Below are 113,406 nucleotides of genomic sequence, written 5' to 3' on the forward strand. Positions count from 1 at the left end.
CAGGAACGCGCGGCCTCCACGGTGATGGACAACGCCAGCGTGGTGGCCCAGCTCAAGGGCGCCGAGCGCAGCCTGGAACAGATGCAGCAGACCCTGGCCCAGCAGCAGGTGCCGGGCCTGGCCGAGTTTGAACGTACAAAGCAGCTGCGCGAACAGATCGACCCGCAGGCGCAGGGCCGCTTCCAGGGCGAGGTGAACGGACAGAGCGCGATGAAGCCCGGCAGCGACGGCCGCAGCCCCGGCGAGCAGCCGGTGGAACGGCTGGGCACGCCGCTGCTGCTGGCCGAAGCGCCGCACCACATCGCCTGGACCACCCCGGCCAGCGCGGTGGCCTATGCCGGGCAGAACCTGCAGATGACGGTGCAGCAGGACCTGCACGTCAGCGCCGGCGAGACCCTGGCCACGGTGTCGGGCGAGCATGTCTCGCTGTTCGCGCAGAGCGGCCCGCTGCGGGTGATCGCCGCGCAGGGGCCAGTCAGCCTGCAGGCCAACGATGGCGAACTGGAACTGCTGAGCGAGCAGGCGCTGACCATCACCGCCACCGACGACCGCATCGACGTGCTGGCGCAGACCAAGGTGGTGCTGCAGGCCGGCAACAGCGCAATCACGCTGGAGGGCGGCAACATCACCTTCAGCTGCCCGGGCGAGTTCAAGGTCAAGGCGGGCGAGCATCCGTTCATGGCTGGAGAGTTCAAGCCCGCAGGCATCGTTGGGCTGCCGAGGCAGCTTGCGCCGCGCTTGAAGTATCGCGGGAAGCTTCGGGTGGTGGATGCGCAGCAGCGGGCGCGGCCCAGTACGTACTACAAGATTGTCACCGCTGCGGGCGAGGTGTTGGCTCAGGGCGTTACCGATGACAGTGGGCGCAGCATCACGGTGGGAACCGAATCCGGCGACGCGCTTACGGCCTACATCGGCAATGGAGGCTGGACCATCGAAACATTGATCGATGGACAGGATGACGCATGCGACTGCTGAGTCTCGATGTCGGCAAAGATCCAGGAGAAACCACCCGTGCACGCATTTTCTGATGCCTGTTCAACAGGCTCGACGCAGCTTCACTTCGCGACCAGCTTCGGCGAGCCACTGGACAAAGTCACATACCGACTGAGAGACGGTCGAGGGAATACCTTTGTTGGCAGCACCTCAACAGATGGCCGGGGTGTCAGGCTGTCTTCCCACCACGACGGCGGCCCGGTGGAGCAGGAAGGAACATGGCGGCTGTCCGGCTCTGGTCCTGTGCAGATCGATATACACCGCGACGATGACTCCTGGAAGCCCATTGGAAGCTTCTGCTATCACGCTCACCAGCGCAGCAGCGTAGTGATCACGGCCAACGCTACCGCCTTCCCCTTCCAGGTGGAAATCGCATGACCTCAGCAAAGCGGAGGAAGAACTGATGCGGCATCGGAATCAGCCGCCCGCCGCGGCCATCGTGGTCCGCGATCGCGACAACGTGGCCATGAACGTCTACCACGTTCCAGTCAGGCACCATGTCGAGATCACCTTCACGATGAGAGGCGGGAATGACGGGAAGACTACTCAGCTGACCAAGGGACTGCCCTACGTCGTAGTACATGCGCGTCCGGAGGATCCCAGCCACTGGCGCGTGCTGGAGCGCCCAAGGAACGCTTCCGGGAAGACGTCCTCGCAGGGAAAAGCACATGTGCTCCTCCAGGGTGCGGGGAAGTACAGGATCTACATCAATGAGCCCACAGAACAATTTCTTCCGCGTAGCACTTTTTCGATACAGCAGCATGCGCTTGCCGACGGTCGAAGCAGCGGTCGTGACGTGCAGCCACTGGTCGAGCTGGACGTGATCGAAGCAGCCGATCTAAGCCTGTCTGTCCGCACCACCCACCCCAATGGCCTGCTGCGCACTCGTGGCGTGGCAGCTGACTCCATCGCAGCGGACGGCGTAGCTCTTCAGTTGACGAGTTATCACGAGGCCAGCAGCAAGAAGGTCAAGCCCTTGGATCTTGGGCGCCACCTTATCTCCTTCCAGGCGTGGGCTGATGCATCTCGCACCTATGGCAGTGAGCACCCTCTCATCGAGGCCAGCGACTATCGCGAACAACTACGCATCATCTATGGCGAGCGATTGACGATGAACAGCGCACACGACGCTCACTTGCATGACCGGATATTTGAGCATGGCGACAAACGGATTGAGTTCAACCACCAGTCAACCACCGGCGGACGCGGGCGACTCTCCTTCCGCGAAGATAACGGCCATGCAGGAAACCGCATGACTGCAGATGAGAGCCTACGCAGGACACATCCAGCAGCCATGGAGTTCCTCTTGAGGATGATGCATGACCTGGACATCTCGCACATTCGATCCACCGGTGCGTGGCGCCCGCACTTCGGCTCCGTTCTGCATCGCTATGCCTCTGCGCTGGACATTACAAAAGCAGAGGCAGCGGTAGCCGACAACGACGGCCGCTTGAGCCGAGTAGAGGTCCGCTTTCACCGCGAACTTGGCAAAGAGTGCAACCCGATTCCACCTAGAGGGGCGGAGTTAGATATCAACAGGCGTAGGCGTGAACTTAGTTTCAGAGTACATGCGTACATAGCGCAGGCCAAACAAAACGGTGCGCTGGGGTGGATCGGCGGACCGTGGCGGCTGACGAACGACCAGCTCGGCATCGCACAGCCACCCGGCCAAGGAGCATTGGCATTCGCCACTGATGACACGCACGTGCATCACATTCACATCAGCCTGGGATACGTCGAATCATGAAAATGATGCTGCTTCTTTCCCTCGTATCTGCAGGCACAATCCAGGCACCGATTGACGATCTTCCAACAGCAACCGGGAAAGACTGCCCACCGCCACCCGCCACCGTCCGCTTTCTTGAAGGCCGCCAGTATCAGTGTGAGCCCGAAGAAGGCGAGGATGCTTACAAGGACGTAACCCCTCCAGACGACAGCGCGCATTGGAGCCTAAACTTCGGCAGCGTCGAACAGCCCCCCCTTGGGACCAGCAACTTCCACTGGGTTGATACTTGGCCATTCCGATCCATCGTCATTATGAGTCTACCGGCACGCCAAAGCAGAGATGCGCACTACATTTTTGATCGTAACGGCACCGTAATCGCCTCGAGCAAAGAGGAAGCGATCGGTGAAAGAATGGCGGAGATGACAATCTCAGGGTTGCGCGTTTGGCCCACCGCCAATGTGTACTACCGCATGCCTACCGGCAAGAATGGCGACGCAGGAACGGTCCGTGATCCCATGCAAAGGGTTAACGATCCGTCGTACTTTGCACTGATAGTCGATCAAGGCGTGCTCTGCCCAGTTCTCGAAGAGTCCGAGTTTGTGAACTGGCCGCGCGACCGGCGCTCTGGCGACAACACTGGGACCTACATCAACGGCCACTGCGGGGATGCTGAAAGCCGCACATTCAGCTCCCCGGGGATCGAGCATGATCCGGAGACGTATTACATGTATCCGGGATTTCCAATCAGCAAGCTCGAGCTTTTTTGGACCTTTCAACGCCATGACGAGCCAGAACGTCCAGTGCGCGACCGAAAAGGGAAGTGTGTTGCGCTGTGCCGCAGCGATGAGTCGAAGCGCTAGAACGTATCCAAGGTTTGTGTGCCATTGAACTGCAGGAATCGACATCACCCATGAAGTACGCCCTGTTTTCCTTGCTACTCCTGTCAAGTGCGGCCTCTGACGCGCCTGCAGGTGAGTTGAAGAGCCCACCGCGACGTATCGAATGTCCTGGCACACCCGCCATCACCTTCGTCAATCGCGATGGGCAGATGCTGCATTGTGTGCGGGATGGAGATGAGCCCTATCGACATATTCCCTTCCCGGACGACCGGTCGATCTGGCGACTACCTCTTGGTATGGATCACCCCATCGAACCCAGCATGCTGAGCTACAGTCCTGCTGCGGAATGGCCGTTCAGATCCATTGTCATCGCAGACGACCCCACTGCCATGGGCCGCGAGTACTACTACCTGTTCAACCGTGCTGGCGTTATCACCCACTCCAGTGACCCCGCTGCCGTAGGTGAGCAGATGATGGAAATTCGACTCGAGCAAGCGCGGCTATGGCCTTGGGCTTCGGTCTACTACCGAGCCCCACGCACAACAGCCCTGCAAAGGTCACGATCGTTCAACGCCGTGGCGCGCATCGATCAGACATCACGCTATGCCCTCGTCGTAGATGGAGGCTTGCTCTGTCCTGTGCTGCATAGCCGCCTGTATTCAGACTCGGAGGACCCGCGAACTCCGCCGTCCTTGGAGACAGCCTACCTCAACGGACACTGTGCGAGCGCCTTCCGTGCAGATTCACAGCTTGCGCCGGACGCGCACGGGCAATGGCTCGCCTACCCGGGGTCTTCGATCGATGGCCTCAACATGATCTGGAGCGTGCAGCGCCATGACTCGCCTGTACGACCGATCATGGGCCAAGATGGAACGTGTCTGGCGCAGTGCGACGCCGACAAGGGCGAACACCCACCGACTGACCGCTCATGAACTTGATCCCTCTAGTTGCGGCACTTGCAGGCGCGCAGATGGATTGTGATCGGCTACCCGGAAGTGCACTCGGCCCCGTCAACTGCCCGGAGCCGCCCGCCACCATCTACACGGCCGAGGGTCGCATCCATGAGTATCGACCGGCCACGCTACTACACCTACCCTGGATTCAAGGCCGGCGGCCTCGATCTCCTATGGAGCTACCAGCGTCATGATGAGCCGGAGCGTCCACTCCTCAATCGAAAAGGTGAATGTGTAGCCTTCTGCACGCACCTGCCCACCCCTACCGTTCCACCGGCGCAGACCCGGTGATGTGCTTCTCCAGCGCCTTGGCATCACTACCGGCCAACCCACTCAGATTCATCGATTCAGAGAACGGTCCCTGCACCGTTGCCACCATCAGCACCCGGCCATCCACGCTGATCGCCATGCGCTGGCCGACCATGGCCGCCGTGCCATCGTGGATGCGCTGGTGCGCCTCGGGTCGATAACGGATCTGCAGTGCGGTCAGGCCGTAGTCATCCTGCACAGCGCGCACATCGGCGATGTCCGCGCTGCTGGCAATCGGGGGCTCGCGCAGCGTCAATGCCTCGTCCTGCCACTGCACCGGCACGCCCTTGCCGGCCGCATCGACCGCGCTCAGGCGCACATCCACACCGGGAAGTGGCGGGCGGTCCGCTCCCACCCGCGTACCGGGCGTGGCCGCTGGCATGCAGCCGGCCAGGACCATCGCCGCGCCCAGCACCACTGGAAGCAGCGCCCTCACTTCAGCTTCCGCAGCTTGAATGCCACCAGCACCTGCAGCAGCCCGTACAACAGGCTGCCGATGCCGATCCACAACGTGGTCACGGCCACACCCGCATACGGGTTGGCGGCGAACAACAGGCCCAGCACCACGGCCAGCACACCACTGAGAATCAGCAGCCACTCGCCCTGGATCTGCTTGCGTACGCGGATCGCAAACACGATGCGGTAGATGCCCGCCACCAGCAGCCAGGCGGCCAGGAACAGCACCAGCACGCTGGCGGTGGCCAGCGGATTGATCACCGCCAGGATGCCGAAGCCCAGCGAGGCGATGGCATACAGCGCCAGCCAGCCGCGCGAGGCGCCGCTACCGCCGCTGACCAGCGCGAAGAGGCTGATGACACCCTCGACAATCGCCATCACACCCAGCGTCCACGCCAGTGCCATCGCCGCCGACAGCGGCCAGCCGATGGCGACAATTCCGAAGCCCAATGCGACAAGCCCATACAGCAGCAGGATCCACCAGCTGCGCCCAACCGCCGACAACAAGGGAGACAAGGGGGAATTCATGGCCACTCCTTCGATCCGGAATCGGCCCCATCCTAGCCGCTCCACATGAAAGCGGTGATCACGGCACCCGCGCGCAGACCCACACGCGCACCTCGTCGGCGCCCGCCAGGCGCAGCGTCTCGGCAATCTCCATGACTGTGCTGCCCGTGGTCATCACATCGTCCACGACGGTCAACCCTGCAGGCACCGGCCCGCGCACATCGAAGGCATCGAACAGGTTCTCCCGGCGCTGTTCGGCGCTGCGCTCGGACTGCGGCGCAGTATGCCGACGCCGGTACAGCCCGTGCCAGACCGGCATCGGCAACAACCGGCACAGTTCTGCGGCCTGGTTGTAGCCACGCTGGCGCAGGCGCCGGTTGTGCAGCGGCACCGGGGCCAGCGGCGGGCACGACCACGGCGGTGCAGCACGCAGCATCAGCTGTACCAGCAGGCGCCCGGCGGCCAGATCCTGGTGGAACTTGTAGCGCACCAGCAACTGATCGACCGGTGGCAGGTACAGCAGGCTGGCATGGGTGGCGGCCTGCGGTGGTGCCTCCTCGCGGCAACTGCCGCAGACGATCAACGCGGTCTCCGGCAGCGGCAGTGCGCAGCGCAGGCAGGCACGGCCGGACCAGGGCAGATCGGCGAGGCAGGCGCGGCAGAGGTCGAGATCATCATGGCCCGGGTCACCACAGACCAGGCAGCGCAACGGCATGAGCAGATGAAGCAGCGAGTGGAACATGCCGTGGAAGGCGTGGGCAGGTGACAGGCGCATGGCCCAGCCTTCCATGGCATCACGCGCGTGACCATCGGCAGACGCCGCATCCCGGTATCAGGCCGCGCTGCCCATGCCATCGGTGCGTACCTTGGTCAATATTCCCTCGATGCGACTAGCTGGCGCGTTCGCGCGCTGCCGCCGGCATCAGCAGCAACTCCGCCAACCCGCGATAGATCGGCACCCGGCACACCAGCCCGGATACGCCACGCGCAATCAGCACCGTGGCCAGGATCGGCAGCAGCAGATCGCCGCTGTCGGTCAGTTCCAGCGAGATCACCGCCGAGGTCAGCGGTGCCTGGGTGACGCCGGTGAGGTACGCGCACATGCCCAGCAGTACGAACGCGCGCGGGTCCACGCCGGGCATCAACACGGCGAGGTTGTGGCCCAGTCCCGCGCCGACCGCCAGCGCCGGCGAGAACAGGCCGCCGGGGATGCCGGCGACATAGGAGGCCAGATTGGCCAGCAGCTTCATCAGTCCGAACTCGTGGCCGACCAGCGCCTGCCCCTGCACCAGGCTGCGCGCCTGTTCGTAGCCGGTGCCGAACGCTCCTTCGCCGAACACCAGCGCCAGCAGCACCACCACCAAGCCGCAGCCAGCGGCCAGCAGTACCGGATGGCGCTGCCGCAGCTGGCCCAGCCAGCGCGGGCGGCCCGCCGCACTGGCCAGCACTGCACGTGCGAACAGGCCACCCAGCAGGCCCGCCACCACCCCGCACAGCAGGATCGCCAGCCAGCCCTGGCCCAGTGGCAGGCGCGCGCTCACATGGCCGAAGTAGGTGTAGTTGCCGAGCAGGCCCAACGACACCACGCCGCCGACGATCACCGCGGTCAGCAAGGTGCCGGAGAAGCGATGCTCGAAGCGGCCACTGAGTTCTTCGATGGCAAACACGATGCCGGCCAACGGCGTATTGAACGCGGCAGCGATGCCGGCGGCGCCACCGGCCAGCAGGAAATGCGAGAGCTCACGCGGATCCTTGAAGCCGAACCAGCGCCCGAACAGATACATCAGGCTGGCGCCCACGTGCACGGTCGGGCCTTCGCGGCCCACCGACGCGCCGCCCAGCAGCGACAGCGAGGTCAGCAGCAGCTTGCCGGCCGAGACCGCAGGCGAGAGATTGCTGCTGCGGAATGACTCATCCGGCTTGTCCAGCGCGGCGATGACCTGCGGAATGCCACTGCCGCGGGTCGGTTTCAGCACACCTGCGGTCAACCAGGCCAGCAGCGCGAAGATGCCCGGCGTGAGCAGCAGGGCCCACCACGGCGAGTGCGCGGTGATGCGCTGGAACACATGGAAGGCCGCGTCGCTGGCCTTGGCGAACAGGATCGCCACCAGTGCCACGGCTACGGCGCCGCCCCACAACGCGGCGCGCCGGCGCCAGGCCTCGCTGAGGACCAGCGCGGTGATGCGGCCGCGAAGGCGATGGAGATCGGTCATGCTGGGCAGTCTGGACGCGGCGGGAGCACGCGGACAGCGGCTACTGTGGCTGAAGGCCTTGCAGGATGCGGTGAAATGCAGCACCCACCATAGCGCGACGGACAATCAGTCCTCGTCCAGCGCCTCCGGCACCGCCACTTTCCGCAGCAGTTTCAACGTGTGCCCTTCCAGCACATAGAAGTAGGCGTAGTGTCCGGTCCTGTCGTAGTTGCTGTCGTACTCGCTGCCTTCGGCCACCACCAGCGCGCTGTGCGGATCGATCCTGACAATGTTCGGGCCGAGTTCCCCGCCCAGGCTCTGCGGCAGCGGCTTGCCGGTGCGCAGGCTGATGAAGGTCTGCGAGAAACAACTGGTGCCGCAGCCCCAGCCGGCGACGGTGTACTCGCCCGCGAACTCGACCTTGCCGTCCTTCAGTGCCGCCGACATCCGTGTCTTGAACATGCGCGCTTCACGCGTACTCATGTCCAGCGCAGCGGCTGGCCCCCTGTAGACCTTCGCCACCGGATAGTCGGCGAGCTTCGGGCCGCCTGCCTCGCCACTGAAGATCGCCTCGCGGATACGGGCGTTCTCGCCAATTTCCGCGACCGTGGGCTCGTCCGACGCATCCTCCGCTGCCAGCGGCTGTGCGGCCTGCGCCTGCATGACGGCGCGCTGCCGCAGACGCTCGTTGCTCGCCTGAAAGCTATGCGCCAGCGCATCACAGTCTGGCTTGGAGACGCCGCACTTCACCGACATCTGCATGGCCACCTGACCGTCTTCGGCCACCAGCTCGCGCCGGACAATCGAGGGATGCCAGCCATTGGCCGGCGTGGTGACGGACCAGAACACCGGCCCGGCCGGATCGTGCAGCACGATCCAGTCGTTCTCCTGGCGCTCGCTGATCGAGGGCTGCGCACGCAGTGCGGCCAGCGCCTGCTGCGGAGAGGTGTAGGTAATGGCGCCGCGCGCGCGGCTTTGCGCGTGGGCCTGCACGGCCCACCCCGTACACAGCAGCAGCGCGGTGATCACCCCGGCCCATCTGCGCCTGCCTGGCACCGGCAACGTCTGCATTCCCTGCTGTCCGAAGGTGGCTCCGGCCGATGGTAGCGCCCGCGGCGATGGGCTGGAAATGGCATTATTTCTGTAAACCATAGAAATAACATTGTGGTTGACAGCAAATCCTCCGCCACCCACACTGCCGCCCTCGCTCCACTTGTACCCAAGGTCCCGCCATGGCTGCTGCCATCCGCCACGACTGGCAACACGACGAACTGCAGTCGCTGTTCGAGCTGCCGTTCCCCGAGCTGCTGTTCCGCGCCGCAGCGGTCCACCGCGAGCACTTCGACCCGGCCCAGGTACAGGTCTCCACGCTGCTGTCGGTGAAAACCGGCGGCTGCCCGGAAGACTGCGCGTACTGCCCGCAGGCGCAGCGCTACAGCACCGGGGTGAACGCGCAGAAGCTGATGGAGACCGACGCGGTGCTGGCCAAGGCGCGCCAGGCCAAGGCTGCCGGTGCGTCGCGCTTCTGCATGGGCGCCGCATGGCGTTCGCCCAAGGACCGCGACATCCCGAAGGTGGCGGCAATGATCGCCGGGGTGAAAGCGCTGGGCCTGGAAACCTGCGCCACGCTGGGCATGCTCAGCGGCGAACAGGCGCGCGCCCTGAAGGACGCCGGGCTGGACTACTACAACCACAATCTGGATACGGCGCCGGACTACTACGATTCGATCATCCACACGCGCCAGTACCAGGATCGCCTGGACACGCTGGAACACGTGCGCGATGCCGGCCTGAAGACCTGCTGCGGCGGCATCGTCGGCATGGGCGAAACGCGCGCGCAGCGCGTTGGTCTGCTGCTGGCGCTGGCCACGCTGCCGGCGCATCCGGATTCGGTGCCGATCAACAAGCTGGTGCAGGTGGCAGGCACGCCGCTGCATGGCAGTGCCGAGCTGGATCCGTTCGAGTTCGTGCGCATGATCGCCGTGGCGCGCATCGCCATGCCGCGCGCGATGGTGCGGCTGTCGGCCGGTCGCGAGGCGATGAGCGACGAGTTGCAGGCGCTGTGCTTCCTGGCCGGGGCCAATTCGATCTTCTACGGCGACAAGCTGCTGACCACCGGCAACCCGGAAAGCGAACGCGACCTGGCCCTGTTCACCCGGCTTGGGCTGCAGCCGATGGCGGTGCAGGTCGATGCCGAAGGGCATGACCACGGCGGCACCGTGCATGCCGATATCAGTGCCGATGCGCCTGGCTGCGGCTGCGCTCACGCGGCCTGAGACGCGGCACAGGCAGGCGCGGCAGCAACGCGCTACCCTAGCCGCCCCGTCGCCGCATTCAGCCGCCATGGCCCGCCCCGACCTGACCGCCCGCCTCCACGCCCAACGCGCCCTGCGCGATGCCCAAGGCCGACGCCGCACGCGGCGCACGGTCAGCCGCCGTGATGGCGTCCGCCTGGAAGTGGACGGCCAGTGGCTGACCGGCTTCTGCAGCAACGACTATCTGGGCCTGGCCCAGCAGTTCAGCGTGGTCAACGCATTGCAGGATGCCGCCGCGCGCGAAGGCGCCGGTGCCGGTGCCTCGCACCTGGTCTGCGGCCACCACGCGATGCACGACGCGCTGGAGCGCGAAGTGGCCGAGTGGCTGGGCTACCCGCGTGCGTTGCTGTTCGGCAGTGGCTTCGCCGCCAACCTGGCGGTGCAGCAGGCGCTGCTGAGCGAAGAGAACGACGTGTGCGTGCAGGACAAGCTCAACCACGCCAGCCTGCTCGATGCGACACGGCTGGCCGGTGCACGTCTGCGCCGCTATCCGCACCTGGATGCGGAAGGGGCGATGCGCCAGCTCAAGCATGCGCCGGAGGGCGCGGCGATGCTGGCCACCGACGGTGTCTTCAGCATGGACGGTGACATCGCGCCGTTGCGTGCGCTGTCGCTGGTGGCACGCCTGCAGCAGGCCTTGTTCTACGTGGACGACGCGCACGGTGTGGGCGTGGTCGGCGATGGCCGTGGCGCCGTAGCCGCCGCCGGGCTGGGCGTGGACGACGTTCCGCTGCAGCTGGTGACGCTGGGCAAGGCGCTGGGCGGTTCCGGCGCGCTGGTGCTGGGCCGCGACGACCTGATCGAGCATCTGGCCGAGACCGCGCGCCCCTACGTCTACACCACCGCCCTGCCACCGGCGATGGCCGCTGCTGCACTGGAAGCGGTGCGCCTGGCGCGCCGGGACAACTGGCGGCGTTCCAAGCTGGCCGACCTGATCGCCCTGTTCCGCGGCGAAGCGCGCCGCCACGGGCTGGATCTGATGGCGTCGGAAACGCCGATCCAGCCGCTGCTGTGCGGCGATGACCACACCGCCGTGACGATGTCCCACGCACTGGAACAGGCCGGCTGGCTGGTCGGTGCGATCCGGCCGCCGACCGTGCCGGAAGGCAAGGCACGGCTGCGCGTCACCCTGTCCGCGCTGCACACGCCGGAACAGGTGCGCGACCTGGTCGAAGCCATCGCCAGCGCGCGCGACCGCGTGGCCCTGTCCGTGCGCGAAGCCGCGCCGCCACCGCTGCCCGCCTTTGCCTGAGCCTGCTGTCGTTCCCCCCATGCATATCGAAGTGACCGGCCAGGGGCCGGACCTGGTACTGATCCACGGCTGGGCCCTGCAGGGCGGCGTGTTCGCGCCGCTGGTGGAGCGCCTGGCGGATCAGTTCACCCTGCATCTGGTCGATCTGCCCGGTCACGGCCACAGCCGCGAAGACACCACGCCGCTGCGCCTGCCGTTCGTGGTCAACGCCATTGCTGCGGCCACGCCGCCGGCGGTGTGGTGCGGCTGGTCGCTGGGTGGCCTGTTCGCGCTGCACGCAGCGGCGACGCTGCCCAAGGTGCGCGGGCTGGCGATGATCGCCGCCACGCCGCGATTCGTGCGCGGCGAGGACTGGCCGCATGCGGTGGAACCGGCGGTGTTCGAGCAGTTCGGGCGCGAGCTGGCCACTGACTTCGGCGGCACCCTGGAACGCTTCCTGGCACTGGATGTGATGGGCTCGGCGCATGCCCGCGAGGAGCTGCGCACCCTGCGCCAGCGCCTGGTCGAGCGCGGCGCACCGACCGAACGCGCCTTGCTGGAAGGCCTGCGCCTGCTGGAAGGCACCGATCTGCGCGGCGCGCTGCCCACGCTGGGCAAGCCCAGCCTGTGGATCGCCGGCCAGCGTGACCGCCTGGTGTCGCCGGCGGCGATGCAGACCGCTGCGGCGCTTACCCCGGGCGCGCAGGCGCTGACCATCGCCCACGGCGGCCACGCGCCCTTCCTCGGCCATGCCGACGAGGTGGCCGCCGCCCTGCAACACTTCGTTGCCGGCCTGTCACCGGCCGATGGCGGACAATGAGCGCCTTCCGAACTCGGCAGGACTGACGCATGGATCTGGGTATCACTGGCCGCTGGGCACTGGTCTGCGGCGCCAGCAAGGGGCTCGGCCTGGGCTGCGCGCGTGCACTGGTGCGCGAGGGCGTGAACGTGGTGATCGTCGCCCGCGGCGACGCCGCACTGCAGGCAGCGGCCGCTGGACTGCGTGCACTGCCTGGTGCGGGCGAGGTGCGCGCGGTCGCCGCCGACGTCACCACTGAAGCGGGGCGCGCCACCGCACTGGCTGCGTGCCCGCAGGTGGACATCCTGGTCAACAACGCCGGTGGCCCGCCGCCGGGTGACTTCCGCACCTTCGAGCGCGACGACTGGATCGCTGCGCTGGACGCCAACATGCTGGCGCCGATCGCCCTGATCCGTGCCACCGTGGACGCGATGATCGAGCGCGGCTTCGGCCGCATCGTCAACATCACCTCCTCGGCGGTGAAGGCCCCGATCGATATCCTGGCGCTGTCCAACGGCGCGCGCAGCGGCCTGACCGGCTTCGTCGCCGGCCTGTCGCGGCGCACCGTGGCCCACAACGTCACCATCAACAACCTGCTGCCTGGCCAGTTCGACACCGACCGCCTGCGCGCCAACTTCGCCCACAGTGCGGGCAAGGGCGGCGATGCGGGTGAAGTGGCAGAACGCCGCCGCCAGCAGATCCCCGCCGGCCGCTTCGGCACGCCGGACGAATTCGGCGCCGCCTGCGCCTTCCTGTGCAGTGCCCAGGCCGGTTACCTCACCGGGCAGAACCTGCTGATCGATGGCGGCGCCTACCCTGGTACGTTCTGAGAGACTTTCGCAATGCCGTCCCACTTCGATGCCCGCCATGTCCGCCGCGCGTTCTCGCGTGCCGCCACCCGCTACGACGCCGCTGCGGCCCTGCAGCGCGAGGTGCAGTCGCGGTTGATCGAATCGCTGGACTACCTGGAGGCACGCAAGCCGGAGGTGGTGCTGGACATCGGCGCCGGCACCGGTCACGCCAGTGCGCTGATGAAGAAGCGCTGGCCGAAGGCGCAGGTGATCGCCCTGGACATGGCGCTGCCGATGCTGGACCAGGCCAAGCGCCAGGCCGGCTGGTGGAAGCCGTTCCAGCGCCTGTGCGGCGATGCCACGGCGCTGCCGCTGGCCGACAACAGCGTGGACGTGATCTTCAGCAACCTGTGCCTGCAATGGGTGGACGACCTGCCAGCCGTTTTCGCCGGCTTCCGCCGCGTGCTCAAGCCCGGTGGGTTGCTGCTGTGCTCGACCTTCGGCCCGGAAACGCTGGTCGAGCTCAATGAGGCCTTCGCCGCCGCCGATGACCGCCCGCACGTGAGCCGCTTCGCGCAGATCGCGCAGTTCGGCGACGCGCTGATGATGGCCGGTTTCCGCGACCCGGTACTGGACCGCGACCTGTTCACCCTGACCTACGACGACCTGCCTTCGCTGATGCGCGAGCTGCGCGCGATGGGCGCGACCAACGCCCGCGTGGACCGCCGCCATACCCTGACTGGGCGCGGTCGTTTTGCCGCCGCCGCGGCAGCGTACGAGCCGATGCGTCGCGCCGACGGCAAGCTGCCGAGCAGCTGGGAAGTGATCTACGCCCACGCCTGGGCCCCGGACCCCGGCGCGCCGATCCGCGAAGGCGGGCATGACGTGGCCTCGGTGCCGGTGTCGGCGATTCCGATCCGGCGCAAGCAGACCTGACGGTCTGGTAGTGCCGGCCGCTGGCCGGCAACCTCACGATTCCATGGTGGGCATCTGCCGGCCAGCGGCCGGCACTACCGCATGCCACGCCGATCAGATCGCGATGCCGCCGGCATTGTGCCGACCAAGGTCGGCACCTGCCAAAGACAGGTGTCGGCCGGCACGCGAACCCGGTAGCGCCGGGCCATGCCCGGCGAGCGCTCAGGTATTGGCCGGTGAACTCAGCGGCGGGCGCACCAGATCGCGGTGAAAGAAGTAGATCTCCTGCACCAGGAAGCGCCAGCTGGTGTGGAAGCTGCGGAAGCGCGTGCTTGGCGTGGACGAGGCCAGCGCATCGATGCCCAGCGCCTTGCTCAGGCGCAGCGCGCGCGCCATGTGCAACGGGTCGCTGACGATGATCACCCGGCGCAGATGGCGCTGGTCCATCAGCCGCTTGGCCTCGACCAGATTCTGTACGGTGTTGCGCGAGGCGGTCTCGATCAGGATCGCGTCGTCCGGCACGCCATGCTTGAGCGCGTAACGCCGTGCCACCTGTGACTCGGAGAAGCGCGCACCGGTGCCGCCATAGCCGCCGGTGAAGATCAGCAGCGGCGCGTAGCGGGCGTCATACAGGTCCAGGCCATGGCGGATGCGCTCCTCGAACACGGGAGACGGCTTGGCGTCATAGGCGGCGGCACCCAGCACGATGATGGCGTCGGCCTTGGCCGCCTGGTCACGCTCACCAATCCAGACGATCCAGGCGGTCACACCCAGCAACCAGATCACCAGCACCACGAACAGCCGCCAGATCCAGCCCAGCAGGCCGGTACGCCGTCGCTGCCGGTCGCGACTCATGGCGCGCCCCAGCGCAGTGCCGGCAGGTCGACATTGCCGCCGGACAACACCAGCCCCACGCGCAGCCCCGCAAAGCGCTGCGGCTGCGCCAGTACCGCCGCCAGCACGGTGGCCGAAGACGGCTCCACCACCTGCTTGAGGACCTCCCACAGCAGGCGCATCGCGGCCATCGTGGCCGCGTCATCGACCACGATCACCTCGGCACCGGCTGCGCGCAGCAGCGCGAAGTTGGGCACACCGATCAGCGTGCGCAGGCCGTCGCAGATCGTGTCCGGGGTGAATGCGCCCTGGCGCTCGCCGGCAGCCAGCGAGCGCGCCGTGTCATCGGCACCGGCCGGCTCGGCCAACACCAGCCGGGTCTGCGGGCTGGCATGCTGCAGCGCCAGCGCGGTGCCGCTGGCCAGGCCCCCGCCGCCCACCGGAACCACCAGCACGTCGAACGGACCGTCACTGTGCAGCAGCTCCAGTGCGGCGGTGCCCTGCCCGGCCATGACCGCCGGGTCGGTATAGGGATGGACCAGGGTTGCGCCGGTATCGGCCTGCACCTTCGCGCAGGTGGCCTCGCGGTCGGCGATGGTCGGCGGGCAGTGCCAGAGCGTGGCGCCGTGGCGGGCGATGTTGGCCAGCTTGGCCGCGACCGCCCCTTCCGGCACCACCACATGGCAGGGAATGCCCCGGGTGCGGGCGGCCAGCGCGAGGGCAGCACCGTGGTTGCCGGAAGAGTGGGTGACCACGCCGCCGCTGGCGCGATCGGCATCCAGCGACCACACCGCGTTGCAGGCACCACGGAACTTGAACGCGCCGCCGCGTTGGAGATGCTCGGCCTTGAACGCCAGCTGCGCACCCGCCAGCGCATCGAGCGTGCGCGAACGCAGCACCGGGGTCACGCTGGCATGCGGGGCGATCCTCGCAGCAGCAAGCAGGACGTCTTCGACTCGGGGCCACAGTGAATCGCTCATGACGCAAGATTAACGTATGGCTCCACGCTGGCGACCCCGGCACAGGTCATGCCAGCATGGATGCCTTCGCCTCCATTCATCCTGGCCGGTGGAATTAAGGGCCGATTCAATGCCCGCGCACGAAGCTGGCCTCACACCCGTCCTCTGGGGGGACCCACGATGAAAACGCGCCTGTTGCTTGCCGGTGGCCTGTTGCTGGCCCTGACCGGCTGCACCACCTACGACTATGTCGGCGGCGGACGCAGTGGCAGCTACTACCACGGCGCGCCGTCGGTGGAGTACCGCTACCCGGCCGGCTATCCGTACAACTACGGCCCCTATTACGGGGGCTACGGCGGCTATTACGGCGGCTACGGCTATCCGTACTACTCGCGCCCGGTCTACCGCCCGCCGCACAACCACCGGCCGCCGCCGCGTCCGCCGGGCAACGGGGGCGAGCAGCGGCCGCCGCCGCGCCCGAACAATGGCGGTTCGCCCTGGCGCAACATGGACTCGATGCGACGGCCGCCGCAGGCGGACATGCCCCGACCGGCGCCGCCGGCACGACCGGCGCCGGCACCGAGCGCGCCGAGGATGAACGGTTCCCCCTGGCGCAACATGGATCGTGGGACGCAGCGCACACTTGAGCGCTGAACCGTCTTGCATTTCACACGGTCCAAGCCGCAATCTACGGGGACAGTGACGGCCCGCGTCACAAAGTGACAAAAACGACATGGGCCGTCGCAAACAGCTCTACGTCGATATCCGACAGGAACATCTGGATCCCCCCTGTTCCGGCCCTGTCGGATGTCGGCACCTCTGATGGCAGACGGCCCCGCATAGCGGGGCCGTTTGTTTTGGGTGACGCCGCAAGGGCATCCACGCGTGGCGTGGGTCTACCCAGAGGCCCAGCATCAGTAGATCCACGCCATGCGTGGATGGGGCCTTTCCCGGGGACGCCCCCCAAAAAAACAGGGCCGGACAGTCCCCCGACTGCCGGCCCTCTGCTCCCCCACCGTGCGCCTGTACCGGCCCCTGTTCCAATTCCGGTCACGGGCGCCTGCGGCGCCAGCCACGGTGGGTGCTATTGGGTTATCTGCAAAAAACCTGCCAACTTTAGTGTTGATTTCGGCGCCGCCCCCTTGGCGCCGACGCCGCCACCCCGATTGGCGCTAAAATCGCCACCCCGGCGCCGCCTCCGGTCGCGCCCGCCCCCAGCTGAACAGCCTCCATGAACCCGTCCTTCCATCGTTACGACGTCATCGTCATCGGCGGTGGCCACGCCGGCACCGAAGCCGCGCTGGCCGCGGCCCGCACCGGCGTGCGCACCCTGCTGCTGACCCACAACATCGAAACGGTGGGCGCGATGAGCTGCAACCCGGCCATCGGCGGCATCGGCAAGGGCCACCTCGTCAAGGAGATCGACGCCCTCGGTGGCGCGATGGCGCATGCCGCCGACCGCGCCGGCATCCAGTGGCGCACGCTCAATGCCTCCAAGGGCCCGGCCGTGCGCGCCACCCGCTGCCAGGCCGACCGCAACCTGTACCGCATGGCGATCCGCGCCATCGTCGAAGGCCAGGCCAACCTGACCGTGTTCCAGGCGGCGGTCGATGACCTGGTGATCGACGGCGACGCCGTGCGCGGGGTCATCACCCAGACCGGGCTGCGCTTCGACGCCGAAGCCGTGGTGCTGACCGCCGGCACCTTCCTGGCCGGCAAGATCCATGTCGGTCCGACCCAGTACGCCGCCGGCCGCATGGGCGATCCGCCGGCCACCACGCTGGCCGCGCGCCTGCGCGAGCGCCCGTTCCAGGTCGACCGCCTGAAGACCGGTACCCCACCGCGCATCGACGGCCGCTCGCTGGACTACAGCGTGATGGACGAGCAGCCCGGCGACACGCCGCGGCCGGTGATGTCCTTCCTCGGTTCGGTGGACGAGCATCCGCAGCAGGTCAGCTGCTGGATCACCCACACCACCGAACAGACCCACCAGATCATCCGCGACGCGCTGCACCGCTCGCCGCTGTACAGCGGCCAGATCGAAGGCATCGGTCCGCGCTACTGCCCGTCCATCGAAGACAAGGTGGTGCGCTTCGCCGAGAAGGCCAGCCACCAGATCTTCGTCGAACCCGAAGGCCTGGGCATCGTCGAGATCTACCCCAACGGCATCTCCACCTCGCTGCCGTTCGACGTGCAGCTGGAGATGGTGCGCAGCATCGTCGGTTTCCAGAACGCGCACATCACCCGCCCCGGCTATGCGATCGAGTACGACTTCTTCGACCCGCGTGGGCTGAAGGCTTCGCTGGAAACCAAGCTGGTCAACGGCCTGTTCTTCGCCGGCCAGATCAACGGCACCACCGGCTATGAAGAAGCCGCCGCGCAGGGCCTGCTGGCCGGCCTCAACGCCGCGCGCCAGGTGCGCGGGCTGGATGGCTGGTGCCCGCGTCGCGACGAGGCGTACCTGGGCGTGCTGGTGGATGACCTGATCACCCATGGCACCAACGAGCCGTACCGCATGTTCACCAGCCGCGCCGAGTACCGCCTGCAGCTGCGCGAGGACAATGCCGACCAGCGCCTGACCCCGGCCGGCCGCGAAATGGGCCTGGTCGACGACCGCCGCTGGAGCGCGTTCGAAACCAAGCAGGCCGCGGTTGCCGCCGAGCGCGCGCGGCTGGGCGCGCTGTGGGCGACCCCGGCCAATGCGCTGGGCCGCGAAGTGCAGGAAACGCTGGGCGTGGCGGTCAGCCGCGAAACCAACGTGCTGGACCTGATCAAACGCCCCGAGCTGGATTACGCACAGCTGATGCAGGTGCCGTCGCTGGGCCCGGCGGTGGCCGACGGCAAGGTGGCCGAACAGGTGGAGATCGGCGTGAAGTACGCCGGCTATCTGGACCGGCAGCGCGAGGAGATCGAGCGCCAGCAGCGGCATGAAGCCACGCCGATTGCCGAGGCGTTCGACTATGCGACGGTGCGCGGGTTGTCGGCCGAGGCGCTGCAGAAGCTGGAACGCGTGCGCCCGCAGACCATCGGCCAGGCACAGCGCATTCCGGGCATGACCCCGGCGGCGATCTCGCTGCTGCTGGTGCACCTGGAGCGCGCGCGCCGCGGACGCGTGGCGTAAGGCAGGACCGTCCGCTTCTGGTGGGTGCCGACCTTGGTCGGCACAGATCATCCGATCGCGATGCTGCATGCATGTGTGCCGACCAAGGTCGGCACCTACCAAGCCTCCCGCCCCGGTAGATCCACGCCATGCGTGGATGAAGGCCTCCGTGCCGACCAAGGTCGGCAGCTACCGGAACGGGCGCGTTACCGCGCGTCGGCGCCGCCGCCCAGCACCTTGAACAACGTCACCCGGTTGCCCGCTTCCTGCTGCTGCAGCGCGATCAGGTCCTGCTGCGCGGCATACAGGCTGCGCTGTGCATCCAGCGCCTGCAGATAGCCCTCCAGCCCGGTGCGGTAACGTGCGTCGGCCAGCGTGTAGCTGCGCTGGCTGGCGGCCACCAGCGCACGCTGCGCGTCCATCTGTGCAGTCAGGTGGTCACGCGTGGCCAGCGCATCGGCCACTTCACTGAACGCCTGTTGGATCGCCTTCTGGTACTGCGCGATGCCGATGTCCTTGCCGATCTTCGAGGCATCCAGCGAGGCCTTCAGTGCGCCGGCATGGAAGATCGGCGCGGTGATGTTCGGCGCGAACGACCAGCCACGGGTGCCGGCCGAGAACAGCGTCGACAACGCGGTGGAGCTGTGGCCGTAGTTGGCAGTCAGGGTCAGCGTGGGGAAGAACGCCGCGCGTGCGGCACCGATATCGGCGTTGGCCGCCTGCAGCGCGTGTTCGGCGGACAACACGTCCGGGCGTTGCAGCAGCACGCTGGACGGCAGGTCGGCCGGCAACGGCGCCAGTGCCACGCTGCCTTCCAGCGCCTGCGCGGTCGGCAGCAGCGCCGGATCCAGTGGCGCCCCCACCAGCAGCTGCAATGCGTCGCGATCCTGCGCCTGCTGGGTCTGCAGCCTGGCCAGCGCGCCGCGTGCAGCTTCCACGCTGGTCTGCACCTGAGACAGATCCAGCCCCGAGGCCACGCCCTGCGCATGACGCGCCTCGGTGCGCTGCAACGTCTGCTGCTGGCTGTCCAGGGTCTGCTGCGTGAATGCCAGCGACTGCCCGTCGGCGGCCAGCGCCAGCCATGCCGTGGCCACTTCGGCCACCAGGCTGGTGCGCGCCGCACGCTGGTTCTCGGCACTGGCCAGCCAGTTCTGCAGGGCTTCGTTCTTCAGGCTGCGGATGCGCCCGAACAGGTCCAGCTCCCAGCTGCTGATGCCCACCTGTACCGCGTCGGACTCGGTCACCTGGGTGGTACCGGTCTCACTGTTGGCATCACTGACCCGCGAACGGGTGACGCTGCCGCTGGCGTCCACCGATGGCAGCAGCGCTGCGCGCTGGATGCGGTACTGCGCGCGCTCCTTCTCCACCTGCAGCACCGCCACGCGCAGGTCGCGGTTGTTCTGCAACGCCAGCGCGATCACCTGCTGCAGGCGCGGTTCGAGGAACACCTCGCGCCACGCCGGCATCGCCAGTGCCGGCTCGGCCTCGCCGGTGGCGGCATTGCCGAACTGCACCGGCACCGGTGCCTCGGGCCGCTGGTAATGCGGGGCCATGCTCGCGCAGCCACCGAGCACGGTGGTCATCGTTGCGGCCGCCAGGGCGCGCAGCAGCATCGGCTTCATGGGCTTGCCTCCGCGGCAGTGGCTTCGGCCGGCGCGCGGCCCGGGAACATGCGGCGAACCAACAGGTAGAACAACGGCACGAAGAACATGCCCAGCACCATCGAGGCGACCGTGCCGCCGGCCACGCCGGTGCCCAGCGAACGGCGCGCTGCCGATCCGGCGCCGGTGGCGAATACCAGCGGCAGCACGCCCATCAGGAACGCCAGCGAGGTCATCACGATCGGCCGCAACCGCAGGTAGACGGCCTGCAGGATCGCTTCGCGGGTGCACTTGCCCTGCTGTTCGAGGATGCGCGCGAACTCCACGATCAGGATGCCGTTCTTGGCCGCCAAACCAATCGTGGTCAACAGGCCGACCTGGAAGTACACGTCGTTGTTGAGGCCACGCAGGTTCATCATCAGCACGGCACCGAACACGCCCACCGGCACCGCCAGCATCACCGCGAACGGCACCGCCCAGCTTTCATACAGCGCGGCCAGGCACAGGAACACGAACAGCAGCGAGATGGCGTACAGCATCGGCGCCTGGTTGCCCGACAGCTGTTCCTGGTAGGCCATGTCCGACCAGGCGTGGCTGAAGCCTTCCGGCAATGTGTCGGCCAGGCGCGCGATCTCGGCCATCGCCTCACCGGAGCTGACGCCCGGCGCCGGCTGGCCGGTGATCTCCATCGCCGAGATGCCGTTGTAGCGCTGCAGTGCGGCCGGTGCGCTGGTCCAGTGCGCGCTGACCAGCGACGACAGCGGCACCATCTGCCCGGCCTGGTTGCGCACGCTCCAGCGCTCGATGTCCTGCGGCTGCATGCGCGCTTCGGCGGTGCCCTGGATGAACACCTTCTTGATGCGGCCCTTGTAGATGAAGTTGTTGACGAAGTCGCCGCCCAGCGCGGCATTCAGGGTGTCATTGATGTCCTGCGGGTTCACGCCCATCGCCTGTGCCTTGGCGTCGTCCACCTTCACCGCGTACACCGGCGCGTCTTCGAGGCTGGCATAGCGCACGTTGACCAGCTTCGGATCCTTGGCGGCTTCCTTCAGCAACGTGTTGCGCGCAGCCACGGCGGCCGCATGGCCGGCACCGCCTTCGTCCTGCAGTTCCAGGGTGAAGCCGCCGGCATCACCGAGGCCGAGGATGGCCGGCGGCGAGGTGATGAACACCTGCGCATCGGGCACGCTGGCCATCGCCTGCGTCAACCGTGCGGCGATGGTATCGGCATCGTCCTTGCGGTCATCCCAGTCCTTCAGGCGGATGAAGGCCTGGCCGACGTTCTGGCCGCTGCCGGTCACGCTGAAGCCGGCGGTAGCCTGGATCGACAGCACGCTGTCATCCTTCACCGCCGCTGCGCTGAGGCGGTCCATCACCGCGCGGGTCTGTTCAAGCGTGGCGCCGGCCGGCAGCTTCACCAGCGCGTTGAGCATGCCCTGGTCTTCATCGGGCAGGAACGCGCCCGGCAGGTGCCACAGCAGCAGGCCGGTGACCACGCTCAGCACCAGGTAGAACACCACGCCCAGCGTGCGCCGGCCAAGGAAACCATCCACACGCCGGCGCAGCCCGTTCGAGGTGCGCTCGAAACGGTGGTTGAACCAGATGAAGAACTTGCCCAGCAGGCTCGGTTCGCTGCCGTGGTCGCCGTGCGGATGCCCGCCCTTGGGAATCGGGTGCAGGATGCTGCCGCACAGCGCCGGGGTGATGGTCATCGCCACCAGCACCGACAGGATCATCGCTGCAGCAATCGTCACCGAGAACTGGCGGTAGATCACCCCGGTGACACCGCTGAAGAACGCCATCGGCAGGAACACCGCGGTCAGCACCAGCACGATGCCGACCAGCGCGCCGGTGATCTGGCCCATCGCCTTCAGCGTGGCCGGCTTCGGCGCCAGCCCTTCGAAGGTCATCACCCGCTCCACGTTCTCCACCACCACGATGGCATCGTCCACCAGCAGACCGATGGCCAATACCAGCGCGAACATGGTCAGCGTGTTGATCGAATAGCCGAACGCGGCCAGCACGCCGAACGTGCCCAGCAGCACCACCGGCACCGCGATGGTCGGGATCAGGGTGGCGCGCCAGTTCTGCAGGAACAGGTACATCACCAGCACCACCAGGATGATCGCCTCGATCAGGGTGATCACCACTTCCTTCAGTGAAATGGTCACGAACGGCGTAGTGGTGAACGCCACGTGGGCGGTGTAGCCGTGCGGCCAATACTTCTGCAGCTGCTGAAGCCGTGCATCGATGGCCTTGGACACGGCGATGGCGTTGGCACCGGCATTGAGCTCGATGCCCAGCGACGCCGACGGCTTGCCGTTGAAGGTGCTGATGCTGTCGTAGCTCTCCGGGCCCAGGCCGATCGTCGCCACGTCGCCCAGATGCACCACGCTGCCGTTGGCATCGGCCTTGAGCACCACCTGCGCGAACTGCTCGGGGGTGTGCAGGCGGCTGCGCGCAGTCACCGTGGCGTCGAGCTGCTGGCCCTTCAGCGCCGGCTGGCCGCCGAGTTCACCGGCGGAGACATCGGTGTTCTGCGCCTGCAGCGCGCTCTCGATGTCCGACGGCATCAAGGCGTACTGGCGCATCTTCTCCGGGTCCAGCCAGATGCGCATGGCGTACTCCTGGCCGATCGGCTGGATGTTGCCGACACCACTGACGCGGCTGATCTGGTCGTCGATGCGCGCTTCCATGAAGTTGGCCACATCGAAGTTGTCCATGCTGCCGTCTTCGCTGGTGAACGACAGCACCTCGAAGATCGAACCACTGGACTTGGTGATGGTCAGGCCGTTCTGCTGCACCGCCTGCGGCAGCGTGGCCATGGCGGCCTGCAGCTGGTTCTGCACCTGCACCTGCGCCGTATCCGGATTGGTGCCGGTGGCGAACACCAGGTTGACCTGCGCCGAGCCGTCGGAGGCACTGGTCGAGGTCATGTACATCAGATGATCGAGACTCTGCTGCGACTGCTCGATGACCTGGGTGACCGCGTTTTCCACGGTCTGCGACGAGGCACCGGTGTAGGTGGCGCGGATGGTGATGGTCGGTGGCGCGATCTGCGGGTAGCGGTCCACCGGCAGGATCAGGATCGCGAGCAGGCCGAGCAGGCTGACCGCGATGGCGATCACCCAGGCGAAGATCGGCCGGTCGATGAAGAAACGAACCATGCGCGGCGGGCCTCAGTGCGACTTTTCGTCGGTGTTGCCGTTCGGGTCGATCGCCGGCATCGCCGCCAGCTGCGCCGTCGTGGCCGCCACCGCCTTGACCTGCTGGTCCAGCGATACCGCACTGCCATTGCTGACGATCACCCGTTCGCCGGCCTTGAGGCCGTCGGTGATCTGCCACTGGTTGCCGACCACCTGACCGGTGCTGACCCGGCGCTCGACCACGTGGTCCCTGGCATCGAGCAGGCGCAGCAGCGGCTCGCCGCGTTCGTTGCGCAGCACCGCCTTCTGCGGCACCAGCAGCGCGCGCGCATCGGTGGCCATCGGCAGCACCGCCTTCAGGTACATGCCCGGCAGCAGCAGGCCCTCCGGGTTCGGAATGACCGCGCGCAGCACCACGTTGCCGGTGCCCGGATCGACCGCGCTGCCGACGAACTCCAGGGTGCCTTCATGCGCGTAGCTGCTGCCGTCTTCCAGCAGCACCTTCACCTGCGCCTTGCCATCGATGGCCTTCACCAGGCCCGCGTCCAGCTGCTTGCGCAGCGCCAGCATCTGCGTGCTGGACTGGGTGACATCCAGGTACACCGGGTCCAGCCGCTGGATGGTGGCCAGTGCCGCGTCCTGGCCGGCGGCAACCAGCGCACCAGCGGTCACGCTGGAGGTGCCGATGCGACCGTCGATGGGGGCGGTCACGCGGGTGTAGTCCAGGTTGATGCGCGCGGCCTGCAATGCCGCGCGCGCGGCAATCACGTTGGCTTGTGCCTGCTTCAATGCCGAGGTGGCATCGTCGGCATCCTGCTTGCTGGCTGCATCCATGCCCAGCAGCGCGCGGGTGCGCTCGGCCTTCGGCTGCGCCGACAGTACAGTGGCCTCGGCCTGCGCCAGCTGGCCGCGGGCGGTATCGAAGGCCGCCTGGTAGGGCGCCGGATCGACCTGGTACAGCAGCTGCCCTGCCTTGACCTGCTGGCCTTCGGTGAACAACCGCTGGCGGATCAGGCCACCGATCTGCGGCCGCACCTCGGATATCTCGAACGGCACCGCCCGGCCCGGCAGCGTCTGCTGCAACGCCAGCGGTTGCGCACTGGCCGTGATGACGCCGACCTCGGGCGTGGCCGGGGTGTCGGTCCTGCCTTCCGAGCAGGCCGCCAGGACCAGCAGCAGGGGCAACAACAGCGGACGGGAAGTACGGAAAAGCGGGCGCAGGAGTGGCATGGGGGGCGTGGGGGCCTTGCGTTGACCCCGGCACGCTGCCGTGAAACTGTGCAGAGAATATGGAGATTGTGCGACCGGCTCAGCTGGCGCTTGCTTTCAGCGCTGCATGCGCCGCTAATGGCCCGGTAATGGCGAAGATTCGACTCACATTCGGCCTGACCGCGAAAACCTTCCTCGCGATCTTCACCGCCTGCCTGCTGGTGCTGGCAGTGAACGGCATTGCCAGCCGCGTGGCCTTCCAGACCGGCTTCCTGGATTACCTCAACGACCAGGGCGACCTGCGCATGCAGCGCCTGATGCCGCACCTGCAACGCGAGTTCCGCGAGCACAGCGGCTGGGAGCACCTGCGCGGCAACGCCGATCGCTGGGCACGCATGTTGCGGCCGGATCTGTCCCATGGCCACGAGGGCCCGGTGCCACCGCTGTCCGACCAGACCGGCGTGCCTTCGCGGCTGGGCCTGTTCGATGCGCAGCACCGCTGGGTGGCCGGCAACCCGGACGCCACCAGCGATGACGAGCCGCATGCGGTGCAGGTGGATGGGCAGACCGTGGGCTGGCTGGGCATGGTGCCGTTCCAGACCGTCATCGCCACCAACGATCTGAATTTCTACAACACCCAGGTGCGCGCCTGGTGGGTGATCGGCATTTCACTGCTGCTGGTGACCGTGCTGCTGGCCTGGCTGGTCTCGCGCGCGCTGCGGCAGCGCCTGGCGAAACTGGCCGCGGCCACGCATCGTCTGGCCGCCGGCGATTACGCCACCCGCATCGAGCGCACCAGCGATGATGAACTGGATGCGCTGGTGAACGACTTCAACCGGATGGCGCAGGCGCTGGACGATACCGAACGCAACCGCCGCGCCTTCATCGCCGATATCTCGCACGAGCTGCGCACGCCGCTGGCGGTGGTGCGCGCCGAACTGGAGGCGATCGAAGATGGCATCCGCCCCCTGGACCGCGCCAACCTCGGCGCCCTGCAGGGTGAGATCCGCCAGCTGGGCAAGCTGGTCGACGATCTGCACGACCTGTCGATGACCCAGTCCGGCGGCCTGGCCTACCGCTTCGCACCGCTGGACCTGGGCGCGCTGCTGCGCAGCGAGCTCAATGGCATGCGTGTGCGCTTCACCCATGCAGGCCTGGCACTGGAAGAAGACCTGCCCGCCACGCCGTTGCAGGTGTCCGGTGACGAACGGCGCCTGCAGCAGGTACTGGCCAACCTGCTGGAAAATGCGCTGCGCTACACCCACGCCGGCGGCCACGTACGCGTGCAGGCAGCGCGCGTACCGGCCGGCGTGCAGCTGATCGTGGAAGACACCGCCCCGGGCGTGCCGGCCGACAAGTGCGCACTGCTGTTCGAGCGCTTCTACCGGGTGGAAAGCTCGCGCAACCGCGCCAGCGGCGGCAGTGGGCTGGGCCTGGCGATCAGCCACAACATCATCCTCGCCCACCACGGCCACATCCACGCCGAACCGTCGCCACTGGGCGGCCTGCGCGTGGTCATCACCCTGCCGGAGCCTGCATGAGCACGTCCCCCGCCGACGCCGCGAAGATCCTGATTGTCGAGGACGAGCCGCGCCTGGCCTCGGTGCTGCGCGACTACCTGGCCGCCGCCGGCATGGCCAGCCACTGGGTGGACGACGGCGGCCTGGTGATCGAGGCGTTTGCGCGCTACCAGCCGGACCTGGTGCTGATGGACCTGATGCTGCCGCAGCGCGATGGCGTGGACCTGTGCCGCGAACTGCGCGCCAGCAGCGATGTACCGGTGATCATGGTGACCGCACGGGTGGAGGAAATCGATCGCCTGCTGGGCCTGGAGATCGGCGCCGACGACTACATCTGCAAGCCGTTCAGCCCGCGCGAGGTGGTGGCGCGGGTGGTGGCGGTGCTGCGCCGCTACCGCCCCGATCCGGCCACGCGGGCCAGGGCCGGCCTGTGCATCGATGAGCCTGCCGCGCGCGCCACCTGGAACGGCAAGGGGCTGGACCTGACCCCGGTGGAGTACCGCCTGCTGCGCACCCTGCTGGCCACGCCCGGGCGGATCTGGGCGCGCGATGAACTGCTCGACCGGCTGTACCTGGACCATCGGGTGGTGGTCGACCGCACCGTCGACAGCCACGTGCGCAATCTGCGCCGCAAGCTGGCCGACGCCGGCATGGACGAAGATCCGATCCGTTCGGTGTATGGAATGGGGTACAGCTACGAGCCGTAACCGGTAGTGCCGGCCGCTGGCCGGCAGGCGTTGCCGGCCAGCGGCCGGCACTACCGATGCCTCTGCCGCGTATCATCGTCGCGAATGCCCTGATTTGCGGAGACACCGATGAACCCGTTGCGCCCCTTCCGCGACAAGATGCCGGTCCTCGGCGAGCGCGTGTACATCGACCCGGCCTGCACCATCATCGGTGACGTGGAACTGGCCGGGGACGTGTCGGTGTGGCCGGGCACGGTCATCCGCGGTGACGTCAACTACGTGCGCATCGGCGCGCGCACCAACGTGCAGGACGGCACCATCATCCATGTCAGCCACCACAGCCCGTACAACAAGGCCGGCTACCCGACCCTGATCGGCGAAGGCGTGACCGTCGGCCATGGCTGCATCATCCACGCCTGCACCATCGGTGATTACAGCCTGATCGGCATGGGCGCCTGCATCCTCGACGGTGCCCGGGTGGAACGCCATGCGTTCGTGGGTGCCGGTGCGGTGGTCGGCCCGGGCAAGGTGGTCGGCGAAGGCGAGCTGTGGGTCGGCAACCCGGCGCGTCCGGCACGCACGCTCAGCGACAAGGAAATCGAATCGCTGCACTACTCGGCCGACCACTACGTGCGGCTGAAGGACCAGTACCTGGCCTGAGCGGCCAACAGCGCCACGCGGCTCTGCTAAAGTCTGGGCCCGACCAGGACCTGTCGAGACGCCCATGCCCGTGGCTGCCTGCCGGAGAGGACTCCCGCACCCACACCCCAGGCCACGCTGCTGATGGCCGCGCCGATGCTCGACACCTACCGCGAGGTGGTGACGCCGGAGGGCGTTCCGCTGCAGCTGCCGGCCGCCGGCCCGGTGCCGCGGGCGATGGCCTGGCTGGTCGACCTGGGCATACGCTTCGCCGTGCTGGTGGTGATGTCGTTTCCGCTGGCACTGCTGGACGAATTCGGCTCCGGGCTCTACCTGGCGCTGATGTTCCTGGTCTACTGGCTTTACCCGATCGTCTGCGAGGCGCTGTGGGGCCGCACCCTGGGCAAGCGCGCACTGGGCCTGCGCGTGCTCGCCCGCGATGGCGCGCCGGTGGGCTGGATGGCGGCGATCACCCGTAACCTTCTGCGCACCGTGGACATGCTGCCGTTCGGCTATGCACTGGGCCTGGTCAGCAGCCTGTTCGACGCACATGGCCGGCGCCTCGGCGACCTGGTGGCCGGCACCGTGGTGGTGCACGCGCCGGCGCAGTACCTGCCGCCACCACCAACCATCGACAGCGTGCTGGTGCCGCCGCAGCCGCTGCGGCCGGAGGAACAGGCCGCCGTGCTGGCCTTCGCCGAGCGCGCGCCGCGGCTGTCGCCGGCGCGCCAGCAGGAGCTGGCCGGCATTGCCGAGCCGCTCACCGGCACCCACGGCCAGGTGGGCGTGTTGCGCCTGTATGCAATGGCCAACTGGCTGTTGGGGCGGCGATGAAGCAGGAGCAGTTCGTCGCCCGTTATCAGCAGGAATGGCAGGACCTGGAGCAATGGCTGCGGCTGCGCGCCGGTGTCTCGCGCCGCCGGCGTCGCCAGGCCAGTGAGCTGGCCCTGGACGATACCGCCTTCCCGCAACGTTACCGGCGGCTGTGCCAACAGTTGGCCCTGGCCCGCGAGCGTGGCTACAGCCCGCAGCTGGTACAGCGCCTGCAGCAGCTGATGCAGCACGGGCACAGCGTGCTGTACCGCACGCCGCCCACGCGCTGGCGTGCGGCACTGGAATTCCTGGTCGGCGGCTTCCCGCAGCTGGTGCGCAGCCAGGCGCGCAGCATGGGCGTGGCACTGGCGATGTTCGCGCTGCCGACCGTGGCCTGCTTCGTGCTGGTGCAGCTCTACCCCGACCTGATCCATCAGCTGATGGACAACCGCCAGATCGCCGAGATGGAACGCATGTACGACCCGGCCGCCGAGCGCCTGGGCCGCGACAGCGGCACCGACTGGATGATGTTCGGCCACTACATCATGAACAACATCAGCATCGCCCTGCGCACCTTTGCCAGCGGCCTGCTGGCCGGGTTGGGCACGCTGCTGGTGCTGCTGTTCAACGGCGTGATCTTCGGTTCGGTGGCCGGTCACCTGCAGCACATCGGCCATGGCGACCCGTTCTGGCGCTTCGTGGTCGGCCACGCTGCCTTCGAACTCACCGCCATCGTGATTGCCGGTGGCGCCGGCCTGCAGCTGGGCATGAAGCTGCTGGCACCGGGCCGGCGCAGCCGCCTGGATGCGCTGGTCGAAGGCGGACGCATCGGCGCGCGGCTGTGCCTGGGCGTGGCCTTCATGCTGCTGGTGGCGGCGTTCATCGAGGCGTTCTGGTCGTCGATTGCCGAAGTACCGGCATGGGGCAAGTTCAGCGTGGCCGGCGTGTTGTGGGCCGGCGTGCTGCTCTGGCTGTGGCGCGGCGGGCGCGGAGGCGGCGATGCGGATTGACCGCCTGGACGTGGTGCTGCGCGCACGCAGCGGCTGGGAGGCGATGGAGCTGGGCAGCGCCCTGGCCCGCCGCCATGCCCGCGCGGTATGGGGCAGCTGGCTGCTGGCCAGTGCACCGCTGTTTGTGATCTTCAACGCACTGGGTTGGTGGCTGGATGCCTTCGGCTGGGCATGGCTGGCCATGTGGTGGTGCAAGCCGCTGTTCGAGCGCGCGCCCCTGTACGTGTTGTCCCGCGGCATCTTCGGCGAACCGGTGACGGCGGTGGGCGCCCTGCGCGCGCAACGCAGCTGGGGCCACAGCGGATTCTGGGGTTACCTGGGCTGGCGCCGCTTCAGTGTGCTGCGCAGCCTGTGCCTGCCGGTGAACCTGCTGGAAGGCAATGCGCCGAACCAGCGTGGTCCCCGCCGCCGTGCGGTGGCCGCCGGTGCGGCCGGCGCCGCGACGGCGCTGACGGTGCTGTGCATGGTGTTCGAAGCGGTGCTGGTGTCCGGCGCGATCGGCGCGGTGTTCATGTTCATGCCGCTGGAGCTGATGTCCGAGTCGTGGCGCGCGGCCTGGGACATGATCGGCAAGGACACGCCGGCCTGGGCACGCTTCGGCTTCAACCTGGCGTGCTGGCTGGCCTCGGTGCTGATCGGCCCGTTCTTCGTCGGTGCCGGCTTCGGCCTGTATCTGAACCGGCGCACGCAGATGGAAGCCTGGGACGTGGAGATCGCGCTGCGCCGCCTGCGTGGGCGCCTGCTGCCGGTCGCCCCGACGCTGGCCCTGCTGCTGTGCCTGGCACTGCCACTGGCGGTCGGGCCGGTGCACGCGCAGAACGCACCGCAGAGCGCCGAAGAGGCCAGCGAGACGGGCCTGGACGACACGCCGGACGAGGAAGCGGCCACCGCCGACAATGACCCGGCCAACGCCCCGGCGACCATCTTTGGCACCGCACCGGTGGATACCGCAGGGTTCCGCCAGGCGGTGAGCCGCGCCTATGAAGATCCACTGCAGCGCCCGACGCGCCAGGTCACACACTGGAAACCGATCGAGCAGGCCGAGGAAAAGAAGAAGGACGACAAGGCGCTGCAGCACGACAGCCGCAACGCGGGTGAGCGCAAGGCCCGCAGCAGCGGCATCGCCTGGCTGGCGCGCCTGGCCGAGTGGGGCCTGTGGGGCCTGCTGGGCGTACTGGTGCTGGTGCTGCTGCTGACCGCCCGGGTGTGGCTGCCGTGGCTGCGTGGCAGTGGCCGGCGCAAGGCCGTTGCCGCGCCAGAGGTGGTGGAAGATCACGTGGAACTGCCGGCCGTGCTGCCACCGGATGTGGCCACCCAGGCCGGCCTGCTGTGGGACCAGGGTCGGCCGCGGCAGGCGTTGGCCCTGCTGTACCGCGCCAGCGTGCGTACCGTGGGCGAGCGCAGCGGCATCGCCCTGCCCCCCGGCGCCACCGAAGCGCAGTGCCTGCGCGCATCGCGGCGCATGCCCGAAGCTGCCGACCGTGACCTGTTCGCGCGCATCGTGCGCATGTGGCAGTACGCCGCCTACGGTGGCCGCCTGCCCAGCCGCAGCGACTTCGACACGCTGGCCGCAACGCTGCGCCAGCAGTACCGGTGGCAGGCATGAGCCCGCGCCTGTTCTGGTCGTTGTTGCTGGGTGTGCTGGTGCTGCTTGGCGTGCCGCTGACCATCCTCTACCTGCGCACGCATGAGCGGGTGACCGAGACCATCACGCTGCCCGCGCAGGGCGAGGCCGCCTACAACCCGCTGTATGTGCTCGGCCAGGCGCTGCGCGCCGATGGTATCGAGGTGCATGCACGGCCCCGGCTGGAGCTGCAGCAGATGGCACTGGGCCGGCACGACACGGTGGTGCTGCTGCAGGACAGCAGCGAACTGCCCGCACCGGTGGCGCGTGCGCTGTTGGACTGGGCCGGGCGCGGAGGTCATCTGCTGGTGCGCACCCCACCGCCGGCCGAAGATGACGCCGGCAGCACGCAGGGCCCCTTGCTGGACCAGCTGGGCGTGGACAGCCTGTTCCAGCGCAGCGAGTGCCAGCCGTTCCATGTGCAGGATGATCCCGGCCACGTGGAATTCTGCACGGGCAGGCGCTTCACCCTGGGCTTTGCCGCCAGCGCGCAGGCCGAGCGTCGCTGGGGCAGCGATCACGACCTGGTGTTCGCACGCCTGCGCCATGGCCAGGGCCGGGTGAGCGTGCTGGCCGACATGGCATTCATGCGCGGCGAGGTGGATTCGCCTGCCGCGCGCCTGGCGGCCGCCGCCGGCAACGCCAGCGACGGACTGCACGATCGTGCGCACCGCGACCTGACCCGTTACCTGCTTGATCCGAACTACGGCAAAGGCAGCGTCTGGCTGGTCTATGCCAGCCGCCCACCGTCACTGTGGGCACGCGTGTTCTACCAGGGCTGGCCGCTGTGGGCACCGCTGCTGCTGGCCATCCTGGGCTGGCTGTGGGGGCGCTCGCAACGCTTCGGCAGCCTGTTGCCATCGCCGGTGCTGGAGCGCCGCTCGCTGCTGGAACACGTGCGCGCCAGCGGCGAACTGCTGCTGCGTTTCGGCCAGGGTGCGCGCCTGTACGACGCCGTGCACGCCTTGTTCCTGCATCGCCTGCGCCTGCGCGCACCGGTCGCCGCCGCACTGGAGGGCGCACCGCGCGAACAGGCCATCGCCGAACTGCTGGCCTGGCCGCGCAGCCGCGTTGCCAGCGCACTGACCCCGCCACCGCCGCATGATTCCTCCGCCCTGCGCGAGCGCATCCGCTTGCTGCTCCAGATGAGATCCCTGCTATGACCGAAGTTCCCGAACTGCCGGCAGCGGCCCACGCCCGCCTGATCGAACGCGTCGATGCCATCCGCCAGGCCGTCGGCCATGCCTTCATCGGCCAGGCCGACGTGCTGGACCAGATCCTGGTGGCCCTGCTGGCCGGTGGCCATGTGCTGATCGAGGGTGTGCCCGGGCTGGGCAAGACCCTGCTGGTGCGGGCATTGGCCCAGGCACTGGAGCTGGACTACGGCCGTGTCCAGTTCACCCCGGACCTGATGCCCAGCGACGTCAGCGGCCACGCCGTGTACGACCCGAAGAGCGAGAGCTTCAAGATTCGCCGCGGGCCGGTGTTCACCCATCTGCTGCTGGCCGACGAGATCAACCGCGCACCGGCCAAGACCCAGTCGGCACTGCTGGAAGTGATGCAGGAGGGCCAGGTGACCATCGAGGGCAAGGCCTTCACCCTGGCGCCGCCGTTCATGGCGCTGGCCACGCAGAATCCGTTGGAGCAGGAAGGCACCTACCCGTTGCCGGAAGCGCAGCTGGATCGCTTCCTGTTGAAGGTGCTGATCGACTACCCGCAGCTGGAGGACGAGAAGCGCATGGTGGCCGCGATCACCCGTGGCCGTGCCGCCAGCGATTTCGATCTGAGCCAGGTGCCGCGCGTACTGGGAGCCGGCGAGCTGCTGGAACTGCAGCGTGCCACCGCGGCGATCAGCATCGATGACGAAGTGATCGACTACGCAGTGCGGATTGTCGCCGCCACCCGGCAGTGGCCGGGCATCGCGGTGGGCGCTGGCCCGCGCGGCAGCATCGCGCTGGTGCGCGCATCGCGGGCGCAGGCGGTGCTGGCCGGTCGTGACTTCGTCACCCCGGACGACGTACGCGACATCGCGCGCCCGGCGCTGCGCCACCGTATCGCGCTGGCACCGGAACTGCAGATTGAAGGGCAGGATGCCGACGACGTGCTGGGCGCGCTGCTGGCCAAGGTGGAAGCACCGCGCCGATGAGGCCCGCCCCGCTGCTGCTGGCGCTGTTGCTGGGCTGGGCTGCATTGGGCGGCCTGGTGCTGGGCGGGTTGCTGCCGCGCTGGAGCTGGGTACTGGCGGCCGTGACCATCGCGCTGCCCGCCCTGTGGGATCTGTGGCGGCAGGCGCGGCGTCCGTCGCCGCAGGTGCAGCGCGAACTGCCCGAGGCGCTGGCGCTGGGCATTCGCCGTGAGGCCGCGCTGCGCCTGCAGGCAGCGCAGGCGATGACCGTGCAGGTATTCGACCTGGTGCCGGGCGGCTGGCCGCTGGAATCGCTGCCGCAGCGCGTGCGGTTGCAGGCCGGCACCGCCTCCACCCTGCATTACCACCTGCAGCCGCTGCAGCGTGGGCACTTCCGCTTCGAAGGCGTGCACCTGCGCATGCGCTCGCCATGGCGCCTGTGGTGGCAGCAGCGCACCCTGCCACCGGCGCTGGACGTGCGCGTCTACCCGAACTTCGTGCCGCTCACCCGCTTTGCGTTGTTCAGTGCCGACCAGGCCTCGCGGCTGGTCGGTGCGCATGTGAAGCGTCGCCGTGGTGAAGGCACCGACTTCCATCAGATGCGCGAGTACCGGGTGGGCGACAGCCTGCGCCAGCTCGACTGGAAGGCCACCGCGCGGGCGCGCAAGCTGATCTCGCGCGAGTACCAGGACGAAAAGAACCAGCAGCTGCTGCTGATGCTCGACAGCGGGCGGCGCATGCTGGCCAGCGAAGGTGGGCTGTCCCATTTCGACCATGCGTTGAACGCCTCGCTGGTGGTGGCCTACCTGGCATTGCGCCAGGGTGATGCAGCCGGCCTGTTCGCCGCCGGAGGCGAGCGCCGCTGGGTGGCGCCGCAGCGTGGCATGGGCACGGTCGAGCACCTGCTGCGTGCCAGCTACGACCTGCAGCCGCGCGCGGTGGCCACCGACTACCTGGCGGCGGCCACCGAAGTGTCGCTGCGCCAGCGCCGGCGTGCGCTGGTGATGCTGGTCAGCAACGTGCGCGACGAGGACATCGAAGACCTGCTGGCGGCGGTGCGCCTGCTGCAGCGCCGCCACCTGGTGTGCGTGGCCAGCCTGCGCGAGCGCGAACTGGACGGCGCGATCGATGGTGACGTGCAGACACTGGAGGAAGCCGCGAGTGCCGGTGCCGCCGCCCTGTATCTGCAACAGCGCGCGAAGGCGCACGAGGCGCTGCGCAGCGAGAAGGTGATGGTGCTGGACGTGACCGCCGATGCCCTGCCCGGTGCGCTGGTGGAGCGCTACCTGGCGGTGAAGCGCGAAGGATTGCTCTGAGCGGATTGTTGCGGCCACCGGGCCTGGGCTGACCCTGCCGACGCAGCGCTCTGGTGGGTGCCAACCTTGGTTGGCACGAAACCAACAGCGCCGATCAAGGCCCTGCGCTGCCGGCCTACCGCTCTGGTAGGTGCCAACCTTGGTTGGCACGAAACCAACAGCGCCGACCATGGTCGGCATCTACCAACAGCGTTGCCGGCCAGCGGCCGGCACTACCCCCGCAGCAATCGCCGCTGCAAGCGTTCCACCGCGCGCTGCAGCAGCACCCGGTTGCGGGCCAGCTTCATCCACTGCGGCAGGCGCGAGAACATCGAACGGTTATACCCACTGCCCTCGCGCAGCGTGGCCGTGGCGTAATCGTGCAGTGCCTGCAGGTGTTCGGCGTTGTATGCCCACAGCAGACCGGCAGCGGTCTTTTCCACCAGCCGCAACGGCAGGCCGAAGTTCGGGTCGATGGCGTCGTTGCCATGCCAGCGCGACGGGGTAACGTCCACATCACTGCTGCGGCCACATTGGCTGCAGTCCGCAGCCATGGTCCGCAGCGGCAGGGTGGCACGGGCACGACGCACCTCGATACGTAACCACTGGTGGCCGCAGTAACCACACGGCCGGTAACCGCTGTAGCGCACCGGCCCCACCCAGTCACCGGCGCCGCAGCGGTTACAGCCACACCCGCCGTCCAAGGCTTCGCTGCACCCCAGACAACGGAAGCGCCGCGCGTTGGAGGGGCCTGTCACCCACCCCGGCGTATCGCAGCGATGGCAGCGCACCGCCACCCGGTCGGCATAGCGGAACAGGGCGCGGCCGTCATCGCAATGGCGCCGCGGTGGCACCGACATCAGACGTAGATCCGCGTCGGCGCCTCGTCCACGATCGCGTGCGGCACGAAACGCGCGCTGTCGCGGGTGATCGCGCTGTCGTCCTCGCGGATGCCGATGCCGCAGGCGTGGTCGCCGATCACCCAGCTGCCGATCAGCGGGTAGCCGCCTTCGAAGCGGGTCAGCGGATGCGCACGCTGGATGATCGCCGGGCCGTCATAGGGACCGTCGCTGCGCTGGGTGCTGCCATCGGCCAGGTGCATCTCGATGTTGGCGCCTTCGCGCGAGAACAGCGGCTTGCGTACCCAGCCCGAGGCCAGCGTGCTGCCGTCGTCGAAGTGCGCTTCCAGCAGGTTCGGGTGGCCCACGTTGCGCTGCCACAGCAGCGGCAGGATGCCCTTGTTGCTCAGCACCGCCTTCCACGCCGGTTCCAGCAGCTGCACGCCCGAACCCGGCAACGCGCGGCCGAATTCCTCGGCCATCAGGTCTTCCAGCGGGTACAGCTTGAACAGCGTGCCGATCACCGAATCGTCCAGCGCGGTGAAACGGCCGTCCTCGGACAGGCCGATATCCTCGATGGCGATCGCCTGGCCATGCAGGCCGGCCTGCGAGGCGCAGTCGCGCAGGTAGTCGACCGTGCCGCGATCCTCGTCCGAACTGCCCACCGCGCTGAAGTACAGCGGCGGCGGCAGCTGCGTGGCCAGTTCGCCAAAGCGCTCGACCAGCGCCTCGTGGATGGCGTTGAACTGGTCGGCGTGCTGCGGCAGGCGGCCGGCATTGCGCTGGTCTTCCAGCCACTGCCACTGGAAGAAGCTGGCCTCGAACAGCGAGGTCGGCGTGTCGTAGTTCAGTTCGTACAGCTTGGCCGGACCGGTGCCGTCGTAGGCCAGGTCCAGGCGCCCGTACAGGTGCGGCTGGCGCTGGCGCCAGCTGTCGGCGATCCAGTCACGGTAGTGCGACGGAATCGCCAGCTGGTCCATCAGCCGTTCGCTGGCGATGACATCGCCGACCAGGTCCAGTGCCATCTGGTGCAGCTCGGCGCTGGGGTCTTCGATGTCCTGTTCGATCTGGCGCAGGGTGAAGGCGTAGTACGCGCTTTCATCCCAGTACGGCTGGCCGTCGATGGTGTGGAAGCGGAAACCCGCTTCGTCCGCGCGTGCCCGCCACTGGGCACGCTCGGCAATCCGGATGCGCTGCATGGGTCGATCAGCCGCCCACGCTGCTGCCGCTGCGGCGGGCGCTGGTGCTGCCAAAGCCGCTGCGGCTGGCGGTGACCGCACGGTTCGGCTCGCTGGTGACCGGCGCCAGGCCGGCTTTGCCTGCGCCAATTCCGCTGGCGGTGTTCAGGCCACCGCTGCCGCCCGGGGCCGGGCGCGCCCAGCCGGCGCTCTTGTCCTGGTAGGCCGGCGACGCCGCCGGCGCCTGCGGGGCCAGGCCACCGCGGTTGCTCAGCATCTGCGACATGAAGAAGCCCATCATCATCGGGCCGATGAACGAGGTGCCGGCCGAGGTGTGCTGCTGCACGCACTGTTCCGGCTTGTAGTCCTGCTCACAGGCTTCCTTGCTGGCGTACTTCGGCGCTGCATCGGCAGCCTGCTTCTGCGCTTCGGCGAAGGCATTGCGGCACGACGACGGATCGCCGGTGGCCTCGGTGCAGGCCTCGACGGAGGTGTACAGGCCTTCCTGCACCTTCACCTCCGGCTCCTTCTGGCAGGCGGTGAACAGCAGCGGCGCGGCGCTCATCAGCAGCAGCGCGGTGGTGCGGGAACGTTTCATGGCCTCATGCCCTGTCGACGGATCAATAGCCCAATGATGCCAAATTCACCCCAACAACCGGAATCAGCAAAGTACGAAAGATGAACGGCCTTTCATTTTTGTCCGGCCGTGGGGTCAGATCCCATCGGCACACCGCTCTGGTAGGTGCCAACCTTGGTTGGCACACACGGCACAGCGCCGACCAAGGTCGGCATCTACCCAGAACGGGTGGTTGCAGCAGCAACCGAAAAAATTGGCCATGATCGGCCGACCCCCACGTCGTACGGCCCGCCCGTTCCGCCAGCCATGCCTGAATACCGCTCCCGCACCTCCACCGCTGGCCGCAACATGGCCGGCGCCCGCGCCCTGTGGCGTGCCACCGGCATGAAGGACGGCGACTTCCACAAGCCGATCATCGCCATCGCCAATTCCTTCACCCAGTTCGTGCCCGGCCACGTGCACCTGAAGGACCTCGGCCAGCTGGTCGCGCGCGAGATCGAGAAGGTCGGCGGCGTCGCCAAAGAGTTCAACACCATCGCCGTGGATGACGGCATCGCCATGGGCCACGACGGCATGCTGTACTCGCTGCCCAGCCGCGAGATCATCGCCGACTCGGTGGAATACATGGTCAACGCGCACTGCGCCGACGCGCTGGTGTGCATTTCCAACTGCGACAAGATCACCCCCGGCATGCTGATGGCCGCGCTGCGCCTGAACATCCCGGTGGTGTTCGTGTCCGGCGGCCCGATGGAGGCCGGCAAGACCCAGCTGTCCGAGCACAAGCTGGACCTGGTCGATGCAATGGTGGTGGCCGCCGACGACAGCGCCTCCGACGAGAAGGTGGCCGCGTTCGAGCGCAGCGCCTGCCCTACCTGCGGTTCCTGTTCGGGCATGTTCACCGCCAACTCGATGAACTGCCTGACCGAAGCGCTGGGCCTGTCGCTGCCCGGCAACGGCTCGACCCTGGCCACCCACGCCGACCGCGAGCAGCTGTTCCTGCGCGCCGGCCGCCTGATCGTCGAACTGTGCCACCGCTGGTATGGCGGCGAAGAAGCAAGCGCGCTGCCGCGCGGCATCGCCACCCCGGCCGCGTTCGCCAACGCGATGACCCTGGACATTGCCATGGGCGGTTCCACCAACACCATCCTGCACCTGTTGGCCGCCGCGCAGGAAGCCGAGGTCGACTTCGACCTGACCCACATCGATGCGCTGTCGCGGCGCGTGCCGCAGCTGTGCAAGGTGGCGCCGAACACGCCCAAGTACCACATGGAGGACGTGCACCGCGCTGGCGGCGTGTACGGCATCCTCGGCGAACTGGCGCGTGGCGGCCTGCTGGATACCACGGTGCCGACCGTGCACAGCCGCACCCTGGCTGACGCCATCGAGCGCTGGGACGTGGCGGTCAGCAATGAACAGAGCGTGCACGAGTTCTTCCGCGCCGGTCCGGCCGGCATTCCCACCCAGGTCGCCTTCAGCCAGGCCACGCGCTGGCCCACGCTGGACGTGGACCGCGCCGAAGGCTGCATCCGCAGCGTCGAGCATGCCTATTCGGCCGAAGGCGGGCTGGCGGTGCTGCGCGGCAATCTGGCGGTGGATGGCTGCGTGGTGAAAACCGCAGGCGTGGACGAGTCGATCCACGTGTTCGAAGGCACGGCGCGCGTGTATGAAAGCCAGGACGCGGCTGTGGCCGGCATTCTGGCCGACGAAGTGAAGGCCGGCGATGTGGTGGTGATCCGCTACGAAGGCCCGAAGGGCGGCCCGGGCATGCAGGAAATGCTGTACCCCACCAGCTACCTGAAATCGAAGGGGCTGGGCAAGCAGTGCGCGCTGCTGACCGACGGCCGGTTCTCCGGCGGCACCTCGGGCCTGTCGATCGGCCACGTTTCGCCGGAAGCGGCCAGCGGCGGCACGATTGGTCTGGTGGAAGACGGGGACCGCATCCGCATCGACATTCCGGCACGCCGCATCGATCTGCTGCTGGACGAGGCCACGCTGGCGCAACGCCGCACCGATGCCGATGCCCGTGGCTGGAAGCCGCGCGCACCGCGACCGCGCAAGGTTACCAGCGCGCTGAAAGCCTACGCCCTGCTCGCCACCAGCGCCGACAAGGGCGCGGTACGCAACACCGCCCTGCTGGGCGATTGAGTGGCCCTGGGGTCAGATCCCTTTCGCAGAAAGGGCTCTGACCCCGCTAGCGCACCTCCATCCGCGCTCGAGCACTCGCCAGCACCTCCAGCGAGGAACGACGGACGAAAGCCGCGTAGGCATCGCCACGGGTTCCGAAACGCAGGCCCGTGCTGCTCCACGACTCAGGATCGCCTTCCAGCACCACGCCGTGCCTGTCCAGGAACACGGAGCGGAAGAAGGCATCCAGTGCCCCGTCCCCTGCCTGCGGCAGGCATGAGCGAAGATGCTGGTCTTCGACGGCATCGATCGGGATCACCCAGTAGGCACGGTCCTGGCCGACATCCGGGAAATCGGCGTGGATGCAGAAGGCATAGAACAGACGGCCTTCATCGGACAGTACGCCCTGGATCAAACCATCGTAGTACTCCGGATAGAACTCAATCTGCATCTACTTGCTCCAGACCAGCAGGGCTGGCGGCTGCTTTGAAGGCGGTTAGCACAGTGCCTGCGGCCTCATCCCGGATGAGGCTCTTGGCATTCCGCCGTCTTCATGCCAACAGAAGCCCACAGGCATCCGGTCAGACCACGCGTTATCCAATTGCCTTGGGTGGGTTGTGGCTGACAGCCTGGCTCCTGTCATCCGGTCATGGTTGCGGCCAGGATGAACGCAAGCAGAGTCAATCCAAGAAGAATTCTCATGACCACCATCTCGCGTCGCAGCTGCTGTAATGCCCGGCGCGGTGCTTTGCTTTCCAAACCCAGCACAACGGCCAGATAGGTGGACTGGCCACGCAACCCGAATGCCTCTGGACAGCCCAGAGTCCTCCACAGCTCAGGGTAAAGCCGAGGAAAGCGCCTGGCGAATCGGAGGAACGCGATCACATAGCAGACGACCGACACGAAACCCACAGCAAAGATTGTCTGAAGCATCATGGGATGTCTCAACGGCTCCTCGGCCCTCGGATGCACCCGCCCTGGCCAGTGATGGACCGGACGAAATCAATAATCTCTTCGATCCCGGCTCCTCGATGATTGGGCCCAGAGCCTCTGAGGTTCCCGAAGAATCGCTGGAGCAGAGATTGGTACTGAAAAGACAGGAAAGCGGCTGGTGAATTCAATCAATGGAGTCTGGGAAGGATGCACCAGCACCAGCAGATCGAGCTCTGCGATAGGCTCCTGGGTAATACCAGGCGGCGCTCCATGCACGATCTGGTTGCCTATCGAGTTCCAGCAGCGCTCGCAGTCATAGCGTTCGATCGCGTTGCCGCTAGGATCGTCGATGTAACGCAGAACGCAGCAGCCTCATCCGGCCTCTCGCTCCTTCGTCACGCTGACCAGCAGTACAACGGACTTCCAAAAATGCCGTGAGCTCCAAGCTGCTCGGGCCTTGCTCCCCAGAAGGCATAGAAGAGATCTTCCTTTGCCCGGTACACCAACCAACGCCCCGCGTCCTTCGCGACGCACATCCCAGATATCACCTCACCATCATCAAATCCCGGGATACCTGGCGCCATTACCACCGCAGACAGCTCAAATGGCTGACATGCATTTCGCCTGATGTCATTCGCAAGTTCTTCAAGATATTCGCTCGGACTCACGCCCGCATCTACGTAGACATCGGCGCCATCGGCCAGACGCGACTCCAACAAATCAATAAGATTGCTCACGGGCCCGACCTCTCTGGCGGCGGAGGCGGCTTGGGATAATGAAGTGTTTCATGAGGCTTTTCACCATTCGCTGGAACATCGATTCGAGGGCCAGAACCTGCATTTCCTGGTCGATAGATTACTCCGTTCTCACCAACTTGCGCCCCCTCCGGCAATCGTGAACCCTCAGGCGCTGGACCGAACTTCCCGCCAGTCAAAGTACCGAAATCCTTCAGTCCATCCCCCACCCCACCATTGTCCGGGGCCAGCGGGCCGTTATTGACACGCCCTCCCTGCTGCCTACTTCCCTTGTCTTCGGTTCCCACCAACCCTCCGGGCAATGCAGGAGCATCACCTTCAGGTGATTGAGACTGCTGCATGGCTGGCAGGATCGACTCAACCGCATTCCGAAGCAGCCTTCCTCCATACACCGTGCCAACGTATACATAGTCCACGGCGCACGCGAATCCGCTGGCGCACTCGATTACGCATGACCTCTCACCACATGTGGCCGACCGCCCATCCGGATCCGTGAACTTATACGGATTCCCATTCGCATATCGATACCGATTGAACTGCCCGACAGGCTGTTCATACGCCGTCACCGGATCAACCGACAGGAACACTCCCAGTTGGGGATCCATGTACCGCTGCTGCATGTAACTCAGCCCAGTAGCCGAGTCGCTCACATGACCCGTGTACCCGGGCCCATCCGTGACCTCACCACCGACCATGGCCCCGTAGGGCTCGTAGTCATAGCGCTTGATCACATTGCCGTTGGCATCGGTCTCGGCCACCACCGAGCCCAGGGCATCGGTATGGATGTAGGTGACCGTCTGGGCTGCGGCAGACCCTGCCCAGAGAAGCCCCAGCAGCACAACACCACAGATCCATGCGCAGATGGCTGCCGCAGGACGGAAGAAGTGTTCAGACGCCATCCCGGATCTCCAGTACCTGGGTCATCGGAGGGGTGGACCACGGCGAGCATCCACCCGCATTGCACGCGCGCACCTGGTACGTGGTGGCGCAGTAGTTGGTGTTGGCAGCGGTCACGCGGGTCTCCGGACCGGTGTACGCGATGTTGTTGCCATCCCGCAGCAGCTCAAATGAACCGCAGCGGAGAAATGATCGATTGACGAAGATGTTCACGACTCTGCCGCTCGCGACCTTCTGCCCCTCTTACAGCCATATCTCTTTCCCAGCAGTCAACGTCCAACCCTGTCGCCTACATGCAGTGGCAGCAGCACCCGCGCTTTTTCGCCACTCAATCGGAGAAATAGAGTGGCGACATTCCAGCCAATCAAATACTGGACCCAAAGCGAGAGCTGCCCCATCAGCCTCCCCACTACTCTCGATAGTTGACTGATACAGCCACCCCAGCCGCGAGAGCCTCCACATCAGAAAGATTGGCCACCTCAAATACCGAGTAGGTAACCTCACCTGTCAACTCCCGCAGCTCCGATGAATCTTCCAGATCCGAGTCAACCGAAATAAGCTTTCTGATTCCAGCGAATCGGTACTCGGCCTTCCGCCCCTCGATCTCCAGATGGCTATTCTCACCGACCTGTTCGTACTCGGCCGCCAATTTCAGCGCCCGCAGCATTGCCTTGTCCTCATCATCCTCTGAAACAAGATAGACGTTCTCATGAACAACGTAGGAGCTCTGACCTACATAGCTGTAGTAGAAAATTGCATGTGCGCAATACCACATTCAACACCTCACCCGTTTTCTTCCCGCTTCGACTTGTTCCTGAGCCCCCGAGCCTTCTCCTCGGCACACCCTTTGCACTCTGCTCAAGACGGTACTCGGACGCCATTGGCACGACAGGCCCCGGTTCGGGATACTCACCGCGCGGTTGCGAGGCTAGCTTCGCAGGCCCTTGGTAATCTCAAGGAGAAATCCATTCAACCCCGCAGGATCCCCCGCTCCCGGATCAAAGTCTTCGATCATTCGTGCCATCACATCATTCAGGCCGCCCAAACGCGCCAGCACTTCCGAAACAAAATCCACCTTGGCCGCGAAGAGAGTCACATCCTGATCGAGACGAACCACCCACTCACTTGAGCGGGACAGCACATGGTGGTCAGTAAGGAAGCGCGCATCCCCGGTAAGGAATTCATGCAACGAACAAAGGCTGGGCGCGGAAAAGAATCCGTCCCTATCCGCTTCGACATCCTTGAACGAAACAATCTCAATCTGTTTCGATGAAGATGGGCGGCTCACGTGCACATCCAACCACGCAATCCATACGTCTTCAGGGGCGAAGTACTCATGGCGATTTCTGTCGAAAGCAATCCCAGCCCAGCCTTCAGCCACAATAGGACTGTCAGGCGGCTGCGCATCAGACAGTGTTCCATGCAGAAGATCTTTCGATGAGCCTGCAGCCATATCGCCTGATCCTTCTCGTATCTGATCATCGTGGTTGGAGCGCTACTTCCCGCAGGATGATGCCAGGTGGTGTCAGAGCCCTTTGCCGGACCATCCTTGCAAGGAAGGTTGGCGGCATGTCGATTCGCATTGCTGCCATCCTTACCGAGCTGCGCAGATCAGACTTCCCTGCGCCCTGAACCGGCCCCATCCCAGCGACAGGCATCCCGTTGGCGGGCTTCCTTGTAGGACTTGGGAACTTTCCTGCGGTCAGTTCCTTGTCAAGAAACCCCCATCAACGTCCGAGGTCGGCTCATTGAGTTCATCATTGAACCCTTCCCTGATTGCACTGAGCGCAATCCGCGCATCTACGCCATAACCCGATTCAAGCGCTTTCGAAAGATGGCGCGCAACATCTGCCAGGATCACGCCCCATGCCTTCTCCTCCGAGATCCTGGAGGTCTCTTTGTACAGTCCAACCTTCATCGAGCAATGGAGCGCTTTTGCAGCAATCCACACTCGAAGCATCTCAACTGAATTCTCATCTTCCAGAGCTGCTTCCGGAACAGGACGCTCATTCATGACCTGACTTCCCACCTGTTTGCTGACACTTCATTCCACTGAAGCGGATGACGCTGATCAACTGGCGTACCTTTGGGCCGAACCGCACCTTCCCCTTCCGCCCGATGCTCGGCCAGCCAGTTCTATCCGATTCCCCTACACCCGGCAATCAGACAACTCTGAAACCGCAATCGCTGTGCGCCCATCCGTTACCCTGCCCGACATGATCCAACGCCCGCCGCGCCAGCCCCTCATCGACGCCCTGCGCGGATTCGCGCTGCTCGGCGTGTTCCTGGTCAACCTGCGCTTCTTCTCGCTCGACGCGCTGATGACCGAGGGCGCGCAGCAGGCCCTGCCCAGCGCTGCGCTCGACCATGCCATCCGTACCGGCATGGAAGGGCTGCTGGACATGAAGGCGATCACCCTGTTCTCGCTGCTGTTCGGCATGGGCGTGGCGATGCAGATGGAGGGCAACACCCCGGGCCGGATGGCCGCGCACCTGCGGCGGATGGCCGTGCTGCTGGTCATCGGCCTGCTGCATTCGGTGCTGCTGTGGTGGGGCGACATCCTGCTGGTGTATGCGGTGGTCGGCCTGCTGCTGCCGCTGTTCCGGCACCTTGGCAATCGCGCCCTGCTGGTCAGCGGCGTGGCCATCGCCCTGCTGCTGCCGCCCCTGCTGTCGCCGTGGATCCGCGACTGGGTGGCCCTGCTGACCCCACGCGCACAGATGAATGCCATGGCGCTCGATGCGTTGGCCAACGGCACTCTGGCCCAGGCGTGGTGGCGCAACCTGCAACTGGCGGCGTGGCTGAAGCTGAGCAACTGGGCGTTGCTGTTCTTCGTGCTCGGGCGCTTCCTGCTGGGCTACTGGGCTGGCCGTCGTGGCCTGCTGCAGCAGCCGCAGGCGCATCTGCCGCTGCTGCGTTCACTCGCCGCAGGTGGGCTGCTGCTGGGCGCCGCATTCCTGTGGGTCGATGCTACGGCCGATGCACTCAAGCAGGCCTGGCCGGCGTTGCGCGGTGGCGTACCGGGCTATCTGCTGCGCGTTTCGTACCGCGTTGCACCACTGGCACTGGGCATCGCGGCGGCGGCGATCTTTGCCCTGCTCTATCTGCGCCCGTGGGCTGAACGCGTACTGCGCGTGTTCGTTCCGGCCGGGCGCATGGCACTGAGCAACTACCTGCTGCAGAGCGCGATCTGCGTGCCGCTGTTTGCCGGCTTCGGGCTGGGCATCGGCCCACTGCACGGGCTGTGGCCGGTGCTGGTAGCGGCCGTGGTGTTCCCGCTGCAACTGTGGGCGAGTGCGTGGTGGCTGCGCGGCCATCGCTTCGGGCCGGTGGAATGGCTATGGCGTAGCGCCAGCGAAGGGCAATGGCTGCCATTGCGGCGGTAGAAAAGGGGACGGAGGGAATTAAGTCGTTTGTGCCTCAAACGACTTAATTCCCTCCGTCCCCTTTTTTCCGCCGGGCACGGCCCGGCGCTACCGGAGCGCCTCAGCCAATCACGCGCTTGAACGGCGGCAGCGCGTCGATGATGCGCTTGCCGTAACGGCGGGTCAGCAGCCGCGAATCGAGGATGACCACGCGGCCAGTGTCGGTGGAGGTGCGGATCAGGCGACCGGCGAACTGGGTCAACGTGCGCAGCGCGTGCGGAATGGCAATCAGGTTGAAGGCATTCAGTCCGCGCCCCTCGAACCATTCGCTGAGGGTGGCGGTCTGCGGATCGGTCGGCACCGCGAACGGTACCTGGGTAATCACCACGGTGGTGCAGGCCTCGCCGGGCAGGTCGAGGCCTTCCCCGAACGAGTTCAGGCCGAACAGCACCGAGCCCTCGCCGGCGGCGACGCGGCGCAGGTGTTCGTCGATCAGGCGGGTCTTGGACATCTCGCCCTGCACCAGCACCTGCTTGCGGCGCGCGGCCGACATCAGGCCGGCCACCTTCTCCATTTTCCAGCGCGAGGTGAACAGCACCATCGAGCCCTTGGCCCAGTCCAGTTCGGTGTCGAGATAGCGTGCCACTTCACGCGGATGGCCTTCGCGGTCGTCCGGGGTGACCGGGAACTTCGGCACGATCAGCTCGGCCTGGTTGGGCAGGTCGAACGGCGAGGACAGCGAGACCATCTCGGCCTCTTCGGGGATGCCGTTGTCGATCGCCAGCGACTGGAAATCGCCACCACCGGTCAGCGTCGCCGAGGTCATCACCACCGAATCCACTTCATCCCACAGCAGCTTGCGCAGCACGTGCGCGGCCGATACCGGCGAGCCGTGCAGCACCAGATCGCCGTCGCGGGTGGCGGTGACCCAGCGCGCCATCGGCGGCGCGCCGTCCTTGTCCTCGCGGCGCCAGGCCTGCCACAGGTTGTACTGCTGCTCGATCATCTCCAGCGCCATGCCCAGGTTGCGCTGCAGGCGCTCGCGTGCGGCATCGTCCGGCTTGCCCTTGGCTACCTGCGCGGTGGCCGCATGCGCCCAGTTGTAGAGGCTGCGGGTATCGTCGGCCAGTGCTTCGATCGGCTCGCGCCAGGCCTCGGGCAGGCGGCCGTTGGCGGCGCGCCACATCGGTTCCTCGTCGGCCGGCGCCGGCATCCACACCCGCTCGATGTGGTCACGGAAGGCGCGCAGCTGCTTGGCCACGTTGCTGGCCACCTCGATCGCCTCGTTCGGCAGCAGGTTGCCGAGGCGGTCCTTGTCGACCGCGCGGTAGGCACCGGCGATAAGGATCTGCAGGCGGCCGGTGCGCTTGGCCATTTCATCCAGTGCCAGGCTGGCCGCGCCCTGGTCGATGGCCACGTTGCCGATGTGATGGCCTTCGTCCAGCACCAGCAGCATGTCTGACGGCGCGGCGATCAGTGGCTGACCGTTGTCGCTGTCGCCGATCGACAGTGCCGACAGCAGCAGCGCGTGGTTGGTGACCACGATCTGCGCATCGCGCACGGTGTTGCGCGAACGCAGCACCGCGCACTGCGCCGAATACGCGCAGCGACGCCCCGCGCAGCCCGAAGCCGGCGTAGTGATGCGGCTACGCAGGCCGGGGCTGATGGTCTCCGGTGCGTTGTCGATGTCGCCATCCCAGCTGCCGCCGGTGAAGGCGTCGGTCAGGCGCTTGGCAATGTCCATCTCGATCGGCGCCAGCGGCCGGTCGAACAGCGGCGCGTCATCCTCGAACATGCCGCCCTGCGAGCCCTCGCCCTGCGCCTCGGCGGCATTGCGCGTGCACAGGTAGCGGGTGCGGCCCTTGGCCAGCGCCACGGTCGCTTCCAGGCCGGTGGCCTTGAGGAAGTTGGGAATATCGCGCTCGACCAGCTGCGACTGCAGGGCCACGGTGCCGGTGCTGATCACCAGCTTCTTCTTGCTGGCCAGCGCGATCGGCACACCCGCGGTGAGGTAGCCCAGGCTCTTGCCGACGCCGGTGGGCGCCTCGACCACGCCGACGCCGCCACTTCTGGACAGCGCGCGCGACACCACGCCGATCATCTGGCTCTGCGAGCGGCGGGTGGAAAAGCCGGGCGTATTGGCCTGCAGCGTCGTGTACGCCTTGCGGATCGCGTCCTTCAAGGCGTCATCAAGCGTGCGCGGAGCGGCGACAGTTTCGGTCACGCCGGGAACTACCGTGGCTGGATCAGGCCGGCCATTGTCGCATGGCCGGCCGCATTCACCGCCGCTGCCACCCTGAACGGGCCAGCGACGACGCCCGCTGGCGGTCACGGTCCAATGGCCGCGCCGTGGGTGGGGCAGATGCGCCGGGCCGGCGCCAACGGTCAGGCCGCCGGGATCGTGCGGGTGCGCAGCAGGCGCACCAGCGCCCACACCAGCAGCACCACGCCCAGCGCCTCGACCATCGCCAGCGCGAAGTGCAGCACGCCGAGGATAGTGCTCAGGCTGGACACGGCGCTGAAATCACCACTGCGCACCATCCACATCGGCAGGATGCCCGCCGCCATGCCGCCCAGGCTGGCCAGCAGCAACAGCAGCAGGCCCACCAGCGCACCGGTGCGGGTGGCATCGCGCGGTGCGCCCACCACCCAGACCAGGCCGACGCACAGCGCGATCAGCACCGGCAGGCGCACGCCCACCATGCTCAGCACCGTGATCAGCAGGGTTGCGTTGTCCATCGCTCAGTCCTCGCCGGCCAGCACGGCCGCGCCCTGGCGCAGTGACTGGTAGACCTCATCAGTCTGCGGGCGCACCCCATGCCACTGCAGGAAGCTCTCGGCGGCCTGTTCGACCAGCATGCCCAGGCCATCGACGGTATTGCGGCATTCCGCCGCGCGCGCCCAGGCCAGGAAGGCGATGGCGGCTTCGCCGTAGTTCAGGTCGACGGCGGTGGTCATCGAGTTGACCAGCGACAGCGGCAGCTTGAACTCGACGTCGCGGTCGCGGCCGGCCGAGGTGGCGTTGACGATCAGTTCGAAATCGCCCAGCTCGCGTAGGTCTTCCCAGTAGCGGCTGATCGCGCGGCCCGGTTCGCCCATGGCGTCGATCAGTTCATCGGCGCGTTCCGGCGTGCGGTTGACCACCACCAGTTCGGTGATGCCGGCATCGAGCAGCGCCGGGGCAACGCTGCGCGCCGAACCACCGGCGCCGATCAGCAGCATGCGGCGACCGCGCAGGTCCAGGCTGTGGCGGTCGGTCAGGTCGCGTACCAGGCCGATGCCATCGGTGGTGTCACCGTGCCAGCGGTCGCCCTTGCGCAGCAGCGTGTTGACCGAGCCGGCGCGGCGCGCACGTGCGGTCAGCGTGGTGCATACCGAGAACGCGGTTTCCTTGTGCGGCAGGGTGACGTTGGCGCCGACACCGCCCTCTGCGGCGAAGGCCTCCAGGCCGGCCAGGAACGCCTCCGGGGCCAGATCGATGGTGCGGTAGTCGATCGCGATGCCTTCCTGGCGACCGAACGCAGCGTGGATCTGCGGCGACTTCGAGTGGGCAACGGGGTGTCCGAAGACGGCGTAACGGTCGGTCATGGAATCCTCAAGCTGGCTAGACTGATGCTCTTTCGTGCACGGACCTGGATGATGCGTCTCACCCCGCCCCTGCTGGTGCTCGCCGCCAGTCTACTCTCTGCCCCCGTGGCGATGGCGTTGAACGAGTACGGCATCGAAGGCATGGGCGTGGTCTCCACCCGCGCCGACGAGGGCCGCGCCACGATCAGCGCCGATGGCCAGCGCATCGTCTTCGCCCGCCGTGGCGAGGCGGGCTGGGGGCTGTGGCAGGCGCGCGTGGTCGACGGCCGCTGGCAGCAGGCGCAGGCCGTGCCGGTGGACGTGGCCGGCGAGGTGGTCGATCCGTACTTCAGCCGCGACGGGCGCTGGCTGCTGTTCGCGGCCGGGCGCGATGGCCGGCTGGCGCTGTACCGGGCCGCGCTGGCAACCGATGGCCGGGTGGGCAGTGCGCAGCCACTGGCCGGCGACGCCGGGCGCCAGGCGGAGCGCGGGCCGGCCCTGAGCGCGGATGGCCAGCGGCTGCTGTTTGCCCGCCAGCAGGGACGTGGCGCTGGCTGGGACCTGTTCGTGGCACCTCTGGACGCGCAGGGCGCGCGTGGCCCGGCCCGCGCACTGACCGCGTTGAACACTGCCGACGACGAGACCGACGGTGACTGGCTGGGCCATGACGGCGCGGTGGTGTTCAGCCGTGGCAGCGCCGCGACCGCGCAGGTATGGAGCACCAGTTGTGCGTGGAGCGGCGCGGCGCTGCAGCCGTTGGGGCTGTCGTTCAACCAGGCCGGCGGCTGGACCGGCGCGCCGGTGATCGACAGCGCCAAGCCGGGCGAGATGCTGGTGGCCAGCAGTGCGGCCAAAGCGCCGCGTGCCGGTGGCGTGGACGTGTACCGGTTGGCGGTGCCGAAGGTGGCGGCGGTGCCGGGGTGCGTGCCGGGCGCTCGCTGACGGCGCTACCGGTAGATCCACGCCATGCGTGGATGGCCGTTTGGTGGATGCCAACCTTGGTTGGCACGTGTGCAAGCGCCAACCAAGGTTGGCGGCTACCAGAACGCGAGGGTCAGCGCGACAACACCTTGGCGCGCTGCTGCTCGTACTCGACCTCGCTCAGCTGGCCGTTGTCCTTGCGCTGGTTCAGCGCGGCCAGTTCGGCCTGCACGCTCTCCGGCAGGGCCTGCTCACGGGCCACGTGGCGGGCGGCCGAGAGCTGCTCCGGCGGGCGCTTGCCGGCCCGCCAGGCGGCGATGAAGACACCGACGATGATGGCGCCGAACACCAGCGTACCGATGCCCCAGATCAACCATTGCATCCATCCCAGTTCGGGTCCCATCGCGCATTCCTCCGTCTATCGAGGCGCTATTGTCAGCGCTCGCGCAGCCATCGCGCCACCTGCGGCGCGAAATAGGTCAGCACGCCATCGGCGCCGGCGCGCTTGAAGCCCAGCAGCGACTCCAGCACGCAGGCGCGCTCGTCCAGCCAGCCATTGGCGAAGGCGGCCTTCATCATCGCGTACTCGCCACTGACCTGGTAGGCGAAGGTCGGCACGCCGAAGGTCTCCTTCACCCGGCGCACCAGGTCCAGGTAGGGCATGCCCGGCTTGACCATCACCATGTCGGCGCCTTCTTCCAGGTCCAGCGCGATCTCGCGCAAGGCCTCGTCGCCGTTGGCCGGGTCCATCTGGTAGGTCTTCTTGTCGGCCTTGCCAAGGCTGGCCGCGCTGCCCACCGCATCGCGGAACGGGCCATAGAACGCCGAGGCGTACTTGGCCGAATAGGCCATGATGCGCACGTTGAGGTGGTGCTCGGCGTCCAGCGCGCGGCGGATCGCGCCGATGCGGCCGTCCATCATGTCCGACGGCGAGACGATGTCCGCGCCGGCTTCGGCATGCGACACCGACTGCTTGACCAGCGCCTCGACGGTGATGTCGTTGAGCACGTAGCCCTTGTCGTCGATGATGCCGTCCTGGCCATGGGTGGTGTACGGATCCAGCGCCACGTCGGTCATCACCCCCAGTTCCGGGAAGCGCGACTTCAGCGCACGGATCGCGCGCTGCGCCAGACCGTCTTCGGACCAAGCGGCCGAGGCATCCAGCGACTTCAGCGACGGGTCGATCACCGGGAACAGGTCGATCACCGGAATGCACAGCTCCAGCGCCTCTTCGGCCACCTTCAGCAGTTCCTCGATCGACAGCCGCTCCACGCCCGGCATCGACGGCACTGCGGTGCGGCCGGCCAGTTCGTGCACGAACACCGGGTAGATCAGGTCGTCGGTGGTCAGCGTGTTCTCACGCATCAGGCGGCGCGAGAACTCGTCGTGGCGCATGCGGCGCGGGCGGTACAGCGGATGGGACATGGCAGGCTCCGAGGAGTGGCTATTGCAACAGGTAGCCCTGCGGCAGCAGGGGTTCGGGCAAGGGGCGTTCGCCGAGCGCGTCGAGCTGGTCGATCTCGATGGTGCGCACCAGCGCGTCCAGCGGCAGGTCGTTCGGCTCCAGGCCGAACGGGTCTTCCATTTCTTCGCCCAGCTGGTCCAGGCCGAAGAAGGCGTAGGCCAGCACCGCCGACAGCACCGGCGTGCCCCAGCCCAGCGAGCTGGCCAGGCCAAACGGCAGCAGCACGCAGAACATCCACGCGCAGCGGTGCAGCAGCAGGGTGTAGGCGAACGGCAGCGGCGTGGTCAGGATGCGCTCGCAGCCAGCCTGGATCGACGACATCGCGTGCAGGCGCTGCTCCAGCTGGGTGTAGAGGATCGGGTCCAGTTCGCCGCTGCGCAGCGACTGGGCCAGTTCGGCGGCGATCATCGCCAGCAGTGCGTCAGGGACGTTTTCGCGCTGGCCCAGCTGCTCGCGCTGCGGCTTGTCCAGCCAAGGCACGGCCGCCAGCGCCACCACGCGCCCGCGCAGGCGCGCCGCCAGGGCATGGGCGAAGGCCGTGGTGAGGTAGGCGATGCGGCGGCGGCGGCCTGCATCGTCAGGCAGCAGCAGGTGCACCTGGCGGGCCAGCGAGCGCGATTCGTAGACCAGTTGGCCCCACAGCTTGCGCCCTTCCCACCAGCGGTCGTAGCAGGCGCTGTTGCGGAAGCTGAGGAAGATCGACAGGACCAGGCCGAGCAGGGTGAACGGGGTCACCGAGAAGCGCTCGATGCCGGTCGGCGGCGCCAGCTCCACCACCGCCGCCACGGCAATGGACAGGATCAGGATGGCCAGCACCTTCGGCGCGATCGCCGGAACGATCGAGCCGCGCAGGATGTACAGCAGTTGCCAGCCGTGGGGACGGGGTCGGATGATCATCGGGCAGCCGCGCCAGGCGCGGATTCACAGGCACGCGGGGGGCTCGCGCAGTCATTCATTGTACGCCCCTGCCCGGCCACCGGCCGTGCGCCTGCGACGCCCGGTCGCACCCGCCGGCGGTTCAGATCACGCCGCCGCCCAAGCCCAGGCGCAGGATGCCGACCACCACCACGATGCCGTTCAGCACCAGCCCAGCCCAGGCCCGGCCACGCTTGCTGGGGTGGGTGAACAGGATGCCCAGCGCGGCGATCACCGCGCCAACGGCGGCAAACGGGATCAGGAACCAGTTGCCCCAGCCCAGCAGCGGAATCAGCGCCAGGATCATCCACAGCAGCGCCAACACACCCCACAACAGACTGATCACACCCATGCCGCCCTCCTGCAGTTGGTTCCTGGCTCCACCATAATCGTTCCCGGGGCCGCCGCCTACTGTCGTTGGCGGGGCTGTCACCGGCACCGTGCTAGCGTCTGCGGTGCCTGCCCACGGGCGGGTGTTGGCGCCGATTCAGAGTGGCCCGTCGATGATCGCAACCAGTCCTACAGGGGTCGTGCCATGAACATCCGTTGGGCCGCGGTGGCGGCCATCCTGCTGGTCAGCGCCGGCTGCGCCAGTACTTCCAAGGTGATGCTGGGCCGCGCCCGGGCACCGATCGATCCGGCGCTGGTGCAGATCTATTCGACGCCACCGGCCGGCTCCCAGGAGATTGCCCAGCTGGAGTCGGCCTCGGCGGTCGGGTTCGGCACGCAGGGCCAGACCGATGCCGCAGTGGCACGCCTGAAGCGAGAAGCGGCGGCACTGGGCGCCAATGGCGTGGTGCTGATGGGCGTGGGCAGCAGCGGCTCGCCGGTGGGCATGTCGGTGGGTGCCGGCACCTTCGGTTCGCATGTCGGCGGTGGCGTCGGCATTGGCATTCCGACCACGCAGAAGCGTGCCGCCGGCGTGGCGATCTGGGTGCCGAACCCGGCACCGCCGGCGCGGTTGCCGACACAGGTGATCACCCCGCAACCGCAACGGTGATGCGATTCGGTAGTGCCGGCCGCTGGCCGGCAACCTCAGGATTCCCTGCGCCATGGGAATGCCGGCCAGCGGCCGGCACTACCCCTGCAACAACCGACGCATCGCTCTGGTAGGTGCCAACCTTGGTTGGCACGAACCCACAGCGCCGACCAAGGTCGGCATCTACCAACACCGGTTGCCGGCCAGCGGCCGGCACTACCCGGTGATGCTCAGCGCTTGTACTTCGGCACGAACACCTTGTTCACCGCATCGGCCAGCTGGTCCGGCGGCAGCAGGCCCTGGTCGAGCAGGAAGTTGTTGAACGCCAGGCGGTCGAACTTCGCGCCCAGAGCCAGCTCGGTCTGCATGCGCAGTTCCAGGATGCGGGTGTAGCCGTAGAAGTAGCTGCCGGCCTGGCCGGGCATGCGCACCATGTAGCGGTCCAGTTCCTGGGTGGCCATCGCCTTGGACAAACCCACCTGCTCCATCAGCACGCGCTCGCCATTGGCCCGGTCGGTCAGGCCGAGGTTGAGCATCGGGTCGAGCATTGCGCGCGCCGCACGCAGCAGGCGGAACTGCAGGGCGATCATCTGCCCGTCCAGCGGCTCGTAGGGCACCATCTCGGCTTCGGCATACAGCGCCCAGCCTTCCACGTTCACCGAATTGAACGCGAACATGGTGCGCGCCAGCGACACCCCACGCTCGACCATCGCGGTGAACTGCAGCTCGTGGCCGGGGCGGCCTTCATGCGCACTCAGGGTCCAGGCGGCCGAACCGAAATTGAAATCGTCGTACTGTGCGCCCGGGCCGGCAGCCGGGTTGCCCAGCGGCAGCACGAAGGTGCCCTGCTGCCCGGTGTTGTTGACCAGCGGCGCCGGCAGGAAGTGCGGGGCCGGGCTGGCCGCGCTCTCGGCCGCCGAACCCAGGCGCATCTGCATGGCGCGCTTGGGTACATCGACGATGGCATGCTCGCGGATCAGCGGATCGATCGCATCGATCACCTTGCGGTAGTGGCCTTCCAGCTGGTCGTCGGCAATCTTGTCGGCCTTCAGCGCGCGGATCACCGCCACCGGGTCGCTCGGGTCGGCCACCTTCAGGCCCTTGTCCTTCACCACCAACGGCGCCAGCTGCTGCATCGTCGAGCGGGTTTCCATGAACTCCAGCTGCGCGCGCTGCATCAGCAGCTTCGGGTCGATGTCGATGCCGACCTGCTTGAGCTGGTAGGCGTACAGCGGCGCCGGCAGGCGTGCATCGGTGCGCGCCTTGGGCAGCACGTCCTTGCGCGTCCACGCCGCGTAGTCCTTCATCTGCCCGGCCAGCGTCTTCATCGCTTCATCGGCGCCGGCGATCTGGTACTTCTTCAGCAGCGACTCGATGCCGCTGATGTAGGTCTCGACGTTGTCCAGCGACTGCTGCACTTCGATCTTCGTCGGCTGCAGCAGGCTGCTGTCCTTCAGCCGCTCCTCGTAGCGCTGGCGCGCCAGCGTGGTGAAGGCGGTGCCGCCCGGCTGCAGGCCGGCATAGGCCTTGAGACGATCGATCGCCTTGGCCCGGCGCTCGGCTGGCACCTGGTCGGACAGCAGCAGGTTGAGGCCGCTGAACACCGTCTGCGGGGCGTCGCTCCACGGCAGCAGATACTTCTCGTTGAGCTCGCTGCCTTCGATGTTCTGGTTGGCGGCATGGATCATGATCTCCAGGTCCTGGCGGACGTTGGGATCCTTCTCGGTGGCCAGCTTCGCCTTCAGTTCGTCGCGCGCCTTGGCCATCGCCGCGCGGTAGCGCTTGTCGTTGTCGGGGCCGAGATCGGCCACCTTGTCGTCATAGCCAGGCACGCCGAAGAAGCCGGTTTCCTCTGGCTGGAACGGGCCCTGGGCATCGAGCAGGATCTGCGCCAGTGCATTGCTGCGGGCCACCCAGGCCGGGCTGGCCGGCGTGGCGGCCTTGGCGGTGGGTGCGGCCAGCGCCGGCGGGGCGGACAGCAGCGGGGCGGCGGTCAGGGCCAGGGCAACGGCCAGCGCAATCGGCTTCATGGTGCACTCCAGGACAGGGTTGCCCGCACCCTACGCGCTCAGGGCGATGGCGACAATCTGCGGGAAGTCATGGCGACCGGGTTGTACGGCCGGCTCCGCGGAAACCTGCCGGGGCGTAGAGTCGACTGTCAGTCGACGGTCGCGCGCAGCGCGGGGTTTTTCGCTATCTGATCGGAGAGTAGTCGACTAACAGTCGACTCTACCCAGTCGACTCTACCCAGTCGACTCTACCCAGTCGACTCTACCCAGTCGACGCTGCCCGGCCGACGTCCCTCAGTGGCCTGCCCTCGGAAGTCACAGCGCTGCGGTAAGTGGACATTCGCCGCGATCACGGCATTCCTGCAGCGCGCACTCGTCCGCGGCTTCATCGTCATCCAGCGCGCTCAGGTCGAAGGTCTGCTTGTTCTCGCCCAGCACGTACATCACCGGGTAATCCCACACGTCATCGCGGCGGCTGCCCTGCACGAACAACCGGCCGTGCGCGCGGGAGCCCTCCAGGGCCACGGTCAGGCCGACGTCGCGCTGGCCGTCGATCGCGGTCTGCATGCTGCCCAGCGGCATCGATCCGGTACGCAGGGGTTCGCCGAACGCTTCCACCAGTTCGACACTGCAGCCGGCGCGCCGCAACGCCTCGCGCATCGGCGGGCTCGCGCGTGCCGCCTCGCTCCAGCGCAGCACGCTCCAGGCCACGATGCCGCCGGCCACGCCCAACACCATCACGACGGTCAGGGGCATCGCCCAGCGCCAGTGCCGGCTCCACCATCCGGCGGGTCGGGTGCAGTGGCTGGGAATGGGCGGTGGCAGGGTCATCGGCGGGCTCCTTCCCGGCTATGGATCAGGGTTTCAGGCAACGCCCCAGGAAGGCTTCGGCCACGCGGTAACGATGCAGGGCATCGGCGCCGGACAGGCCATGCTTGGCACCCGGGTAGGTCATCAGCTCGAACGGCTGGCCGCGCTTCTGCAGCGCGCTCATCAGGCTGGTCGAGTTGGTGAACAGCACGTTGTCATCGGCCATGCCGTGGATCAGCAGCAGCGGCGAGCGCAGGCCGTCGATGTGGGTCAGCACGCGCGCCTCGCGGTAACCGGCTTCATTGCGCGCCGGCAGGTCCATGTAGCGTTCGGTGTAGTGGCTGTCGTACAGGCCCCAGTCGGTGACCGGGGCTCCGGCCACGCCGCAGGCGTAGCTGTCGGAGGCCTTGGCCAGCAGCATCAGGGTCATGTAACCGCCGTTGGACCAGCCCTGCACACCGATGCGCGCCGGGTCCACCCACGGCTGCTGCTTCAGCCAGGCCACGCCGCGCAGCTGGTCGGTCACTTCCACCGTGCCCTGCCTGCCGTACAGCGCGCCACCGAAGTCGCGGCCACGGCGCGGGGTGCCACGGTTGTCCAGCGAGAACACCACATAGCCCTGCTGGGCCAGGTACTGGTTGAACAGGTGATCGCCACGGCCGGGCCAGCTGTCGGTGACGGTCTGGCTGGCCGGACCGCCGTAGACGTACACCGCCACCGGGTAGCGCTTGGACGGATCGAAACCGGCCGGCTTGATCAGGCTGTAATTGAGCGGGGTCCTGCCGTCGGCTGCGGTGAGCGTGCCGAACTCGACCGGGCGCTGCGCATCGCGGTAGCGCGCATACGGATGCTGGGGATCGGCCAGGTCGTTCTCGACCAGGGTGGCGATCTTCTCGCCATTGGCGCGGAACAGTTCGATCTGCGGCGGCGTGCTGCTGTTGGACCAGCTGTCCACATAGACGCTGGCATTGCGGGCGAAGCTGGCGCTGTGCATGCCCGGTGCCTTGGACAGGCGCTGCGGCTGGCCGCCCTGCAGCGACACCGCGTAGATCTGGCTTTCGCGCGAGCTGTCGATACCGGCGCGGAAGTAGGCCTTGCCGGCCTTTTCATCGACCGCCAGCAGTTCGTCCACCGGCCAGTTGCCCTGGGTCAACGCGGTGGTCTTGCCTGCGCTGTCGATGCGGTACAGATGCTGGAAACCGGTGCGCTCGGACGACCACAGCACGCTGCCGTCCTGCAGGAAGCGCAGGCTGTTGTGCAGCGGCACCCAGGTCGGGCTGGTCTCGTGGGCGAGCACGCGCTGGCGGTTGGAATCGAGGGCCACTTCCACCAGGTCCAGCCGCTTCTGGTCACGCGACTGGCGCTGGAAGCTCAGGTGCCGGGCATCGCGCCAGTCGACGCGGGCCAGATAGATGTCCTGTTCCTTGCCCAGGTCGACCCAGCGCGGCTGCGCGTCGGCGGCCGGTGCGATCACGCCCAGCTGCACGCGCACGTTGGCATCGCCGGCGGCCGGGTAGCGCTGTTCGATCACATCGGTGCGGTCGGCATAGACCTCGTAGCGCTTCTGCACCGGCACCGGCGCTTCGTCGATGCGGGCAAAGGCAATGGCCGAATCATCCGGCGCCCACCAGTAACCGGTGTGGCGGTCCATTTCCTCGTCGGCGACGAACTCGGCCACGCCGTTGCCGATGGTGCTGCTGCCGTCGCCGGTCAGCTGCAGCTGCTTGCCGCTGGCCAGATCGATCACCCACAGGTTGCGGCCGCGGATGAAGCTGACGAAGCCGCCCTTCGGCGACAGCTTGGCGTCGGTGGCAAAGCCTTCGCCGTGGGTCAGCTGGCGCACGGCCGCGGCACCCTGCTGCTTGAGGTCGTACAGGTACAGCTCGCCGCCCAGCGGGAACAGCAGGCGCTGCGCGTCCGGCGACCACTGGTAATCGACGATGCCGGTCATCGCGGCGATGCGCTGGCGCTCGCGGCGGGCCTTCTCCTCGTCGCTGAGGGTCTCGGTGCCCGGCAGCACGACCTTGGAATCGACCAGCAGGCGGGTCTGGCCGCTGCCGATGTCGTAGCTCCACAGGTCCAGCTGGTTGCGGTCGCTGTCCTTGCCGCGCAGGAAGCTGACCTGCGAACCGTCCGGTGCCACCTTGGGCTTCATCAGGGTCGGGCCGGACAGCGGCAGCGGGCCGGTGATGGCTTCCAGGGTCAGCTTTTCAGCGTGGGCAGCGGTTGTGGTGGCGAGCATGAGGGCGAGCGAAGCGAACAGGTGGCGCATGGAGGATCCCGGCAAACGGCAGGTCCGCCCCCGCGATGGACGCGGAGCGGTCGTCCCCCATCCTAACCAAGCCTGTGCGGGAAGGCAGCATGACCTTCTGCCCATAAGGAGTGCCGACCAACGGTCGGCACCCACCACCAGTAGATCCACGCCATGCGTGGATGACGCCGTCCTGGGTCAGCGCTGGCCGAACAGGTGCTTGCGTTCTTCGTCGCTGAGCGGCTTGCCGGCGTTGGGGTTCACCTGCTGGCGCAGGGCGTAGGCCCGCTGGGTGGCCGGGCGCGCGGCAATCGCCTCGTGCCAGCGCTTGAGGTTCGGGAAGGCGGCGAAATCGACCGGAATCCTGTCGTAGGCGCCGATCCACGGGTAGCTGGCCATGTCGGCGATGGTGTACTCCTCGCCGGCCAGGAACGCATGCTGGGCCAGGCGCTTGTCCATCACACCGTGCAGGCGGCGCACTTCGTTGTCGTAGCGCTCGATCGCGTACGGGATCTTCTCCGGTGCGTACACGTTGAAGTGGCCCATCTGGCCACTCATCGGGCCCAGCCCGGCCATCTGCCAGAACAGCCATTCCAGGGTGGTGACGCGGCCACGCGCGTCGCTGGGCAGGAAGCGGCCGGTCTTCTCGGCCAGGTACAGCAGGATCGCGCCGGACTCGAACACGCTCTGCGGCGCGCCGCCGTCGGCCGGGGCGTGGTCGACGATCGCCGGCATCTTGTTGTTGGGCGAGATGGCCAGGAATTCCGGCTTGAACTGGTCGCCCGAGCCGATGTTGACCGGGTGGATGCGGTACTCCAGGCCGGCTTCCTCCAGCAGCAGGGTCACTTTGTGGCCGTTCGGGGTGGGCCAGTAATACAGGTCGATCATGGCAGCGGCTCGGGGTACGGAAGGGAACCTGAAGTCTAGTGCGTGAGTTGGGTTGGCACCGTCATGGCGGGCCAGTAACCTCGCCACTCCCCCGCAACGCAGCATCCCCCGCATGAGTGCAAACCGTCCGCCGATCTCCCCCATGTCGACCCTGATCTTCGCCTCGCGCTGGCTGCAGCTGCCGCTGTACCTGGGCCTGATCGTGGCGCAGTGCGTCTATGTGTTCCTGTTCGGCAAGGAACTGTGGCACCTGATCTCACACTCCGCCTCGATGGGCGAACAGCAGATCATGCTGATCGTGCTGGGCCTGATCGATGTGGTGATGATCTCCAACCTGCTGGTGATGGTGATCGTCGGCGGCTACGAGACCTTCGTCTCGCGCCTGCGCCTGGAAGGCCATCCGGACCAGCCGGAATGGCTGAGCCACGTCAACGCCAGCGTGCTGAAAGTGAAGCTGGCGATGGCGATCATCGGCATCTCCTCGATCCATCTGCTGAAGACCTTCATCGCCAGTGGCGCGCTGGGCGGCATCCCGCTGTGCCCGCCGGAGCGGATGGCATCGGCCGCGGCCAACATCGGCGAGCAGACCTGCTCGACCTTCACCCCCGATGGCGTGCTGTGGCAGACCATCATCCACTGCGTGTTCATCCTGTCGGCCATCGGCATCGCCTGGACCGACAAGCTGATGTCCAACAGCCACAGCAAGCCGCACGACCACTGATGTCGTTGCCGGCAGCGGCATGACGCTGCTGCCCCGTCCCGGCCATCGCCCCTTGTACGCGGCGGTGGCCGGGATGCTAGATTGCACCCTCGCCGTTGCCGGCGGTGGCGTCGGGAAACGCCACCCTGCCGCGCCCGGACCGCAGGTCCCGGCCATGCGTATCAATGATTTACGTCACGTCGTCTTCTAGAGGGGAGCAGGATGTCGCACGTCTCAACGATCACCGCCGCGCGCCGGTGGCTGCCGGTTGCCCTGGCACTGGCGCTGGCCGCCTGCTCGGGCAAGGAGGAAACACCCGCACCGGCACCGGGTTCCGCACCGGCGGCCACCGCGCCGGCCGCCCCGGCGGTCGCGGCCAAGGTGCAGTCGATGGGCACCGAACAGCTGCGCGAGTCGGCCAGCCAGGCCCTGCGCGAGAACCGCATGTATGCCCCGGCCGGCGACAACGCCATCGAGTACTACCTCGCCCTGCGCGACAAGACGCCGGACGATGCGTCGGTGAAGAGCGCACTGACCGACCTGCTGCCCTACACCCTGATCGCCGCCGAACAGCACCTGGGCCGCGAGGATTTCACCGAAGCGCAGCGGCTGGTGGCACTGATCGAGAAAGTGGATGCGTCCGCGCCGGCACTGCCGCGGCTGAAGGATGGCCTGGCCAAGGGCGTGCAGAACGCCGCCAAGCGCACCGAGGCCGAAGCCGAGAAGGCGAAGAAGGACGCCGAGGACCGCAGCAAGCAGCAGACCGAGCAGCAGCGCCTGGCCGAGCAGCGCGCCAAGGAAGCCGACGCCGCCAAGCAGATTGCCGCGCAGCAGGATGCCACGCGCCGCGACAACGAGCGCCAGGAGGCTGAGCGCCAGGCCGCCGCCCGTCGCGAGGCCGAGCAGAAGCAGCAGCAGGCCGCTGCCCAGCAGGCCAGTGCCGCACGCCAGGCCGCCGCACCGGCTGCCGCTGCTGCACCGAACCTGCGCCCGGTCAGCACACCGGCACCGCGCTATCCGGCCGAGGCGCTGCGTGCGGGTACCTCCGGCGAGGTGCTGGTGGAAATCACGGTCGGCACGGACGGTTCGGTGATCAACGCCCGCGTGCTGCGTGCAACCCCGTCGCGCGTGTTTGATCGCGAGGCGCTGAACGCGGTGAAGCGCTGGCGCTTCGAGCCGGTCGGCGCGCCGGTCACCACCCGCCGCACGCTGGTATTCGCACCGGGCGGCTGACAACAGATAAGGGGACGGAGGGGATTAAGTCGCTTCCGCCCCTCCCTGACGCCAAGGCCCGGCATGCCCGGGCCTTGTGCGTTTCAGGCCGCCGCATCGATCAGCCGCTGCAGCGCAGGGTCGCGCGCGGCCAGGATCTGGAACAGGCCCAGCGCGTGCAGGCCGGGCAGCAGTGCACGCAGGTCGGCCTCGGCAGTGGCGCGGGTGGCAGCCGAACTGGCCGGATCCTGCCAGTGGCGGACGCTGGCCAGGAAGGCACCGACGCTGCCTTTGCGCACGGTGAGGCCGTTCACCTGCACCTCGTTCTGATGGTCAGGGAGGATGTCCTGTGGCTGCATGAGGGTGCTCCTGTGAGATTGGGCGCCCAGTGTGGCGCCCGCGCGTCGACGTTTCTGCCGTATAACTGCCAACCGATATGGCAGATCAGACACCAACGCGCTTGATCGACCCCACTTTGGCGAACACCGAAGGCGGCCCCAGCGTGCTCGCCTCCCAGCTGCGTGTGCCCGGACGACGCCGCACGGCCCGCCACCAGCACGCGCGCGGGCAGTTGCTGGGCGCACATCGGGGCCTGCTGCGGATCGAGGCCGGCGACCTGCACTGGCTGCTGCCAGCGGGGCACGTCGCCTGGATTCCGCCCTTGCTGCCCCACGCACTGGTGGGCGCGGAAGGGTTCGATGGCTGGAGCCTGTACTTCAGCGCTGCGGCCTGCATGGAACTGCCCACGACACCGCGCATCTTCCAGCCCAGCACGCTGTTACAGGCCGCGACGGTGCGGGCGCTGCAATGGCAGCATCGGACACTGGACGCGGCGCAGGAACGCCTGGCCGGCGTGATCGCCGATGAGATCACTGCCAGCACACCGCTACCGCTTGCCCTGCCGCAACCGCGCGACCGACGCCTGCGGCGGATCGCCGCCGCACTGGCGCGCGCCCCGCACGACAACCGCAGCATCGAGGGCTGGGCCGCCAGCGGCGGGCTGTCCAGCCGCAGCCTCGCCCGCCATTGGCTGGCCGAGACCGGCATGACGCTGAGCCAGTGGCGGCAGCGACTGCGCGTGCTGCTGGCGCTGCCACGCCTGCTGATGGGTGAGTCGGTGATCAGTGTTGCGCTGTCGATGGGCTACGACACGCCCAGTGCGTTCATCGCCGTGTTCAAGCGCGAGATGGGGGTGACGCCGGCGCGGTATGGGGCTGGATGAAAGCTGGGTTGGCGCGTAGGTGAACAGGGATTCGCGCCGCTGCCCCGGGTAACGCCGGACCATGCCGGGCGATCTAGTTCTCCGGACGCCACATCATCCGTTCCTTGTGGCGTTCCAACGCGCGCGCATAGATCGCCGGATCACTCGCGAACTCCGCCATGAACCGTGGCTCTGGAAGTCGATAGGGATCTTCCGGATCGATCTGGCACTCTGCCTCGATCTCCGGTGGGAACACCGGCTTGCGGCAGGTCTTGAAGGTCAGCCACCGGCAGAGCGTCAGCGCGCCGTAGATCGGGAACATCAGATTGGTACGCAACGGCATCAGCGCGGTGCCCATCATCAGGATGACCATCAGCCAGCAGTTGCGGATCGTTGGATCCGCCGAGAGCGTGATGACCCGGTCCAACGGGTCGTCATAGCAGCATTCCGGGCCCTCCTGCATGTAGCGGCAGATCAATGCCCATTGCTCGAGAATGTGATCGTCGTGATGCCAGAAGTGTCCGACGGTGAAGGTCTGTTGTATCTGCCGATTGCGATCGAGCAGATGGCACCTAAGGTCACGTAGCTCAGGATTCTGCGCGCCACGGCCGATGTGGAAGAAGGCGCAGGGAGAACCCCAGGGAACGACAGTCACACCGTCTGGCCCGTTGTGCCTGAAGAAGTAGATCTTGCGGGTAATGCGATTGAAGCGAACCGGGTAGTGGGTGTACTGGAAGAGGTCGTTGCGGAGCAGCAACATCCACATCATGGCACCCAGCCCGCCAAGCACAGCGGTCATAGCAATACTGAGAGCCACCTTCTCTTCCAGAGATATAGCTGGATGGCTGTAAAGGCTATGAAGAGAGAAGGCCATGATAATCATCTCAAAGAGAATGAATACCGAGCACATAGCGGTGACGGCCATTCCCTTAAGCTTGAACGTCCTTTCAATGAACTCAACGAACGTCGAGTTCATTCTGATGATTCCGAATGCATCATCTGGAGAGTAGCCGACCGAAGCGTCAGAACGCAGCTCGCTCTCAATTTCTCGGCGCGCCAATACTCTTCCCCGTTTGAAAGTGGGATACCAACCCGTGAGCATGCCTAGATTCTCAACCTTGATAGCTCACTGCACTGCTCATCGATGTCTACAAATGAACCTGCCCGATTGATCCCGAAATGCAGCGCCCTGTCCATCCATCGCTGGACCTCGTCGGGCTTCATCCAACCGACGACCACTGTAATGACCGACGCAATGAGGAGAAGAATAATCGCAACTGGAAGCGCAGCTCCTGCCAGTAGAAGGATACTTGAAGCGATGGCCATTGACCCTCCGAGAATCATGCCTATCCCATACGCAGGTGCCAGTCTGACGTCCCTTGCGCCTTCGTAGACCGTCAGTCCACCCAGCACCATCCCAGCAATTCCGCTCAGCCAACGCCCAGCAGCGTAGACGACCGCCGCACGTGTCTGCGCATAGGACGCCCAACGCCCCAACGGCTCGGCAAGTTTCTGCGAGAACCACGGCAACTTCGATCCGATCTCGCCCAGCAGCATCGCCGAGTCGCCCACCAGTGCACCCACGCCGGCAGCAAAGTTGGCGCCCAGAAGTGAGCGTTCACGTGGCAGTGCCTTGCTGTACTGCCTGCTCAGTTCGGAAAGGCTGGCGGAGGCAAATACCAGGCTGGCCGTGCCATAGGCGAAGGAGGTGTTGCCAAGCTTGGCGAAGCTGCCGCGCATGGCGTCGTACATATCCACGGTTGTCAGCGTTCGCGCCAGTTCGGCATGACGCGACGTGCCGGTGATCACCGCCTTGGCATTGAGCGCCTTGAACAGTCGCAACTGATCGCTGTCCACCAAGGCAACAAGGCCGATTCTGAAGCGCTTTCCCTCCATATCCGCATCGGCTGCGGCAACGGCGTGAGCAGCCACGGCGCGCGCCTGACTGGCCGCGTTCAACCCGGCACGCTCGCTGACCACCATCGCCAAAGCATTGCGGGCGCGCTTGGGCGTCGTGTGCCCACTCAGATCCACCAGCTCGCTGCCGGGCGATGCCGACTGTGCGAGTGCGGTCAGCATCCCCACCTGCATCCGGGTGGGCAACAGCATGGCGCCGCCCTCGAATAGCCGCCCCACTCCTCGGCCGATCATCTGTGTCAGGGGTGCGGAAAGCTGCTCCACCAGCTTGGCCGTACCCTGGAACATCGCGCCCAGCTTACCGGCGGATTCTGCATCCAGTAGCGCCTTGAGCGCGTTTGACAGGCCGTTGGCCGCTGTCAGCCAGTCCCGCGTGCCCGGTGCGACACTGGCGTTCTCCATGGTGTCCTTCCATGTCTTCAGCAACGCATCCTGGTTCCACATCTGCGCTCGCAGAAGGATGGCTCGCGGGTCCTGCACGTCATCCTGCTGCATCCGCTCGAGCAGGTAGCCCATGATCAGGCCGCGCGAGCTTGAGTCACGCAGCAGGTTGGTCACCACTTCCTGGTAGAGCACCCCGCTGGTGCTGTCCCTGCTGTCGTAGTTGCTCTGCATGTGCTGCATGAAAGCCGGCGCCTTCCACCATGCAATGCATGCCCTGTCCAGATCGGCCACGGCGTCTTCATAGAACCGCGCCTGCGCGGGGGCGTATACCTGATCCAGCCAGTGCGTGTGTGCATCGCGCTGGCGCAGGTGGCGGCTGTACTTGCGCCAGGACTTCTCGGCCTTGACCAGCACTTCCTCCTCATCCTCGACTGCAAATATGTCGTGATTCCATGCCTGCAAGGGTCTGGCCAGCTGATCCGCATTGGTTTTCCCGCCCAGGATGCTGACCACGCCGCGGCCGAACAGGGCGGCGTCTCTACGGCGGTACGCGACATCTTCGAATGCGCCCTGACGCACAGCGCCCTCGATCATCGAAATGGAGGAAGCCGACTGCAGCCGCTCCTGGCGCTCGGGCTCGGCCTCCCATTCCAGAATGCGTTCGGTGGCGAGCTGGTTCAGATCGGAAATGATGCCGATCGGGTCGTCCAGCGCCACCAGCGCGGGCGGCGATACCTGCGGATGACCGGCAGCGATGTCTGCCTGTGCGATCAACAGGTCGACTTGCGCCATGGAGTAGTTTGCCCATTGATCCAGGCTGAACTCGAATGCATGCACACCGGGAACCGCATTGATCGCCGGAATGCCCTGCACGCCCCTGTCATCGCGTGAGACTGTCAATGTCGTGGATGGCTTGGCCAGGTGGATCTCGGCCACTTGGCTCAGGCCATGCTCAAGACCGGCCATGTGCGCTTGCGCGGAAGCTCCTGTGCGCCACGCGGCGATATCGACGCACCGCATATGCTGCTGGCGATAGGCCTCGTCCTTGTGCTTCTGCCACACTCTGCGCGTCCACGGCGCGCTGCTGTAGGCCAGCCACAGGAGGGTTGCCTGGGAGGCGTCGGGCACGATGATGCACTTGGACAGCAACGTTTCGCCGTGGCGCGAGCACCTCGCCGGCTGCGTGTCGTTCTGGGGCGGCGGGGTCAGATCACGGATGTCGAACGCACTCAGGTCTCCGTATTCGTTCAACTGCCATGCTTTCCACTCGTCACGCGCCTGATGGTAGCTGTAGACATAGCCACCCCGCAGCAGGCGAAGCGTGTAGTGCGCTGCATCCGCCGGCAGAGGCTGTGCGTTGCTGATGTCGTCGAACGGTGCCTGCAGCACGGGCGCTGCTTCGCGCACCTCGTCGTCTGCCCGCGCCACTGCGTAGCGCGTAAGCAGCAGCGGCAACCCCGATGTGATGCAGTTCGGGCAATAGTCGGGGTGGGTCTCGGGCCCAGTCATGCCGCCTCTGTCTGCAGACCGTGCTGTCGCTCCAGCTGGCAGGCCATGCGATAGGACATCCCCTGCTGGTGGACACGCTTGAGCCTCAGGTTCAGTGCCGCTTGCTGGGCCGCCCCCCCGCCATCGCGCAGACGCTGGTACGCGTACATCTGCAGATCGTCCAGATCCTGCAGCCCCACGCTCCTGGCTTCGCCAATCGCCTGTCGCAAGGCGGGCAGCAGGGAGCTGGCGTGGCCGGCACCGGCCTCGGCGAGGTCTCTCAGGCAACCGTTGATGCAGGCGACCTGGGCCAGGTCGTCCCATTGGTCAGGTTGGATCAACGGACCGGGCGGACCCTCGGTGGGCGGGCGCTGCTGGGTGCGCCACGTATTGCCCAAGGGCTCATGCCAGGTCCAGGCCGAAATCGGCCCCATCAACTGTGCCATCTGGGAGGGTGCCAGCATCCAGCGGAGATGACGGAATACCCGTGCGTCGTGTACGCGGAACAGCACCCTGCCGGTTCGCGGGCGCAAGGGCGCCATCCGGCTCATCAGGTGGTTTCGAACCCGGTCGGGTGCGTCACTCGCAAGCAGGGTGCAGAACAGCGGCCGACCGCGATCACGCAGGTGGGCATCGGCGCGCTCGAGCAGTTCAAGCCGCGCTTGCCATGAGAGTGCGTGCAGTGGCACAAGAAGCGGCGGTAGGTGCAGGCGCCTACCCAGCAACGGTGGGTTCAACGGTTCGACCGGAAGATCGGCGAACTGCGCGGCAGCGACCCACGCCTGATCGACGATGCCATGCGTCTGCGCGAGGAAGGTGCGGTGTCCCATGTCGATGGGGGCGGCGTGAGGTGAGTCCAGGTCCATTGGATCACGGTGCAGAAGTGTGATGCCACGGTACGGCCCCATGCTCACGGCATTAAGAGGCAGAAACGTCAGCCTGCGCCATCCCACTACTTTTGCAATATTTCTTACCGATGCGCGGACCCGCATCGGCCGCCACAGATCCGTGGGGCATGGCTGGAGGCATATCTGGCCTCACCGTCCTGGCAACCCCATGAACCGCTCCCGGAACAACGAGGCCCGGAATGACCGGGCCTCGTTTCAGATCTGCCGGGCATGGCCCGGCGCTACCACCCGCGCTCAGCCGGAGATCGCCAGGCGCTCGTTGTGGTAGCGGCGCACGGCGGCGAACCACAGCAGCGCGGCCAGGCCGAGGCTGGCGCCGAGGTAGATCGCCCACACCGATGGGGTGATCATCTCGTGGCGGATCACCTTCAGCAGCATCTGGTTCTGCGACAGGAACGGCACTGCGTACTGCCACAGTTCGCTCTTCAGCGGGTACGCCACCAGCGCGTAGCCTGGCAGCATCGGCAGCAGCATCAACCAGGTCATGTGGCTCTGCGCTTCCTTCATGCTCTTGGCGGCGGCCGAGAGGAAGGTCAGCAGCGAGGTGCCGATCAGCAGCATCGGCAGCATCACCAGCAGCATCTGCAGCATCGAGCCGATGTTCATGTTGAACTGGCGACCGACATTGCCTGGTGCGATCTGCGCGCTCACCTTGAACGCCACCAGGGTCAACAGCAGCGAAATGAAGCCGACCACGCAGGCCGCGGCGATCTTGCCGCTGACGATCGCGCTGCGCGAGCCGGGCGTGGCCAACAACGGTTCCAGCGACTGCCGCTCACACTCACCGGCGGTGGCATCCATCACCAGATAGGCGCCACCGATGAACGAGGTCAGGGTCAGCAGCACCGGCAGCAGCATCGACAGGATCATGCCGCGCTTGGCTTCGGCACTGGCCATATCCTGACGTGCCACATCCAGTGGGCGTGCCACCTGCGCGTCGATGCCACGCGACATCAGCCGCAGCGCGCCCACCTGGCCGTTGTAGGTGGCCAGGGCAGCTTCCAGGCGCGCACTGGGAACTTCAGCGGCGCGACGGGTGCTGTCCTTGATCACCTCCACCAGTGCCGGCTTGCCATCGGCCCAGTTGCTGCCGAAGTCATCGCTGATGCGCAGCGCGACGTCGATGTCCTGGCTGCGGATCGCCTCCGCCAGTTCCTTCGGTGCCGGGGTGGCATTGAGGCCCTGCGCAGCGAGGAAGCGCACCAGGTTGGGCGCGTTCTCCGCACCGATGGTGGGAATCTGCAACGGCTGTTCGATCTGCGTGCGCACCCGGCTTTCGGCCAGCTTGCCCATACCCAGCAGCAGTACCGGGTAGAGCAGCGGCCCGAACAGCAGGGTCAGCAGCAACGTGCGGCGATCACGCGACAGATCGCGCAGTTCCTTGCGCATCACCGTCATCAGGGTCGACATCATGCTCATGCGTGCAGGCCCTCTTCGCTGCCGATCAGTGTCACGAATGCATCTTCCAGATTGGGTTCACCGGCCTGCGCGCGCAGCTCATCGGCACTGCCGGCGGCCATCACCGTGCCCTTGGCGATGATCACGATGTGGTCGCACAGCGCCCCGACCTCCTGCATGATGTGGCTGGACAGGATCACGCAGCGGCCTTCTTCGCGCAGCCCCAGCAGGAAACGGCGCAGTGCGCGGGTGGTCATCACGTCCAGGCCGTTGGTCGGTTCATCCAGGATGACATTGCGCGGGTCATGCACCAGCGCGCGCGCGATCGCGGTCTTGGTGCGCTGGCCCTGCGAGAAGCCATCGGTCTGCCGGTCGAGGATGTCGCCCATGTCCAGTGCATGGGACAGCACCTCGATGCGTTCGCGGATCTTCTGCGCGGACAGGCCGTGCAGTTCGCCGAAGTAGGCGATGTTCTCGCGTGCGGTCAAGCGCTTGTAGACGCCACGCGCATCGGGCAGTACGCCGAGGTGGCGGCGCACTTCCACCGGGTCGCGCGCAGCGTCGATGCCATCGACGGTGATGCTGCCCTGGTCGGGGGTCATCAGCGTGTAGAGCATGCGCATGGTGGTGGTCTTGCCGGCGCCGTTGGGGCCAAGCAGGCCGGTGATGCGGCCATCCTCGGCGCGGAAGCCGACGTTGGACACCGCCTGGATGCGCCCGCTGCGGGTGTCGAAGGCCTTGTGCAGGTTGTCGGCGACGATCATGGTTCCCATCCGTTGAACGAGGTGAACGCCGGCACGTAGCTCAGCGTGTCCAGGCAGCTGGCGTCGAGCGCCTTGGCATCGGTCTTGTCGATGAACTGGCCGAGCAGGCGCGGCATGCAGCCGGCAGCCAGGGTGCCGTGGCCCTGACCGCGGGCCACCAGTGCGCGACCGTTGGGCAGGCCCTTGAGGACCTGTTCGGCGTAGCGCGGCGGGGTGACCGGATCCAGCTCACCGGACAACAGCAGCGCCGGTACCTCACTGCGCAGAGGTTCGGCATTGGCCGGCGCCGCGGGCTGGTGCGGCCATACCGGGCAGGCGGCGAAGAATGCACTGGCCACTTCGTTGCCGAACAGGCGGTCGGGGTTCGCAGGCGGTGCGCGGTAGCGCGGCGCATCCTCGCTGCAGATCACCGACCACTGCATGCCGCGGTTGATCTGGAAATCCATGCTGCGGTTGGCACCGCGCGCCAGCGATGCCAGCGGTGCGTAGCGGCCCTGTGCGGCTTCATCCAGCACCAGCGGCAGCAGCGAGGAGAACTGCGGCACGTAGGAGAAGGCGAACGCCAGGCCCACCACGCTGTCCGGGCTCAGCACGTCCTGGCGTGGCGCGTTGGTGCCCGGATCGCGATAGTCGACGGTCACCGGTGCACGGCGCAGGGTTGCAACCACGCTGCGCAGCTGGGCAGCGGTATCGACCGGGAAACGCTTGCTGCACGCCGCGTTCTTGCGGCACTGCGCTGCCTGCAGCGTGATCGCGTCTTCGAAGGTGTTGGCGAAGTCGCCGCCGACCACCAGCTCATTGGGCACAACGCCATCGATGACGATGCTGCGGGTGTGCTGCGGGTAGGCGCCGGCATAGCGCTGGGCCACCCGGGTGCCGTAGGAGCCGCCGACCAGGTTGAGCTGGTCCACACCCAATGCCTGGCGTACCGCGTCCAGGTCGACGATTGCCTCGCTGGTGGTGTAGAAGCGCGCGTCGGCGCGTCCCTTCAGCGATGCGGCGCAGCGCTGGGCGTAGTCGCGCAACAGGGCCTCGCTGGGAGCGGCCTCCTCGTCGATGGGCAGCGGCTTGCCATCCGAGCCCAGGCAGGTCAGGGGATTGGAGCCGCCGGTACCGCGCTGGTCGATCAGGAAGATGTCGCGCTGCTTGCGGACCTGGCGCAGCGCGGTGTCGACGATGACCGCCACTTCGCTGGCGGCCTGGCCGGGGCCGCCGGCCAGGAAGAACACCGGATCGGGTTGGCTGGCGCCATTGTCGCCCGACTCCAGCCAGGCGATGCGCAGGTCGATGCGGCGACCGTCAGGCCGGGCGCGGTCTTCGGGCACCTGCAGCGTGGTGCATTGGGCCGCGACGTTGGCGCTGGCGCCTTCGCTGGACAGCGTGCAGGGCTGGAATGCCAGCGTGCCGTAGCGGCGGCTGGGTGCATCGGCACCGCCCTCGGTATTGCCCGAGGGTGATGGACCGCAGCCGGCCAGCATCAGGCTGGCCAGCATGGTGGCCAGTGCGAGGTGGTGTCTTTGCATCGTGCTCGTTTCCCCTGGAGGACGTTCCTGCCGACCACGACGGACTGCCGCGGAAGATGTGACCCAACTTACACGGGCACGGCGTCGGCGGCGATGGGCAATGGCGAAACCGCCTCCGGGGCTGCACAGACCAGACGGTCGCGTCCCTCGGCCTTGGCACGGTAGAGGGCGGCGTCGGCAGCCGCCAGCAACAGGCCCAGCTCGCCCTGCCCGGCGTCCACGGCCAGGCCGACGCTGGCGGTGACGGCCACCGGCCCCTGGGCCAGGGACGCCGGCCACTGCTGCAGGCGCACACGGATCATCGCGGCCAGTTCCACCGCTTCGCGCTGCGAGCTGCCTGCCAGCACCAGCACGAACTCCTCGCCACCGTAGCGCCCCAGCAGGTGGTCGCGTCCGCGCAGGCACTGCTGCAGCACATGGGCAAAGTGGCGCAGCACCTCGTCGCCGGCCGGATGGCCCCAGCGGTCGTTGATCGTCTTGAAGTGGTCCACGTCGATCAGCAGCAGCACCAACGATCGTCGCTGGCGGCGCAACTGCAGCAACCGGGCCTGCCCATCGGCCAGCACCGCACTGCGGTTGAGCAGGCCGGTCAGTCCATCGGTACGCGCGGCGTGGCGCAGGTCGACCAGCATGCGTTCAACCAGCAGCAGCACCATGGCGAAGCAGCGCGCCAGCTCCAGCATCACGCCGGCCAGATAGGTGGCGAACATCGGTGATCCGGTGCGCATGATGTCCTCGCCGGCGTCAGGCGCAACCGGCAGCCACAGTCGAACCGCATACAGTGCGGCCTCGGCCAGGAACACCGCCGCAGCCAGCCGGCAACTGGTGCGCTGCTGCGGCGGCGCGTAGCGCAGCAGCAGCACGGCAATCCAGCCGTTGACCAGCATCGCGAACACACTGAACACCTGCAGGCGGATGCCCAGGTCGGGCCACATCACCAGGAACGCGAAGATGCAGGCCATGAACGTGGCCGCCAGCAGCAGCGGCCGCCACATCGGCAACGGTCGCTCCAGGTGCAGGGCCACGCCCCGCAGCATCATCAGGCCGCAGGCCGCCATTGCCGCGTTGCCGGCCAGCACCGCAGGGACCAGCGGCAGATATGGGCGCAATGCCAGCAGAGTCACCCCCAGCGTCATCAGCCACAGACTGATCGTCCATTGGCGCAGCACCGGTTGCCCCCGCAGCACCAGCAGCAGCAGCGAAAATCCCATCGCGATGCCGATGCAGAGCAGGAAGCCAAGCACGGTGATGGTAGGGAAATGCAGGGACATTCGCCGCTCGTCGGCAGGGGCGCCGCGCGCATCTTAGCGCCTTGCAGCCACCGGCTGAGGCTCCCGCCCGGGCCGTGGAATGCAAGGTCGGGAAACGGCGAGCACCCTGCGCGCGCCCCGGCGCAGAATGCGGCGCACACAAGGAGACCGGCATGCACACGTGGTACCTCGGTGGCATCGACCACCGCCCGTTCCTGCACCTGTTCGAGAAGAGCGACACGGCGTTGGCCGCACTGGGCATCCAGCGCCGCTGGGCCGGCGCGCACGGCGGCCACCCCTGCCGGGTGGGACTGAGCGATCCGCCGCCGGGCAGCGAGCTGCTCCTGCTCTCGCATGTCCATCTGCCGCTGCACTCGCCCTATCACGCGTCCGGCCCGATCTTCGTCCAGCGCGGGGCGACCCGACGCGTGCTGCCACCTGGCGAAGTACCGCCCTATGTGCAGCGCCGGATGATCTCGTTGCGTGCCTACGATCACGCCGCGCTGATGCGGGAGGCGCAGATCGCCGCAGGCAGCGAGGTCGGTGCGCAGCTGGATCGGCTGTTCGCCGATCCGGCGGTGGCCTTCGTCCAGCTGCACAACGCGGCCCACGGATGCTTCTCGTGCCAGGCCGATCGGGTCGCTGTGGCATCCCCGCCGCGTGACCTTCATGACGTGATCGATGGCACGCCGATCACGTGATCGCCCGCGCATCCGTTCAGCCCCACGTGAAGCCTGCGGGAAGGGCTTCACATGCGCAGTCACGGATCGGCATCTTCGTGGTTCCGCCCCCTGCATCGCGACTCGATACTCGCGGGGGTGCCGCCGAAAGTCCGCCGCGCAGCGCAGCTCCTGCGGTCACCGTTCCCTTTCGACGACCACAAGGATGCGCCATGTCATTCCGATCCACACCGCTGCTGCTGGCCACCACGTTCGCCGCCGCCGGCCTGGGCCTGGCCGGCACTGCGGCCGCCCACGGCACCATGACCACACCGGTCAGCCGCGTCTATGCCTGCTTCCAGGGCAATCCCGAGAATCCAACCAATCCGGCCTGTGCCGCCGCCAAGGCGATCGGCGGCTCACAGGCGTTCTACGACTGGAACGGCATCAACCAGGCCAACGCCAACGGCAATCATCAGGCGGTGGTACCCGACGGCAAGCTGTGCAGCGGCAACAACCCGACCTTCCGCGGCCTGGACGTGGACCGCAGCGACTGGCAGACCACCCCGATCCAGCCCGATGCCAATGGCAGGTTCACCTTCGTGTTCAAGGCCACCGCGCCACACGCCACGCGCGACTGGCGCTTCTTCGTCACCCGCGAGGGCTGGCAGCCGGGCAGCCCGCTGCGCTGGGCCGACCTGCAGGAATTCTGCACGCTGGGCAACACACCGCTGTCGGCCGATGGCACCTACAAGCTGCAGTGCACGCTGCCGCAGCGCACCGGCCAGCACGTGATCTACAACACCTGGCAGCGTTCGGATTCGACCGAAGCGTTCTACACCTGCATGGATGTGCGCTTCCAGGGCGGCGGCGGTACGACACCGGCGCCGCAATGGCAGGATGCCGGCCCGGTGACCGCACGCGGCGAGCTGCCGGTCGGCACCACCCTGGCGCTGCGCGTGTTCAACGCCAACGGCAATGACGTCGAACGCGTGGAAGCCACGCTGGCCAGTGGCCAGACCGCAGCTGCGCAGTGGCCGCTGGCGCTGGCCCGCAAGGTCAATGCCAGCGCGCAGCATGCACGGGTGGGCGTGCTTGCCAATGGTGTGATCACGCCGTCGGCCTCGGCCACCGCCAACCGCGTGTACCTGAAAGACGGCAACCGCTTCCAGCTCGACACCAAGGTGCCGGATCCCGGCACGCCGTCGCCCGGCGGTGACTACGACAGCGTGTATCCGGTCGGCATCGGCAGCTACGTGCCGGGCCAGACCGTGGTGAAGGGCAGCGACGGCAAGCTGTACGCCTGCCGACCGTTCCCGGAAGGCGCGTGGTGCAACGTCAATGCAGAGGCGTATCGGCCGGGCGTGGGCTCGGCCTGGCGCGATGCCTGGATCGCGTACTGAGCCAGGTTCCGGGGGCGGCGTGAGGCCGCCTCCGGTTCATCGGGTTGCCGGCCAGCGGCCGGCACTACCCTGCTCCATGCGGTTGCCGGTCAGCGACCGGCACCACCGTGGCCTATTTGCTGCTGAGGAACTAAAAAACAATGCGGATTCTATTTGAGCCTAATAAATCAATGACTTACATTTCACGAAAGAAGCTCTCTTACGTGAGGTCCTTCATTTGACCTTTTGGACCCGCACGGCCTTCAGCGCCTTGCCGATCAGTTCAGACACTTCAGCCTGCGAGAAACCCAAGGCGGATGCTAGCTGGCAGAACTCCAGAACGTCTAAGCGACGCGATCCAGACTCTATGGATGAAATCCGCTGCTGATGCCACCCAAGATGGGTAGCGACCTGAGACTGACTGACCCCTAAGATCTCCCGACGCTCACGAAGCTTGCCAACCAACCGGAGGTATGGGTCCTGATAGATCGTCTTCGTAGCCATCCGGTCCGCCTCAGGAAGCGGTAGGCAATCTATGGCCGACGCTCGCGTTACATGAAAATCATGTGGACGACACAGGCTCTGCTTGGTAGCATTTGGTCTGGTTAATTTGCTGGGGATCGAGTGATCTGTGGCCTTGGCCAACAGACCCTCCTTCCTTCGTGGCCCGAACTCGACGCACTCGTCGTATCGCTAGGCCCCTTCTACACCTGTGCCTGGTGTGCCCTAGAGCGCTCAACGACCGTTAGCGCCCCTGTCTCTGCTGACCCAGCAGTCACACAACAGTTGCTTGTGTTCTTAAGGAGCGCAGGAGTTGTTGCGCCTCAAGAAAGCAACAACGGGCCCATTAAGCGATCTTTGTACGAGCCGGTCAGCTGGTCGTACCAGAAGAACTGGCAATTGCCCGGCAACTTAGACGCGGCCCTGTCGCTGATGCTAGCCGCCTGGCGCCCGGTACTTACACCTCAAGAGAAGCTCTGGGTCTGGCGACAGCTGGCAGAACGAGAGGCCACTGCGTACTTAGCTTCGCTACTTCGAAAGCACCGCTTCGGCAGTCACTTGGCAAATGAAATCCTCAGTGACCAAGAGGAAGACTGGAATCGACTCAGCCTTGGCCGAAAGAGATACGTGCTTTGGTCTTCCGTGAGGGGGGCCGCCAGTCAGTTTCTGAGCAGCGGGGGGAGCGAAGACGCAGCCCTAGCGGCCCTCGCCTGTGAGATACGGCGAAGGTCACGCTGGCTTTGCCAGAAGGAGACTAGGGGCGCACTGCACTGCTCGGACTTCTGCTTCTTGCCAGAGAAGGCTTGGCGGCGGCCTCTGATGGTTGATGTAGCTCTGCACAGCATCTTGAGAATTGGAGATGACTATTGGCTCGCGCAGCCTTCGCCCATCTATGTATGAACGCGAGCGGTCGCAATAGGCGCACCTCAACGGTGCGGCCCATCAAGGCAACACAAGGCTTAAAAAAATGCGCCCAACCATTCTCGCCCTCGACCTCGAAGGAACCCTGATCTCCAATGCGATCAGCCAGATACCTAGACCAGGGCTCATGACGTTTATGGAGTTCGCCCAATCCACCTTCAGCAAGATCGTGCTGTTCACTTCCGTGCCTCAACCTCTGGTTGCCGAGATAGCGGCACTTCTGGTGCAGGAAGGATCTGCTCCTCCATGGTTCTTGAAGCTTCCATACGTCGAGTGGGTTGGGCAGACCAAAGATCTGCGATTTGTGTCAACCCGACTAGGTGAAACGCTACTACTTGACGATCACCAACCCTATGTGCACCCCGGCCAGCTTCTGTTCTGGGTCGAAGCCCCATTGTTCGCCGCTCCCTATCCTCAAAATGACATGGGTCTGCAAATTGCGGCACAGCGCATCAAAGAGCGAATCTCGCTTGGCAACACTCAGTCCTGAACCCCATTCGCCTAACCAATGATTTGGACAACTACTCGCGGGACCGCGGGCATATCGGGCGTGCCTGTTGAGATCCAAGGCCATCGTGTGAGGTGTCAGGGCGCTGCTGTTGTTCACATTTCAGCGCACAACGGCTAATTAGCCCATCAATGAGCACATTTGCGCGCAAATGAGTCACATACCGATTCAGTCCCCTGACGAGCTTGCGGAGGACCTAGGTCGACGCATCCGGGCGCGCCGTCTGTCAGCTAACATCTCGCAGGCCGCTCTGGCTGACAAGGCAGGGATTTCTCGCAGAGCCTTGATTCAGCTTGAAGGCGGCCAAGGATCATCTATTCGCACGCTGATCTGTGTCCTCAAAGCACTTGGCCTGGCGGAGCACCTGAGCCTGATTGCGCCGGCTCCATCCGTCAGCCCGATGGCAATGCTCAAAGCGAGGCGATTGCGGAGACGGGCCACCTAGGCTATGACTCCACTGCGGCTGAGCCAGGCGTAAACGTGCCGCTAATACGGCGTAACATCACCACTCGGCGATAGGAGTTCGTCTTAGATGACCCTACATAGGACGCCGCTATTGGCCTACATCTTGAAGAAAGACGTCGATACCATTCTCTCCGGCGATGAGCATCACTGCGGGATAGCCCCGAGTACCCAAACGTCGCGCCATGTGCGATAGCAACATGTGGTCCTGCGTGCTGGGGATGGCCTTGACTCCACGTGGGTGCGAATGCCAGGCGCCGACCCAACTGACCATGCCCATGGTCCGTCTATGGGCTTCGTCGATGTCTCTCGGCCTCCACTTGCGTAGATTTTGGTCTAGTGCATGGAATTGATCACACCTGCCCTTGATGATAGTGAGCCGATCTGACGGTTAAGCGGCAAGCGCTTGGTCGTTCGACTCATTCAAAGGCAGGCAAGCGATGAACCCGCCAGTAACCGTAAGCAAAGCCATCATGTCGCCGAACTGGACCCAGCGAGTCTGTGGGGTTCGTGACGCCAACGTGGCCTCAGCGCCTTTATCCGCCGTCGGTAAATAAAGCGCAAGGGCATGAGGTCGAGCGGTGCGCAGCACGGCCACGAGGCCAGCGGGATCGTGGCGAGCCAGAGCGAGTTGGCAGAGCGCGACAAGGCAGACGGCATCGTCATGTTCCAGCTTCCGTATGGGTGTGGAACGGCGCATGCGCTGCCGGGCGCGGTGCAGCTGTTGGCGCGAGGCGGCTTCGCTGCACCCTGCAAGCGCACCCAGCTCCGTATGACGGTAACCGAAGAAGTCATGGAGCAGAACGATCGCCACGTCGTCGGCTGGTAGGGAGCTGACGAGGTGATGTAGCGCCTGCTCCACGCGTTGCGCTTGATCTGCAAGCGCCTCGGGTGTGTACTGCGTCTCATTCTCATCACCTGAAGCGACTAGATGCTCTAGCGCGGCCTTGTGGCGTTCCTGCCGACGCCGGGCGTCAATGCACAGATGTCGCAGTACGGTCAACAGCCACGCTTGTCGCCCATCTGCGGAAAGATCTGGGAAACCTTCTGCCGTCCGCAGCCAAGTCTCTTGCACCAAATCCTCGGCCAGTTCCTCGTGGGCAAGCCAGTACCGGGCCAGGTTGACCAGCCTGCGACGCAGCGCTTCATCGTTAATTAGCGGATGGGAATCAGCCTTGTGTGTCACGGAAAAACCTGCTCGTTCGTTTACAGGATGAAACTAACACAAAGGAGTGGTTGCACATGTTGCTTCAGGAGACCGAAACACCAGCAAGGCCAGCCAGCACGCAGGGCAGCGCCTTCCTCGAAGAAAAGGCCTTCCGTTCTCGCACCGTGCTGGTGTTTGGAACCATCACCGACACGTTGGCTGCCGAAACTGTGCGCAAGCTGCTGGTCCTGGATTCCGAATCGAGCGCCCCCATTACCATGGTCGTCTGCTCGCCAGGCGGTCATCTGGAGTCGGGTGATGCGATCCACGACATGGTGCGCTTCGTCTCTTCGCCGGTCAGCATGCTCGGTACCGGCTGGGTCGGCAGCGCAGCCACGCATCTGTATCTAGGCGTGCCGCGAGAGCGCCGCGTCTGCCTACCGCAGACGCGATTCCTGATCCATCAGCCAAGCGGTGGCGCCGGCGGCCCGGCCAGCGACGTCGCGCTGCAGGCCGAGCAGATCATCAAGGCGCGCGAGCGTATCGCTCAAGTCATCGCGCGCGAAAGTGGCCAACCCGTCGAGCGCGTCCGCCAAGATATCGAGCGTGACCTGTGGATGCCGGCCGAGGAGGCGGTCGCCTACGGTTTGGTCGGTCGTATCGTGCAGAACCGCAATGAACTGGGACTGGACTGATCTGGACAGGCGTCATGCACGCTCGATCACGTTGCGCACGCTGCTCAGCGCCTGGCGCAGCGTATCCTGATCGACTGACCCCAGAGCGACCCGAAGGGCATGAGGAACTCGTTGCCCGACCGAGAACGGCGCAGCAGTAGAGACCAATACGCCCTGCCTGTGCAAGGTCAGGGCCACGGCATCGGCGCGCACGTCCTCGGGCAGAGGCAGCCACAGGAAGTACGACGCCCGGTGACGGATCACATGCATCCCTTCGAATACCTTGGCAGCGATGTTCTGGCGGGTCATCGCGTCCCGTCGCTTCGCCTGTTCCAGCCGAGCTACCGTCCCATCGGCCAACCAGGCACAGGCGATCGCAGTCATCGTCGCCGGCGTGTTCCAAACCGTGGCGCGGATCATCCGCTCCAACTTCGGAATCAGTTCGCTGGGCGCCACCAGAAAGCCGAACCGCAGCCCGGTCGCTACGTTCTTGGACAGCCCACCGACATGGACGCACACTTCGGGCGCCAGTGCGGCCAGCGGCGGCGGCGGATTCTGTTCAAGGAAGGCATAGGGCGCATCCTCGATCAGTATCAACCCGTACCGGTGCGTCAGTGTCACCAGGCGTTGGCGGCTTGCCAGGTCCAACACCCAACCCAATGGGTTGTGGACTGTCGGCATCGTGTAGAGTGCGCGCACCGTGCGTTTCTGGCAAAGCCGCTCCAGCGCATCCAAATCCATGCCGGTCGCGGTCGTGGGCACCGGTACCAGTTCAAGCTTGAATTGCTCGGCCAACGTCTTGAAGCCGGGATAGGTCAAGGCATCGACGGCCACCACATCTCCCGGCTGCAGCAAGGCCAGGGTAACCACCGCCAGCCCGTGTTGCGCGCCGCTGACGATCAACACACGGTCGGGATCCACCGACAGGCCCGAACGAGCCAGATGCCGGGCCACGGTGACGCGCTCTTGCATGCGACCGGCGTGCGGCTGATACCGCAACAGGGCATCGAGTTCGCCAGAGCTGGCAAGCTGGCGCAGCGCGGCTCGCAGAAGTTCGGTCTGCTCAGGCAAAGCGGGGTAGTTGAAGCTCAGATCGATCAAGTCGGCCGCGACAGCTTGCTGATCTAGCCCATGATTGGGCGAAAGCATGTGTTCCCGCACGAACGTACCGCGGCCGATCTCACCTTTGACCAGGCCCATACTTTCCAGCTCGGCATAGACCCGGGTGGCTGTGGCCAGGGCAAGATTCTCCTTTGCCGCCAATTGTCGATGCGTCGGCAGCCGGGTCCCAGGCACGAGCCGACCCGCCCGGATGTCGGTGGCGAAGCGGTCAACCAGACGCTTGTAGCGTGCCCTTGTCATCAAACAATGTATCCATGACAATTTTTTGATTGTATTAGTGCGGGGTCCTACGATGGACCACATCGCATTTTCCTACCGATCCTGAGATCGGACTTTGTGCATATTAGCGTCGTCATCGACTATGAATTCAACCACCTGGTCTCTCCGATCATGTTGCTCGTGCTGAGTCGGATTCGGCGATGCAGCTGGTGCGTATCGGCCGCCAACCCGACTACTTGCATTGGCTTCGCTAGTGGTCCGGTGGCGGATTGCCAGAGAATGGTGAAAGATGCCTCGCGGCCGACACTGTTCGAGACCGAAGTTCAGTTCGATCCGACGCCGCAGCTACTGCGCGCACAATTCTCGGACACACCGGGTTCCGAGGTTCAGGCCTTGCCTGCGAATGTACTGGCAAGCATCAACTTGACGAGCGCACCAGAGGTCCAGCAAACCGGCATCCAGCTGGTACTGCGGCGCGATTCAATGCCGCTACCCCAGGTTGCGGTCGGACCTTGGCTCATCTGTCCGGTTGGAGCGTCGCACGTTTGGCCAGCGTCGACTCCGTTAGCGTAGCGATACACCACGTAGCTGAGGACGGCGAGAAGAGGCCCACGTCGCGCATGCTCCGGGCTAGGTTCTACCTTGCCTACAGTACGCCGCGGAGCTTGAACGCGCCCCTCGAAATGGGGCACTTCCGCCGGCCGATGCGGATTGCATGTTTTCAACACGAGAATGTCCATGATCACCATTCTTGGTAGGCGTTCCTCTATCAATGTTCGCAAGGTACTTTGGGCATGTGCTGAACTTGGACTGCCTTTCGAGCAGCAAGACGGCGGCCACGATCTCGCGACGTGGGCACCAACATCATCGGGTCTGGCATTCACCGCGCTCAACCCTAACGCGATGGTGCCTGTGCTGCTGGACCACGACTTCGTGCTGTGGGAATCCAACAGCATTCTTCGCTATCTTGCCAATCGCTACGGTGATGGTTTGCTTTATCCGTATGTCGCTAAGGACCGGGCGCGCGTCGACCAATGGCTGGACTGGCAGGCATCGGACTTGAACCGTTCCTGGAGCTACGCCTTCATGTCCTTGGTCCGGCAATCCCCGGGGCACGCTGACGCAGCGCAGGTCCAAACATCGTTGCACGCTTGGGCTCGCTTCATGTCTGTTTTGGAAGGGCGGCTGATGGAGACCGGTTCTTATGTCGCTGGCACCACGTTCAGTCTCGCAGACATTGCGGTTGGCTTGTCTGTCCATCGCTGGTTCGCCACGCCGTTCGATCACCCACGTCTGGACGCGGTACGGGACTATTACCAGCGAGTTGCACAGCGACCTGGATTCGTCACGCATTGTCATGGCGCCCCATGAGTTAACCAGCGACGTGATCGATGGCCTCCGTGTGCGCGGCGTATCTTCTCCTGCGCTCCTCCTTAATCCTCGCGAGGCTCGACCGCGTTCCAGTTTCGCTATGACCGTCGATACACTCCTTGCCTTCGCCGCCTAAGCGTTCGTGACCTATATCACCCTCGGTCCCAACTACACGATGCCGCTGGCCCCGGGCTGCATCACCGTTCGGTGTGCAGCGTGCCGGACATCCTAGGGAACCATCCCCGCTTCGCGGTCGTGGTCTTAGGCATGTTTCGCCGACTGAGGCACCTATTTCAGGCCTCTCCGTGAACCATTTGGTCAGGAGACGTGCTCCTGAGCTGAAGGCTGTCGCCTTGGTGCCCATCATCCAGCTGAGCGCGGTGTGCTAAGGAGTTCCGCGACAGCTACCTCCAGTCCAGATTGAACAGCAGCGCCACACTCAGAGTGGCGCAGCCGGTGCGCCGGGTGGGGCAGTCGTTGATGCCTTATGCCGGCGTTCCCTACCATACGATCGCGGGGCACCTCGCTGGAAAGCGGCCGCCAGGCGACGGCGTGGTTCCACTCGATAGTGCGCTGTTGCCGGGTGCAGCATCCACTCTGGTCATCGACTCGGATCATTACATCTATCAGCAGGACCAGGCAGTGGACGAAATGGTACGAATTCTGCGCGGGGCTGCGTCATCGGGGCCATGAACCGCCCCGGTTACAGGTTACAGCACCAGTTTCCCCGGGCCGGCGGCGATCAGCAGCAGGCACCCGCCAATGATGCTGACGTGCTCCAAGAAGCCATTCTTCATGGCTGCCTTCTCCACAGGTAGCGCGGACCAATACGGGTAGAAGACTACTGCAGTGGCCAGCGTGAATACCGCCAGCGCCAGCGCAGCCCACATGACGTAATGGCCAGCCGCAATGCAGGCTCCCGTGATCAACTGCAGGACGATGGTTGCCGTGAGTGCGAGGGCCGGCAGCGGAATGCGCTTGGCATTGACCTCAACCAAACCCGTCTTGAAGTGAAGAAGCTTCTCGATACCACTTGCCACAAACAGCACGATCAGCAGCATCCGTCCAACCAGCAGGAGGACGTCATTGAGGGTCGTTGAATCGTTCATTGCAAGAGACCTTCTGTTTCAGCACGCTTGGTCGACGCGGGGGTGAGTGTGACCGTGCAGGTCATGCCGGATACCAGCATCACGTCGGCGGGTACTGGATCCAGGGCGATGCGTACTGGAATGCGCTGGGCAAGTCGAATCCAGGTGAACACCGGATTGACGTTGTGCAGTTGGCCGTCTCCACCGGCGTTGTCGCGGTCCTCGATGCCGGTAGCGATGCTCTCCACACGCCCTGTCAAGTGCTTGCCTCCCGCCATCAGGCGGACATCGGCCGAGTCACCAATCCGGATGCCGGGCAGACGGGTCTCCTCAAAGTAGCCGTATACCCAATACGACCCGCTGGCGATGATGGCCATGCGCGACTGGCCGGCCTGACCATAGTCGCCGGTGCGCAGCGTCAGGTTGGTGACGACGCCATCGACCGGGGCAGTTACCTTGGAGCGCTCCAAATCGCGTTCGGCGACTTGCCGGGCTGCGAGCGCGGCTTCATAGGCCGCTTCGGCGGCGTGTACTCCGGAGCGAGCCGCGGCATGGCTACTGCGAGCCTGGTCAGCGACCGCTGAGGCATCGGCCATGGCTTCACGCGAGATGACCAGCTCACCCAGTGCAGCGCGACGTCGGGCCTGTGCCTGCTTCATGCTGCTTTCCGAAGCGCGCTCCGCAGATTGGGCACGTGACAGGCCCCGCTGAGCCGCCGCCTGTGCCACGTCTGCTTCAGCTTTAGCTAGCGCATCCTGGAAGCGTGCCGGGTCGATCACATACAAGAGCTGCCCCTTCTTCACAACCTGGTTGTCATGGACGTGCACTTCGACCACGATGCCGGACACATCGGCGGCTACTTGCACCACATCGGCACGTACGCGTCCGTCCCGAGTCCACGGCGCGTGCATGTAATCCTCCCAGAGCCAATGGGCGAGCAATAGGGCGATAGCCAGCAGAAGGGCCGTCAGGGCAAAGCGGATCCAAGAATGAGTGGTCATAGCGGCAACGTAGGCGGTGGTTCTATCGTCCAAGAGTCAATCCGGCAGCGGAAAACAGCGCCAGAAACAGGGATGCACGGAACAGCGAGGGATGCCAGACATGGCGGTACAGTCCTGTGCGAGACAACATCAGGTCCAGGCCGACGAACAGCACCGCACAGGCCAGCAGGATCGGCAACAGGCCAGGGACCAACATTCCGAGGAATCCGATCTCACGCGGCATGAGGTTCTCCGAACGTGGTTGGCGTGAAACTGGAATGGATCGGCAGTTCTTCGTCGGTCAGGGTCAGTTCGACTGATCGAAGCAAGGCACGGATGCGGAACGTAGCCAGCACCAGTGGCTCTTCACTGAAATGGCTCACCCGTGGCAAGGCCTGGAGGGCCTCGTGCGTAGCAGCGAGTGCCCTTTCATGGTTGGCAGGGCCGGGGTGCTCAAACAGGTCGGCCAGAGCACTGGCCCAGTTCCGGCGTGCCGCAGGCCAAAGCGGAGGTAACTGAGCTGCGAGCCTCCGGCTGGTTTCCCTGATCTGAATGATGGCCCGTCCAACCTCCATTGAAGCGAAGGCCCAGCCAAGCAACTGCTTTCTGCCAATTCGTCCCTCTTCCGGGCGACCCATCGCCTGCAGGATGAAGTCACGCATGCTGCTCTCGAAGTGCAGCAGAAGCGTCGGGGTGACTGGCGCTCGGGTGGCCGTGCGTGCAACCAGCGCCCGGATCTGGGTGAGATAGCGCGCGGTGACCCATTCCCCGGCGTAAGGCACGAGAATGGAGAACGATAGGCTAGCCACACCGATGCCGATCAGCATCGCAAAACCGGTGTCAAGCAAGCCCATCGGGTCGTACTGATGCGGATTGTTGATATTGCTGATGAAGCAGAAATAGATGTTGAAGCCAAGACCAAAGACAGCCAACTTCGGGAAGGTGCCTAGATAGCTGCCGATGAAAATCACCGGCGCGATGGCCACCGCAAGCTGGGCGAACCCGTCTAAACTCGGCAACACGAATGCATCGAAGACGAACGCAGCCAGCCAGCCGGCCAGACATCCCAGGAAGATGTTCTTGCTCGCCTTGGAAGGAAATGGCAGCACGGCAAACAGCGCGCTGGTGATAGCCGCTGCAATCACTGCACTACCGCCTCCGGACCAGCCCGAAGCCACCCATAGCCCTGCGACCAGCAAGACGCTAATGGCCGCACGCAACCCAGCCGCGCTCGCAGCCATGGCATTGGCGGTGCTGAGGATGCGGGTTCTGCGGGGAGGATTGGTGCGATCCGGATGTGCAGGACGGTCACGGATGGCGATGAAACTGCGCAGGTAGGCACGCAGATCACCTACGGCGAAGTACAGCGCCGCTGCCGCGGCCGCAAAGAAATCCTCAGTGTTTGTATCGTTGACGTGTATGCTCCGCAGCCGCGCGATGCTTGTCGGCAAGGAGGTCACCAATGCGTCCAGCCGCAGCTGCAGGGCGCGCACTTCATCCAGTGGGATCCGGCCGTCGTCGCTGGCTTCCGGAAGCAGCTCGTACACCTCATCAAAAAGCGCGTCGATAGCCGCAAGTGCTCGTTCCGCGTTCCCTCGCTCGGCCCTGGCGCGAATCTGCCGCATCATGTGGAAGCCGGCGGCTGTGTCCAGAAAGTCGTGGTTGAGGCTGGCCATCAATGGCGCACCAAGTCGGAGGGCTGGGTCCTCGAAGATCGCCGCACTGCGCAGCTGCTCGATCTGCGCTCGCTCTCCCAGTAACTGCAGATGCAGCCGACTCGCCCGTGGCTGGGCGTCCTTGATCTGCCAGCGTAGGGAGTCCCGAATGAAGCCGATGAATGTACTGGCATGCCGGTGCCCCAAAGCAAACAGGGCCTCCTTGACATGCAGTGGGAACAACAGAGCGCTGACCAGCGCTGCGGCCACGACACCGATAACGACTTCGCTCGCCGTATGTACTACGTTGTCAAAGACCGCGTACGGAGCACTCCAGGCAGGAATGGCCACGATAGCCGTCGCATAACCCGTCAGCACAAAGCCGTAGGACTGATAGTTGCGATAGTACGCTGCCCCATACACGCAAACCGCTAGCCAGGCTGCGAGGGCAACGAAGAAGACCAGCGGCTGCTGCGCAAAGGCGCCAATCAATACCAGCCCCGCCAGGCAGCCTATCAGCATGCCGATCGCACGATAGACACCGCGTGCGATCACCATCCCGACGTGCTGATGCATCATCAGAATGACCACCGAGACGGTGGCTGTGCGTGGGGGAGCCAGATTCAGACGCATGCACACCCAAAGCGCCAGCACCAAGGCAAAGCATGTCTTCGTGGCGTGCAGAAGGCGTGGCCGATCTTCCTGCCACCACGTGGCCAGGTGGGTCGTCATGAGCGCAGGGGTGAGTGGCGCAGTAGATGCGGACATAGTGCGCTGCTCGGAAATAGGGAGACGGGACGAATGTCCCGTCCCCGTGGGTACGACTTACTCGGACTGATCGTAGGAGAACTGGATGCCTGCCGTACCACCAGTCTCGATGAAGAGCTTGATGAAGTCCGGCACGGTTTCCTTGCGCTGCCAGTCGCGCTGCAACTCACAGAACAGCTGCGGTACGCTGATCATCTTGCCGCCAGCCTGCTCGATGCGACGCAGCGCGGCTTCATGGGCAGCGACGGAGGTGCCGCCGACCGCATCAACGACCACATAGACCTCGTAACCTTCCCGCAGTGCGTCCAGCGCGGGGAAAGTCAGGCAGGCCTCAGTCCACAGCGCGGTCATGATCAGCTTTTTGCGGCCAGTTTCTTCGACGGCCTTGCGAAACTCGATGTCTTCCCAGGAGTTGATGCTGGTGCGGTCGTAGGTCGGGTAGTCGGCCAAGACCTTGCGCAGCTGCGGAATCGGCGGCTTGTTCAGGCCAGTCTTCACGTTCACGGTCGAGTGCACGATCGGAAGGCCATAGGCCACGGCCGCCTTGGAAGCGCCGACGATATTGTTGACCAGCAACTGGCGGTCCATCGAGGCAATGGAGTTCACCTGCACGGGTTGGTAATCGATGATGACGAAGGCGGAGTTCTGCGGCGTCAGGAGATCGTCTTTCTTGGGATCACGGATCGGTTCACTGGACATGTCATGTCTCCGGGGGGATTGGCGGCGATGTGCCGCAGTGGATGCCCTGTGAAGGGCGGCAAAGTTCAGGCCAAACGCTCAAGCGTCATGACAATGTCTCGCGACTCGATGTCTTCATCGCCGTCGTCATGGAAGGATTGAATGTGCGGCCCTTTGTTGTGGTGATGCTGCTGGTGTTCAGGACTTGCCCACCGCTCAATGAAGACGAATCGGCCCTTGTCGTCGGCGTCTTGGTAGAGGTCGTAACGAAGATTTCCTGCCTCTGCCCGCGACGGCTCGACCAAGCCCACCAGGTTGCCGCGCAGGCGGTCTTCGCGGCCGGGCTTGGCACGGAGTACGACCAGCACATTGAGTTCATTCATGGGACACCTGTCTGGCTGAAAACACTTCGGGGTCAACGTTAGTGATGGGGAAGAGAGTCGTGTAGACCCCAAAAAATGACCTGACCGTCCTATGGCGTGAACGGTTAGGCGGCTGTGGGCTTGCTACTGACTGGTACCGACGTTCAGTTAACAAAAGGCGGTCTTCACGGGTCCTACTGGACTGTCAGAACCCCAGTGTCATGAACCACATGCCCATCCACGAACGTCAGCAGCGACCTGATCGTGTGAATCTTCTTGGCTGGCATCGTGAGATAGGGCTGATCCAGAACGGCAAAGTCCGCCTGCTTTCCTGGTGCCAACGAGCCGCGATCGTTCTCTGCGAAGGAGAGCCATGCGGCTGTGCGTGTGTACATGCGCAACGCAGCGCCACGGCTGATCAGGTTATCGTCCTGCCGACGTACACCTGCCAGTGGCTGACCATCAACGTGGAACTGGATGGCATGCCACACACCTGATACGCCGATGCGCGTGGAGTCGGTTCCACCAGCCACCGGAATACCTAGTTCCAGGGCCGCATTGACGGGTGCTGCAGATGCTGCAACATCGGCCGAGTTGGCTCTGTGGATGGCGGTTGTCTCAAAATAGGGCCCCATCTGCACGCTGTATGCCAGGCCCAGGCGCGCCATACGCTGCAACGTGTGCTTGGAACCTGTATTGAGGTGAGCAATAGACCAGCGTAGTGGTCGAAGGTCATGTTCACGGGCAACCACCTCAAACGCGTCTAGGATCGCGCTTGCGGCATCGTCGGTGTAGGCATGGATCTCCAGAGGGATCCGTTTCTCCGCGGCGAACCTCGCAACCTTGATCAGCTCATCACGTGCTTCGGAGGAAGGATTGAAGCCTGGCGCCATCAGTACCCCGTCGTTCATGGCAGTAACCAGGTTCTCGCCCAAGCCCAGGAACGCAATCTTTCCGTCGTCATGCTGGGGTGGTCGATAGGCCATGACATGCCTGAACCAATCCGCCTCACCGCCATTGGTAGCGGCAGAAATTCGATAGCCGGCCCTGAGGGTCAACTCCCCACGATCACGCATCAGGAACAGAGGTTCATAAGCCTCGGAAGGGCCAGCAGACGGGTCAATAAACCCTGTCACACCGCGCGAATTCAGATCGGCGAAGAATGCTCTGAGACTCTGATAGTGGTCGGCACCTTGGCTGAGTCGTGCGAACAGCGCGTTGAAGGGGGCGATACCACCGAGCAGGCGACCTGTGGCGTGACCGCTGGCATCTCGCTCGACTGTAACTCCCATTGGCAACTGCACATCTGGCGTATCCAGGCCAAGCGCGGCGACACCCGCACTATTCACCATTGCGTAGTCGTACAGATACTGCACATACGCAGGGTGATTCGGAACGGCCTGATCCAGATCAGCGCGAGTCGGGGCACGATCTTCGTCAAACTGCTCGGGATGCCATGAACCGACGACGGCCACCCACTGTCCCGCGGGACGGGCCAAGGCATCACGCTCCAGCTTCGACAATGCTGCGGCCAGGCTTGTTTCGTCGTGCCAGTAAGTCTCGAACGTGTATGTCTGGCCACCCCGGATTGCATGTGCGTGGGTATCGATCAATCCAGGCACAACGGTGTGCTGCTGCAGGTCGATGACCCTCGTGCTCGGACCGATGTGCTTTTCAATGTGACGATCACTGCCGACCGCCAGAATTCGCCCTCCTTGAACGGCAAGTGCGGTGGCTCGCGGCGACTTAGGATCCTGCGTCAGAAGCAGGCCATTGCGAAGAACAACATCAGCGTCTTGGGCAAGTAACGTTCCTGGGTAAAGAAGCAGGAGTGAAAGCAGAAGGGGGAAGGGGCGCACAGCCGACTCCGTGACTTGGCTTGAACAGGAATAGGCGCACAGCACGAGTGCGCCTTGGTCGCATCAACGCGCGGGCGATGCCTTCGCAGCTGCCCTGGCCTCAAGTGCCTCCACAGTGATGCGAACCTCAACCTCATCGCTGACCATCGGCAACGCCACAGATAGCCCGTAGTCGGAACGTCTGATCGTGGCGGTTGCGTCAAAGCCAATGGCTGGCGCCTTGAACATGGGATGCTGGGCTTCACCGTTCAGAGTTGCATCGAGGACGACTGGACGCGTAATGCCGTGTAGTGTCAGATCACCATGAATACGGAACGAGCTGCTGATCCCGATGCGCTCGAGGCGCGTACTCCGGAACGTGATCATCGGATGCAGGGCTGCATTGAAGAATTTCTCGCTCTGGAAATCAGAATCCAGAACCGGAACACGAGTACGAATACTACTGACCGGCATGGATACCTGGACCGACGACATGGTGGGATCTTCCCCATCCCAAATCAGCGTACCGGACACGACGTCCACACTCGCGGCCGGATTGGACAACCCGAGGTGGTTCCAACGGAAGTCCACTTGAGTGTGTGTCGGATCTATGGTGTATGTAACTGGCTTGGCCGATGCGGCGGCTGTTGCCAACGCGGAGACAAGAGCGAGGGTGAGTGCCAGTGTCTGCTTGTTCATGCGGATGGTCCCAAGAGGTGGTTGCAGCCCCACAATTGGGGCGGCACTTTCCCGTCAGTAGCGCCAGAGCGCCTCAATTCCAACGAAGTGAACGGTTTCTGCATTGCCCGTTTCGCGAATGAAGTCGCCAGGCTTGAAGACGGAGTACGCGGCTTCAAAACTCAGCTGACGGGAGATCTCCCAACCCAGCACGACATCACCTTGCGTTCCGATGTAGCGGGCGCGGCTTTCGCCCGAGGCGCGTAACAAGTTGCCGGAGACGCCATACACACCGTCCCGGGTGCTCTCGCGCCAGTAAAAAACCATCGCCGTTCCCAGTGACCAACCACTGCCAAGATCAAGCGTCACCGACGGATGCAAGTTGATGAGATTGGTCGGGCCAATCAGACCAATCTCGCCAAAGTACTTCCCTTTCGGGAACAGGACGTTGAAGGTCTGCAGCTCGGGTTTGTTCGGATCGCGGTCGCCGCTGATAAGGTTGGCCTTCATACCGACGCGTGGCTGCAGCTTGACGTCGCGGAAGGTATACCGGACATCGCTGGCTAGCGACCAAGCCTGAATGCGAGCGCCGGCGAAGTTGCCAAACTGGTAGAAGCCTTCCAGATCCCAGCTCCAACCCGAGCGCTTGCCGAACAGGCGAGTACCCACGGTATTGCGGGTTTCCCGTCCAGTTCCTTGGTTGTAACGAGCGTTGTTTGCAGAGAGTCCGAGGTAATACACATCAACGCCGGTGCCTATGCTCTTCCCGGGATCCAGGAACGTGGCGTAGATGCCCCAGAGCCGCCGGTCTCGATCGCCGTGATCGCTGTACGAACCCAGCGCATTGCGCACCGGCCTGACGAAGAAGGCATCAGTGCGGGAATCTGAGGTTTGCCAGCTCAGCGTGCCACCATCAAACGAGCGAATCACATTCGGTCCGTAACGGACCGAGATCAGGCGCTCGCTGCCGTACGCCATGATCTGGCGGCCCAGACGCACAGTGGCGCCAGCCTCAGAGGAGGGATAGGACAAGTCGATGAACCCCTGTAGAACCTCGGAGCCAGTGTCGTCGACCGGGCCAACCGTACGGCTGTCGCGGTTGGCCGTGGTCAGGTTGAGCTGCGTGAAAGCACGCGCATGCTCGCCCAAGTGCAAGTCGGCGTAGGGCAGAAGACGGTAGAGCTCATAGCCTTCGTCTGGAATCTCCGCGTCGCCGAACTGGCTACTCTCGTAGTGCTCATAGCGTGCCCGTAGCTCAGCGCCAACCGTCAGGGCCGAGGACTCATCCAGCTGCATCCATTTTCCAAACTCCCACCAAGCTCCCGTCCGATCGGCCGGATCTGCGAGATAGCGGTAGTCTTCCGAGTAGCGCCAAGGATCTATGGGCGGAGGGGCCGAGATGGAGACTTCCTGTGCAAGGGCCGTGGAAGCGCTGGCGAACGTGAAAAGGGCGCACGTTAACCCAATGGGGGGCGGCGACACGTTCATGCTTCCCCCATTGCCAGATTGATGGTCTGTGCAAAAGGAACGATAGCAACACCCCGCTTGAACGCATGTGCCGCCACTCGGGGGGCTTGCAAATATGGCAGTGCATTGGCCCAGTGCATGATGTCACCTATTGCGGGGACGGAAGGAGAGCCGCCCCCGGGGCGCCTTTAGCCGAAACTCAGTTCCGCCGTGCGGCGAGCTCGTAGTTCTTCGCGGATTCAACTTAGTCCGGACGTAAGCAAACGACGGGACTACCGTGTGCCCTCCTTGAGGCCCAACAGTTGCCACTCCCAGCGCAAGCCCTGGCCGAAGCCACCACCGTGCTCAGCAAAGAGCTCCGCAATCGCCTCGGCGCTCGGCCGGCTCCAATCCCGCTGTAGCTCGCTGACATAGGCAATCGTGGTGAGCGGGCGGGCTCCGGCTTGGATCATGCGTTGAACTCCTCGCTCGTGTCCTTCTTCAGTGCCGCCAGAAGCGTCCGTGACAAAGTAGACTTCGTAACCTGCCGCCAGAGTAGAGAGGACAGGCATGCTCAGGCACACTTCAGTCCAGAGGCCAGCCATTACCAGCTTCTGCTTGCCGGTTTGCTTAACCCATTGACGCACTCGGGAATCATCCCAGGAATTGAGGCCTGTCCGGTCGATCGGCACTTGTTCCGGATGTACCGCTTGGAGTTCCTTGAATAGAGCCTGCCGTTCGGCAAAAGCAGTAGTAAACAGCGTGGGTACATCGAAGACCTTGGCCGCTTTGGCAAGAAACACTGCGTTGTTTACCACTGCCTCGTTGGGATGGGAGCGCAGTGCTAGTAGCTGAAGGTACTGGTGATCGATCAGAAGTAGCGCGTGATTCTCAGGTGTAAGCAGTGTGTCGTCTTTAGTGGCTTTCATGGTCATCTCCGATTTGGCAGCAGACCCCAAGGAGAGTCCCGAGGTCTGCGGCAAGCATTAGCCTCGCTGCGAATCGAGCTGCTCGTGATTCTTTTCAACGTCCTGCGCCTTCATGTAGCTTTCGATCAGCAGCTGGTAGTTCGGGAAGATCTTGGTGTAGATCTCGGCCCACTGCTGGGCATCATCTCGGTGCCAGGTACGCTGGATCTCCGAAGCCACTGCGGCGGTATCCATCGGTACCACGCCGGCCTGGGTCACGCGTGCCAAAGTGATTTCCTCTGCCATCTTCGAGTAGGTACCTGAGGCATCAACGACCGCGAACACCTGATAGCCATCGGCCACAGCGGAGATCGATGGGAACGCCATGCATACGCTGGTGATCGTTCCGGCGATGATCAGTTGCTTGCGACCGGTCGCCTTGACGGCCGCGACGAACTCGGGGTTGTCCCAAGCATTGATCTCGCCCTTACGCGCCACGTACTTTGCATGCGGTGCTGCTTCGTGAATCTCAGGAATCAGCGGGCCATTCGGGCCCTGCGGCACCGAAGCAGTGGTGATTACTGGGATCTTTGACAAGGTCGCCATCTTGGCCAACGCGGTGGCGTGGGCACGCACGCTGGTGAATGGCATGTCCCCAATGGTCTGGAACAGACCGCTTTGGTGGTCGATCAGCAGCATCGCGGCGTTATCCGGGTCGATCACCGGACGCGCACCGTTGAAGTTGGCCGGGGTACTCATGATTAGTCTCCTGGGAGGGTGGGCGATGGCCCGAAAGACGCGACGGGCCAAAGGCCGCCGCGTTGAAGCATTCAATGCGTGATCTGGCCGAAACGGCCACTGTTGAAGTCGCTGACCGCCTGGGAGATCTCCTCCTGGGTGTTCATCACGAACGGGCCATAGCCCACGACAGGCTCGTCAATGGGTTCACCGCTGAGCAGCAGAACCGTGGCGTCACTGGCAGCTTCAACGAACACTCCTTCACCCGAGCGATCAAGCATCACCATCTGGGCTTCGCCAATATTCTGTCCGCCGTTCACGCGAACGCTGCCCTTGAGAACAACAACCGCAAGCGTCCACCCTTCCGGTGCCGGCAACGTGGCGCTATGGCCGTGCTGCAGCCGCACATCCCATACGTTCATCGGGGAATGTGTGTGGGCTGGGCCTCTGGCTCCATTGAACTCGCCCGCGATGACCCGAACGCGGCCGCCGCCCTCAGGCAAATCGAGCACCGGGATGTCTTCGTTCAGAAGAGTCTGGTAGCCCGGTGCGCTCATCTTGTCCTTGGCAGGCAGGTTCACCCACAGCTGGACCATGTCGAGGGTGCCACCACGGCGGGCAAAATCAGGGGTGTGGTACTCCTCGTGGAGGATCCCGGAGGCGGCGGTCATCCACTGCACATCACCAGGGCCAATGGTCCCGCCCGCGCCAGTGGAGTCACGGTGGGCGACTTCACCTTCGTAAACGATCGTAACGGTCTCGAAGCCCCGATGAGGATGCTGACCGACGCCGCGCTGCTGCGTAGTGGGGTCGAAACGGTAAGGCCCCGCATAGTCCAAGAGCAGGAACGGGCTCATGTGCTTCCCGTGGGTGCTGTAGGAGAACAGGGAGCGTGCGGGGAACCCGTCGCCAACCCAGTGAGGCCGTGGGGCGCTGTAGACGCCGACAACTGCTTTCATCGTGAACTCCGTCCCGGGCGGTGGCCCGACCCTTGTGCTGCATAGAAGGTATTCCCGAGACGATAGACGCGGTAGTCGTCAAGTTTTACCCTCAGAGTCCCATTCGGAGAACGATGTGCTCGGAGCCTATTCAAGCGAGCAGCGCCTCCGCCACCTTGTACACGCGAGCCAGGAGGAACGGCCGATGCAAGATCTGAACGACCTCTTCTATTTCGCCATGGTCATTGAGCATGGGGGCTTTGCTCAGGCGGGCCGCGCCATCGGCATACCCAAATCAAAGCTGAGCCGACGAGTCGCCCTTCTTGAAGAGCAATTGGGGGTGCGCCTCATCCAAAGGTCGACGCGCCATTTTTCCATCACCGAGTTGGGCCAGGCATTCTTCGGCCGCTGTAAGGCGATGCTGGAAGAGGCCGCCGCAGCACGGGCTTTGATTGAGGTGAATCAGACCGAGCCATGCGGAAACCTGCGCCTTACCTGTACGACCGAACTCCTGTCCGGAGGAGTCAGCAAACTCGTGGCCGAGTACATGGCCATCTACCCTCGAGTCAATGTGTACCTGAAGGCGTACAACCGACCGGTGGATGTCATCAGTGAGGGCTTTGACGTTGCAATACGCGAAAGCAGCGGTCAGCTAGCCGACTCAGAGCTTGTTCATCGCGTACTCGCCAAGCGCGAGCAGGTCCTTGTGGCGGCCCCCATGTTGCTGGACCAGCATGATCGTCCGGCAGTACCGGCAGACATATCTGCACTCCCAACGCTTGAATTGACAAGCATGCCGGGAGTCCATGAGTGGCGATTCTCCCAACACGATGGAAGCAATACGCGTGTTCGCCACCATCCAAGACTTTGCAGCGATGACATTGAAACCATTCTGGCAGCGGTGCACGGCGGATCAGGGCTGGCGATCCTCCCCCTTTCAATGGTCAATTCCGACCTAAAGACAGGTGCACTTTGTCGTGTTCTAGAAGACTGGACATGCCCAGAGCATATTGTCCACGCGATACTGCCATCCAGAAGGCACATGCTTCCGTCTGTGAGGGCATTGGTCGATCACCTGGTCGAGAATTTTGAGGCAAAGGAATAGATGATGATGAAGATGCCGGGGCGAGCGGTGGACCTCAATGACCTGCTGTACTTCGCATGGGTGGTGGAATACGGCGGATTCTCCCAGGCCGGTCGAGCGCTTGGAGTTCCGAAGTCAAAGCTGAGCCGCCGGATCGCGCTATTGGAAGAGCGCCTTGGCGTCCGCCTGATTCAGCGTTCAACACGCCGCTTCTCCACGACCGAGACAGGTCAAGACTATTTCCGGCATTGCAAGGCCATGCTTGTGGAGGCTGCCGCGGCGGAAGAAGCTATCGAACTGACGCGTTCAGAGCCTAGAGGCATCGTACGTATCGCATGTCCTGTGGCATTGCTGCACTCGAGCGTTGGACCCATGCTTGCAGATTTCCTGGCAAGGAACCCCAAAGTGGAAATCTCGCTGGACGCAACCAATCGACGCGTGGATGTTGTCGGCGAAGGTATAGACCTAGCCATTCGTGTGCGCCCACCCCCGCTGGAGGACAGCGATCTTGTCGTGCGCGTGCTATCGAAGCGCACGTGGTGCTTGGCCGCAAGTCCTTCTCTGATCGCGAGGCACGGTGTCCCCGACGTCCCAGCTGATGTAGCGCGTATCCCTACCGTCGACCTAGCCAGTCGCGACAGCTCCCATGTATGGGAGTTGTACGGGCCAGATGGCGCGATTGCGTCTGTTCACCACGTTCCGCGAATGGTGACTGACGACATGATCTCGCTGAAAACGTCAGCCTTATCTGGAGTGGGAATCGTCATGCTACCGAAGATGATGCTTGCTGACGAGTTGAAGCGTGGAGACTTGATTCCCATCCTGACGGACTGGACCCCAAAGCCTGGAATCATCCACGTGATCTTCCCTTCCAGGCGCGGTCTTCTGCCCTCGGTACGCGCATTAATCGATCACTTGAGCGAAAGCTTCGAGGCTACTAGAGAGGAATAGATCATTCATCCGAAATGGATTCCACCCTCCCTTGCCCCGGCGGCGGCCCGGTGCGCGGCCCTTTGGACAAGCGCTGTATCCATGTTCCACCTCACCTCACATTTTGCTGCAGTGCAAACCTTGGGCTGTCGGGCTGAACGACACTATTGGTTCTGGGCAGTGGAGCGAACCATGCAACTGACATTTGGCGTTGCACAGGGCCTATGCAAGCGAAAGCAGACCCGGTGCGAGATATTGCTAGCCGCGATAGTGTAGCTGGTACCTTGAAAGGCGCTAACGGCGTAGATCGAGCCATACTACTCGCGATCGAGACGTTCTGGCTGTTCACCTTAGGTGCTGGATACGATGCTGCGCATCCATCCACTACTACAGTGGTACGCACTGAGCGATTCGGGCATGGAAGAGGCGTTGCACGAGATTTGCCTGATGCGCCAGTTCGCCCGTATCGGCGAACTGAATGCCATTCCAGACAATTCCACGACCCGGAACTTCCGTCGTTTGCTGGAAAGGCATGGGCTGACGTCGAAACTGATCGAACAAGTGAGTACGCACCTTGCCCGGAAAGGCGAGATCCTGCGCGCTAGCATGATCACGGATGCCACAATCATCCACGCACCGAGTTCGACGAAGAGTACGGACAAGGCGCACCATCCTGAGATGCACAATATAGTGGTACTTCGGCATGAATACGCACGTCGGCGTGAATGTGCTTTCAGTTCACCGCCTACAGACACAGTCGTGCACGATCACATTGGGATTCCGTTTCCGGCGCGCGTATGATTTTCAGACTTTCAAACACCCCGGCCTGATGTTCCGCCGCTGGAGACAATGATGGGTGCGCTTGGATCTGTTGTCTTGTGGCGCGGGCCTGCTGGATTGCTGGCCCTTGCCACGTTTCTTGGTGGCTGTGCTATCACACCCGAGGCCATACGTGCCGACGCCGCAGCGGAATCTGTGCCCTGTCAAGCTGCGGCCACGTGCGCGCGGCCTATGGCCATGGCGCGGACTTCCGCCCTCCGTGCCGAGCATCTTTCCGATGACGCTGCCGCCAACCGACATTGGCTCGCTTGTGCAGAAAAAGCATACGTCGCGGCCGTGATGGGAGATGACAGGGCGGGTGCGGTGCCGCTGGCCAACCGCTGCACCGATCAACTGCTGCGCGCGGCACTGCGGGTGAACCGGCGCGGGTGGACGGAAGGCCGGCGGAATGTCGGCGGCATTGAAATGCAGGTCACCTTCCACGGCATTTCGCCCAACCTGCCAAGAACACTTGAGTTGTCACGTGCGGCGGACGTGTCGATGGCCATCTACGACGGGCAACGACACGCTCGCATCGGCTTCGGCGTTCCACTCGTGGCCACGTCGCCACGCTGTGTTGACCGGCCGGCCTGTGCATTGATGCCGGCGGAGGGGGTGTTCCGCGCAGTGACTGCATGGGTGGAACCGGCGGCGGGCCATGGGTTGCCGGTGCTGGTGATCGGCGACCCGGATAACGCCAGCGTCCCCATTGCGCTGGGGGCACTGTCGGTGGATCGTTCGGCGGCCTATGCGCTCGGCGCGCGCGCCTCGGCGCTGAACAGGCAAGGTGTCTGGGGTTTATTGGGCGGCAAGAAGGTCGGCCTTCGTGCCGGCGTCTATCTGCTTGAGGACTACGATCCCAACCGGCGCCCGGTCGTTATGATCCATGGCCTTGGAAGTAGCCCGCTGATCTGGGCAAAGACATCAAATGCAATCTGGGGCGATCCGCTGCTGCGGCAGCATTTCCAGGTCTGGCATGTGGTGTACCAGACCAACGCACCGCTGCTGATCACACGACGCCGCATCCAGACCTACCTGGATGCGGCGTGGCGCACGCTGGATCCAGAAGGGGATGACCCGGCACGCCAGGGCATGGTGCTGGTGGGGCACAGCATGGGGGGAGTCGTGGCCAGACTGTTGAGTGCCGACAGCGGCGAGGTGCTTTGGTCAGCGGCATTCAACGTGCCCCTGGAGTCCCTGCAGGTCCCACCGGCGGATCGCGACGTCATCCGCGAAACGTTTCTGTTCTCGCACTACCCAGGCGTTGATCGTGCGATCTTTCTGGCCGCGCCGCACCGCGGCGCACCCGCCGCGGATGGTTGGCTTGGCCGTGTGGTGAACCGCCTGGTGGGTCGACGAGCACCGGAGCTGAAGGCGCTCGTCCGCCTTGCCGAAGCGCAGCCGACGGCGGTGCGCGAAGAACTACGCGAAAGCTACCTGCAGTCTCGGCTAAACAGCATCGTCACCCTGAGGGTGGCGCAGCCTGTACGTCGGGCTGGAGAGTCACTGATGCCTCATCCCGGCGTTTCCTACCACACGATTGCCGGGGTTCTCATCGGCGAACAGCCGCCTGGCGATGGTTCGGTGCCATTGGACAGTGCGTTGCTACCCGCAGCGTCATCCACTCTGGTCATCTACTCCGATCACTACCTCTATCAGCGGGGTAAGGCAATTGATGAGGTGGTGCGCATCCTGCAGCAGGCCGCTGCCGCGGGGCGTTAAAGCGACCCGCCTTGCGTCTCTACTTGCCCGATGCACGAAACAAAATTGAAGTATGGCGGACGCCCTATAGCGATGAGCGCCCGCGACGTCTCCCCAGTTTTGAATAGCACGGCGAATCGGAGTTCAATCCCAGAAAGTCGGAGATTGGACATGAAGAAGCGCCTTTCCGAGGAAGATCATCCGCTTCCTGCCTGAGGCAGAGGCCGACATGGCGGTGAAAGAGCTATGCCGCCGTCACAGGTTCAGTGAAGCGTCCTACCACTTGTGGCGCAGCAAGTTCGGCGGCATGAGTGCGCCAGAGGCAAAGCGGTTGAAGAAGCGGCTGTCCGAGCAGCTGCTGGAAAACGATTTCTTCAAGGATGCCCTGCGAAAAAAGTTGTGAACGCACCGCCGCGCAGGACGCTGGTGCGGCATTTGATGGATCGAGGACACATTGAGCGGCGGGCACTGGCCGTGGCACGGATGAGCTCCAGCGCTATGCGCTACGTCCCGCGCCCTGATCGCAATTTCGATCTGCGTGAGCGGATCCCGGCGCTGGCACAACGACACATACGATCCCGATCGCCGTGGCAATTCCACATTCGTTTCGCGCAGCTTCTACTGCTTTGCGCGGCCAGCGAAACGCACAACCTTCCCGCCGTTCTGCATGGCCTGTACTTGCTGCTTGAGATCGAGCACTTCTTGCCGAAGCGACTCGATCTCCGCATCCCGTTGAACAATCTCCACGGAGTACATGTTCTTGAACTGCGCAGCCATCAAATCGTACTTTTCCTTCCAACTGAGCGCCTGCGATTGACTTCTCTTCCTGGCGCCCTTGGTAGTCACAGGAATATGCGCGCGAAGGGAGTGAAGCCATTGCTCGACTTCAAGCCGCGTACTTGCCTTGTGCTTTGGGCCGTAAAGCGAGGTCTGGCTCACCCCAGCCCGGCGAAACAATTCCGCTGCATTGATCCGTCCCGAATTATGGGGATACACCCCCTCGTTGTCCTTGACTTCTTTGTCCACCTGAGCCATGGCACGTCGAATCGCTGCAATGAAAGAATCAGTTCTCACCCGCCCCACGTCGGCTAAGGTCTTTTTGGTCTCGGTCATGTGATCAGCACCGTGCCTGGGATCATCTGTTTCAACAATTGGCTCTGGGCGAAGTAGCGATCAACCTCTTTCCACCTGCCAAGCAATGATCTGATCTGACCTTGAAATTGAGCGATCAGCATGGATTCTTCGCTCTGAACCGCCTGCTGCAGCAGTTCCAAGTTGTAGTTTATGGTGGAAATCGCCCTCGCGACGCTGCCTGAGAGGTCCTCGGCCTCCTCAGGGAAGGTCAACTGATTACTGCATTTAGGATGGCAGTAGTGCGGATTCGCTTGCCCATGGCCTTTGTTGCACAGCCCACCGCTGGTAAAACTTGTGCACACAATTCCAGGCGCGATAATCGCCCAAGACGAGCCTTCAGCAGTCATCGCGCGGGCAAACTCCAGCATGTTCTGCGGCTCAAGAGCGGAGTTGCCCAACAGTTGCGCGTACTGCTCAACGCTTCGCTTCAATTTTTCTGCACCAGCCCCTTGGAGCTGTGCCGACTTTTCAATGGCCTCAACCCCTTTAAGAATGACCATCTCCCGGACGACCTGCTGAACCTCAGATAGAATTTTGGGGTCGGAGAGGATATAGCGCATTATGGTCATTTGCTCATCGCGGTGACCAAATACATCCATGAGAATCTTTGGCGCATGCACCAAGGCCAGTGCCACGATGCGAGCCAGCGTCTTACGAAACCGATGAGGATTCATTCCACCAACTCCAAGCTGGTTTTGGAGCCCTAGACTTCTAACGAACTGGCGGAACGTGTTGAGCATGTCCGGGCACCGGTTGGGAGCCTTCAAGGACACCCATAGATTTGTACCTCCGACGCCATAGTGACTCCTTAGAATTCTGCACAGGCGCTCTTGTTGCAAAATGGCCTGCGCAGCAAGCCTCGGCAAAGGGGCTTCGCTAAGTCTTCCACCCTCACCTTCCATTTTCCAGGTCCTGAACTCGTAAACCTCGGACTCACCTCTTCGACTGAGCGCCCCCACCTTCATTGAGAGCAGCTCCCCGTGCCGAGGACCGGCGCAGAGGGCAACGGGGAATGCATGTGCGCCCTGAAGGATGGTGACCATCCTTAGCAAGTTCTTGAAGGTACGTGGCGGCCAAGAAGCCACCTCCTTACTCCTGCCCTGCTTAAAGTCGAATCCTATCGGTACCTGCGCAAGGTCTGTCCCGTCAGGCCCGCGCCAGTTCCAATTTCTCACGATAGGATCCCGGGCCTCTCCTGCGCGTCCAACGCAGGACTTCAACTCACCACTGCCCCGAATCTTCTCCGTTCGGATAGGGATGGCTAGCGCCGCCTCGAGTGCGTCGAGAAGCGTTGGGCCGATTGTTTCAATCATTACCATCGAGGCCCAGCCTGCCTTGGATACAAATTGATCAGGATACGGCTGAATCTGCTGTACGTTATGAATAGCGTTCTCATGCTCGGGCTCGCCAGTCCTATCTCTAGGCCCTTCCACTCCGCGGATGCACGGGCCATTTGTAGGCGCGTCAGGCAAGCAACCGATACCGTGGTAGTAGCGAAGAACACTTATCAGGGACCTACACGCAATCGAAGACTCGCGCGTGACGTCAACGCACTGCCAGAACTTGCCTCCAGTCCCATAGCTAGAAGTGCGGCGGACTATTCTATAGATGCCAGCTACTGTACTAACGAGGGTTGATCTCTTGTAGTACCCTCCCTGCCGGCTTGCGAACAGTGCCATGGCGATAGCGACTCTCATCACCTCCCGAACAACATCGTTCTGGAGCTTCGGATCATTCAGACAATACGGCGGCAAATGCTCCCATAGGTTGAGTGACATCGTCCGTGCGGTTGACTTCAGCTCCTCCGGGATCTCAAGAATGCCCCAGGTTGAACCAAGGCGTGCCAAGCCCTGGAATGACCTCAACTGACTCTCCGACGCAGCCCCCAAGGCCGCTGGCTCAATCGGATGCGAGCATGTACCGGCGTCGGCCCGATCGCCGTTAGGAAGCCGCAAGGCTAGCGGAGCTTCTGCGCTCATTCATGCTGTCCTGCAAAGAATATCGGCATATGCCGACCATTTGCGATCTTCTCCATCCACCGATCAATCTCGGCGGAAGCAATCAGTGGCGGCCATTGCCTGAGAGTGGAGCGAAGGATCCGCAAGTCGGTTGAATCGGAGCTTTCGTTGAATCTGACAGCGCCAACCGAATTTCGGATTGTCTCGAGTTCGGCAATCCTTCTGCAGATCCCCTCCATGCTGTCTGAGAACACGAACGCGTTATAGCATCCACTAGCAACGCAGCGGTGCTGCTGCGCGCATATGGAGCACCCATCACGCTTATTGTTGGGATCGATCTCCAACGGCGGATTGAAAGGATCTGCGCAGCCGGCTCCGTCATAAGTCCGATTTTTACGCGCCTGTTCGAGCCTGAGGATGTCTTCACTACTCACATCCATTTTGCTTAGCTTCGCACGAGTTAGCGTGATATCGAATACACGCTTCTCTGAAATTTGGCTAAAGACATCGTCAATGGCCTCCGCTACAAGTCCAAAAGACTCTGCGAAAGCGGCACGCCGGAATCCATAACTTCGCGTAGTTGCCAGATTCTTGTGGCCTAGCAGCACCATGACAACCCAGCTCGAGTACTTTGATTCTCTATACATGACTGCCGCAGCTAGGTCCCGGAAGTCACTGACGGACATCGAAGGAACCTTCTTTTCAGCAACAGAGTTGTAGCTACGAACAATGTCAGCAAGCCAATTGTTCAGTGTCCTAGGTTCATGCGGACTCAGGACGAATAGCGGCTTCAACCCGCCCTTGGGAGTCACACCCACCCAAGGGGACCTGATCGCAACATCTGGGAGACTGCAGCTTCCCGGATAGTGCTGAGCATGTTGGCGCAGGGAACATCCTCTTGCCAGAAGAGCTTTTACGAGCGAATAGCAGCTCGTTTCCGTATGCTCGTTGGAGACCGTCCACTGCAGTGCCCCTGCTGATCGGAATTTAGGGGCGAATATCCAGTGATGTCCCTCTCCGTAGGCAGAACTCCACTGCTCAATGTTTATGGAGGCTGCGGTGGCTACGTTCCAAGCACTCCGGGCCACGAACAGAAGAAAGAATACGGCGATGTCCCGACTCGTCGGGTACATGCCGGAGATCATGCAACTCCAGTTCACCCTACTTCCGGCATGCTCGTGCTCCTGTGGGTACCTCGGCCACCAGTTCGGAAGACTGCGGTCTTTGAGACCGAGCTTTCGACTGAGGTCAACCATGCGCGGTAGCACCCTGTCCGTCGATAGGACTAGCGCACGAAACGTGGCGTGAGCATCTGCCTCAGTGGCAACGAACTCCGGAGATCTCATGAACTTATCGTCGCGCTCGAACAGTTCGATTAGATTCCGACCCTCCAGTGCCAGCTCGTCAGCTCGGCGCCATCTCCGCATTACTTCTAAAGCTTCTGCTCTGAGGTACCGTATGATCGCGATGCCGCTATCGTCCGGCGGGGTCTCCCGTCCCCTAACTGTCGAGCTGATTGACGGGACAATTAGCTCTGGCAACTCATTGTCGGCGACAGCGGCCCTAATGATGCTTCTCACGACAAGCGCCTGCGTCCCTCGACAGGGTTCCCACCTGCCATCAGGCCCAGGTGACGAGAATGCGTTGAGGTGATACGCAGTCAAATCGTGAAGCCTTATGACCCGCGGGACGCTTCCACCTTGCTCAGCCAGGTAAGCTTCGAAAGTGTCGAGGAATCGCCAGAACCCGATCAACGAGGAGCGCTTCATCGCCGCCGAGACGGGCGTTTTCGTGCTCAAATTTGCACTCAACGATGGCCAGAGATCCGCTAGCAATTCTGGCCTACCAGTGAATCCCCCTCCCCATCGGTGATTGCGCCCAACTGCGAGTTTGTTGCTGACGCCATCAGCCAGAGCCGAGAAATCGTGCAAATTTCGCCGTGAAATGTAGTCGGGGTGCTTGCACAGCACCGTCCATAGACCTTCTTTTTGCTGTAGCTCATACATCGACTGCATGGGTCTACTACTCCCTATCGATGATGGCGTTCCACGATATCGAAGGGTGGCCTCGGTCCCGTGCGACCTTCGCTACTGCCGCTTGCAGATAGCGCATCGTTGTCCGCTCGTTAGCGTGCCCCATGATTGGAGACAGAATCATTTTGACCTGACCTGCCATGAGCCCGTGGAGCCAGCCTAAGTCTGCACTTGAGGTGCTAGCTATACCTATCAGCTTGAGATGAGCTGATGTTTGTGCAGCTATCTTTTGGACCGCGAAATAGTGTCGACCGCTATGAGGGTGCCATCCAGACGGACAATGGCTGACCGATTTCCAGACTCTGCGGAGCATCTCGTTACTAATCGGCTGGTTCTTGCCCTCGCCAAGCCACAAGCGATCAACTCGCCTTTCATGCCTCTTTTCCCCCCGATGATATCGTCCGAGCTGGGTTGGACGAATCACAGTGATGTAATGCCAGATCCTGTCGGCAAGATCGATCGGCACGAAGACAGTTCTCCAGCGGGTGCCAAGATCAGAGGACGGGCTGACCTTTGCGCCTTTCGTGCCATACCTAATAGTCATGGGCACCTCGCCGGCCAGTAGCCAGTCAGGATGCCAGCCGTTTCCCTCAGAGCCTTGCTTCCTCGGGAAGCAAGTCACTCGTAGTGAATTGGCCTCCGAGATCCGCAACCCACAACGCAGAATCAGCTCGAAAACTAACGCTTTGATCGGCGCACGGATGTGGACCTGCCTCATCCAACGCTCAACTTCTCTATCCGAGGGAAGTTGAATGGGGACCTCTGCTGTAAGCAGGGCGCCTATCCGCTTGTCACTCCCCCTCAGGCTGCCGCTGTGCGAGCTGGTCGCAGAGTGATAGACGTAAGAGGTTCTGTTTTTTGGGATCCTGAACTCCGCCCGATAGCCTCGCTCGAACGCCCAGGCAAGAAATAAGCAAGCTTCACCAACGTAGGCATTTACAGTAGATGGCTTGAGCTTCTTTCCGCTTCTCGACCCTGTCCCCAAAAGTAAGTCGGGCTGGTAATGGTCAAGTATTCCCTCTTGAAATGTTAGTCCTCGCCAGTCCCCTGCTTTCGCTTTGTTGACCCACTCAAGAAATATTGAAAGCCGAGCCGCAATACCTCTACGAGCGCTGACGGTCGGTACGAGTTGGTCAGAGTCCTCTGCACCGGGCAACCGCCATTCAGCGTTACTTCGTTCATCCAGGTATCGATTTGCTTCGACCGGGTATGACCCGTCCTCGCCTATGAGAATCGGCACATGCTGCAGTTTTGGCACATGTTCGAATGCTCCCGCAGGGGGAATGACCAGCTGCATCGGACTGGCTCGGGCGAGGTTCAGGCTGACGCTACGCCGTCCTGCCCGAACCGTCAACAGGCCAACTAAGCTTTTTTGGTGGTTGAACTTACGTACTTCTCGCGGCGGATCTGCGGGTTGCCCAGGCCGGCGGCCTTCAGCAGCTCGGCGCAGGCATCGACCATGTCCGGGTTGCCGCACAGGTAGGCGATGTCGGTGGCCGGGTCCGGGGTGAAACCGGCCAGTGCCTGCTGCACATAGCCGTGCTGCACGTCCGGGTGCGGATCGGCCGGCAGTTCGCGCGACAGGCACGGAACATAGCGGAAGTTCGGATGCTTTTCGGCGAAGCTGTAGAAATCTTCGCTGTACAGCAGCTCGCCCGGGCTGCGTGCGCCCTGCAGCAGCACGATCTGCACGCCGCGCTCGGCCATGGCCGTTTCCAGCAGCGGCAGCATCGAGCGGTACGGGGTAACGCCGGTGCCGGTGGCGATCAGCAGGTAGCGGGCGTTGTGGTCGCCGGGGTTCAGGCAGAACCGGCCGTACGGGCCGGACGCGCTGACCTGCCCGCCATGCTCCAGCGCTTCGAACAGGGCCGTAGCGGCACCGCCGGGCACGAAACTGACCGCGATATCCACCGCCTCGCCCGGGCCCAGCGCGTGGTCGTGGATGGTCGCCAGCGAGTAGCTGCGCTTGGTTTCGGTACCGTCGGCGTAGCTGAAATGGACCTGGATGAACTGGCCCGGCTGGAAGTCCAGCGGCTGTCCGTCGTCACGCACGAACTGGTAGTGGCCGACGGTCGGGGCCAGCATGCGGCGGCCGACCAGCTTGAGGGGGAATTGAACAGGCACGACTTTTCGGGACAGTGTGTAGCCGGGGCAAGCCCTCGGGGTCTTCTATAATAGCCCCTCCCCGCCCCTCTCCAGCGCCAGCCCATGGGCGCGAAGGCTTCGAGCTTGGCATCCCTGAACGATATGGCGCCCGCCCTGCGCGTGCGCGACCTGCGCAAGACCTACGACAACGGCACCCAGGCCCTGAAGGGGGTCTCCCTGGAAGTGGCCCCGGGCGATTTCTTCGCCCTGCTCGGCCCCAACGGCGCCGGCAAGTCGACCCTGATCGGCATCATCAGCTCCCTGGTCAACCTCAGCCAGGGCCAGGTGGAAGTGTTCGGCAGCGACCTGGTGCGCAACCGCAGCGCCACCATGCGCCTGATCGGGTTGGTGCCGCAGGAGATCAACTTCAACCTGTTCGAAAAGCCCTTCGACATCCTGGTGAACTACGCCGGTTTCTACGGCGTGCCGCGCGAGGAAGCCGAGCAGCGCGCCGAAGAAGAGCTCAAGCGCGCGCACCTGTGGGAAAAGGCGCAGGTCATGAGCCGCACCCTGTCCGGCGGCATGAAGCGCCGTCTGATGATCGCCCGCGCGATGATGACCCGCCCGCGCCTGCTGATCCTGGACGAACCGACTGCCGGCGTGGACATCGAGATCCGCCGTGACATGTGGCGCGTGCTGAAGGAGATCAATGCGGCCGGTACCACCATCATCCTCACCACGCACTATCTGGAAGAGGCCGAGTACCTGTGCCGGCACCTGGCGATCATCAACCACGGCCAGATCGTCGAGCAGGGGCCGATGCGCACCCTGCTGGCCAAGCTGGATGTGGAAGGCTTCCTGCTGGACATCGACGGTGAGCTGCCGGCGCAGCTGCCGGTGATCGAGGGCGCGACCCTGAGCGCACCGGACCCGCACACGCTGGACATCGACATGCCGCGCGCGATGGACCTCAACCGCGTGTTCGCCACGCTGAACGAGGCCGGCATCCGCGTGCGTTCGATGCGTACCAAGAGCAATCGCCTGGAGGAGCTGTTCGTGCGCCTCACCGGCAACCTGGAGACCTCCGCATGAGCACCACCGAGCTGACCGACGGCCAGCGCAACCGCGTCGCACTGATGACCATCGTGCGCCGTGAAGTCGCCCGCATCATGCGCATCTGGGGCCAGACCCTGGTGCCGCCGGCGATCACCATGACCCTGTACTTCCTGATCTTCGGCGGCCTGATCGGTTCGCGCGTGGGTGACATGGGCGGTTACAGCTACATGCAGTTCATCGTGCCGGGCCTGGTGATGATGAGCGTGATCCAGAACAGCTACGGCAACATCAGCTCCTCGTTCTTCGGCGCAAAGTTCGGCCGCCACGTGGAAGAGCTGCTGGTCAGCCCGATGCCGAACTGGGTGATCCTGTGGGGCTACGTGGCCGGTGCGGTGCTGCGCGGCCTGATGGTGGGCGTGATCGTACTGATCATCGCCATGTTCTTCACCCCGGTGCGCATCCCGCACCCGCTGGTGACGCTGAGCACGGTGCTGCTGGGTGCGACGATCTTCTCGCTGGCCGGCTTCATCAACGCGGTCTACGCCAAGAAGTTCGACGACGTGGCGATCGTGCCGACCTTCATCCTGACCCCGCTGACCTACCTGGGCGGCGTGTTCTATTCGGTGAAGCTGCTGCCGACCTGGGCCGAGGCCGCCACCCATGCCAACCCGATCTTCTACATGGTCAACGCATTCCGCTATGGCCTGCTGGGCAGCAGTGATGTGCCGCTGTGGGTGGCCTATGCGCTGATGATCGGTTTCGTGGTGGTACTGACTGCGGTGGCGCTGTGGCTGCTGCGCCGTGGCGTGGGCATGCGCAGCTGAGCCGTGCCGGTCGCTGGCCGGCAACGGTAGATCCACGCCATGCGTGGATGAAGCGCTGGAGACCGTTGGGGTCAGATCCGTTTTCCTGCGGAAAACGGATCTGACCCCAGGCCGTCTAGAGCCGGCGCTTTTTCGTCTGCAATCTCCGGCACAATCGCAGTTCTGATTCCCCCAGAACACGGTGAACGTGCAATGCGCATCCTGATCCTCGGCGCCGGCGGTACCGGCGGTTACTTCGGTGGTCGCCTGGCCCAGGCCGGCGTCGATGTCACCTTCCTGGTGCGCCCGGCACGCGCTGCACAGCTCGACCGCGATGGCCTGGTCATCCGCAGCCCGATCGGCGATGCCCGCTTCCCGGTGCAGCACGTCACTGCCGACGCCCTGCCCGCGCTCGCTGCGGAAAAGCCCTTCGATCTGGTCATCCTCAGCTGCAAGGCCTATGACCTGGACAGTTCGATTGACGCGATCGCCCCGGCCGTGGGTGCCAGCACCAGCGTGCTGCCCATCCTCAATGGCCTGCATCACTACAACGCACTGGATGCGCGCTTCGGTCGCGAGGCGGTGCTGGGCGGTCTGTGCTTCATCAGCGCCACCAAGGCCGCTGATGGCGCCGTGCTGCACCTGGGCAAGCCGGCCAAGCTCACCTTCGGCGAGCGCGATGGCGGCGCAATCTCCGCACGCGTGCAGGCCTTCGCCGCCGCCTGCGCGCAGGCCGATCTTGATCACCTGGCCAGCGAACGCATCGGCCAGGAGCAGTGGATCAAGTACACCTTCCTGACCGCGCTGGCCGCCGCCACCTGCCTGCTGCGCGCGGACATCGGCACCATCGTCGCCACTGATGATGGCCAGGCCATCGTGCGCGGCCTGTACGACGAATGCCTGGCGGTGGCCGAAGCGGCCGGTGAACCGATTCCCGACAGCGCGCAGGACACCGCGCGCGGCACCTTGACCCAGGCCGGATCTGCGCTGAAGGCCTCGATGCTGCGCGATCTGGAAGCCGGCCAGCAGGTGGAAGCCGAACAGATCGTCGGCGACATGCTGGCGCGTGCGCGCAAGGCCGACCAGGAAGGCCTGCTGCTGCAGGTCGCCTACAGCAGCCTGCAGGCCTACCAGGCCCAGCGCGGCACGTGAGCCTCGCGCTGCAGGCGGGCGCGCTGCCGGCGCGGGTGCTGATCCTCGGCCTGGGCTGGAGTGGCCGCGTGCTGGCCGCGCAGCTGCAGGCACGCGGCGTGCAGGTGGCGGGGACGGTGCGCGATCCGGCAGCGGCGCCCGATGATGGCCTGCGTCGGCACCGGTTGCAGGCCGACACCTCGCCTTCACCTGCCCTGCTTGATGAGATCGCGCAGGCCGATGCCGTGCTGTGCAGCGTGCCGCCTGATGCCGAGGGCGATCCTGCCTTGCGCCTGCTGCTGCCCGCACTGCAGGCCAGCCCGGCCCTGCGCTGGGTCGGCTATCTGTCATCGACCTCGGTGTACGCCGACCGCGCCGGCGGTTGGATCGACGAAACCAGCAGGGCCGATGCCGCCGAAATGGCCGGTGTGCAGCGTGTGCGCGCCGAGGCCCAGTGGCGCGCCCTTGCGGAAGAACGCGGTATTGCCTCGGCGGTGTTCCGCCTGCCAGGGCTGTATGGTCCTGGCCGCAACGCCCTGCTGCAGTTGGCCGAGGGCCGTGCCCGCCACGTGGTGCGGCCTGGCCTGGTGTTCAACCGCCTGCACGTGCAGGACCTGGCAGCCGTAATCATCGCAGCGATGCAGCGACCCACCCTGCAGGGGCTGTACCTGCCCAGTGACGACGAACCGGCGCCGCCGCAGGACGTGCTGGCCTTCGCCGCACAGTTGGGTGGCTTTGCGATGCCGCCGGCGGTGGCCTGGGACGACCCGGGGCTGAGCCCGTCCCTGCGGCGCTTCTACGAAAGCAGCAAGCGCATCGACAGCCGTGGCACACGTGCGGCGCTGGGCTGGCAACCGCGCTTTCCAAATTACCGTGAAGGCCTGCGCGACCTGCTGGAATCGCTTTGAACCCCTCGTAGCGTCGAGCTTGCTCGACTGCTTTCGCCCGGCAGTCGAGCAAGCTCGACTCTACGACACGGGGTCGGCGCGTTTCCTGCCGCGCTTTCCGAGTTACCGTGAAGGCCTGCGCGACCTGCTCCGGTAGTGCCGGCCGCTGGCCGGCAATCGCGCGATGATTGCCGTGTTCATGCTGTTGCCGGCCAGCGGCCGGCACTACCATCAACCGGCGTCGGGCAGGCGGAAGAACGTGCGCGCCGCCGCCGTGGCATTGGCCGCGGTCACCGCCACGTCCTCGCCACGGTCGCGCGCCAGTTCCTCGACGATGTGCGAGAGGAACATCGGTTCGTTGCGGCGGTCCTTCGGCATCGGCTTCAGCGTGCGCGGCAGCAGGTACGGCGCGTCGGTCTCGATCATCAGGCGGTTGGCCGGGATGTTCTTCACCAGTTCGCGCAGGTGCGCGCCACGGCGCTCATCGCACAGCCAGCCGGTGATACCGATGTACCAGTCCTGGTCCAGGTAGTCGAACAGTTCGTCGCGTTCGCCGGTGAAGCAATGCACCACCGCCGGGCCGATGCGACCTTCGAAGTTCTTCATCTGCGCCATGAAATCGGCATGTGCATCGCGCTGGTGCAGGAACAGCGGCTTGCCATTGTCCGCGGCCAGCTGCAACTGGCGCTCGAAGGCGCGGTGCTGGGCCGGGCGCGGCGAGAAATCACGGAAGTAATCCAGCCCGCACTCGCCCACCGCCACCACTTCCGGATGGGCGTGCAGCGCGCGCATCTCGGCATCGCATTCTTCGGTGTACTCCACCGCGTGATGCGGGTGTACGCCGGCGGTGGCATACAGGAAGCCCGGATGCTGCTGCGCCAGCTGCAGGGCCAGCGGCGAGTGCTCGCGGCTGGCGCCGGTGATGACCATCTGCACCACGCCGGCCTGGTGCGCGCGGTCCAGCACGGCGTCACGGTCGCGGTCGAAGGAATCGTGGGTCAGGTTGGCGCCGATATCGATCAGGTGCATGGTCATCGCGGGGGAAAAGTGCCCGCGCATTGTACCTGCGCCCGCCATGGCCCCTTATCCTTTGCACATGAACACCCCGCTCTTCCCGATTTCCCCGCTGCTGCCGCAGATCCAGCAGCACCTGGCCGCGCAGCCGCGGCTGGTGCTGGAGGCCCCGCCCGGCGCCGGCAAGACCACCCAGGTGCCGCTGGCGCTGCTGGATGCGCCGTGGCTGCAGGGCCGCAAGATCATCCTGCTGGAACCGCGCCGGGTGGCCGCACGCAGCGCCGCGCTGTTCATGGCGCGACAGCTGGGCGAAGAGGTCGGCGGCACCGTCGGCTACCGCATCCGCTTCGAGAACAAAGTTTCGGCGCGCACCCGCATCGAGGTGGTCACCGAAGGCATCCTGACCCGCATGCTGCAGGACGACCCGATGCTGGAAGAGGTCGGCGCGATCCTGTTCGATGAATTCCACGAGCGCCATCTCAGTGGCGATCTCGGCCTGGCGCTGGCCTTGGATGTGCAGGCGCAGCTGCGCGATGACCTGCGCCTGGTGGTGATGTCGGCCACGCTGGATGGCGAGCGGCTGGCGCGCTTCCTCGATGCACCGCGCCTGAGCAGTGAGGGCCGCAGCTACCCGGTGGCGATCAGCCATTTCCCGGCGCGCCGCGATGAAGCGCTGGAGCTGCAGGTGCGCCGCGCGGTGCAGCAGGCCCTGGCCGAACACCCCGGTGACCTGCTGGTGTTCCTGCCCGGCCAGCGTGAGATCACGCGCGTGCAAGCTGGCCTGCAGGAATCGCTGGACGGCAACGTCGAAGTGCTGGCCCTGCACGGTGAACTGCCGGTGGAACAGCAGGCGCGCGTGCTGCAGGCCGCCAGCGATGGCCGCCGTCGCGTGGTATTGGCGACCAACGTCGCCGAGTCGTCGGTGACGCTGCCCGGCGTGCGCGTGGTGATCGACAGCGGCCAGGCACGCGAACCGCGCTACGACCCCAACAGCGGCTTCACCCGACTGGACGTGGTGGCCATCGCGCAGGCCTCGGCCGACCAGCGTGCCGGCCGTGCCGGACGCGTGGCCGAGGGCGTGGCCTGGCGGTTGTGGCCGCAGTCGCAGCGGCTGGAACCGCAGCGCCGCGCCGAGATCGACCAGGTGGAGCTGGCCGGGCTGGCGCTGGAGTTGGCCGCCTGGGGCAGCAGCGACCTGCGCTTCCTCGACCCACCGCCGGCCGGCCCGATGGCTGCGGCGCGCGAACTGCTGCAGCGCCTGGGTGCACTGTCGGACTCGGGCGCGATCACCGCGCTCGGGCGCCGCGTGCTGGCGCTGGGTACGCACCCGCGCATGGCGGCGATGCTGCTGGCCGCGCCGGATGCACGCGCGCAGGCACTGGCGGCGGATCTGGCCGCACTGCTGGAAGCCCGCGATCCGCTGCGCCAGGGCGGCGATGCCTTGGCAGCGCGCTGGCGTGCGCTGGCTGCATTCCGCGGTGGACGTGCACCGGCCGACGCCAATCGCAGTGGGCTGGCTGCCATCGATGCCGCTGCCAAACAGTGGCGCCGGCGCCTGCGCTGCGACACCGCACCACCAACCAGCATCGAGGCGCACGAACTGGGTGACCTGCTCGCGCATGCCTTCCCCGACCGCATCGGCTTCCGGCATCCCACCGATCCGCTGCGTTACCTGTTGGCCAATGGCCGCAGCGCGCGCCTGCACGAACTGAGCGACCTGCGTGGCGAACCGTGGCTGGTGGCCAGTGAGCTGCGCTTCGAGGCACGTGACGCGCTGTTGTTGCGCGCGGCGCCGGTGGACGAAGGCCAGCTGCGCAACGCCTGGCCGCAGCGCTTCGTCACCGAGGATGTGGTGCGCTGGGACAGTGAACGCCGCGCCCTGGTGGCGCTGCGCGAAACCCGTTTCGACCGCATCGTGCTGGACAGTCGCTCGGCCGGCCGGGTCGATCCGCAGCACGCCGCGCAGGCGCTGACCGATGCGGTGGCCGAGCTGGGCCTGCAGGCGTTGCCGTGGACCGAAGGTCTGCGCCAGTGGCAGGCGCGGGTCGAGTCGTTGCGGCGCTGGATGCCGGAACTCGGGTTGCCCGATTGCAGCGACGCTGCCCTGCTGGCCAACCGTGCGCAGTGGCTGCAACCGGCGTTCGCCGGCAAGAGCCGCCTGGATGCGCTGGACGAGGCCAGCTTCGGCGAAGCGCTGAAGTCGCCGCTGGAATGGTCACAACGGCAGCTGGTCGAGCGCCATGCGCCGACCCGCATCACCGTGCCTTCAGGCTTGGAACGGCCGATCACCTATGCGCTGGACAGCGAGAACGGTGAGCCGTTGCCACCGGTGCTGGCGGTAAAGCTGCAGGAACTGTTCGGCCTGGCCGACACGCCGCGCATCGCTGATGGCCGCGTGCCGCTGACCCTGCACCTGCTGTCGCCCGGCGGCCGCCCGTTGCAGGTCACCCAGGACCTGCGCAACTTCTGGGAGAACACCTACGCCGAGGTGAAGAAGGAAATGAAGGGCCGCTACCCGCGCCACCCGTGGCCGGATGACCCGTGGACGGCTACGGCCACGCACCGCGCCAAGCCACGCGGAACGTGAGGGGCGGGGTCGGATCCCATTGCATCGCAATGGGCTCTGACCCCCGTCCATCGTACTGGGGTCAGAGCCCTTTCCCAGAAGAAAGGGATCCGACCCCACCCTGCCCGATCCTGAATGGCTGCGGTAGAGTCACGCCACGCGCGACGCCGACTGACATACCGTTTACGGGCAACACGCGACACTGGACTTCGACCCGAGGCAAAGGACCCCCGCATGAGCAAGCTGACCGTAATCACCGACCGCGCTCTGGAGCGCGCCCTGGAACTGGCCCACACGGCCGGCGATGGCCTGAAGAGCGCCGGTGGCAGCCTGCGCAATGCGGACTGGATCAAGACCGGTGCCGCCATCGGCGCGGTGAAGACCGGCGGCAAGGCCGCCACCAAGTTCGTGCGCCGCAACCCGGCAGTGGCGGTGGCCGCCGCAGCGGTCGGTGTCGGCCTGCTCGGCTATGCGCTGTACCGCAAGCAGCAGAAGAAGAAGGCCGCCAATGGCCAGGTGGTGGATGGCCAGGCGCATCGCATCAGCGCGCGCGACCGCCGCAATGCCACCGTGGTCGACGAGCACAGCGATATCGGCAGCGACGCCTGAGTTGCCGAGTGGGTCAGAGCCCTTCCTGCGGAAGGGGTCTGACCCCATCAGCCTGTGAGGGCCGGACGCCGCAAGGTTTCCGGCCCTTACTGTTTCAACCGATCTGCCGCCACTGTCCCGGCTGCAGATCGTCCAGCCGGTACGGCCCCATCGACACGCGCACCAGGCGCAGCGTCGGCAGGTTCACCGCTGCGGTCATCCGCCGCACCTGCCGGTTGCGGCCCTCACGGATCGTGATCGCCAGCCAGCTGTCGGGCACGGTCTTGCGGAAGCGCACCGGTGGATCACGCGTCCACAGCGACGGCGCCGGATCGAGGCGCTCGATCTTCGCCGGCAGCGTCAGCCCGTCGTTGAGCACCACGCCGTCGCGCAGCTGTTGCAGCTGCTCATCACTGGGCGTGCCTTCCACCTGCACCCAGTAGGTCTTGTCGGCCTTGTGCTTCGGGTCGGTCAGCTTGTGCGCCAGCGTGCCGTTGTCGGTCAGCAGCAGCAGGCCCTCGCTGTCATGGTCGAGCCGGCCAGCGGCATACACGCGCGGCGGCAGGCCGAACCCGGCCAGCGTCGGCCGCGGCGGCACGCTGCGGTCGGTGAACTGGCAGAGCACGTTGAAGGGCTTGTTGAAGGCGATCAGCATTGCGGGCACGGCAGGCGGCGAATGAGGCATTGTCCCATGCCCCGCTGGTCGCTCGCCGGGCATGGCCCGGCGCTACCGGGCATCGCTTTGGCCGAGGCTGCGGCGGGATCAGCC

General features: G+C 65.0%; 106 protein-coding genes and 1 pseudogene (1 of these 107 only partly in view). 45 read left to right on the forward strand and 62 right to left on the reverse strand.

Annotation, left to right across the window (positions count from 1 at the left end):
* From C9412_RS20950 to C9412_RS20600, 5 genes are all read left to right on the forward strand, one after another.
* Positions 1–975: DUF2345 domain-containing protein (locus C9412_RS20950; protein WP_258190293.1), on the forward strand; the 975-nt coding region annotated here is incomplete at its 5' end.
* Positions 976–981: 6 nt separating this feature from the next.
* On the forward strand, positions 982–1,371 hold the full coding sequence (locus tag C9412_RS20590) for a hypothetical protein (protein WP_146160160.1): 390 nt from the start codon (positions 982–984) through the stop codon (positions 1,369–1,371).
* A gap of 88 nt (positions 1,372–1,459) precedes the next feature.
* Positions 1,460–2,740 (forward strand): hypothetical protein, encoded by a 1,281-nt coding sequence (locus C9412_RS15680; RefSeq protein WP_146160159.1) that lies wholly within the window; start codon positions 1,460–1,462, stop codon positions 2,738–2,740.
* Entirely contained in the window at positions 2,737–3,579 is an 843-nt protein-coding gene (locus tag C9412_RS20595; RefSeq protein ID WP_146160158.1) for a hypothetical protein, read from the forward strand. The genes C9412_RS15680 and C9412_RS20595 overlap by 4 nt, the downstream gene beginning before the upstream one ends.
* 50 nt (positions 3,580–3,629) lie before the next feature.
* Complete coding sequence (locus C9412_RS20600) at positions 3,630–4,490, forward strand: hypothetical protein (RefSeq protein WP_146160157.1); 861 nt, start codon at positions 3,630–3,632, stop codon at positions 4,488–4,490.
* A gap of 283 nt (positions 4,491–4,773) precedes the next feature.
* Here the strand turns inward: C9412_RS20600 and C9412_RS15685 are convergent, their stop codons facing one another.
* The 5 genes from C9412_RS15685 to C9412_RS15705 form a co-directional block, all read right to left on the reverse strand.
* Positions 4,774–5,256, reverse strand: a complete 483-nt coding sequence (locus C9412_RS15685; RefSeq protein ID WP_107232496.1) for a hypothetical protein — start codon at positions 5,254–5,256, stop codon at positions 4,774–4,776.
* Positions 5,253–5,804 carry an HdeD family acid-resistance protein gene (locus tag C9412_RS15690; RefSeq protein WP_006399985.1) on the reverse strand — a complete coding sequence of 184 codons (552 nt, stop codon included), beginning with the start codon at positions 5,802–5,804 and terminating at the stop codon, positions 5,253–5,255. Before C9412_RS15690 ends, C9412_RS15685 begins: the two co-directional genes overlap by 4 nt.
* 58 nt (positions 5,805–5,862) lie before the next feature.
* Complete coding sequence (locus C9412_RS15695; protein ID WP_107232497.1) at positions 5,863–6,558, reverse strand: ComF family protein; 696 nt, start codon at positions 6,556–6,558, stop codon at positions 5,863–5,865.
* 115 nt (positions 6,559–6,673) lie between these two features.
* Positions 6,674–7,996, reverse strand: a complete 1,323-nt coding sequence (locus C9412_RS15700; RefSeq protein ID WP_107232498.1) for a chloride channel protein — start codon at positions 7,994–7,996, stop codon at positions 6,674–6,676.
* Between the two features lie 105 nt (positions 7,997–8,101).
* A complete protein-coding gene (locus C9412_RS15705) occupies positions 8,102–9,004 on the reverse strand; it encodes a hypothetical protein (protein ID WP_107232499.1) in 903 nt (300 codons plus the stop codon).
* 203 nt (positions 9,005–9,207) lie between these two features.
* On the opposite strand from C9412_RS15705, the gene bioB reads away from it, so the two are divergent.
* The 5 genes from bioB to bioC all read left to right on the forward strand — a co-directional run bounded on the left by bioB (position 9,208) and on the right by bioC (position 14,047).
* The gene (gene bioB / locus C9412_RS15710) at positions 9,208–10,251 is read left to right on the forward strand and encodes a biotin synthase BioB (RefSeq protein WP_107232500.1); all 1,044 of its coding nucleotides are present in this window, start codon (positions 9,208–9,210) and stop codon (positions 10,249–10,251) included.
* Between the two features lie 67 nt (positions 10,252–10,318).
* On the forward strand, positions 10,319–11,542 hold the full coding sequence (gene bioF / locus C9412_RS15715) for an 8-amino-7-oxononanoate synthase (protein WP_107232501.1): 1,224 nt from the start codon (positions 10,319–10,321) through the stop codon (positions 11,540–11,542).
* Positions 11,543–11,561: 19 nt separating this feature from the next.
* Entirely contained in the window at positions 11,562–12,341 is a 780-nt protein-coding gene (gene bioH / locus C9412_RS15720) for a pimeloyl-ACP methyl ester esterase BioH (RefSeq protein ID WP_107232502.1), read from the forward strand.
* Positions 12,342–12,370: 29 nt separating this feature from the next.
* The gene (locus C9412_RS15725) at positions 12,371–13,150 is read left to right on the forward strand and encodes an SDR family oxidoreductase (protein WP_107232503.1); all 780 of its coding nucleotides are present in this window, start codon (positions 12,371–12,373) and stop codon (positions 13,148–13,150) included.
* 12 nt (positions 13,151–13,162) lie between these two features.
* Positions 13,163–14,047 (forward strand): malonyl-ACP O-methyltransferase BioC, encoded by an 885-nt coding sequence (gene bioC / locus C9412_RS15730; protein ID WP_107232504.1) that lies wholly within the window; start codon positions 13,163–13,165, stop codon positions 14,045–14,047.
* A 201-nt stretch (positions 14,048–14,248) separates the two neighbouring features.
* On the opposite strand, the gene C9412_RS15735 is transcribed toward bioC, so the two are convergent.
* Positions 14,249–14,893 carry a YdcF family protein gene (locus C9412_RS15735; RefSeq protein WP_181358704.1) on the reverse strand — a complete coding sequence of 215 codons (645 nt, stop codon included), beginning with the start codon at positions 14,891–14,893 and terminating at the stop codon, positions 14,249–14,251.
* Entirely contained in the window at positions 14,878–15,840 is a 963-nt protein-coding gene (locus C9412_RS15740) for a pyridoxal-phosphate dependent enzyme (RefSeq protein WP_107232506.1), read from the reverse strand. Before C9412_RS15740 ends, C9412_RS15735 begins: the two co-directional genes overlap by 16 nt.
* A gap of 159 nt (positions 15,841–15,999) precedes the next feature.
* On the opposite strand from C9412_RS15740, the gene C9412_RS15745 reads away from it, so the two are divergent.
* Complete coding sequence (locus tag C9412_RS15745) at positions 16,000–16,473, forward strand: hypothetical protein (RefSeq protein ID WP_107232507.1); 474 nt, start codon at positions 16,000–16,002, stop codon at positions 16,471–16,473.
* 577 nt (positions 16,474–17,050) lie between these two features.
* Positions 17,051–18,940: a tRNA uridine-5-carboxymethylaminomethyl(34) synthesis enzyme MnmG gene (gene mnmG, locus C9412_RS15755; RefSeq protein ID WP_107232509.1), complete on the forward strand. Its 1,890-nt coding sequence runs from the start codon at positions 17,051–17,053 to the stop codon at positions 18,938–18,940.
* Positions 18,941–19,125: 185 nt separating this feature from the next.
* Here mnmG and smeC read toward each other — a convergent pair whose 3' ends face one another.
* From smeC to smeA, 3 genes are read right to left on the reverse strand one after another with little or no spacing between them, the layout of a single operon-like run.
* The gene (gene smeC / locus C9412_RS15760) at positions 19,126–20,541 is read right to left on the reverse strand and encodes a multidrug efflux transporter outer membrane subunit SmeC (RefSeq protein ID WP_107232510.1); all 1,416 of its coding nucleotides are present in this window, start codon (positions 20,539–20,541) and stop codon (positions 19,126–19,128) included.
* Positions 20,538–23,687 carry a multidrug efflux RND transporter permease subunit SmeB gene (gene smeB, locus C9412_RS15765; RefSeq protein ID WP_107232511.1) on the reverse strand — a complete coding sequence of 1,050 codons (3,150 nt, stop codon included), beginning with the start codon at positions 23,685–23,687 and terminating at the stop codon, positions 20,538–20,540. The genes smeC and smeB overlap by 4 nt, the downstream gene beginning before the upstream one ends.
* A gap of 12 nt (positions 23,688–23,699) precedes the next feature.
* On the reverse strand, positions 23,700–24,896 hold the full coding sequence (gene smeA / locus C9412_RS15770; RefSeq protein ID WP_107232512.1) for a multidrug efflux RND transporter periplasmic adaptor subunit SmeA: 1,197 nt from the start codon (positions 24,894–24,896) through the stop codon (positions 23,700–23,702).
* Between the two features lie 128 nt (positions 24,897–25,024).
* Here smeA and baeS point away from each other — a divergent pair, with 128 nt between their 5' ends.
* The 9 genes from baeS (at position 25,025) to C9412_RS15815 (ending at position 34,608) form a co-directional block, all read left to right on the forward strand.
* Positions 25,025–26,416 (forward strand): sensor histidine kinase efflux regulator BaeS, encoded by a 1,392-nt coding sequence (gene baeS / locus C9412_RS15775; RefSeq protein ID WP_107232513.1) that lies wholly within the window; start codon positions 25,025–25,027, stop codon positions 26,414–26,416.
* Positions 26,413–27,102 (forward strand): response regulator, encoded by a 690-nt coding sequence (locus C9412_RS15780; protein WP_107232514.1) that lies wholly within the window; start codon positions 26,413–26,415, stop codon positions 27,100–27,102. The genes baeS and C9412_RS15780 overlap by 4 nt, the downstream gene beginning before the upstream one ends.
* A gap of 108 nt (positions 27,103–27,210) precedes the next feature.
* Positions 27,211–27,741 carry a gamma carbonic anhydrase family protein gene (locus C9412_RS15785; RefSeq protein ID WP_107232515.1) on the forward strand — a complete coding sequence of 177 codons (531 nt, stop codon included), beginning with the start codon at positions 27,211–27,213 and terminating at the stop codon, positions 27,739–27,741.
* Between the two features lie 123 nt (positions 27,742–27,864).
* On the forward strand, positions 27,865–28,554 hold the full coding sequence (locus tag C9412_RS15790; RefSeq protein WP_107232516.1) for an RDD family protein: 690 nt from the start codon (positions 27,865–27,867) through the stop codon (positions 28,552–28,554).
* Positions 28,551–29,543 carry a stage II sporulation protein M gene (locus C9412_RS15795; protein WP_107232517.1) on the forward strand — a complete coding sequence of 331 codons (993 nt, stop codon included), beginning with the start codon at positions 28,551–28,553 and terminating at the stop codon, positions 29,541–29,543. Before C9412_RS15790 ends, C9412_RS15795 begins: the two co-directional genes overlap by 4 nt.
* Positions 29,533–31,149, forward strand: coding sequence for a DUF4129 domain-containing protein (locus C9412_RS15800; protein ID WP_107232518.1), 1,617 nt, complete (start codon positions 29,533–29,535; stop codon positions 31,147–31,149). The genes C9412_RS15795 and C9412_RS15800 overlap by 11 nt, the downstream gene beginning before the upstream one ends.
* Positions 31,146–32,330 carry a DUF4350 domain-containing protein gene (locus C9412_RS15805; protein ID WP_107232519.1) on the forward strand — a complete coding sequence of 395 codons (1,185 nt, stop codon included), beginning with the start codon at positions 31,146–31,148 and terminating at the stop codon, positions 32,328–32,330. The genes C9412_RS15800 and C9412_RS15805 overlap by 4 nt, the downstream gene beginning before the upstream one ends.
* Positions 32,327–33,313 (forward strand): MoxR family ATPase, encoded by a 987-nt coding sequence (locus C9412_RS15810; RefSeq protein ID WP_107232520.1) that lies wholly within the window; start codon positions 32,327–32,329, stop codon positions 33,311–33,313. Before C9412_RS15805 ends, C9412_RS15810 begins: the two co-directional genes overlap by 4 nt.
* Positions 33,310–34,608 carry a DUF58 domain-containing protein gene (locus C9412_RS15815; RefSeq protein WP_107232521.1) on the forward strand — a complete coding sequence of 433 codons (1,299 nt, stop codon included), beginning with the start codon at positions 33,310–33,312 and terminating at the stop codon, positions 34,606–34,608. The genes C9412_RS15810 and C9412_RS15815 overlap by 4 nt, the downstream gene beginning before the upstream one ends.
* Positions 34,609–34,820: 212 nt before the next feature.
* Here the strand turns inward: C9412_RS15815 and C9412_RS15820 are convergent, their stop codons facing one another.
* The 3 genes from C9412_RS15820 to C9412_RS15830 are packed head-to-tail and all read right to left on the reverse strand — an operon-like array spanning position 34,821 to position 37,202.
* Complete coding sequence (locus tag C9412_RS15820; RefSeq protein ID WP_258190296.1) at positions 34,821–35,447, reverse strand: hypothetical protein; 627 nt, start codon at positions 35,445–35,447, stop codon at positions 34,821–34,823.
* Complete coding sequence (locus C9412_RS15825; protein WP_107232522.1) at positions 35,447–36,625, reverse strand: glutathionylspermidine synthase family protein; 1,179 nt, start codon at positions 36,623–36,625, stop codon at positions 35,447–35,449. Before C9412_RS15825 ends, C9412_RS15820 begins: the two co-directional genes overlap by 1 nt.
* A gap of 7 nt (positions 36,626–36,632) precedes the next feature.
* Positions 36,633–37,202, reverse strand: coding sequence for a DUF1190 domain-containing protein (locus tag C9412_RS15830; RefSeq protein ID WP_107232523.1), 570 nt, complete (start codon positions 37,200–37,202; stop codon positions 36,633–36,635).
* Positions 37,203–37,487: 285 nt separating this feature from the next.
* Here C9412_RS15830 and ilvD point away from each other — a divergent pair, with 285 nt between their 5' ends.
* Positions 37,488–39,326 (forward strand): dihydroxy-acid dehydratase, encoded by a 1,839-nt coding sequence (gene ilvD, locus C9412_RS15835; RefSeq protein ID WP_107232524.1) that lies wholly within the window; start codon positions 37,488–37,490, stop codon positions 39,324–39,326.
* A gap of 46 nt (positions 39,327–39,372) precedes the next feature.
* On the opposite strand, the gene C9412_RS15840 is transcribed toward ilvD, so the two are convergent.
* The 8 genes from C9412_RS15840 to C9412_RS15875 form a co-directional block, all read right to left on the reverse strand.
* Complete coding sequence (locus C9412_RS15840) at positions 39,373–39,756, reverse strand: hypothetical protein (RefSeq protein WP_107232525.1); 384 nt, start codon at positions 39,754–39,756, stop codon at positions 39,373–39,375.
* A gap of 188 nt (positions 39,757–39,944) precedes the next feature.
* The gene (locus tag C9412_RS15845) at positions 39,945–40,241 is read right to left on the reverse strand and encodes a hypothetical protein (RefSeq protein ID WP_107232526.1); all 297 of its coding nucleotides are present in this window, start codon (positions 40,239–40,241) and stop codon (positions 39,945–39,947) included.
* A 392-nt stretch (positions 40,242–40,633) separates the two neighbouring features.
* The gene (locus C9412_RS20605; protein ID WP_146160156.1) at positions 40,634–40,975 is read right to left on the reverse strand and encodes a hypothetical protein; all 342 of its coding nucleotides are present in this window, start codon (positions 40,973–40,975) and stop codon (positions 40,634–40,636) included.
* The gene (locus C9412_RS20955) at positions 40,972–41,892 is read right to left on the reverse strand and encodes an RHS repeat-associated core domain-containing protein (RefSeq protein ID WP_258190303.1); all 921 of its coding nucleotides are present in this window, start codon (positions 41,890–41,892) and stop codon (positions 40,972–40,974) included. The genes C9412_RS20605 and C9412_RS20955 overlap by 4 nt, the downstream gene beginning before the upstream one ends.
* Positions 41,882–42,103, reverse strand: a complete 222-nt coding sequence (locus C9412_RS15860; RefSeq protein ID WP_107232528.1) for a hypothetical protein — start codon at positions 42,101–42,103, stop codon at positions 41,882–41,884. The genes C9412_RS20955 and C9412_RS15860 overlap by 11 nt, the downstream gene beginning before the upstream one ends.
* Before the next feature lie 196 nt (positions 42,104–42,299).
* The gene (locus C9412_RS15865) at positions 42,300–42,665 is read right to left on the reverse strand and encodes a DUF4288 domain-containing protein (RefSeq protein ID WP_107232529.1); all 366 of its coding nucleotides are present in this window, start codon (positions 42,663–42,665) and stop codon (positions 42,300–42,302) included.
* A 153-nt stretch (positions 42,666–42,818) separates the two neighbouring features.
* The gene (locus tag C9412_RS15870) at positions 42,819–43,343 is read right to left on the reverse strand and encodes a hypothetical protein (protein ID WP_146160155.1); all 525 of its coding nucleotides are present in this window, start codon (positions 43,341–43,343) and stop codon (positions 42,819–42,821) included.
* A 249-nt stretch (positions 43,344–43,592) separates the two neighbouring features.
* Entirely contained in the window at positions 43,593–43,904 is a 312-nt protein-coding gene (locus tag C9412_RS15875) for a DUF5076 domain-containing protein (RefSeq protein WP_107232531.1), read from the reverse strand.
* Between the two features lie 202 nt (positions 43,905–44,106).
* On the opposite strand from C9412_RS15875, the gene C9412_RS15880 reads away from it, so the two are divergent.
* A complete protein-coding gene (locus tag C9412_RS15880) occupies positions 44,107–45,276 on the forward strand; it encodes a DUF418 domain-containing protein (protein WP_107232532.1) in 1,170 nt (389 codons plus the stop codon).
* A 100-nt stretch (positions 45,277–45,376) separates the two neighbouring features.
* Here C9412_RS15880 and dinG read toward each other — a convergent pair whose 3' ends face one another.
* The 3 genes from dinG to aroE form a co-directional block, all read right to left on the reverse strand.
* Entirely contained in the window at positions 45,377–47,479 is a 2,103-nt protein-coding gene (dinG, locus tag C9412_RS15885) for an ATP-dependent DNA helicase DinG (RefSeq protein WP_107232533.1), read from the reverse strand.
* A 161-nt stretch (positions 47,480–47,640) separates the two neighbouring features.
* The gene (locus C9412_RS15890) at positions 47,641–47,994 is read right to left on the reverse strand and encodes a hypothetical protein (RefSeq protein WP_107232534.1); all 354 of its coding nucleotides are present in this window, start codon (positions 47,992–47,994) and stop codon (positions 47,641–47,643) included.
* A 3-nt stretch (positions 47,995–47,997) separates the two neighbouring features.
* Positions 47,998–48,843 (reverse strand): shikimate dehydrogenase, encoded by an 846-nt coding sequence (gene aroE, locus C9412_RS15895; protein ID WP_107232535.1) that lies wholly within the window; start codon positions 48,841–48,843, stop codon positions 47,998–48,000.
* Between the two features lie 48 nt (positions 48,844–48,891).
* On the opposite strand from aroE, the gene C9412_RS15900 reads away from it, so the two are divergent.
* On the forward strand, positions 48,892–49,764 hold the full coding sequence (locus C9412_RS15900) for a PD40 domain-containing protein (protein ID WP_107232669.1): 873 nt from the start codon (positions 48,892–48,894) through the stop codon (positions 49,762–49,764).
* A gap of 112 nt (positions 49,765–49,876) precedes the next feature.
* Here C9412_RS15900 and C9412_RS15905 read toward each other — a convergent pair whose 3' ends face one another.
* The 4 genes from C9412_RS15905 to C9412_RS15920 all read right to left on the reverse strand — a co-directional run bounded on the left by C9412_RS15905 (position 49,877) and on the right by C9412_RS15920 (position 52,475).
* Complete coding sequence (locus C9412_RS15905; RefSeq protein ID WP_010482214.1) at positions 49,877–50,146, reverse strand: hypothetical protein; 270 nt, start codon at positions 50,144–50,146, stop codon at positions 49,877–49,879.
* 32 nt (positions 50,147–50,178) lie between these two features.
* Positions 50,179–51,168, reverse strand: a complete 990-nt coding sequence (gene hemB, locus C9412_RS15910) for a porphobilinogen synthase (protein WP_107232536.1) — start codon at positions 51,166–51,168, stop codon at positions 50,179–50,181.
* 19 nt (positions 51,169–51,187) lie between these two features.
* Positions 51,188–52,105, reverse strand: coding sequence for a bestrophin family ion channel (locus tag C9412_RS15915; protein WP_107232537.1), 918 nt, complete (start codon positions 52,103–52,105; stop codon positions 51,188–51,190).
* A 121-nt stretch (positions 52,106–52,226) separates the two neighbouring features.
* Positions 52,227–52,475: a hypothetical protein gene (locus tag C9412_RS15920; protein ID WP_006475755.1), complete on the reverse strand. Its 249-nt coding sequence runs from the start codon at positions 52,473–52,475 to the stop codon at positions 52,227–52,229.
* A 183-nt stretch (positions 52,476–52,658) separates the two neighbouring features.
* Between C9412_RS15920 and C9412_RS15925 the strand changes: the two genes are divergently transcribed.
* The gene (locus C9412_RS15925; RefSeq protein WP_057497881.1) at positions 52,659–53,123 is read left to right on the forward strand and encodes a hypothetical protein; all 465 of its coding nucleotides are present in this window, start codon (positions 52,659–52,661) and stop codon (positions 53,121–53,123) included.
* Between the two features lie 209 nt (positions 53,124–53,332).
* Here the strand turns inward: C9412_RS15925 and C9412_RS15930 are convergent, their stop codons facing one another.
* The 4 genes from C9412_RS15930 to C9412_RS15945 all read right to left on the reverse strand — a co-directional run bounded on the left by C9412_RS15930 (position 53,333) and on the right by C9412_RS15945 (position 59,060).
* Positions 53,333–55,132, reverse strand: a complete 1,800-nt coding sequence (locus C9412_RS15930; RefSeq protein WP_107232538.1) for a DUF885 domain-containing protein — start codon at positions 55,130–55,132, stop codon at positions 53,333–53,335.
* Between the two features lie 294 nt (positions 55,133–55,426).
* A complete protein-coding gene (locus C9412_RS15935; protein WP_107232539.1) occupies positions 55,427–55,942 on the reverse strand; it encodes a cytochrome c oxidase assembly factor Coa1 family protein in 516 nt (171 codons plus the stop codon).
* Positions 55,943–55,967: 25 nt separating this feature from the next.
* A complete protein-coding gene (locus tag C9412_RS15940; protein ID WP_107232540.1) occupies positions 55,968–58,193 on the reverse strand; it encodes a S9 family peptidase in 2,226 nt (741 codons plus the stop codon).
* 177 nt (positions 58,194–58,370) lie between these two features.
* On the reverse strand, positions 58,371–59,060 hold the full coding sequence (locus C9412_RS15945) for a glutathione binding-like protein (protein ID WP_107232541.1): 690 nt from the start codon (positions 59,058–59,060) through the stop codon (positions 58,371–58,373).
* A 112-nt stretch (positions 59,061–59,172) separates the two neighbouring features.
* On the opposite strand from C9412_RS15945, the gene C9412_RS15950 reads away from it, so the two are divergent.
* On the forward strand, positions 59,173–59,781 hold the full coding sequence (locus tag C9412_RS15950; protein ID WP_107232542.1) for a TIGR00645 family protein: 609 nt from the start codon (positions 59,173–59,175) through the stop codon (positions 59,779–59,781).
* 201 nt (positions 59,782–59,982) lie between these two features.
* Positions 59,983–60,993: an energy transducer TonB gene (locus tag C9412_RS15955; RefSeq protein WP_107232543.1), complete on the forward strand. Its 1,011-nt coding sequence runs from the start codon at positions 59,983–59,985 to the stop codon at positions 60,991–60,993.
* An 83-nt stretch (positions 60,994–61,076) separates the two neighbouring features.
* Here the strand turns inward: C9412_RS15955 and C9412_RS15960 are convergent, their stop codons facing one another.
* Positions 61,077–61,331 (reverse strand): hypothetical protein, encoded by a 255-nt coding sequence (locus C9412_RS15960; RefSeq protein WP_107232544.1) that lies wholly within the window; start codon positions 61,329–61,331, stop codon positions 61,077–61,079.
* Between the two features lie 77 nt (positions 61,332–61,408).
* Between C9412_RS15960 and C9412_RS15965 the strand changes: the two genes are divergently transcribed.
* A complete protein-coding gene (locus tag C9412_RS15965) occupies positions 61,409–62,194 on the forward strand; it encodes a helix-turn-helix transcriptional regulator (RefSeq protein WP_107232545.1) in 786 nt (261 codons plus the stop codon).
* A 73-nt stretch (positions 62,195–62,267) separates the two neighbouring features.
* On the opposite strand, the gene C9412_RS15970 is transcribed toward C9412_RS15965, so the two are convergent.
* The 7 genes from C9412_RS15970 to C9412_RS16000 all read right to left on the reverse strand — a co-directional run bounded on the left by C9412_RS15970 (position 62,268) and on the right by C9412_RS16000 (position 71,826).
* Positions 62,268–63,149 (reverse strand): DUF6708 domain-containing protein, encoded by an 882-nt coding sequence (locus tag C9412_RS15970; RefSeq protein ID WP_107232546.1) that lies wholly within the window; start codon positions 63,147–63,149, stop codon positions 62,268–62,270.
* 128 nt (positions 63,150–63,277) lie between these two features.
* Positions 63,278–65,983, reverse strand: a complete 2,706-nt coding sequence (locus C9412_RS15975) for a T6SS effector BTH_I2691 family protein (protein ID WP_107232547.1) — start codon at positions 65,981–65,983, stop codon at positions 63,278–63,280.
* Positions 65,980–66,828 carry a DUF4123 domain-containing protein gene (locus C9412_RS15980; protein ID WP_181358702.1) on the reverse strand — a complete coding sequence of 283 codons (849 nt, stop codon included), beginning with the start codon at positions 66,826–66,828 and terminating at the stop codon, positions 65,980–65,982. The genes C9412_RS15975 and C9412_RS15980 overlap by 4 nt, the downstream gene beginning before the upstream one ends.
* 276 nt (positions 66,829–67,104) lie before the next feature.
* Positions 67,105–68,289 (reverse strand): ABC transporter permease, encoded by a 1,185-nt coding sequence (locus C9412_RS15985; RefSeq protein ID WP_107232549.1) that lies wholly within the window; start codon positions 68,287–68,289, stop codon positions 67,105–67,107.
* Positions 68,286–69,032, reverse strand: coding sequence for an ATP-binding cassette domain-containing protein (locus C9412_RS15990; RefSeq protein ID WP_107232550.1), 747 nt, complete (start codon positions 69,030–69,032; stop codon positions 68,286–68,288). The genes C9412_RS15985 and C9412_RS15990 overlap by 4 nt, the downstream gene beginning before the upstream one ends.
* Entirely contained in the window at positions 69,029–70,555 is a 1,527-nt protein-coding gene (locus tag C9412_RS15995) for an alpha/beta hydrolase (protein WP_107232551.1), read from the reverse strand. The genes C9412_RS15990 and C9412_RS15995 overlap by 4 nt, the downstream gene beginning before the upstream one ends.
* A 68-nt stretch (positions 70,556–70,623) precedes the next feature.
* Positions 70,624–71,826: a GGDEF domain-containing protein gene (locus C9412_RS16000; RefSeq protein ID WP_107232552.1), complete on the reverse strand. Its 1,203-nt coding sequence runs from the start codon at positions 71,824–71,826 to the stop codon at positions 70,624–70,626.
* 152 nt (positions 71,827–71,978) lie between these two features.
* Here C9412_RS16000 and C9412_RS16005 point away from each other — a divergent pair, with 152 nt between their 5' ends.
* Both C9412_RS16005 and C9412_RS16010 read left to right on the forward strand, forming a co-directional pair.
* Positions 71,979–72,506 carry a DUF1203 domain-containing protein gene (locus C9412_RS16005; protein WP_107232553.1) on the forward strand — a complete coding sequence of 176 codons (528 nt, stop codon included), beginning with the start codon at positions 71,979–71,981 and terminating at the stop codon, positions 72,504–72,506.
* Positions 72,507–72,697: 191 nt separating this feature from the next.
* The gene (locus C9412_RS16010) at positions 72,698–73,867 is read left to right on the forward strand and encodes a lytic polysaccharide monooxygenase (protein ID WP_107232554.1); all 1,170 of its coding nucleotides are present in this window, start codon (positions 72,698–72,700) and stop codon (positions 73,865–73,867) included.
* Between the two features lie 213 nt (positions 73,868–74,080).
* Here the strand turns inward: C9412_RS16010 and C9412_RS16015 are convergent, their stop codons facing one another.
* Entirely contained in the window at positions 74,081–74,350 is a 270-nt protein-coding gene (locus tag C9412_RS16015; RefSeq protein ID WP_107232555.1) for a helix-turn-helix transcriptional regulator, read from the reverse strand.
* Between the two features lie 964 nt (positions 74,351–75,314).
* On the opposite strand from C9412_RS16015, the gene C9412_RS16020 reads away from it, so the two are divergent.
* Positions 75,315–75,758: an NIF family HAD-type phosphatase gene (locus C9412_RS16020; RefSeq protein ID WP_107232556.1), complete on the forward strand. Its 444-nt coding sequence runs from the start codon at positions 75,315–75,317 to the stop codon at positions 75,756–75,758.
* A gap of 169 nt (positions 75,759–75,927) precedes the next feature.
* On the forward strand, positions 75,928–76,221 hold the full coding sequence (locus C9412_RS16025) for a helix-turn-helix transcriptional regulator (protein WP_107232557.1): 294 nt from the start codon (positions 75,928–75,930) through the stop codon (positions 76,219–76,221).
* Between the two features lie 408 nt (positions 76,222–76,629).
* Here C9412_RS16025 and C9412_RS16035 read toward each other — a convergent pair whose 3' ends face one another.
* The gene (locus C9412_RS16035; RefSeq protein ID WP_107232559.1) at positions 76,630–77,424 is read right to left on the reverse strand and encodes an RNA polymerase sigma factor; all 795 of its coding nucleotides are present in this window, start codon (positions 77,422–77,424) and stop codon (positions 76,630–76,632) included.
* 56 nt (positions 77,425–77,480) lie between these two features.
* Here C9412_RS16035 and C9412_RS16040 point away from each other — a divergent pair, with 56 nt between their 5' ends.
* Positions 77,481–78,080, forward strand: a complete 600-nt coding sequence (locus C9412_RS16040; protein WP_107232560.1) for an ATP-dependent Clp protease proteolytic subunit — start codon at positions 77,481–77,483, stop codon at positions 78,078–78,080.
* Positions 78,081–78,092: 12 nt separating this feature from the next.
* Here the strand turns inward: C9412_RS16040 and C9412_RS16045 are convergent, their stop codons facing one another.
* A complete protein-coding gene (locus tag C9412_RS16045; protein WP_107232561.1) occupies positions 78,093–79,421 on the reverse strand; it encodes a PLP-dependent aminotransferase family protein in 1,329 nt (442 codons plus the stop codon).
* A 717-nt stretch (positions 79,422–80,138) separates the two neighbouring features.
* On the opposite strand from C9412_RS16045, the gene C9412_RS16050 reads away from it, so the two are divergent.
* A complete protein-coding gene (locus C9412_RS16050) occupies positions 80,139–80,771 on the forward strand; it encodes a glutathione S-transferase (RefSeq protein ID WP_107232670.1) in 633 nt (210 codons plus the stop codon).
* A 710-nt stretch (positions 80,772–81,481) separates the two neighbouring features.
* Here the strand turns inward: C9412_RS16050 and C9412_RS16055 are convergent.
* The 12 genes from C9412_RS16055 to C9412_RS16110 all read right to left on the reverse strand — a co-directional run bounded on the left by C9412_RS16055 (position 81,482) and on the right by C9412_RS16110 (position 92,869).
* Positions 81,482–81,880, reverse strand: coding sequence for a DoxX family protein (locus C9412_RS16055; protein WP_107232562.1), 399 nt, complete (start codon positions 81,878–81,880; stop codon positions 81,482–81,484).
* A complete protein-coding gene (locus tag C9412_RS16060) occupies positions 81,877–82,860 on the reverse strand; it encodes an HlyD family secretion protein (RefSeq protein ID WP_107232671.1) in 984 nt (327 codons plus the stop codon). The genes C9412_RS16055 and C9412_RS16060 overlap by 4 nt, the downstream gene beginning before the upstream one ends.
* A gap of 22 nt (positions 82,861–82,882) precedes the next feature.
* Positions 82,883–83,083 carry a DUF1656 domain-containing protein gene (locus tag C9412_RS16065; RefSeq protein WP_107232563.1) on the reverse strand — a complete coding sequence of 67 codons (201 nt, stop codon included), beginning with the start codon at positions 83,081–83,083 and terminating at the stop codon, positions 82,883–82,885.
* On the reverse strand, positions 83,073–85,226 hold the full coding sequence (locus tag C9412_RS16070; protein WP_181358700.1) for an FUSC family protein: 2,154 nt from the start codon (positions 85,224–85,226) through the stop codon (positions 83,073–83,075). Before C9412_RS16070 ends, C9412_RS16065 begins: the two co-directional genes overlap by 11 nt.
* Before the next feature lie 93 nt (positions 85,227–85,319).
* Positions 85,320–85,961, reverse strand: coding sequence for a hydrolase (locus C9412_RS16075; RefSeq protein ID WP_107232565.1), 642 nt, complete (start codon positions 85,959–85,961; stop codon positions 85,320–85,322).
* A 65-nt stretch (positions 85,962–86,026) separates the two neighbouring features.
* Entirely contained in the window at positions 86,027–86,323 is a 297-nt protein-coding gene (locus C9412_RS16080) for a putative quinol monooxygenase (protein ID WP_107232566.1), read from the reverse strand.
* 173 nt (positions 86,324–86,496) lie between these two features.
* Positions 86,497–88,161 (reverse strand): amidohydrolase, encoded by a 1,665-nt coding sequence (locus tag C9412_RS16085; RefSeq protein WP_107232567.1) that lies wholly within the window; start codon positions 88,159–88,161, stop codon positions 86,497–86,499.
* A 63-nt stretch (positions 88,162–88,224) separates the two neighbouring features.
* Positions 88,225–88,839, reverse strand: coding sequence for a YceI family protein (locus C9412_RS16090; protein ID WP_107232568.1), 615 nt, complete (start codon positions 88,837–88,839; stop codon positions 88,225–88,227).
* 54 nt (positions 88,840–88,893) lie between these two features.
* Positions 88,894–90,306, reverse strand: a complete 1,413-nt coding sequence (locus C9412_RS16095; protein ID WP_107232569.1) for an alginate export family protein — start codon at positions 90,304–90,306, stop codon at positions 88,894–88,896.
* A gap of 251 nt (positions 90,307–90,557) precedes the next feature.
* Complete coding sequence (locus tag C9412_RS16100; protein ID WP_219906189.1) at positions 90,558–91,193, reverse strand: isochorismatase family protein; 636 nt, start codon at positions 91,191–91,193, stop codon at positions 90,558–90,560.
* Positions 91,194–91,250: 57 nt separating this feature from the next.
* A complete protein-coding gene (locus C9412_RS16105; protein ID WP_107232570.1) occupies positions 91,251–91,931 on the reverse strand; it encodes a hydrolase in 681 nt (226 codons plus the stop codon).
* A gap of 71 nt (positions 91,932–92,002) precedes the next feature.
* Entirely contained in the window at positions 92,003–92,869 is an 867-nt protein-coding gene (locus C9412_RS16110; RefSeq protein WP_107232571.1) for a pirin family protein, read from the reverse strand.
* A gap of 184 nt (positions 92,870–93,053) precedes the next feature.
* Here C9412_RS16110 and C9412_RS16115 point away from each other — a divergent pair, with 184 nt between their 5' ends.
* The 5 genes and pseudogenes from C9412_RS16115 to C9412_RS16135 all read left to right on the forward strand — a co-directional run.
* Positions 93,054–93,953 (forward strand): LysR substrate-binding domain-containing protein, encoded by a 900-nt coding sequence (locus C9412_RS16115; protein ID WP_107232572.1) that lies wholly within the window; start codon positions 93,054–93,056, stop codon positions 93,951–93,953.
* Positions 93,954–93,956: 3 nt separating this feature from the next.
* Entirely contained in the window at positions 93,957–94,883 is a 927-nt protein-coding gene (locus tag C9412_RS16120; RefSeq protein WP_107232673.1) for a LysR family transcriptional regulator, read from the forward strand.
* A 345-nt stretch (positions 94,884–95,228) separates the two neighbouring features.
* Entirely contained in the window at positions 95,229–95,663 is a 435-nt protein-coding gene (locus tag C9412_RS16125) for a transposase (RefSeq protein WP_107232573.1), read from the forward strand.
* A 216-nt stretch (positions 95,664–95,879) separates the two neighbouring features.
* The gene (locus tag C9412_RS16130) at positions 95,880–97,403 is read left to right on the forward strand and encodes an alpha/beta fold hydrolase (protein ID WP_181358699.1); all 1,524 of its coding nucleotides are present in this window, start codon (positions 95,880–95,882) and stop codon (positions 97,401–97,403) included.
* A gap of 150 nt (positions 97,404–97,553) precedes the next feature.
* A pseudogene (locus C9412_RS16135) lies at positions 97,554–97,952 on the forward strand (transposase); the annotation flags it as partial.
* Between the two features lie 48 nt (positions 97,953–98,000).
* Here C9412_RS16135 and C9412_RS20715 read toward each other — a convergent pair.
* From C9412_RS20715 to C9412_RS16145, 4 genes are all read right to left on the reverse strand, one after another.
* Positions 98,001–98,495, reverse strand: coding sequence for a hypothetical protein (locus C9412_RS20715; protein ID WP_181358705.1), 495 nt, complete (start codon positions 98,493–98,495; stop codon positions 98,001–98,003).
* Complete coding sequence (locus C9412_RS20720) at positions 98,492–99,256, reverse strand: hypothetical protein (RefSeq protein ID WP_181358698.1); 765 nt, start codon at positions 99,254–99,256, stop codon at positions 98,492–98,494. Before C9412_RS20720 ends, C9412_RS20715 begins: the two co-directional genes overlap by 4 nt.
* A gap of 1,235 nt (positions 99,257–100,491) precedes the next feature.
* Entirely contained in the window at positions 100,492–101,160 is a 669-nt protein-coding gene (locus C9412_RS20610; protein ID WP_146160154.1) for a hypothetical protein, read from the reverse strand.
* A 2,709-nt stretch (positions 101,161–103,869) separates the two neighbouring features.
* The gene (locus C9412_RS16145; protein ID WP_107232576.1) at positions 103,870–104,631 is read right to left on the reverse strand and encodes a ferredoxin--NADP reductase; all 762 of its coding nucleotides are present in this window, start codon (positions 104,629–104,631) and stop codon (positions 103,870–103,872) included.
* Between the two features lie 84 nt (positions 104,632–104,715).
* Here C9412_RS16145 and C9412_RS16150 point away from each other — a divergent pair, with 84 nt between their 5' ends.
* From C9412_RS16150 to C9412_RS16165, 4 genes are all read left to right on the forward strand, one after another.
* Positions 104,716–105,684: an ABC transporter ATP-binding protein gene (locus tag C9412_RS16150; RefSeq protein ID WP_107232577.1), complete on the forward strand. Its 969-nt coding sequence runs from the start codon at positions 104,716–104,718 to the stop codon at positions 105,682–105,684.
* Complete coding sequence (locus C9412_RS16155) at positions 105,681–106,472, forward strand: ABC transporter permease (RefSeq protein ID WP_107232578.1); 792 nt, start codon at positions 105,681–105,683, stop codon at positions 106,470–106,472. Before C9412_RS16150 ends, C9412_RS16155 begins: the two co-directional genes overlap by 4 nt.
* Positions 106,473–106,664: 192 nt before the next feature.
* Complete coding sequence (gene panE, locus C9412_RS16160; RefSeq protein WP_107232579.1) at positions 106,665–107,603, forward strand: 2-dehydropantoate 2-reductase; 939 nt, start codon at positions 106,665–106,667, stop codon at positions 107,601–107,603.
* Complete coding sequence (locus C9412_RS16165; protein WP_107232580.1) at positions 107,600–108,490, forward strand: NAD-dependent epimerase/dehydratase family protein; 891 nt, start codon at positions 107,600–107,602, stop codon at positions 108,488–108,490. Before panE ends, C9412_RS16165 begins: the two co-directional genes overlap by 4 nt.
* A 210-nt stretch (positions 108,491–108,700) precedes the next feature.
* On the opposite strand, the gene C9412_RS16170 is transcribed toward C9412_RS16165, so the two are convergent.
* Positions 108,701–109,498: a TatD family hydrolase gene (locus C9412_RS16170; RefSeq protein ID WP_107232674.1), complete on the reverse strand. Its 798-nt coding sequence runs from the start codon at positions 109,496–109,498 to the stop codon at positions 108,701–108,703.
* Between the two features lie 67 nt (positions 109,499–109,565).
* Here C9412_RS16170 and hrpB point away from each other — a divergent pair, with 67 nt between their 5' ends.
* Both hrpB and C9412_RS16180 read left to right on the forward strand, forming a co-directional pair.
* A complete protein-coding gene (hrpB, locus tag C9412_RS16175; RefSeq protein ID WP_107232581.1) occupies positions 109,566–112,070 on the forward strand; it encodes an ATP-dependent helicase HrpB in 2,505 nt (834 codons plus the stop codon).
* Positions 112,071–112,283: 213 nt separating this feature from the next.
* The gene (locus tag C9412_RS16180) at positions 112,284–112,658 is read left to right on the forward strand and encodes a hypothetical protein (protein WP_107232582.1); all 375 of its coding nucleotides are present in this window, start codon (positions 112,284–112,286) and stop codon (positions 112,656–112,658) included.
* A 94-nt stretch (positions 112,659–112,752) separates the two neighbouring features.
* Here the strand turns inward: C9412_RS16180 and C9412_RS16185 are convergent, their stop codons facing one another.
* Both C9412_RS16185 and C9412_RS16190 read right to left on the reverse strand, forming a co-directional pair.
* Positions 112,753–113,292: a pseudouridine synthase gene (locus C9412_RS16185; protein ID WP_107232583.1), complete on the reverse strand. Its 540-nt coding sequence runs from the start codon at positions 113,290–113,292 to the stop codon at positions 112,753–112,755.
* Positions 113,293–113,400: 108 nt separating this feature from the next.
* A protein-coding gene (locus C9412_RS16190; protein ID WP_258190309.1) for a hypothetical protein crosses the window boundary here: on the reverse strand, positions 113,401–113,406 show its final stretch. Its footprint extends 309 nt past the window's final position; the window shows 6 of its 315 coding nt (coding positions 310–315); its start codon lies off the right edge, out of view; its stop codon occupies positions 113,401–113,403.

Origin of the sequence: Stenotrophomonas sp. Nf1 (assembly GCF_003028475.1) — a bacterium.
GTDB lineage: Bacteria > Pseudomonadota > Gammaproteobacteria > Xanthomonadales > Xanthomonadaceae > Stenotrophomonas.

Excerpts from the sequence above, each read along its gene's own strand:
- C9412_RS20590 (WP_146160160.1), top strand. The coding sequence starts at position 982 with ATGTCGGCAAAGATCCAGGAGAAACCACCCGTGCACGCATTTTCTGAT.
- C9412_RS15680 (WP_146160159.1), top strand. The coding sequence starts at position 1,460 with ATGAACGTCTACCACGTTCCAGTCAGGCACCATGTCGAGATCACCTTC.
- C9412_RS20595 (WP_146160158.1), top strand. The coding sequence starts at position 2,737 with ATGAAAATGATGCTGCTTCTTTCCCTCGTATCTGCAGGCACAATCCAG.
- C9412_RS20600 (WP_146160157.1), top strand. The coding sequence starts at position 3,630 with ATGAAGTACGCCCTGTTTTCCTTGCTACTCCTGTCAAGTGCGGCCTCT.
- C9412_RS15690 (WP_006399985.1), bottom strand. The coding sequence starts at position 5,804 with ATGAATTCCCCCTTGTCTCCCTTGTTGTCGGCGGTTGGGCGCAGCTGG.
- C9412_RS15695 (WP_107232497.1), bottom strand. The coding sequence starts at position 6,558 with ATGCGCCTGTCACCTGCCCACGCCTTCCACGGCATGTTCCACTCGCTG.
- C9412_RS15700 (WP_107232498.1), bottom strand. The coding sequence starts at position 7,996 with ATGACCGATCTCCATCGCCTTCGCGGCCGCATCACCGCGCTGGTCCTC.
- bioB (WP_107232500.1), top strand. The coding sequence starts at position 9,208 with ATGGCTGCTGCCATCCGCCACGACTGGCAACACGACGAACTGCAGTCG.
- bioF (WP_107232501.1), top strand. The coding sequence starts at position 10,319 with ATGGCCCGCCCCGACCTGACCGCCCGCCTCCACGCCCAACGCGCCCTG.
- bioH (WP_107232502.1), top strand. The coding sequence starts at position 11,562 with ATGCATATCGAAGTGACCGGCCAGGGGCCGGACCTGGTACTGATCCAC.
- C9412_RS15725 (WP_107232503.1), top strand. The coding sequence starts at position 12,371 with ATGGATCTGGGTATCACTGGCCGCTGGGCACTGGTCTGCGGCGCCAGC.
- bioC (WP_107232504.1), top strand. The coding sequence starts at position 13,163 with ATGCCGTCCCACTTCGATGCCCGCCATGTCCGCCGCGCGTTCTCGCGT.
- C9412_RS15740 (WP_107232506.1), bottom strand. The coding sequence starts at position 15,840 with ATGAGCGATTCACTGTGGCCCCGAGTCGAAGACGTCCTGCTTGCTGCT.
- C9412_RS15745 (WP_107232507.1), top strand. The coding sequence starts at position 16,000 with ATGAAAACGCGCCTGTTGCTTGCCGGTGGCCTGTTGCTGGCCCTGACC.
- mnmG (WP_107232509.1), top strand. The coding sequence starts at position 17,051 with ATGAACCCGTCCTTCCATCGTTACGACGTCATCGTCATCGGCGGTGGC.
- smeC (WP_107232510.1), bottom strand. The coding sequence starts at position 20,541 with ATGAAGCCGATGCTGCTGCGCGCCCTGGCGGCCGCAACGATGACCACC.
- smeB (WP_107232511.1), bottom strand. The coding sequence starts at position 23,687 with ATGGTTCGTTTCTTCATCGACCGGCCGATCTTCGCCTGGGTGATCGCC.
- smeA (WP_107232512.1), bottom strand. The coding sequence starts at position 24,896 with ATGCCACTCCTGCGCCCGCTTTTCCGTACTTCCCGTCCGCTGTTGTTG.
- baeS (WP_107232513.1), top strand. The coding sequence starts at position 25,025 with ATGGCGAAGATTCGACTCACATTCGGCCTGACCGCGAAAACCTTCCTC.
- C9412_RS15780 (WP_107232514.1), top strand. The coding sequence starts at position 26,413 with ATGAGCACGTCCCCCGCCGACGCCGCGAAGATCCTGATTGTCGAGGAC.
- C9412_RS15785 (WP_107232515.1), top strand. The coding sequence starts at position 27,211 with ATGAACCCGTTGCGCCCCTTCCGCGACAAGATGCCGGTCCTCGGCGAG.
- C9412_RS15790 (WP_107232516.1), top strand. The coding sequence starts at position 27,865 with ATGGCCGCGCCGATGCTCGACACCTACCGCGAGGTGGTGACGCCGGAG.
- C9412_RS15795 (WP_107232517.1), top strand. The coding sequence starts at position 28,551 with ATGAAGCAGGAGCAGTTCGTCGCCCGTTATCAGCAGGAATGGCAGGAC.
- C9412_RS15800 (WP_107232518.1), top strand. The coding sequence starts at position 29,533 with ATGCGGATTGACCGCCTGGACGTGGTGCTGCGCGCACGCAGCGGCTGG.
- C9412_RS15805 (WP_107232519.1), top strand. The coding sequence starts at position 31,146 with ATGAGCCCGCGCCTGTTCTGGTCGTTGTTGCTGGGTGTGCTGGTGCTG.
- C9412_RS15810 (WP_107232520.1), top strand. The coding sequence starts at position 32,327 with ATGACCGAAGTTCCCGAACTGCCGGCAGCGGCCCACGCCCGCCTGATC.
- C9412_RS15815 (WP_107232521.1), top strand. The coding sequence starts at position 33,310 with ATGAGGCCCGCCCCGCTGCTGCTGGCGCTGTTGCTGGGCTGGGCTGCA.
- C9412_RS15820 (WP_258190296.1), bottom strand. The coding sequence starts at position 35,447 with ATGTCGGTGCCACCGCGGCGCCATTGCGATGACGGCCGCGCCCTGTTC.
- C9412_RS15825 (WP_107232522.1), bottom strand. The coding sequence starts at position 36,625 with ATGCAGCGCATCCGGATTGCCGAGCGTGCCCAGTGGCGGGCACGCGCG.
- C9412_RS15830 (WP_107232523.1), bottom strand. The coding sequence starts at position 37,202 with ATGAAACGTTCCCGCACCACCGCGCTGCTGCTGATGAGCGCCGCGCCG.
- ilvD (WP_107232524.1), top strand. The coding sequence starts at position 37,488 with ATGCCTGAATACCGCTCCCGCACCTCCACCGCTGGCCGCAACATGGCC.
- C9412_RS15840 (WP_107232525.1), bottom strand. The coding sequence starts at position 39,756 with ATGCAGATTGAGTTCTATCCGGAGTACTACGATGGTTTGATCCAGGGC.
- C9412_RS15845 (WP_107232526.1), bottom strand. The coding sequence starts at position 40,241 with ATGATGCTTCAGACAATCTTTGCTGTGGGTTTCGTGTCGGTCGTCTGC.
- C9412_RS20955 (WP_258190303.1), bottom strand. The coding sequence starts at position 41,892 with ATGGCGTCTGAACACTTCTTCCGTCCTGCGGCAGCCATCTGCGCATGG.
- C9412_RS15865 (WP_107232529.1), bottom strand. The coding sequence starts at position 42,665 with ATGTGGTATTGCGCACATGCAATTTTCTACTACAGCTATGTAGGTCAG.
- C9412_RS15870 (WP_146160155.1), bottom strand. The coding sequence starts at position 43,343 with ATGGCTGCAGGCTCATCGAAAGATCTTCTGCATGGAACACTGTCTGAT.
- C9412_RS15875 (WP_107232531.1), bottom strand. The coding sequence starts at position 43,904 with ATGAATGAGCGTCCTGTTCCGGAAGCAGCTCTGGAAGATGAGAATTCA.
- C9412_RS15880 (WP_107232532.1), top strand. The coding sequence starts at position 44,107 with ATGATCCAACGCCCGCCGCGCCAGCCCCTCATCGACGCCCTGCGCGGA.
- C9412_RS15890 (WP_107232534.1), bottom strand. The coding sequence starts at position 47,994 with ATGGACAACGCAACCCTGCTGATCACGGTGCTGAGCATGGTGGGCGTG.
- aroE (WP_107232535.1), bottom strand. The coding sequence starts at position 48,843 with ATGACCGACCGTTACGCCGTCTTCGGACACCCCGTTGCCCACTCGAAG.
- C9412_RS15900 (WP_107232669.1), top strand. The coding sequence starts at position 48,892 with ATGATGCGTCTCACCCCGCCCCTGCTGGTGCTCGCCGCCAGTCTACTC.
- C9412_RS15905 (WP_010482214.1), bottom strand. The coding sequence starts at position 50,146 with ATGGGACCCGAACTGGGATGGATGCAATGGTTGATCTGGGGCATCGGT.
- hemB (WP_107232536.1), bottom strand. The coding sequence starts at position 51,168 with ATGTCCCATCCGCTGTACCGCCCGCGCCGCATGCGCCACGACGAGTTC.
- C9412_RS15915 (WP_107232537.1), bottom strand. The coding sequence starts at position 52,105 with ATGATCATCCGACCCCGTCCCCACGGCTGGCAACTGCTGTACATCCTG.
- C9412_RS15920 (WP_006475755.1), bottom strand. The coding sequence starts at position 52,475 with ATGGGTGTGATCAGTCTGTTGTGGGGTGTGTTGGCGCTGCTGTGGATG.
- C9412_RS15925 (WP_057497881.1), top strand. The coding sequence starts at position 52,659 with ATGAACATCCGTTGGGCCGCGGTGGCGGCCATCCTGCTGGTCAGCGCC.
- C9412_RS15930 (WP_107232538.1), bottom strand. The coding sequence starts at position 55,132 with ATGAAGCCGATTGCGCTGGCCGTTGCCCTGGCCCTGACCGCCGCCCCG.
- C9412_RS15935 (WP_107232539.1), bottom strand. The coding sequence starts at position 55,942 with ATGACCCTGCCACCGCCCATTCCCAGCCACTGCACCCGACCCGCCGGA.
- C9412_RS15940 (WP_107232540.1), bottom strand. The coding sequence starts at position 58,193 with ATGCGCCACCTGTTCGCTTCGCTCGCCCTCATGCTCGCCACCACAACC.
- C9412_RS15945 (WP_107232541.1), bottom strand. The coding sequence starts at position 59,060 with ATGATCGACCTGTATTACTGGCCCACCCCGAACGGCCACAAAGTGACC.
- C9412_RS15950 (WP_107232542.1), top strand. The coding sequence starts at position 59,173 with ATGAGTGCAAACCGTCCGCCGATCTCCCCCATGTCGACCCTGATCTTC.
- C9412_RS15955 (WP_107232543.1), top strand. The coding sequence starts at position 59,983 with ATGTCGCACGTCTCAACGATCACCGCCGCGCGCCGGTGGCTGCCGGTT.
- C9412_RS15960 (WP_107232544.1), bottom strand. The coding sequence starts at position 61,331 with ATGCAGCCACAGGACATCCTCCCTGACCATCAGAACGAGGTGCAGGTG.
- C9412_RS15965 (WP_107232545.1), top strand. The coding sequence starts at position 61,409 with ATGGCAGATCAGACACCAACGCGCTTGATCGACCCCACTTTGGCGAAC.
- C9412_RS15970 (WP_107232546.1), bottom strand. The coding sequence starts at position 63,149 with ATGAACTCGACGTTCGTTGAGTTCATTGAAAGGACGTTCAAGCTTAAG.
- C9412_RS15975 (WP_107232547.1), bottom strand. The coding sequence starts at position 65,983 with ATGACTGGGCCCGAGACCCACCCCGACTATTGCCCGAACTGCATCACA.
- C9412_RS15980 (WP_181358702.1), bottom strand. The coding sequence starts at position 66,828 with ATGGACCTGGACTCACCTCACGCCGCCCCCATCGACATGGGACACCGC.
- C9412_RS15985 (WP_107232549.1), bottom strand. The coding sequence starts at position 68,289 with ATGAGCATGATGTCGACCCTGATGACGGTGATGCGCAAGGAACTGCGC.
- C9412_RS15990 (WP_107232550.1), bottom strand. The coding sequence starts at position 69,032 with ATGATCGTCGCCGACAACCTGCACAAGGCCTTCGACACCCGCAGCGGG.
- C9412_RS15995 (WP_107232551.1), bottom strand. The coding sequence starts at position 70,555 with ATGCAAAGACACCACCTCGCACTGGCCACCATGCTGGCCAGCCTGATG.
- C9412_RS16000 (WP_107232552.1), bottom strand. The coding sequence starts at position 71,826 with ATGTCCCTGCATTTCCCTACCATCACCGTGCTTGGCTTCCTGCTCTGC.
- C9412_RS16005 (WP_107232553.1), top strand. The coding sequence starts at position 71,979 with ATGCACACGTGGTACCTCGGTGGCATCGACCACCGCCCGTTCCTGCAC.
- C9412_RS16010 (WP_107232554.1), top strand. The coding sequence starts at position 72,698 with ATGTCATTCCGATCCACACCGCTGCTGCTGGCCACCACGTTCGCCGCC.
- C9412_RS16015 (WP_107232555.1), bottom strand. The coding sequence starts at position 74,350 with ATGGCTACGAAGACGATCTATCAGGACCCATACCTCCGGTTGGTTGGC.
- C9412_RS16020 (WP_107232556.1), top strand. The coding sequence starts at position 75,315 with ATGCGCCCAACCATTCTCGCCCTCGACCTCGAAGGAACCCTGATCTCC.
- C9412_RS16025 (WP_107232557.1), top strand. The coding sequence starts at position 75,928 with ATGAGTCACATACCGATTCAGTCCCCTGACGAGCTTGCGGAGGACCTA.
- C9412_RS16040 (WP_107232560.1), top strand. The coding sequence starts at position 77,481 with ATGTTGCTTCAGGAGACCGAAACACCAGCAAGGCCAGCCAGCACGCAG.
- C9412_RS16045 (WP_107232561.1), bottom strand. The coding sequence starts at position 79,421 with ATGACAAGGGCACGCTACAAGCGTCTGGTTGACCGCTTCGCCACCGAC.
- C9412_RS16050 (WP_107232670.1), top strand. The coding sequence starts at position 80,139 with ATGATCACCATTCTTGGTAGGCGTTCCTCTATCAATGTTCGCAAGGTA.
- C9412_RS16055 (WP_107232562.1), bottom strand. The coding sequence starts at position 81,880 with ATGAACGATTCAACGACCCTCAATGACGTCCTCCTGCTGGTTGGACGG.
- C9412_RS16060 (WP_107232671.1), bottom strand. The coding sequence starts at position 82,860 with ATGACCACTCATTCTTGGATCCGCTTTGCCCTGACGGCCCTTCTGCTG.
- C9412_RS16065 (WP_107232563.1), bottom strand. The coding sequence starts at position 83,083 with ATGCCGCGTGAGATCGGATTCCTCGGAATGTTGGTCCCTGGCCTGTTG.
- C9412_RS16070 (WP_181358700.1), bottom strand. The coding sequence starts at position 85,226 with ATGACGACCCACCTGGCCACGTGGTGGCAGGAAGATCGGCCACGCCTT.
- C9412_RS16075 (WP_107232565.1), bottom strand. The coding sequence starts at position 85,961 with ATGTCCAGTGAACCGATCCGTGATCCCAAGAAAGACGATCTCCTGACG.
- C9412_RS16080 (WP_107232566.1), bottom strand. The coding sequence starts at position 86,323 with ATGAATGAACTCAATGTGCTGGTCGTACTCCGTGCCAAGCCCGGCCGC.
- C9412_RS16090 (WP_107232568.1), bottom strand. The coding sequence starts at position 88,839 with ATGAACAAGCAGACACTGGCACTCACCCTCGCTCTTGTCTCCGCGTTG.
- C9412_RS16095 (WP_107232569.1), bottom strand. The coding sequence starts at position 90,306 with ATGAACGTGTCGCCGCCCCCCATTGGGTTAACGTGCGCCCTTTTCACG.
- C9412_RS16100 (WP_219906189.1), bottom strand. The coding sequence starts at position 91,193 with ATGAAAGCCACTAAAGACGACACACTGCTTACACCTGAGAATCACGCG.
- C9412_RS16105 (WP_107232570.1), bottom strand. The coding sequence starts at position 91,931 with ATGAGTACCCCGGCCAACTTCAACGGTGCGCGTCCGGTGATCGACCCG.
- C9412_RS16110 (WP_107232571.1), bottom strand. The coding sequence starts at position 92,869 with ATGAAAGCAGTTGTCGGCGTCTACAGCGCCCCACGGCCTCACTGGGTT.
- C9412_RS16115 (WP_107232572.1), top strand. The coding sequence starts at position 93,054 with ATGCAAGATCTGAACGACCTCTTCTATTTCGCCATGGTCATTGAGCAT.
- C9412_RS16120 (WP_107232673.1), top strand. The coding sequence starts at position 93,957 with ATGATGAAGATGCCGGGGCGAGCGGTGGACCTCAATGACCTGCTGTAC.
- C9412_RS16125 (WP_107232573.1), top strand. The coding sequence starts at position 95,229 with ATGCTGCGCATCCATCCACTACTACAGTGGTACGCACTGAGCGATTCG.
- C9412_RS16130 (WP_181358699.1), top strand. The coding sequence starts at position 95,880 with ATGGCGCGGACTTCCGCCCTCCGTGCCGAGCATCTTTCCGATGACGCT.
- C9412_RS20715 (WP_181358705.1), bottom strand. The coding sequence starts at position 98,495 with ATGACCGAGACCAAAAAGACCTTAGCCGACGTGGGGCGGGTGAGAACT.
- C9412_RS20720 (WP_181358698.1), bottom strand. The coding sequence starts at position 99,256 with ATGCTCAACACGTTCCGCCAGTTCGTTAGAAGTCTAGGGCTCCAAAAC.
- C9412_RS20610 (WP_146160154.1), bottom strand. The coding sequence starts at position 101,160 with ATGTCCGTCAGTGACTTCCGGGACCTAGCTGCGGCAGTCATGTATAGA.
- C9412_RS16150 (WP_107232577.1), top strand. The coding sequence starts at position 104,716 with ATGGGCGCGAAGGCTTCGAGCTTGGCATCCCTGAACGATATGGCGCCC.
- C9412_RS16155 (WP_107232578.1), top strand. The coding sequence starts at position 105,681 with ATGAGCACCACCGAGCTGACCGACGGCCAGCGCAACCGCGTCGCACTG.
- panE (WP_107232579.1), top strand. The coding sequence starts at position 106,665 with ATGCGCATCCTGATCCTCGGCGCCGGCGGTACCGGCGGTTACTTCGGT.
- C9412_RS16170 (WP_107232674.1), bottom strand. The coding sequence starts at position 109,498 with ATGCACCTGATCGATATCGGCGCCAACCTGACCCACGATTCCTTCGAC.
- hrpB (WP_107232581.1), top strand. The coding sequence starts at position 109,566 with ATGAACACCCCGCTCTTCCCGATTTCCCCGCTGCTGCCGCAGATCCAG.
- C9412_RS16180 (WP_107232582.1), top strand. The coding sequence starts at position 112,284 with ATGAGCAAGCTGACCGTAATCACCGACCGCGCTCTGGAGCGCGCCCTG.
- C9412_RS16185 (WP_107232583.1), bottom strand. The coding sequence starts at position 113,292 with ATGCTGATCGCCTTCAACAAGCCCTTCAACGTGCTCTGCCAGTTCACC.